The sequence below is a fragment of the Falsiroseomonas algicola genome (genome assembly GCF_011040385.1).
GTDB lineage: Bacteria > Pseudomonadota > Alphaproteobacteria > Acetobacterales > Acetobacteraceae > Falsiroseomonas > Falsiroseomonas algicola.
Map to the genome: position 1 here is coordinate 54,659 of NZ_JAAIKB010000013.1, position 100,484 is coordinate 155,142.

101 protein-coding genes and 1 tRNA gene (1 of these 102 cut by a window edge) are annotated in these 100,484 nt (G+C 72.1%); 63 read left to right on the plus strand and 39 right to left on the minus strand.

Translation table 11 applies throughout. The features are described from left to right. The 5 genes from G3576_RS24315 to G3576_RS24335 all read left to right on the plus strand — a co-directional run. On the plus strand, positions 1-521 hold the 3' portion of the coding sequence (locus tag G3576_RS24315) for a Bug family tripartite tricarboxylate transporter substrate binding protein (protein WP_164697072.1). 451 nt of this gene lie to the left of the window's left edge; only the last 521 of its 972 coding nucleotides appear in the window; the start codon falls outside the window, past its left edge; the stop codon is at positions 519-521. A 65-nt stretch (positions 522-586) separates the two neighbouring features. Then, the gene (locus G3576_RS24320; RefSeq protein ID WP_164697073.1) at positions 587-1,081 is read left to right on the plus strand and encodes a tripartite tricarboxylate transporter TctB family protein; all 495 of its coding nucleotides are present in this window, start codon (positions 587-589) and stop codon (positions 1,079-1,081) included. Beyond that, entirely contained in the window at positions 1,081-2,580 is a 1,500-nt protein-coding gene (locus G3576_RS24325) for a tripartite tricarboxylate transporter permease (protein WP_164697074.1), read from the plus strand. Before G3576_RS24320 ends, G3576_RS24325 begins: the two co-directional genes overlap by 1 nt. Before the next feature lie 43 nt (positions 2,581-2,623). After that, positions 2,624-3,019, plus strand: a complete 396-nt coding sequence (locus G3576_RS31335) for a type II toxin-antitoxin system CcdA family antitoxin (RefSeq protein WP_207623021.1) — start codon at positions 2,624-2,626, stop codon at positions 3,017-3,019. A 3-nt stretch (positions 3,020-3,022) separates the two neighbouring features. Beyond that, positions 3,023-3,322, plus strand: coding sequence for a CcdB family protein (locus G3576_RS24335; protein ID WP_164697075.1), 300 nt, complete (start codon positions 3,023-3,025; stop codon positions 3,320-3,322). A gap of 6 nt (positions 3,323-3,328) precedes the next feature. Here the strand turns inward: G3576_RS24335 and G3576_RS24340 are convergent, their stop codons facing one another. Further along, entirely contained in the window at positions 3,329-3,955 is a 627-nt protein-coding gene (locus G3576_RS24340; protein WP_164697076.1) for a TetR/AcrR family transcriptional regulator, read from the minus strand. Between the two features lie 91 nt (positions 3,956-4,046). Here G3576_RS24340 and G3576_RS24345 point away from each other — a divergent pair, with 91 nt between their 5' ends. The 5 genes from G3576_RS24345 (at position 4,047) to G3576_RS24365 (ending at position 11,124) form a co-directional block, all read left to right on the plus strand. Then, positions 4,047-4,460: an ABA4-like family protein gene (locus G3576_RS24345; protein ID WP_164697077.1), complete on the plus strand. Its 414-nt coding sequence runs from the start codon at positions 4,047-4,049 to the stop codon at positions 4,458-4,460. Beyond that, a complete protein-coding gene (locus tag G3576_RS24350) occupies positions 4,457-5,230 on the plus strand; it encodes a hypothetical protein (protein ID WP_164697078.1) in 774 nt (257 codons plus the stop codon). The genes G3576_RS24345 and G3576_RS24350 overlap by 4 nt, the downstream gene beginning before the upstream one ends. Before the next feature lie 31 nt (positions 5,231-5,261). After that, positions 5,262-6,929: a glucans biosynthesis glucosyltransferase MdoH gene (gene mdoH, locus G3576_RS24355; RefSeq protein ID WP_164697079.1), complete on the plus strand. Its 1,668-nt coding sequence runs from the start codon at positions 5,262-5,264 to the stop codon at positions 6,927-6,929. 238 nt (positions 6,930-7,167) lie between these two features. Further along, on the plus strand, positions 7,168-9,273 hold the full coding sequence (locus tag G3576_RS24360) for an HWE histidine kinase domain-containing protein (RefSeq protein ID WP_164697080.1): 2,106 nt from the start codon (positions 7,168-7,170) through the stop codon (positions 9,271-9,273). A 153-nt stretch (positions 9,274-9,426) separates the two neighbouring features. Continuing rightward, positions 9,427-11,124 carry a methyl-accepting chemotaxis protein gene (locus G3576_RS24365; RefSeq protein WP_164697081.1) on the plus strand — a complete coding sequence of 566 codons (1,698 nt, stop codon included), beginning with the start codon at positions 9,427-9,429 and terminating at the stop codon, positions 11,122-11,124. Positions 11,125-11,142: 18 nt separating this feature from the next. Here the strand turns inward: G3576_RS24365 and G3576_RS24370 are convergent, their stop codons facing one another. Continuing rightward, positions 11,143-13,227: a YjbH domain-containing protein gene (locus G3576_RS24370; RefSeq protein ID WP_164697171.1), complete on the minus strand. Its 2,085-nt coding sequence runs from the start codon at positions 13,225-13,227 to the stop codon at positions 11,143-11,145. 205 nt (positions 13,228-13,432) lie between these two features. Further along, on the minus strand, positions 13,433-16,156 hold the full coding sequence (locus G3576_RS24375) for a polysaccharide biosynthesis/export family protein (protein WP_235952414.1): 2,724 nt from the start codon (positions 16,154-16,156) through the stop codon (positions 13,433-13,435). A gap of 35 nt (positions 16,157-16,191) precedes the next feature. Here G3576_RS24375 and G3576_RS24380 point away from each other — a divergent pair, with 35 nt between their 5' ends. From G3576_RS24380 to G3576_RS24410, 7 genes are all read left to right on the plus strand, one after another. Beyond that, on the plus strand, positions 16,192-17,991 hold the full coding sequence (locus tag G3576_RS24380) for a heparinase II/III domain-containing protein (RefSeq protein WP_164697082.1): 1,800 nt from the start codon (positions 16,192-16,194) through the stop codon (positions 17,989-17,991). A 105-nt stretch (positions 17,992-18,096) separates the two neighbouring features. Then, on the plus strand, positions 18,097-18,972 hold the full coding sequence (locus G3576_RS24385) for a hypothetical protein (RefSeq protein WP_164697083.1): 876 nt from the start codon (positions 18,097-18,099) through the stop codon (positions 18,970-18,972). Next, complete coding sequence (locus tag G3576_RS24390) at positions 18,969-20,183, plus strand: O-antigen ligase family protein (protein WP_328729731.1); 1,215 nt, start codon at positions 18,969-18,971, stop codon at positions 20,181-20,183. The genes G3576_RS24385 and G3576_RS24390 overlap by 4 nt, the downstream gene beginning before the upstream one ends. Further along, positions 20,176-20,778, plus strand: a complete 603-nt coding sequence (locus tag G3576_RS24395; protein WP_164697084.1) for a sugar transferase — start codon at positions 20,176-20,178, stop codon at positions 20,776-20,778. The genes G3576_RS24390 and G3576_RS24395 overlap by 8 nt, the downstream gene beginning before the upstream one ends. A gap of 119 nt (positions 20,779-20,897) precedes the next feature. After that, a complete protein-coding gene (locus G3576_RS24400; protein ID WP_164697085.1) occupies positions 20,898-22,088 on the plus strand; it encodes a DegT/DnrJ/EryC1/StrS family aminotransferase in 1,191 nt (396 codons plus the stop codon). A gap of 5 nt (positions 22,089-22,093) precedes the next feature. Beyond that, a complete protein-coding gene (locus G3576_RS24405; RefSeq protein WP_164697086.1) occupies positions 22,094-23,344 on the plus strand; it encodes a glycosyltransferase family 4 protein in 1,251 nt (416 codons plus the stop codon). Then, positions 23,341-24,534 carry a glycosyltransferase gene (locus G3576_RS24410; protein WP_164697087.1) on the plus strand — a complete coding sequence of 398 codons (1,194 nt, stop codon included), beginning with the start codon at positions 23,341-23,343 and terminating at the stop codon, positions 24,532-24,534. The genes G3576_RS24405 and G3576_RS24410 overlap by 4 nt, the downstream gene beginning before the upstream one ends. On the opposite strand, the gene G3576_RS24415 is transcribed toward G3576_RS24410, so the two are convergent. Genes G3576_RS24415 through G3576_RS24450 form a run of 8 tightly spaced genes read right to left on the minus strand, consistent with a single transcriptional unit; the run spans position 24,438 to position 31,368 of the window. Continuing rightward, a complete protein-coding gene (locus G3576_RS24415; RefSeq protein WP_164697088.1) occupies positions 24,438-26,120 on the minus strand; it encodes a dihydroxyacetone kinase family protein in 1,683 nt (560 codons plus the stop codon). The two genes, G3576_RS24410 and G3576_RS24415, sit on opposite strands and share 97 nt — an antisense overlap. 43 nt (positions 26,121-26,163) lie before the next feature. Beyond that, positions 26,164-26,964 carry a c-type cytochrome biogenesis protein CcmI gene (gene ccmI / locus G3576_RS24420; protein WP_164697089.1) on the minus strand — a complete coding sequence of 267 codons (801 nt, stop codon included), beginning with the start codon at positions 26,962-26,964 and terminating at the stop codon, positions 26,164-26,166. Further along, the gene (locus G3576_RS24425) at positions 26,961-27,461 is read right to left on the minus strand and encodes a cytochrome c-type biogenesis protein (RefSeq protein WP_164697090.1); all 501 of its coding nucleotides are present in this window, start codon (positions 27,459-27,461) and stop codon (positions 26,961-26,963) included. The genes ccmI and G3576_RS24425 overlap by 4 nt, the downstream gene beginning before the upstream one ends. Beyond that, entirely contained in the window at positions 27,458-28,021 is a 564-nt protein-coding gene (locus G3576_RS24430; protein WP_164697091.1) for a DsbE family thiol:disulfide interchange protein, read from the minus strand. The genes G3576_RS24425 and G3576_RS24430 overlap by 4 nt, the downstream gene beginning before the upstream one ends. After that, positions 28,018-29,991, minus strand: coding sequence for a heme lyase CcmF/NrfE family subunit (locus G3576_RS24435; RefSeq protein WP_164697092.1), 1,974 nt, complete (start codon positions 29,989-29,991; stop codon positions 28,018-28,020). Before G3576_RS24435 ends, G3576_RS24430 begins: the two co-directional genes overlap by 4 nt. After that, positions 29,988-30,515: a cytochrome c maturation protein CcmE gene (gene ccmE / locus G3576_RS24440; RefSeq protein ID WP_164697174.1), complete on the minus strand. Its 528-nt coding sequence runs from the start codon at positions 30,513-30,515 to the stop codon at positions 29,988-29,990. The genes G3576_RS24435 and ccmE overlap by 4 nt, the downstream gene beginning before the upstream one ends. After that, positions 30,515-30,688: a heme exporter protein CcmD gene (gene ccmD / locus G3576_RS24445; protein ID WP_164697093.1), complete on the minus strand. Its 174-nt coding sequence runs from the start codon at positions 30,686-30,688 to the stop codon at positions 30,515-30,517. Before ccmD ends, ccmE begins: the two co-directional genes overlap by 1 nt. Then, positions 30,688-31,368, minus strand: a complete 681-nt coding sequence (locus G3576_RS24450) for a heme ABC transporter permease (protein ID WP_164697094.1) — start codon at positions 31,366-31,368, stop codon at positions 30,688-30,690. The genes ccmD and G3576_RS24450 overlap by 1 nt, the downstream gene beginning before the upstream one ends. Before the next feature lie 242 nt (positions 31,369-31,610). Here G3576_RS24450 and G3576_RS24455 point away from each other — a divergent pair, with 242 nt between their 5' ends. From G3576_RS24455 to G3576_RS24490, 8 genes are all read left to right on the plus strand, one after another. Continuing rightward, on the plus strand, positions 31,611-31,901 hold the full coding sequence (locus tag G3576_RS24455; protein WP_164697095.1) for a YciI family protein: 291 nt from the start codon (positions 31,611-31,613) through the stop codon (positions 31,899-31,901). Next, a complete protein-coding gene (locus tag G3576_RS24460) occupies positions 31,901-32,335 on the plus strand; it encodes an EVE domain-containing protein (RefSeq protein WP_164697096.1) in 435 nt (144 codons plus the stop codon). Before G3576_RS24455 ends, G3576_RS24460 begins: the two co-directional genes overlap by 1 nt. Then, a complete protein-coding gene (locus G3576_RS24465) occupies positions 32,332-32,694 on the plus strand; it encodes a Rieske (2Fe-2S) protein (protein ID WP_164697097.1) in 363 nt (120 codons plus the stop codon). Before G3576_RS24460 ends, G3576_RS24465 begins: the two co-directional genes overlap by 4 nt. A gap of 58 nt (positions 32,695-32,752) precedes the next feature. Further along, complete coding sequence (locus G3576_RS24470) at positions 32,753-33,202, plus strand: antitoxin Xre/MbcA/ParS toxin-binding domain-containing protein (RefSeq protein ID WP_164697098.1); 450 nt, start codon at positions 32,753-32,755, stop codon at positions 33,200-33,202. After that, positions 33,203-33,694, plus strand: coding sequence for an RES family NAD+ phosphorylase (locus tag G3576_RS24475; protein ID WP_164697099.1), 492 nt, complete (start codon positions 33,203-33,205; stop codon positions 33,692-33,694). Positions 33,695-33,791: 97 nt separating this feature from the next. Then, a complete protein-coding gene (locus tag G3576_RS24480; protein WP_164697100.1) occupies positions 33,792-34,094 on the plus strand; it encodes a hypothetical protein in 303 nt (100 codons plus the stop codon). Between the two features lie 199 nt (positions 34,095-34,293). Next, positions 34,294-36,234: an acetate--CoA ligase gene (gene acs, locus G3576_RS24485; RefSeq protein ID WP_164697101.1), complete on the plus strand. Its 1,941-nt coding sequence runs from the start codon at positions 34,294-34,296 to the stop codon at positions 36,232-36,234. Between the two features lie 137 nt (positions 36,235-36,371). After that, positions 36,372-37,202 (plus strand): NADPH-dependent oxidoreductase, encoded by an 831-nt coding sequence (locus G3576_RS24490; RefSeq protein WP_164697102.1) that lies wholly within the window; start codon positions 36,372-36,374, stop codon positions 37,200-37,202. 59 nt (positions 37,203-37,261) lie between these two features. Here G3576_RS24490 and G3576_RS24495 read toward each other — a convergent pair whose 3' ends face one another. Further along, positions 37,262-37,969, minus strand: a complete 708-nt coding sequence (locus G3576_RS24495; protein ID WP_164697103.1) for a UTRA domain-containing protein — start codon at positions 37,967-37,969, stop codon at positions 37,262-37,264. Then, positions 37,966-38,922, minus strand: coding sequence for an isopenicillin N synthase family dioxygenase (locus G3576_RS24500; protein ID WP_164697104.1), 957 nt, complete (start codon positions 38,920-38,922; stop codon positions 37,966-37,968). Before G3576_RS24500 ends, G3576_RS24495 begins: the two co-directional genes overlap by 4 nt. A gap of 173 nt (positions 38,923-39,095) precedes the next feature. Between G3576_RS24500 and G3576_RS24505 the strand changes: the two genes are divergently transcribed. The 4 genes from G3576_RS24505 to G3576_RS24520 all read left to right on the plus strand — a co-directional run bounded on the left by G3576_RS24505 (position 39,096) and on the right by G3576_RS24520 (position 42,105). Further along, positions 39,096-39,938 (plus strand): transporter substrate-binding domain-containing protein, encoded by an 843-nt coding sequence (locus tag G3576_RS24505; protein ID WP_207623022.1) that lies wholly within the window; start codon positions 39,096-39,098, stop codon positions 39,936-39,938. A 159-nt stretch (positions 39,939-40,097) separates the two neighbouring features. Beyond that, positions 40,098-40,718 (plus strand): amino acid ABC transporter permease, encoded by a 621-nt coding sequence (locus G3576_RS24510; RefSeq protein ID WP_328729738.1) that lies wholly within the window; start codon positions 40,098-40,100, stop codon positions 40,716-40,718. Further along, positions 40,715-41,368: an amino acid ABC transporter permease gene (locus tag G3576_RS24515; protein ID WP_164697106.1), complete on the plus strand. Its 654-nt coding sequence runs from the start codon at positions 40,715-40,717 to the stop codon at positions 41,366-41,368. The genes G3576_RS24510 and G3576_RS24515 overlap by 4 nt, the downstream gene beginning before the upstream one ends. Then, on the plus strand, positions 41,368-42,105 hold the full coding sequence (locus G3576_RS24520; protein ID WP_207623023.1) for an amino acid ABC transporter ATP-binding protein: 738 nt from the start codon (positions 41,368-41,370) through the stop codon (positions 42,103-42,105). Before G3576_RS24515 ends, G3576_RS24520 begins: the two co-directional genes overlap by 1 nt. 59 nt (positions 42,106-42,164) lie before the next feature. Here G3576_RS24520 and G3576_RS24525 read toward each other — a convergent pair whose 3' ends face one another. Continuing rightward, on the minus strand, positions 42,165-42,998 hold the full coding sequence (locus G3576_RS24525) for a hypothetical protein (protein ID WP_164697108.1): 834 nt from the start codon (positions 42,996-42,998) through the stop codon (positions 42,165-42,167). A 210-nt stretch (positions 42,999-43,208) separates the two neighbouring features. Here G3576_RS24525 and ahcY point away from each other — a divergent pair, with 210 nt between their 5' ends. The 7 genes from ahcY (at position 43,209) to G3576_RS24560 (ending at position 49,044) form a co-directional block, all read left to right on the plus strand. Beyond that, positions 43,209-44,612 carry an adenosylhomocysteinase gene (ahcY, locus tag G3576_RS24530; protein WP_164697109.1) on the plus strand — a complete coding sequence of 468 codons (1,404 nt, stop codon included), beginning with the start codon at positions 43,209-43,211 and terminating at the stop codon, positions 44,610-44,612. A gap of 101 nt (positions 44,613-44,713) precedes the next feature. After that, positions 44,714-45,061 carry a hypothetical protein gene (locus G3576_RS24535; protein ID WP_164697110.1) on the plus strand — a complete coding sequence of 116 codons (348 nt, stop codon included), beginning with the start codon at positions 44,714-44,716 and terminating at the stop codon, positions 45,059-45,061. 63 nt (positions 45,062-45,124) lie between these two features. Beyond that, complete coding sequence (locus G3576_RS24540; protein ID WP_164697111.1) at positions 45,125-45,544, plus strand: DUF4149 domain-containing protein; 420 nt, start codon at positions 45,125-45,127, stop codon at positions 45,542-45,544. 111 nt (positions 45,545-45,655) lie between these two features. Next, complete coding sequence (locus G3576_RS24545; protein WP_164697112.1) at positions 45,656-46,747, plus strand: TRAP transporter substrate-binding protein; 1,092 nt, start codon at positions 45,656-45,658, stop codon at positions 46,745-46,747. A 292-nt stretch (positions 46,748-47,039) separates the two neighbouring features. Further along, a complete protein-coding gene (locus G3576_RS24550) occupies positions 47,040-47,594 on the plus strand; it encodes a histidine phosphatase family protein (RefSeq protein ID WP_164697113.1) in 555 nt (184 codons plus the stop codon). A 57-nt stretch (positions 47,595-47,651) separates the two neighbouring features. Then, on the plus strand, positions 47,652-48,455 hold the full coding sequence (locus G3576_RS24555) for an undecaprenyl-diphosphate phosphatase (RefSeq protein WP_164697114.1): 804 nt from the start codon (positions 47,652-47,654) through the stop codon (positions 48,453-48,455). Between the two features lie 97 nt (positions 48,456-48,552). Continuing rightward, positions 48,553-49,044: a hypothetical protein gene (locus G3576_RS24560; protein ID WP_164697115.1), complete on the plus strand. Its 492-nt coding sequence runs from the start codon at positions 48,553-48,555 to the stop codon at positions 49,042-49,044. A 29-nt stretch (positions 49,045-49,073) separates the two neighbouring features. On the opposite strand, the gene G3576_RS24565 is transcribed toward G3576_RS24560, so the two are convergent. After that, positions 49,074-49,712, minus strand: coding sequence for a CoA transferase subunit B (locus G3576_RS24565; RefSeq protein WP_164697116.1), 639 nt, complete (start codon positions 49,710-49,712; stop codon positions 49,074-49,076). Between the two features lie 155 nt (positions 49,713-49,867). Next, positions 49,868-50,599 (minus strand): CoA transferase subunit A, encoded by a 732-nt coding sequence (locus G3576_RS24570; RefSeq protein ID WP_164697117.1) that lies wholly within the window; start codon positions 50,597-50,599, stop codon positions 49,868-49,870. A gap of 142 nt (positions 50,600-50,741) precedes the next feature. Between G3576_RS24570 and G3576_RS24575 the strand changes: the two genes are divergently transcribed. After that, positions 50,742-50,817 (plus strand) — tRNA-Ala (locus G3576_RS24575). A 59-nt stretch (positions 50,818-50,876) separates the two neighbouring features. On the opposite strand, the gene G3576_RS24580 is transcribed toward G3576_RS24575, so the two are convergent. The 6 genes from G3576_RS24580 to G3576_RS24605 all read right to left on the minus strand — a co-directional run bounded on the left by G3576_RS24580 (position 50,877) and on the right by G3576_RS24605 (position 57,960). After that, a complete protein-coding gene (locus G3576_RS24580) occupies positions 50,877-51,251 on the minus strand; it encodes a hypothetical protein (protein WP_164697118.1) in 375 nt (124 codons plus the stop codon). A 73-nt stretch (positions 51,252-51,324) separates the two neighbouring features. Continuing rightward, the gene (locus G3576_RS24585) at positions 51,325-53,199 is read right to left on the minus strand and encodes a potassium transporter Kup (protein ID WP_207623024.1); all 1,875 of its coding nucleotides are present in this window, start codon (positions 53,197-53,199) and stop codon (positions 51,325-51,327) included. Between the two features lie 105 nt (positions 53,200-53,304). Further along, positions 53,305-54,099, minus strand: coding sequence for an amino acid ABC transporter ATP-binding protein (locus G3576_RS24590; RefSeq protein ID WP_164697119.1), 795 nt, complete (start codon positions 54,097-54,099; stop codon positions 53,305-53,307). A gap of 74 nt (positions 54,100-54,173) precedes the next feature. Next, complete coding sequence (locus G3576_RS24595; RefSeq protein WP_164697120.1) at positions 54,174-55,319, minus strand: amino acid ABC transporter permease; 1,146 nt, start codon at positions 55,317-55,319, stop codon at positions 54,174-54,176. A 199-nt stretch (positions 55,320-55,518) separates the two neighbouring features. After that, a complete protein-coding gene (locus G3576_RS24600; protein WP_164697121.1) occupies positions 55,519-56,724 on the minus strand; it encodes an amino acid ABC transporter permease in 1,206 nt (401 codons plus the stop codon). Positions 56,725-56,904: 180 nt separating this feature from the next. Next, positions 56,905-57,960 carry an amino acid ABC transporter substrate-binding protein gene (locus G3576_RS24605; protein ID WP_164697122.1) on the minus strand — a complete coding sequence of 352 codons (1,056 nt, stop codon included), beginning with the start codon at positions 57,958-57,960 and terminating at the stop codon, positions 56,905-56,907. Positions 57,961-58,279: 319 nt separating this feature from the next. On the opposite strand from G3576_RS24605, the gene lhpI reads away from it, so the two are divergent. Continuing rightward, the gene (gene lhpI, locus G3576_RS24610; RefSeq protein ID WP_164697123.1) at positions 58,280-59,242 is read left to right on the plus strand and encodes a bifunctional Delta(1)-pyrroline-2-carboxylate/Delta(1)-piperideine-2-carboxylate reductase; all 963 of its coding nucleotides are present in this window, start codon (positions 58,280-58,282) and stop codon (positions 59,240-59,242) included. 81 nt (positions 59,243-59,323) lie between these two features. Here the strand turns inward: lhpI and G3576_RS24615 are convergent, their stop codons facing one another. The 7 genes from G3576_RS24615 to G3576_RS24645 all read right to left on the minus strand — a co-directional run bounded on the left by G3576_RS24615 (position 59,324) and on the right by G3576_RS24645 (position 65,619). Beyond that, on the minus strand, positions 59,324-59,587 hold the full coding sequence (locus G3576_RS24615; RefSeq protein WP_164697124.1) for a GlsB/YeaQ/YmgE family stress response membrane protein: 264 nt from the start codon (positions 59,585-59,587) through the stop codon (positions 59,324-59,326). Between the two features lie 69 nt (positions 59,588-59,656). Further along, the gene (locus G3576_RS24620) at positions 59,657-60,937 is read right to left on the minus strand and encodes a serine hydrolase domain-containing protein (protein WP_164697125.1); all 1,281 of its coding nucleotides are present in this window, start codon (positions 60,935-60,937) and stop codon (positions 59,657-59,659) included. A gap of 70 nt (positions 60,938-61,007) precedes the next feature. Further along, positions 61,008-62,222 carry a mandelate racemase/muconate lactonizing enzyme family protein gene (locus tag G3576_RS24625; protein ID WP_164697126.1) on the minus strand — a complete coding sequence of 405 codons (1,215 nt, stop codon included), beginning with the start codon at positions 62,220-62,222 and terminating at the stop codon, positions 61,008-61,010. Further along, positions 62,219-63,208 (minus strand): tripartite tricarboxylate transporter substrate-binding protein, encoded by a 990-nt coding sequence (locus tag G3576_RS24630; RefSeq protein ID WP_164697127.1) that lies wholly within the window; start codon positions 63,206-63,208, stop codon positions 62,219-62,221. The genes G3576_RS24625 and G3576_RS24630 overlap by 4 nt, the downstream gene beginning before the upstream one ends. 22 nt (positions 63,209-63,230) lie before the next feature. Then, positions 63,231-63,986 carry an RraA family protein gene (locus tag G3576_RS24635; protein WP_164697128.1) on the minus strand — a complete coding sequence of 252 codons (756 nt, stop codon included), beginning with the start codon at positions 63,984-63,986 and terminating at the stop codon, positions 63,231-63,233. Continuing rightward, complete coding sequence (locus G3576_RS24640) at positions 63,983-64,960, minus strand: Bug family tripartite tricarboxylate transporter substrate binding protein (protein WP_164697129.1); 978 nt, start codon at positions 64,958-64,960, stop codon at positions 63,983-63,985. The genes G3576_RS24635 and G3576_RS24640 overlap by 4 nt, the downstream gene beginning before the upstream one ends. After that, positions 64,960-65,619, minus strand: a complete 660-nt coding sequence (locus G3576_RS24645; protein ID WP_164697130.1) for a GntR family transcriptional regulator — start codon at positions 65,617-65,619, stop codon at positions 64,960-64,962. Before G3576_RS24645 ends, G3576_RS24640 begins: the two co-directional genes overlap by 1 nt. 98 nt (positions 65,620-65,717) lie before the next feature. Between G3576_RS24645 and G3576_RS24650 the strand changes: the two genes are divergently transcribed. From G3576_RS24650 to G3576_RS24670, 5 genes are read left to right on the plus strand one after another with little or no spacing between them, the layout of a single operon-like run. Then, positions 65,718-66,575 (plus strand): shikimate dehydrogenase, encoded by an 858-nt coding sequence (locus G3576_RS24650; protein WP_164697131.1) that lies wholly within the window; start codon positions 65,718-65,720, stop codon positions 66,573-66,575. Next, on the plus strand, positions 66,572-67,156 hold the full coding sequence (coaE, locus tag G3576_RS24655; protein ID WP_164697132.1) for a dephospho-CoA kinase: 585 nt from the start codon (positions 66,572-66,574) through the stop codon (positions 67,154-67,156). The genes G3576_RS24650 and coaE overlap by 4 nt, the downstream gene beginning before the upstream one ends. Before the next feature lie 20 nt (positions 67,157-67,176). After that, the gene (gene dnaQ, locus G3576_RS24660) at positions 67,177-67,896 is read left to right on the plus strand and encodes a DNA polymerase III subunit epsilon (protein WP_164697133.1); all 720 of its coding nucleotides are present in this window, start codon (positions 67,177-67,179) and stop codon (positions 67,894-67,896) included. Between the two features lie 39 nt (positions 67,897-67,935). Then, positions 67,936-68,703, plus strand: coding sequence for a (Fe-S)-binding protein (locus G3576_RS24665; RefSeq protein WP_164697134.1), 768 nt, complete (start codon positions 67,936-67,938; stop codon positions 68,701-68,703). 47 nt (positions 68,704-68,750) lie between these two features. Then, complete coding sequence (locus tag G3576_RS24670) at positions 68,751-72,104, plus strand: DEAD/DEAH box helicase (protein ID WP_164697135.1); 3,354 nt, start codon at positions 68,751-68,753, stop codon at positions 72,102-72,104. A gap of 244 nt (positions 72,105-72,348) precedes the next feature. On the opposite strand, the gene G3576_RS24675 is transcribed toward G3576_RS24670, so the two are convergent. Together G3576_RS24675 and G3576_RS24680 are read right to left on the minus strand one after the other, a co-directional pair. Then, positions 72,349-72,627: a hypothetical protein gene (locus tag G3576_RS24675; RefSeq protein WP_164697136.1), complete on the minus strand. Its 279-nt coding sequence runs from the start codon at positions 72,625-72,627 to the stop codon at positions 72,349-72,351. A 278-nt stretch (positions 72,628-72,905) separates the two neighbouring features. After that, entirely contained in the window at positions 72,906-73,154 is a 249-nt protein-coding gene (locus G3576_RS24680; RefSeq protein ID WP_164697137.1) for a hypothetical protein, read from the minus strand. A gap of 189 nt (positions 73,155-73,343) precedes the next feature. Here G3576_RS24680 and G3576_RS24685 point away from each other — a divergent pair, with 189 nt between their 5' ends. From G3576_RS24685 to G3576_RS24735, 11 genes are all read left to right on the plus strand, one after another. Further along, positions 73,344-74,774: a LutB/LldF family L-lactate oxidation iron-sulfur protein gene (locus tag G3576_RS24685; RefSeq protein ID WP_164697138.1), complete on the plus strand. Its 1,431-nt coding sequence runs from the start codon at positions 73,344-73,346 to the stop codon at positions 74,772-74,774. Continuing rightward, positions 74,771-75,028: a hypothetical protein gene (locus G3576_RS24690; RefSeq protein WP_164697139.1), complete on the plus strand. Its 258-nt coding sequence runs from the start codon at positions 74,771-74,773 to the stop codon at positions 75,026-75,028. The genes G3576_RS24685 and G3576_RS24690 overlap by 4 nt, the downstream gene beginning before the upstream one ends. Next, on the plus strand, positions 75,025-75,792 hold the full coding sequence (locus G3576_RS24695; RefSeq protein ID WP_164697140.1) for a LutC/YkgG family protein: 768 nt from the start codon (positions 75,025-75,027) through the stop codon (positions 75,790-75,792). Before G3576_RS24690 ends, G3576_RS24695 begins: the two co-directional genes overlap by 4 nt. Before the next feature lie 9 nt (positions 75,793-75,801). Then, positions 75,802-76,356: a Smr/MutS family protein gene (locus G3576_RS24700; RefSeq protein ID WP_164697141.1), complete on the plus strand. Its 555-nt coding sequence runs from the start codon at positions 75,802-75,804 to the stop codon at positions 76,354-76,356. A 145-nt stretch (positions 76,357-76,501) separates the two neighbouring features. Then, positions 76,502-76,897, plus strand: coding sequence for a helix-turn-helix domain-containing protein (locus tag G3576_RS24705; RefSeq protein ID WP_164697142.1), 396 nt, complete (start codon positions 76,502-76,504; stop codon positions 76,895-76,897). Between the two features lie 57 nt (positions 76,898-76,954). Further along, on the plus strand, positions 76,955-77,791 hold the full coding sequence (locus G3576_RS24710; protein WP_164697143.1) for an EamA family transporter: 837 nt from the start codon (positions 76,955-76,957) through the stop codon (positions 77,789-77,791). 13 nt (positions 77,792-77,804) lie between these two features. Next, complete coding sequence (locus tag G3576_RS32405) at positions 77,805-78,869, plus strand: NAD/NADP-dependent octopine/nopaline dehydrogenase family protein (RefSeq protein WP_164697144.1); 1,065 nt, start codon at positions 77,805-77,807, stop codon at positions 78,867-78,869. A gap of 79 nt (positions 78,870-78,948) precedes the next feature. Then, a complete protein-coding gene (locus G3576_RS24720) occupies positions 78,949-79,632 on the plus strand; it encodes a fumarylacetoacetate hydrolase family protein (protein ID WP_164697145.1) in 684 nt (227 codons plus the stop codon). A gap of 93 nt (positions 79,633-79,725) precedes the next feature. After that, complete coding sequence (locus G3576_RS24725; RefSeq protein WP_235952430.1) at positions 79,726-80,538, plus strand: exodeoxyribonuclease III; 813 nt, start codon at positions 79,726-79,728, stop codon at positions 80,536-80,538. A 59-nt stretch (positions 80,539-80,597) separates the two neighbouring features. Further along, the gene (locus G3576_RS24730; protein WP_164697147.1) at positions 80,598-80,924 is read left to right on the plus strand and encodes a hypothetical protein; all 327 of its coding nucleotides are present in this window, start codon (positions 80,598-80,600) and stop codon (positions 80,922-80,924) included. Positions 80,925-80,980: 56 nt separating this feature from the next. Then, on the plus strand, positions 80,981-83,068 hold the full coding sequence (locus G3576_RS24735) for a TonB-dependent receptor family protein (protein WP_164697148.1): 2,088 nt from the start codon (positions 80,981-80,983) through the stop codon (positions 83,066-83,068). A 62-nt stretch (positions 83,069-83,130) separates the two neighbouring features. On the opposite strand, the gene G3576_RS24740 is transcribed toward G3576_RS24735, so the two are convergent. Continuing rightward, positions 83,131-83,601 carry a con-10 family general stress protein gene (locus tag G3576_RS24740; protein WP_164697149.1) on the minus strand — a complete coding sequence of 157 codons (471 nt, stop codon included), beginning with the start codon at positions 83,599-83,601 and terminating at the stop codon, positions 83,131-83,133. A 372-nt stretch (positions 83,602-83,973) separates the two neighbouring features. Here G3576_RS24740 and G3576_RS24745 point away from each other — a divergent pair, with 372 nt between their 5' ends. Further along, positions 83,974-85,188, plus strand: coding sequence for a glycosyltransferase family 1 protein (locus G3576_RS24745; RefSeq protein WP_164697150.1), 1,215 nt, complete (start codon positions 83,974-83,976; stop codon positions 85,186-85,188). Further along, a complete protein-coding gene (glf, locus tag G3576_RS24750) occupies positions 85,181-86,350 on the plus strand; it encodes a UDP-galactopyranose mutase (RefSeq protein ID WP_164697151.1) in 1,170 nt (389 codons plus the stop codon). The genes G3576_RS24745 and glf overlap by 8 nt, the downstream gene beginning before the upstream one ends. Before the next feature lie 30 nt (positions 86,351-86,380). On the opposite strand, the gene G3576_RS24755 is transcribed toward glf, so the two are convergent. Next, positions 86,381-87,295, minus strand: a complete 915-nt coding sequence (locus tag G3576_RS24755) for a LysR family transcriptional regulator (protein WP_164697152.1) — start codon at positions 87,293-87,295, stop codon at positions 86,381-86,383. Between the two features lie 145 nt (positions 87,296-87,440). On the opposite strand from G3576_RS24755, the gene G3576_RS24760 reads away from it, so the two are divergent. The 5 genes from G3576_RS24760 to G3576_RS24780 all read left to right on the plus strand — a co-directional run bounded on the left by G3576_RS24760 (position 87,441) and on the right by G3576_RS24780 (position 92,209). Beyond that, a complete protein-coding gene (locus G3576_RS24760; protein ID WP_164697153.1) occupies positions 87,441-88,016 on the plus strand; it encodes a carboxymuconolactone decarboxylase family protein in 576 nt (191 codons plus the stop codon). Then, the gene (locus tag G3576_RS24765) at positions 88,016-88,660 is read left to right on the plus strand and encodes a peroxiredoxin-like family protein (protein WP_164697154.1); all 645 of its coding nucleotides are present in this window, start codon (positions 88,016-88,018) and stop codon (positions 88,658-88,660) included. Before G3576_RS24760 ends, G3576_RS24765 begins: the two co-directional genes overlap by 1 nt. After that, the gene (locus G3576_RS24770) at positions 88,657-89,574 is read left to right on the plus strand and encodes a DMT family transporter (RefSeq protein ID WP_164697155.1); all 918 of its coding nucleotides are present in this window, start codon (positions 88,657-88,659) and stop codon (positions 89,572-89,574) included. The genes G3576_RS24765 and G3576_RS24770 overlap by 4 nt, the downstream gene beginning before the upstream one ends. 125 nt (positions 89,575-89,699) lie before the next feature. Beyond that, positions 89,700-91,016: a DUF1800 domain-containing protein gene (locus G3576_RS24775; RefSeq protein WP_164697156.1), complete on the plus strand. Its 1,317-nt coding sequence runs from the start codon at positions 89,700-89,702 to the stop codon at positions 91,014-91,016. Then, entirely contained in the window at positions 91,013-92,209 is a 1,197-nt protein-coding gene (locus tag G3576_RS24780; RefSeq protein WP_164697157.1) for a DUF1501 domain-containing protein, read from the plus strand. The genes G3576_RS24775 and G3576_RS24780 overlap by 4 nt, the downstream gene beginning before the upstream one ends. Positions 92,210-92,405: 196 nt before the next feature. Here G3576_RS24780 and G3576_RS24785 read toward each other — a convergent pair whose 3' ends face one another. The 5 genes from G3576_RS24785 to G3576_RS24805 all read right to left on the minus strand — a co-directional run bounded on the left by G3576_RS24785 (position 92,406) and on the right by G3576_RS24805 (position 97,504). Next, positions 92,406-93,323, minus strand: a complete 918-nt coding sequence (locus G3576_RS24785; protein WP_164697158.1) for a hemolysin family protein — start codon at positions 93,321-93,323, stop codon at positions 92,406-92,408. Next, the gene (gene ybeY / locus G3576_RS24790) at positions 93,320-93,763 is read right to left on the minus strand and encodes an rRNA maturation RNase YbeY (RefSeq protein ID WP_328729758.1); all 444 of its coding nucleotides are present in this window, start codon (positions 93,761-93,763) and stop codon (positions 93,320-93,322) included. Before ybeY ends, G3576_RS24785 begins: the two co-directional genes overlap by 4 nt. A 100-nt stretch (positions 93,764-93,863) precedes the next feature. Next, a complete protein-coding gene (locus G3576_RS24795) occupies positions 93,864-94,847 on the minus strand; it encodes a PhoH family protein (protein ID WP_164697177.1) in 984 nt (327 codons plus the stop codon). Between the two features lie 107 nt (positions 94,848-94,954). Then, the gene (miaB, locus tag G3576_RS24800; protein ID WP_328729760.1) at positions 94,955-96,406 is read right to left on the minus strand and encodes a tRNA (N6-isopentenyl adenosine(37)-C2)-methylthiotransferase MiaB; all 1,452 of its coding nucleotides are present in this window, start codon (positions 96,404-96,406) and stop codon (positions 94,955-94,957) included. 156 nt (positions 96,407-96,562) lie between these two features. Next, the gene (locus G3576_RS24805; RefSeq protein ID WP_235952417.1) at positions 96,563-97,504 is read right to left on the minus strand and encodes a lysophospholipid acyltransferase family protein; all 942 of its coding nucleotides are present in this window, start codon (positions 97,502-97,504) and stop codon (positions 96,563-96,565) included. A 212-nt stretch (positions 97,505-97,716) separates the two neighbouring features. Between G3576_RS24805 and G3576_RS24810 the strand changes: the two genes are divergently transcribed. Together G3576_RS24810 and G3576_RS24815 are read left to right on the plus strand one after the other, a co-directional pair. Further along, positions 97,717-98,700, plus strand: a complete 984-nt coding sequence (locus G3576_RS24810; RefSeq protein WP_164697160.1) for a Bug family tripartite tricarboxylate transporter substrate binding protein — start codon at positions 97,717-97,719, stop codon at positions 98,698-98,700. An 8-nt stretch (positions 98,701-98,708) separates the two neighbouring features. Beyond that, complete coding sequence (locus tag G3576_RS24815) at positions 98,709-99,758, plus strand: NAD/NADP octopine/nopaline dehydrogenase family protein (protein ID WP_164697161.1); 1,050 nt, start codon at positions 98,709-98,711, stop codon at positions 99,756-99,758. Between the two features lie 7 nt (positions 99,759-99,765). Here the strand turns inward: G3576_RS24815 and G3576_RS24820 are convergent, their stop codons facing one another. Beyond that, positions 99,766-100,173, minus strand: coding sequence for a hypothetical protein (locus tag G3576_RS24820; RefSeq protein ID WP_164697162.1), 408 nt, complete (start codon positions 100,171-100,173; stop codon positions 99,766-99,768). Between the last annotated feature and the right edge of the window lie 311 nt (positions 100,174-100,484).

Here is a 100,484-nt window from a genome sequence, read left to right on the forward strand (position 1 = left end):
CCGGCGCGGTGTCGGTCGGCGGCGGCAGCGCAGGCGGCATCGATCACATCACGCTCGGCCTGCTGCTGAAGTCGCTCGGCAAGAATGCGCGGGAAGCCAGCTACGTCGCCTTCGCCGGCGGCGGCCCGGCCCAGGCGGCGATCCTCGGCGCGCAGGTCCGCGCCGGCATCTCCGGCGTGTCCGAGTTCGCGGAGCAGATCAAGGCGGGCCGCATGCGCGCGCTGGCCACGACCGGCGAGACGCGGAGCCTGGACGGCGTGCCGACGCTCAAGGAAAGCGGCATCGACATCGTCATCGGCAATTGGCGCGGCGTCTTCGGCGCGCCGGGGATCAACGCCACGCAGCGCCAGGCGCTGTCCGACTACATCGGCGCGCTGGTCGCAACCCCGCAGTGGAAGGAGATCGTGGCGCGCCAGGGCTGGGACGAGGCCTACCTCTCCGGCGCCGATTTCGAACGATTCCTGGCGCGCGACCAGGCGGATACCGAACAGGTGCTGCGCGACATCGGCCTGGTGACCTGACAACGGATAGGGCCGTGCCGCCGCCGCGGCATGGCGACTGATGGCAAGCGGAGGCCCTGGGCCGGATGCGTGATACCCAACGTTCGGACCTGGGGGCGGCGGTCTTCGTGCTGGTCCTCGGCCTCGTCGCCGCCTGGCAGGCCGCGGTCATCCCGACCACGCCGCTCTACGCCCAGGTGGGTCCCAAGGCGATCCCCTACCTCATCGCGGCGGGCCTCATCGCGCTCGGCATCGGGCTGGTCGCCGCGGCGCTGCGCGGCGGCTGGTCGCATGACCTGGAGGACATGCAGGGCGCGCCCCGCACCAACTGGCGGGCGCTGTCGCTGCTGCTGGCGGGGCTGCTGGCGAACATCGCGCTGATCGTGCCCTTCGGATTCACCGTCGCGGCGACGGTGCAGTTCACGCTGGTTGCCGCGGCCTTCGGCAGTACCGCCCATGCGCGCAACGTCGTCATCGCCTTCATCGTCTCGCTCGGCGCCTATGCGCTCTTCGTCAAGGCGCTCGGCGTCAACATCGGCGCCGGGGTGATCGAGGCGCTGGTCTTCGGGGATCCCGGCTGATGGAGACGCTCTCCGGCCTGGCCATGGGCTTCGGCCATGCGCTGACGCTCACCAATCTCGGCTGGGCGCTGCTCGGCTGCTTCCTCGGCACCGCGATCGGCGTGCTGCCGGGCATCGGCCCCGCGCTGACCATCGCGCTGCTGCTGCCCATCACCTTCAGCGTGCCGGCGACGGGCGCCTTCATCCTGTTCTGCGGCGTCTTCTACGGCGCCATGTATGGCGGCTCCACCACCTCCATCCTGCTGAACACGCCGGGCGAATCGGGGTCCATCATCACCTCCCTCGAAGGGGCGAAGATGGCGAAGAACGGGCGCGCGGGGCCGGCGCTGGCGACGGCCGCCATCGGCAGCTTCGTGGCCGGCACGGTGGGGACCATCGGCATCGCCTTCCTGGGCCCCGTCGTCGTCGAACTCGCGCTCAAGCTCGGCCCGGCCGAGTATTTCTGCCTGATGGTGCTCTGCTTCGTCACCGTCTCCGCGGTGCTCGGCGGCTCCGCGCTGCGGGGGCTCACCAGCCTCTTCTTCGGGCTGCTGCTGGGCCTGGTCGGCATCGACCTGCAGACCGGCCAGCCGCGGCTGACCTTCGGCATCCCCGAATTGCTGGATGGCGTGAACGTCGTGCTCGTCGCCGTCGCGCTCTTCGCGGTCGGGGAGACGCTGTACCTGGCGTGGCGCTACGTGGAGGGGAAGCAGGAGGTGCTGCCGGTCGGCAGCATCATGATGTCGAAGACCGACTGGAAGCGCAGCTTCTGGCCCTGGGTGCGCGGTGCCGGCATCGGCTTCCCCTTCGGCGTCATGCCGGCGGGCGGCACCGAGATGCCGACCATGCTGAGCTACTACATGGAACGGAAGCTCACGAAGCCGGAGCACCAGAAGGAATTCGGCACCACCGGCGCGATCGAGGGCGTGGCCGGGCCGGAGGCCGCGAACAACGCCGCGGCGGCGGGCATCCTGGTGCCGATGCTGACGCTGGGGCTGCCGACCAGCGCCACGGCCGCGATCATGCTCTCCGCCTTCCAATCCTATGGCATCCAGCCGGGGCCGCTGCTGTTCACCTCCCAGGCAGAACTGGTCTGGACGCTGATCGCCAGCCTCTTCATCGCCAATGTCATGCTGGTGGTGCTGAACCTGCCGCTGGTCGGGCTCTGGGCGCGGATCCTGACGATCCCGCAGCCGCAGCTCTATGCCGGCATCCTGGTCTTCGCGACCATCGGCACCTACGGCATCAGCAACTCCGTCGTGGATCTGTTCCTGCTGTACGGCATCGGCATCATCGCGATGTTCATGCGGCGCTTCGACTTCCCGGTGGCGCCGGTGGTCATCGGCATGATCCTGGGGCCGATGGCGGAGCAGGCGCTGCGCCAGGCCATGACGATCAGCCAGGGCGACTGGTCCGTCTTCGTGACGCGGCCGATCAGCCTGGCGATCCTGCTGGTGGCGGTGGCGGCGCTGGTGGGGCCGCGGCTCTACGGCGCCTGGGTGCGGCGGATGGCGGCGTAGTTTTTCGTTAGCGCGATCCGTAGCCTTCGGCTACGGATTGGCGATGGAAGCAACGCCGTCCCCCATCACGGAAGCGATCGCGGCCGCCGGCGGCGTCATGCGGCTGGCCGAGCGCCTCGGCCTCTCCCATCCTTCCGTGCTGCGCTGGCAGCGTAGCGGGAAGGTACCGGCGGAGCGCGTGGCGGCGGTGGAGGCCGCGACGGGCGTGCCGCGCCAGCGTCTCCGGCCGGACCTTTTCCCCGCCGGTGCCCCGACGACCTTCGACGAGGCACGCGCCCTCGGGCTCGACCCCGACCTCATCGCCGCGCAGGCGGTGGAGGACGCAGTCCGGGCCGAGAAGACGCGCCGCTGGCAGGAAGAGAACCGCGCGGCGATGGATTCCTGGAACGAGTGGACGGAGCGGAACGGGCTGCCACTCGCGAAATACCGGATGTTCTGAGGCGTGGCGCGCTTCGACCTCTATCGGCCGAAGGGGTCGGCGGCCTGGCTGCTCGATGTGCAGGCTGATTTCCTGGATCACCTCCGCACCCGGGTCGTCGTGCCACTCCTGCCGCCGGATGGGGTGCCGGCGCGGATCACGGACCTGCACCCCGCCTTCGAGGTCGAGGGGCAGCGGCTGCTCATGGCAACGCAGTTGATGGCCGCCGTGCCCCGCCGCGACCTCGGCCGGCCCGTCGGGAACCTCGCCCCCCACCGCGATGACATCACCCGCGCGCTGGACCTGCTGCTGACGGGGTTCTGAGGCGCCTCAAACCGGCGCCGCGCAGGCCTCCACGACCAGCGCCAGCATGTCATCCGCCACCTCCGCCGCGCGCTCCTCGCCCGCCCAGAGGTCGGCGCCGGGCACTTCCAGCCGCAGCGTGCCGAAGCCATGGACGGCGGACCAGGCGAGTGCCAGGCGGGCCCGCAGCGCCCGTCCCTCCAACCCCGGCGCGACAGCGGCCATGGCGGTGGCGAGCGGCGCCCAGGCGCCCCGCGCGGCCGCGCGCCATGCCTCGTCCGCCGTGTCGATCAGGTCGGTCCGGAACATCAGGCGGAAATGTGCGGGGTTCTCCCGCGCGAAGGCCAGGTAGCCGCGGCCCGTCGCCGCCAGCCGCGCACGGGCATCGGCGCTGGCCGGCAGGGCCGCCACCGCCGCCTCCATCGCGCGCGCCAGGCGTTCCGACTTCTCCACCGCGAAGGCCGTCAGCAGGCCCCGCTTGTCGCCGAAATGCGGCGCGGCGGCGGAGTGCGAAACGCCGGCGCGGCGGGCGCATTCGCGCAGGCTCACCGCCTCCGGCCCCGCCTCCAGCACGATTTCCGCCACGGCATCCAGCAGGGCGCGGCGCAGATCGCCGTGATGGTGCCGGCCGCGGGGCTTGGGGGTGACGGTCATGGCCGCGATCCTGCCGCGCGAGATCAAACTTGACAATGGTCAGTCGCCTGGGCGATCAAACTGACCATTGGACAGTCGGAGCCCCTGACCCGTGGAAACCTTTTTCTCGGCGGTGAACCTGATCGCCGTGGCAGGCTGGATCGGCCTGCTGGCGGCGCCGCGATCCCGCGCCGTCACCTGGTGGTTCGCGGGGCTCGCCGTGCCGGCGCTGCTGGCGGTGCTCTACCTGGTGCTGCTGGCCACCTACGCCCCGGGGGCGGAGGGCGGGTTCTCCTCCCTCGCCGGCGTGGCATCGCTGTTCAGCACGCCGGGCGTGCTGCTGGCGGGCTGGGTGCACTACCTCGCCTTCGACCTTTTCATCGGCGCCTGGATCTGCCGGCGCGGGGCGCAGGAGGGGATGAACCCCTGGCTGGTCCGCCTCTGCCTGCCGCCGACCTTCCTGGTGGGGCCGGTCGGGCTGCTGCTGTTCCTCGGCCTCCGCGCGGCGCGCGGGAGGGCGGCATGATCGCGATCCTGCGGGAGCTGGACCGCCGCCAGCCCACGCTGGCTCGGCTGGGCTTCGCGATGGCGGCGGTGCTGGCCTTCTGCCTGGCGGCGATGCTGCTGGACGGGCGGACGATCCATGGCGTCTCCGTCTGGACCAAGCCGGCAAAATTCGCGGCGTCGCTGGCCGTCTGGTGCTGGACGCTGGCCTGGGCCTGGGGGGTGCTGGCGCCGGTGGCGCGGGATGGCTGGATCGCGCGGGTCGTGCTGTGGGGCACGGTGGCGGCGGCGCTGTTCGAGCAGGGCTGGATCACGCTCCGCGCCGCGCTCGGCCTGCCCAGCCATTTCGCCACGGATGCGCTGGGCGCCTTCATGTTCGGCGTCATGGGCGCGGCGGCGCTGGGGCTGGTGCTGCTGGCGGCGGTGCTGGGGCTCCTGGTGCTGGCGCGTGGCGACGCGGCGCAGCCGCGGCCCTGGCGGCTGGCGGTCGGGCTCGGGCTCGTCACGGCCGGCGTGATGGGCGGCGTCACCGGCTTCGCCATCGGCGGCCAGGGCTCGCCCCTGGTCGCGGGCAGCGTCACCGGCGCCTGGCCGCCCTTCTACTGGTCCCGCGATGGCGGCGACCTCCGCATCGCGCATTTCCTGGGCACCCACGCCATGCAGGCGGTGCCGGCCTTCGCCCTGCTGGCCTCCCCCGGCGTGGCGGGGGTGGTGCTGGCCGCGCTGGCCTGGCTGGCGCTGAGCCTCGGCGCCTTCGCCGCCGCGCTGGCGGGCATCCCCCTCATGCCGTAAGGGCGCCATCATCCCGCATGATGGATGGCGCGTGACCGACGAGAACCCCCTGCTCCGCCGCGCCGCCTTCGGCGCGCTGGTGTTCCTGATCGCCGCCTTCCTGTTCTGGCTGACCTGGCGGGCGCTGACGCCGGTGAACGGGTGGGAGGCGCTGATCCTCCTGGCGGTCGCGCTGACCACGCCCTGGACGGCGCTCTCCGCCGCCAATTCGATCGTGGGCCTCGCCCTCCTGCTCGGCACGCGGAACCCGCCGGCCGCGGTGCTGCCCGCGCTGGCGCGCGCCAGGCCTGGACTGCCCGATTCCGTCACCGCCATCGCGGTCTGCATCCGGAACGAGGCGATGGAGGCCGTGCTGCCGACGCTCGGCACGCTGCTGGACGGCCTCGCGGAGAATGGCGCCGCCGAACGCTTCCGCCTCTGGCTGCTCTCCGACACGCAGGACCCCGCGATCGCGGCCGCCGAGGAAGCCGCCATCGCGGCCTTCGCGGCCGCCCATCCCGGCCGCGTCCACTACCGCCGCCGCGCCGACAACGCCGGCTACAAGGCCGGCAACGTCATGGATTTCCTCGACCATCACGTGACGGACGAGGCCTTCTTCATCACGCTGGACGCCGACAGCGTGATGACGCCCGCCGCCGTGCTGCGCCTGGTTTCGATCATGGAGGCCGAGCCGAGGCTCGCCATCGTGCAGCAGCTGATCGTGGGCCGCCCCGCCACCGCCGCCTTCCCGCGGCTGTTCCAGTTCGGCATGCGGGCCGGCATGCGGAGCTGGGCGACGGGGCAGGCGTGGTGGCAGCTCGATTCCGGGCCCTATTGGGGCCACAACGCCATCATCCGCGTCGCGCCGTTCCGCGCGCATGCGAAGCTGGAACCGCTGCCGGATGGCAGCCGCATCCTGAGCCACGACATGGTGGAAAGCGTGCGCCTGCAGGCCGCGGGCTGGGCCGTGCGCTGCCTGCCCGCCGAGGATGGCAGCATGGAGGCCAACCCGCCCGCCATGCCGGAATTCATGCGCCGCGACGAACGCTGGGGCGCGGGCAACATGCAGTATTTCCGCCTGTTCGACCTGCCGGGCATGACGGCGCTTGGCCGCTTGCAGCTGGTGCAGGCCATCCTGCTGTTCCTGGGCGCGCCGCTCTACGCCGCGATCCTGCTGCTGGCGGCGGGCAACGCGATCACCGGCGGCGGCACGGGCACGCCGATGGGCGCGCTGGCGCTGGCGGTCTTTGCCCATGCGCTCTGCTACTTCTCGCCCAAGCTGTCGGGCTATGCGCAGGCGCTGATCCAGCGCGAGGTCGCCGCGACCTATGGCGGGCGCTGTTCCTTCGCGCGCGGCGCCGTCGCGGAATTCGTCTTCATGCAGCTGTTCGAACCGCTGTCCACGCTGAACAAGGCGATGTTCCTGCTGACCTTGCCCTTCGGCGCGCGCACGGGATGGGCGCCACAGAACCGCGCAGACCGCGGCATCGGCTGGGGCGATGCCACGCGCCTGTTGTGGCGGCACACGCTGGTCGGCCTCGCACTGACGGCCTGCTTCGCCGCCGTCTCGCTGCCCGCCCTGCTGGTCGCGCTGCCCTTCACCGCCGGCATGGTGCTCGCGATCCCGCTCTGCGTCTGGAGCGCCGATCCCCGCATCTCGGCCTCGTTGCGCCGGAAGGGGATCGCGAGCACGCCCGAGGAGTTGGCCGCCGCCCCCTGACCTGCCCGGCGCCGCACGCCAGCACTGTCGATCACAAACCCGTGCGGCGTGACGTGAAGCGCCACGCAGCGCGCATGATGCGACGCGGACGCTACAGACCCACCGCAGCCTTCCGATTATGGTCAGGTGTGGGCAGCTCCCGTGATCTTCCTGCTGCCACCACCGACGGCGTGGCTGCCGGGGCCGAGAGGGGGGACGTCGCATCGGAACCCCAGCCAGCAACGCACCGGCCGCCCCCTTGAACGCTCATTCCGCACCACCTGACGGCCCGGGCATCGCCCGCCATCTCGCCGTCCTCTGCCTCGCCATCGTGGTCCCGGTGCTCGTGCTCGCGGCCGCGCTGGCCGGGCTCTACGTCGCCGCGGAACGCGACCGGCTGGGCCAGGCCGCGCTGCGCGCGGCCACAGCGACGTCGCGCGCGCTCGACCTCGACCTCGCGGGCCTGGTCGCCAGCGTCGAGATCCTGTCCCTCTCCCCCGCGCTCCGCGCCGGCGACCTCGATGCCTTCGATGCGGAGGCGCGCCAGGTGCGGGAAAGGCTCGGCGTGAACGTGGCCATGCGCGACCGCGGCGGCCAGCAGCTGGTGAATACCCGCCTGCCGCGCGGCGCGGCGCTGCCCCGCATCCAGGACTTCGCCTCCGACCGCCGCGTCGCGGAAACCGGCCAGCCTGACATCTCCGACCTGATCGCGGGCGCGACGACGGGAACGCCCCTTTTCGTCGTCAACACCCCGCTGTGGCGGGACGGCGCCGTCAGCCATTTCCTGAATTTCGGCGTGCCGCCCGCGCGCGTTCGCCAGGCCATCCGCGACGGCGGCGTGACCCCGGGCTGGAGCACGACGGTGCTGGACCGCAACGGCGTGGTGCTGGCCGACCTGGGCGCGCCGGACCCGGCGCTCGGCCAGCGCCTGCAAGGCGACGCCTGGTGGCGCGCCGATCCGGCGGAGGGGCTGCGCTGGATGGTCCTGCCCTGGCAGGGGGAGGATCGCCAGCTGGTGGCGCATGTGCGCTCCGCGCTCTCCGGCTGGACGGTGATGGTGGCGGTTCCGGCCCGGCTGGCCACCGCACCGCTGCGCCAGTCCCTGGCCGGGCTTGGCGCGCTGGTCGCGGCGCTGCTCGGCCTCTCGGCAGGCCTCGCCCTCCTCTTCGCGCGGCGCATCGCCAGCCCCATGGCGCGGCTGGCCGCGGCCGCGCAGCGTCTCGGCCAGGGCGAGCCCGAACCCTTCCGGACGACCGGGCTCCGGGAAGTGGACCAGGCAGGACAGGCGCTGGCCGATTCCGCGGCGGAAAGCCACCGGCGACAGGCGGAGGCGGAGGAAAGCGCCGCTCGCTTGCGGCTCGCGCTGGAAGCGGCGGGCTTCGGGCGATGGGAGGTCGATACGCGCACCGGCCTCGCGAGCCGCGCGGGGCATGTCATCAAGCCGCGGCCGGGCCTGCCGCTGGAAGGCTACCCGCTGGAGCATTTCCTGCGGGAGATCGTGCATCCCGAGGATGCCGCCCAGGTCCGCGCTTCCTTCGACGCCCTCCTGGCAGGCCGCGCCACGCGGCACCGCACAGAATACCGCGCCGCCACGCCGGATGGCGCGGGCTGGATCTGGGTGGAATCCTATGGCGGCGTCGTGGAGAGCGATCCCGCCACCGGCGCGCCGATCCGCATCAGCGGCGTGTCCCGCGACATCAGCGACCGCAAGGCCGCGGAGGCGCAGCGCCGCATCCTGCTGCGGGAGATCGACCACCGCGCGAAGAACGCCCTCGCCGTCGCGCAATCCATCGTCGCCCTGACCCGCGCCGACGACCCGGCGGCCTATGCGAAGGAGGTCAACAGCCGCATCGCCGCCCTGGCGCGGGCGCATACGCGGCTGGCCGCGGAGGGGTGGGCTGCGGTGGACCTGCGCGACCTGCTGGCGGATGGGCTGCGGCCCTTCGGCGCGGTGGGCCTGGCGGAGGACGAGGCGGCAGCGCGCATCCTGCTGTCAGGCGATCCCGTCGCCCTGCCCGGGGATGTCGCGACGCCGGTCGCGATGGTGATGCATGAGCTCGCGACCAATGCCGCCAAGCATGGCGCCCTGTCCGTGCCGCCGGGGCGGGTGGAGGTTGCCTGGACCGTGGACGGCACGGGCCTGCTGCATCTCCGCTGGACAGAGCATGAGGGCCCGCCCGCCACGCCGCCGGCCGGCAGGCCGCAGGGAGCGCGCGGCTTCGGGTCCCGCATGATCGACGCCACCATCCGCCACCAGCTGGCCGGCGACTACAGCCTCGACTGGACGGCCACGGGGTTGCGCTGCCGGATCAGCATCCCGCTCCGCCGCGCGCCATCGCAAGGCGTTGGTGCCGGGGTCACCTGAGCAGAATGTAACGGCCCCGACAGCATCGCCGGTCACGTTCAGTTAATGGGTATCCGGCAGCCTGGGTGGGGCCGCCGGATGGGTATGCCCCCCCCCTCGTCGCTGGCTGCGCGACAAGGGGCGCCTGCATTTCCAGATCGGATTCACCCACCCATGCTGCAACGCCTGCTCGACCTGTCGATCGCCCGCAAGCTCGCCGCCGCCTTTGCGGTGGTCATCCTGGCATCTGCGACCGCCGGCGGCCTCACCTGGCTTCGCCTCGACGCGCTGGAAAGCGCCGCGCGCTGGAACGCGCATACGCGCCTCGTCCTCGAACGCACCGACCGGATCGTCGCGGCGATGGTGGACCAGGAGACCGGCGTGCGCGGCCACCTGCTCAACGGCGATCCCGCCTTCCTCGACCCCTACCGGGCCGGCCAGGCCGCCTATACGGAGGCCATGGCGGAGATCCGGCGCCTGACGGCCGACAACCCCACGCAGCAGGCACGGCTGGCGGATCTCGACCGTGCCGCCCGCGGCTGGACCGAGGGGCATGCCGGCCGCCAGGTCGCGCTGATGGCGCGCGGCGACGAGGCTTCCCGCGCCGAGGCGCGACGGATGGAGGAACAGGGCGCCGGCAAGGCCGCCATGGATGCGGTGCGCGCCAAGGCCGCCGAGATCGCCGCCATGGAGCGGCAGCTGCTGGCGCAGCGCACCGACGCGCAGATGGCTGCCTTCACGGAGGCACGGCTGATGCTCGGCCTCGGCACCGGGGCGGCCGCGCTCCTCGCCCTCGTCTGCGCCTTCAGCCTGGCCCGCACCGTCGCCCGCCCCCTGACCCGCCTCGCGGATCAGGTGACGCGGATCGCCGGCGGCGACCTTTCCGTGGCCATCGAGGGCGAGGGCCGGCGCGACGAGGCTGGCGCCCTGGCCAAGGCCGTCGCGGTGCTGAAGGACAACACCGCCCGTGCCCGCGCGCTGGAGGCGGAGGCCGAGGCACAGCGCCTGCGCACGGAACAGGATCGGCGCGCCGCCCAGCACGCCATGGCCGACCAGCTGGACCGCACCGTCGGCAGCGTCACCGCCACGCTGTCGAGCGCGGCGACGGAGCTGCAGGCCACGGTCGGCACCCTGACCGGCGGCGCCGAACGCACCGCCCACCAGGCCATGGCCGCCGCCGCCGGCGCGACCCAGGCCAGCGCCAACGTCCAGACCGTGGCGGCCTCCACCGAGGAGATGGCCGCGACCGGCGCCGAGATCACGCGCCAGGTCGCCGAAGCCGCCGCGATCGCGCGCCGCGCGTCGGAGGAGACGCGCGCCACCGACGCGACCGTGCAATCCCTGGCCGAGGCCGCGAGCCGGATTGGCGAGGTGGTTCGCCTGATCGGCGACATCGCCGGGCAGACCAACCTCCTCGCCCTGAACGCCACCATCGAGGCCGCCCGCGCGGGCGAGGCCGGCAAGGGCTTCGCGGTGGTGGCGAGCGAGGTGAAGACGCTGGCCGCCCAGACCGCGAAGGCGACGGAGGAGATCAGCGCCCAGATCGCCGCCATGCAGGGCGCGACAAGCCAGGCGGTGGAGGCCATCCGCGGCATCGGCGCGACCGTCGAGCGATCCAGCGAGATCGCCGCCGCCATCGCCACCGCCGTGGAGGAACAGGGCGCCGCGACGCGGGAGATCGCCCGCAACGTCACGGAGGCGGCGTCCGGCACCAGCGAGGTCTCCTCCCAGGTCGAGCGCGTGAATGCCGGCATCGCCGAAACCTCCGACGCGCTGCGCCACCTGCGCGCCGGATCGGATTCCGTGGCGAGCCAGGGCGAGTTGCTGCGCGCCGAGGTCGGCAGCCTGGTCGAGAAGCTGCGCGCGGCCTGATCGGACTGGGCGGCGGCTTCAGCGCATGAACCCCCCGAACCCCTCCTCGAAGGCCCGCGCCCTGCCCTCCCGCGTCACCTCCCAGAGCGGGTTGTCCACCGCGAGCCTGGCGCCGCCATCGCGCGTCACGCCGCGGATGGTCAGCGGCGCCACGCTCCGCGTCTCGATCCCGAACAGATCGAGCGGCACGCGCACATAGATCCCCCGGTCGAAGCTGCCCTCGCCGAAGGTCTTGAAGGGCACGTCGGTCAGGGTGGCGAAGCCGCCGACCTCGATGCCGCTGCGGAAGCGGCGCCCGATCTCGATCGTGCCGCCCCAATCCCCCGCCAGGTAGCGCCCGGCCCGCGCCACGCCATACATCCCGTGCCAGGGCAGGTCGGCATAGACGGACACATGCCCCGTCGTGACGTTGTAGCCCTGCAGGCCGAAGCGCTGGTCGTAGTCCCGCTGCGCCACCTGCGCGACATCCACGCCTACACCCCAGGCCTGGCCCTGCGGCCGCCACAGCATCTCCGCCGACACACCCGCGAACATCGGCTCCAGATAGCCGCCGGTGACGCGCGCAAAGAGATCAGGGCCCAGGCCCCAGATGCGCTCCCCATAGAGGGCCGGGATCGCCGTCTCCCCCTCCCGCGCATAGCGCGCCGCCTCGCTGCGGACGCGGGGCAGGCGGCTGTCGGAGGGCGGCGCGCCGGCCAGGTTGCCCGCCAGCGTCCGCGCGACGCTCCCGGCGACGGCGACGCCATGCCCGACCTCCAGCCGCGCGCCCAGCACCGCCTGCGCCTGCCAGCGGAGCGTGCGTGACGGATCGCCGAACAGGGTCGAGAAGCGCGGCTCCAACCCCCAGGAGAAGCCGCGCCCACCATCGATCAGCCCGAAGGCGTCACCCCCCGCCGCCTCCAGCCGGCTGGCATAGAACACCTCCTCCGCGCTGCCATCGCCGCGTGCCGCCGCCTCCATCGCGCCGCGCGGCAGCGTGAGCCGCGCCACCTCCACCCCCGCCTGGCGCCAGGAGAAGACGATGCGCTCCACCCCCGGCGGCAGATGCGGCTGCACCGCCCGCAGCATCCGCCCGGCCGCGCGCGCCAGCGTCCGCTGCCGGCCGCCTGCGACGGCAATGCGCGCGACTTCGCCCTCGATCCGGATGCGCACGGGGCGGAAGCCGATGGCGCGCAGCGCCGCCGCTACCGCCGCCTCGGCGTCCGGCGGCGCCTCGGCCGGCCGCGCCGTCATCGCCGGCGGCGGCGGGCGCTCCACCTCCGGCACCCGATCCGGATCCAGCCGCGCGGAGACCCGCAGCAGCAGATCCGTGCCATGCACGAACTGCACCCCCGCATCCAGCCAGCCATTCGACCATTGCAGGCCGTAATTCACGCGGGATCCGGCCTCCCCCCGCAACCCCGTGGTCCGGGACGGCCAGCCGCCGCGCTCGTCCCGCAGCGCATCGCCGGACAACTCCACCTTGGCGCGCAACCCCTCGACCTCCCCCCAGGGGGTCCAGACCGGGGGCAGGGAATACTCGAGCCCGCCGAACAGCGCCGCACTCTCCCCTCGGAAGAACTGGAAGGTGTTGATGGACCCGCCCTGGTCCACATCGCGCGGCCGCACCTCGAAGCGCGGCGACAGGGCCGCCAGCGGGTTCTGCCCATCCGCCGCGGTACCGAGCCGCCCCCAGCCCAGGCCCAGCGTCGCATCCAGCGGCCCGAAACGCTTCGACGCCACGACATACTCGCCGGAATAGAGCCCCGTGCCGATGAAATCCTGCAGCCCGACCGCGATGGCGGGCGTCCAGTCCGTCTCCTCCCAGATCCGCATCTTCAGGTCGAAGGCGCGGTCATTCGTCATCCCCGCGCCCGTCGTGCCATCCAGCCGCTCCGTCAGCCGGAACGTCGCCTCCAGCCACGGCAAGGCCTGGAAGGAGAGGAAATGAAAGCGCCGCTGATGCCGGACCGCCGTCCCCGCCTCCAACACCCCATCCGGCCGGAACCGCGCATTGCGCATCTCCAGCAACCCCACCCCGCCATAGTTCGACCCGGTCCCCGGCACCTCGTCGGCGGCGCGGCTCGGCGCGGGGGCGATGAGGAGCGCCGCGAGGGCGAGCAGCCAGGGGGCTCTGCCCCCTGGACCCCCGGCCGGGGGGCGTGGCGCCCCCCGGACCCCGCCAGGAATTGTCAACGCCGGAAGGGAGGGGGGCCGAAGTGCCCCCCTCCCTTCCGGCGTTAAAAGCCCGGTGGTCCAGGAGGCCCCTGCCTCCTGGTGGGGGGTGCAGGGGGGCAAAGCCCCCCTGTCAGCCACCCGCGCCACGCCCTCAGCGCATCTCTCGCGCGATCACGGCCAGCGCGGCGGAGGAGATGGTGACCTGGCTCAGCACCTGGGTCAGGTCGCGGATGAAGCCCCAGGTCTCGAAGGGGGAGGGGTCCTGGGGCACGACGACCAGGCTACCGGGCGGCACGGGCGGCCCGCCGGCCTGCCAGCCGGACAGGCCCGCGGGGGCGGACTGCCCGTTGGGCAGCACGACGAAGGCGCGGGAGGTATCGGCGAAGCGTTGCGGCCCACCGGCGGCGCGCAGGTAGTCGCCGGCGCGCCAGCCGGACTGGAATTGCAGGCTGCCGGGGTTCAGGACGGCGCCGACCACCGTGACCTCGTTGGGCCGCTTCGGGATGACGATCAGGTCGCCGGGTTCCAGCAGCACATCGAGTTCCGGTCGCGCCGCCAGCAGCACCGGGTTGGCTTCCACCACCATGCGCCCGGCGGCCTGCGCCTGGCGGAGCGCGTTGGCGAGTTCGCGCCCCGCGCTGATGGCGTTGCCGACATCGACATTCTGTCCCCGTCCCCCCGCTACCGCCTGCCCGGCGGCGACCTGGATGAGCGAGGTCTCGAGGTCCCGCGCCGTGCGGGCGAAGCCTTCCTGCTGGCGCAGCCGCACGCTGTCCCGCGTGAAGACGGTGCCGTAGGCATAGGCCTGCCCCGTCAGCCCACCGGCGCGGGCGAGCAGTTCGGACAGGCGCTCGCCGCGGCGGATGTCATAGACGCCGGGCCGCACCGCTTCGCCCGCGAGCGTCACCGGCCCCGTCTCCCGGTCCGTGAAGCCGCGCGGCACGCGGATGACGTCGCGGGGTGAGAGCCGCACGGCGCGGAAGTTCCGGCTGCGGAGGTCGAGCAGGGTGCGCGACAGCGGGATGGTGCCGGACTGCTCCGTGGGTTCGCGGGCGAGTTCGATGGCGGAGAGGTCCGCGCCATCCGTCACGCCGCCGGCCGCGGCCAGCAGCGCATCCAGCCCGGTATTGTCCTGGATCGGGAAGAGGCCGGGCTGCCGCACCTCGCCGGCCAGCAGCACGGCGGTGTCGAGCAGGAAGGACAGCAGCGGCGGATAGTCCCGGAACACCGGCGGGCAGCCCGGCGCGCCGATATCGGGGAAGCCGGCGCCCCGGGCATGGGCGAAGCGCGCCGGCGCGCTGCGGGCGGCGATGGCGAGCTGGGTCAGGGCGGGGCAGCTGTCGTCAGCCGGCGCCTCCCCCCGCAGGGCGCGCTGCACGGGCGGGCTCGCCATCCAGGCGATGTCGCTGTTGCCCAGCACGATCACCTCGTCGCCCTCGGCCAGCGGCAGGTTCCCCTGGCCCTGCAGGGCGCGGGAGAGGTCGAAGGGCACGAACTGGCGCACCCGCGTCTGCGCATCCAGCCGCAGGATGACCGCCAGCCGCGGATAGGGATCGGGCCGCACCAGCCGGGAATCGGAGAGCAGCCCGGTGAGGGAGGCGCCGCCGCGCCCGATCGCCCGCGTCACCGGGGCGGTGACGTGGCCCGCGAGGCGCAGCTGGTTGGCGATGACGTCGGCGCCAGGCTGCACCAGCACGCTGTCGCCCCGCCGGACCAGGTCCTGGGGACGGAGTTCGGTGAAGCTCCGCCGCCCACCGCCATCGGTCCCTTGCGCCAGGAATCGGTTGCCCGCGGGGCGCAGCGGGTCGCCGGCCAGGCGCAGCGCGGTGGCAAGCGGCACGCCGGTGCTGCCGGCCGGCAATTCGTAGATGCCGGGCCGCGTCACCTCCCCGGCCAGCGCCACGACGCCGCCCAGCGGCGGCACCACGATCCGCTCCCCCTCCCGCAGCGAGAGGTCCACGCTGCCGCGTTCCCCCGCGATGACGGCGTAGAGGTCCACCACCCGGCTGCCGCGCGGGCCTTCCACCCGGATGCCCCGCAGCGAGCCCGTCTTGCGCACGCCGCCGGCCTGCTGGAGGGCATCGAGCACGGAGGACAGCGCCGTCAGCGCCTGCATCCCCGGCCGCTGCACCTCGCCCCCCACGAAGATCGCGATCTGCCGGACCTGGCCGATGGCGAGGTAGGCGTCCGTCCCCGGCATGTCGCGCGCGATCCGCGCCTCGAGGTCCGCGCGAAGGTCGCGGAGCGTGCGGCCGGCGGCGGGGATGGGCGGCAGGTCGGGCGTCACCAGCGTGCCGTCGCGCAGCACGCGGAGGTTCAGCGTGGACCGGGTACGGCCGCGCAGGGCCAGCACCAGCTCATCGTCGCGCCCGATGATGTAGTCGTCGGGCAGTGCGCCCAGCACGCCGGCGCCGCCGGGGCCGCTGCGGAAGCTGTCATAGCCGAACTGCCGCAGCGCCAGGCCGAGCCGCTCCGCGAAGAAGATTTCCGTATGGGAGAAGGGCTCCTCCGGCGACGCCAGGGCCGCGACCGGCGGCGCGGCCTGCATGGCCGGGAAGGGCGAGGCGGGCGTCGGCGCGGCCGGCGCGGGCAGCGGGCCCGGGGGCGTGCGGCCGCCGGCGGCGTCCAGGATGCGCTGCATGATCTCCTGCTGCGCGCCCGGGGGCAGGCTCGGCAGGGGCAGCCCGCCTGGCAGCAGGGAGGGCAGGGCGGGGGGCGACAGGGCCGACCCCACCGCCGGCCCGGTCGCCGAACCCGGCGAGGCGGAGATGGCCGGCGGGCCCGCCGGCTGGCCCTGCGCAGGCGGCAGGAAGGCCATCGCCCCCGCCAGGGCCGCCGAGAGCAGTCTCAACTTCAGAGTGAATTGCGATGGCATGATTTACGACCCTGTGTAGCATAAACATTACGCTCATGCCGAACCAAGCCCCCTCGCATCCCGGGTTGCGTGTCATCCCGACGCCCCCCAGCCCCGGCCGCCGCGCGGCGCTGCGCCTGGACGCGGCCTGGCGGCTCGGGCCAAGGCCGGTGTCGCTGTTCATCGCGCATCGCCTGGCCCTGGCGGCGGGGCTGCCGGCCCGGCGGCTGCGCGATGCGGCGCCGCCGGCAGGTGCCTTCCTGCCGGGCATCGCGCCGCCTGCCCCGCCCCTTCCGCCGGGCAGCGCGGGCCGCCTGCTGGAAGCGGCGGGCGCGCTGCCCGCCCGGCCGGACTGGCATGGCCCTTTCGACGCCGCGGCGCCCGCGCTTGGCCTGGACCTGTTCCGGGCGGGCGATGTCCGGCCGGTCTGGGAACGGCACCGCTTCGGGGATGTGCTGCTGCTGGTCCAGGCAGCGCGGCTGGACCCCGCCGGCCCGCACCTCGCGCGCGCCGAGGCGCTGCTGCGCGACTGGTCCGCCGCCAACCCCGCCTTTCGCGGCCCCGCCTGGGCCTGCGGGCAGGAAGCGGCGCTCAGGGCGCTCACACTGGCCCTCGCGCTCGCACTGCTCGATGCGGATCGCGGCCCGCCAGCGGGCGCGCGGGCGTTGCTCGGCCTGCTCTCCCGGCGCATCGCCGCGACACCCGCCTATGCCGCGGCGCAGGACAACAACCACGCGATCTCGGAACCCGCCGGCGCCTTCGCCTGCGCCCTGCTGCTGGGGGATGGGCGCGGCGCGGCGCGGGCGGCCCGGCACCTGGCCCGCGCGGTGGCGCGGCTGGTGGCGCCCGATGGCGGCTTCGCGCAGGTCTCGGCGGGCTATGCGCGGCTGGCGCTGGATACGCTCTGCCTCGCCGAATGGCTGCGCCGCCGCCACGCCGCGCCGGCCTTTCCCGAACCGCTCGGCTCTCGCGCCGCGGCGCTGGTGGCGTGGCTGCACCGGGTGACGGCGCCGGATGGCAGCGGCGCGGCGCTGGGGGTGGAGGATGGCTCGGCACTGGCCGATCTCGGCCTGCACGGCCCGGGTGACGCCCGCGGCAGCGTGGAGCGCGCGGCGCGGCTCTTCGCCGGCTCAACCGCCGGGTCGGCGGATGATCCGGGCTGCGCCTGGCTCGGCCTGCCCTGCCCCGCATCGCGGCTCGATCGACCCGCACGCTGGGTGGCGACGGGCACGATGGGCTGGGCGGCGGGGGCCACGGCGCTGCTGCGGACGGGCCCGCTGCGCTTCCGCCCCGCGCAGTCGGACCTGCTGCACCTCACGCTCCGCGATGGCACGGTGGTGGTGCTGCGGGATGGCGGCACGGGCTCCTACAACCCGCCTTCCCCGGGCTGGTGGGACGCGATCGGGGCCGCCGCCGCCCACAACGCCCCTGTCTTCGATGGCCGGGACCCGATGCCGCGGGCGGGCCGTTTCCTGCTGGCACGCTGGCCGCGCCTCGGCGTCCTGCCCGATGGCGCCTGGATGCGCGACCATGCCGGCAACCGGACCGAAAGGCGGGTCCTGGCCACGGGCCGCACCTGGACCATCGAGGATCGCGTCGCCGGCCCCTTCCGGCAGGCCGCCTGGCATTGGCGCCTGCCGCCCGGCGACTGGCACCTGACGGCGGATGGGGTGGAGGGCGCGCCCGCACGGATCGCCGCCTCCGCCGATGCGCCCCTGGCGCTGCACCTGGCCGAGGGGTGGGAGAGCCCCGCCTATGGCGCGCTGCGCCCGGTGCCGGTGCTGGTGGTGACCGCCGCCGCCCCCGTGTCCCGCCTCCTGACCCAGGTCACCCTGCCCGCCGGAGACGCCCCATGATGGCCGGACGCCAAGGCCCGGCGGTCCAGGGTCGCCTTGGACCCTGGCGGGGGGTCCAGGGGGGCGGCGCCCCCCTGCGCTTCCTCGCCCGCGCAGGCTGCCCCCATGCCGCTTGACCACCTCCTCGCCCGCATCTGGGCCCTGCGCTGGCGCGTCCTGCTCATCGCCGCGCTCATCCTCGGCGCCGGCGGCACCACCATCATCCAGTGGCCGCGGCAATATGTGGCGGAGGCCATGGTCGCGCCCGCCGAGACCACCGGCATCGCCACCTCCACCCTCCTCTCCTCCGCCTCCACCGTCTCCGGCCTGCTGGACACGCGCCCCACCGGGAACTTCGCCATCTATCTCGGCGCCCTCCGATCGGCGGAGGCGGCGGCGATGCTGGTGCGCGACACGCCGCTGCTGGCGCTGATCACCGAGCGCCGCGCCGCCTGGCCCGGCGGCGCGATCCGGGAGGCGCTGGACCTTCGCATCCAGGCCGACATGGACGATGCGCGGGACTGGCTGGAGCGCAACCTGGCGCTGACCCAGACGCTCGGCGCCGTCACCTGGAACCTGGCGCTGCCGCATCGCGACCGCGACTTCGCGCTGGATGCGCTGGCCCGGCTGCACGCCTTCGCCGAGGCCAAGGTGCGGGCGGATCTGGAGGAGATGGCCCGCCGCCGCGTGGCCGCGCTGGAAGCCCGCCTGGCGCGGGAGCCCGACCTCTATATCCGCCAGTCGCTGTATGAGCTGCTGGCGTTGAACCAGCGGGCCGGCGTGGTGGTGGCGGCGGATGAGGCGGTGGCCGCACGGCTCGTCTCCGCGCCGATGGTGGGGATCCGCCCCTCGCTCCCCAACCGCCCGCTGCTGCTGCTGCTGCTGCTGGTCGCGGCGCCGATGGCGGCGGTGGGGCTGGTGGGGGCGGGGGTGCTGCTGCGCCAGGCCTCCGCCGCCCCGCGCGTGATGGCGCGCCCGCTGCGGGTGGAGCCGGCGGAGTGACGGCGCCGCCCGCCGCAGCACCGGTTGCCCTGGCGGCGGGGGGGCTCGCCGCGACCCTGCAGATGGCGGGCGCGCTGAAGACGGCGCCGCCCCTGGCCGGCCTGCCCATCGACCTGACGCTGGCCAGCCTGGCGCTGCTGCTGCCGGCGATCGCGCTGCTGGCGGTGTCCCGGCACTGGCGCCTGGATCCGGCCATCGCGCCGCCGCTGGCCGCCGCCGGGCTGTTCTGGGCCTGGCTGGTGGTGGCGGGGGCCTGGAGCCCGTCCTCCACGGTGCTGGCCGCCAAGCTGCCGGAGGTCATCCTGGCCGGGCCGCTGATGCTGGCGACCGGCATGATGGTGGGGGCGGAACCCGCGGCGCGGCGGGCCCTGTCGGCCACCACCATCGCCATCGGCGCGCTGCTGGCCGCCATCGTCGCCTGGGGCGTGGTCGGCGGCTGGGCGCTGGCGGCGCTGCTGGAGGCCGAGGCCCAGCGCCTGCAATACCAGCTGGCCGGCCTCGCCATGGCGACCGCCGCCGCCCTGGCCGCGGTGAAGCTGGTGGAGGCGCCGTCCTGGACCGGCCGCGCCGCCTGGGCCGCGCTGATCCTGGCGCTGGCGGCGGCGGCGCTGCTGCCGGGCGGACGCACCGCGCTGGTGGCGCTGCTGCTGGGCGTGGCGCTGGCGCCCGCGCTGCGCCTGCCGCGCCGGGCGGCGCTCACCTGGGCCGCGGCGGTCGCGGCGGCCGGCCTGGCCGGCCTGCTCTGGCTGGTCCTGCATCCCGGCCATGCGGAGGGGCTGCGCACGCTGGAACGCCTGACCGGGGACGCCGCCGGCTTCGATGCGCGGCGCGGCCTCTGGGCGGCGGCGCTGGACTGGGCGGGGGAGGCCGCGCCCTTCGGCCTCGGCACCGGCGGCTTCACCATTGCGGCCGGGCATGGGGAGAGGCGCGGCCTCTACCCCCACAACCACGCGCTGGAAGCGCTGGCGGAGGGCGGGCTGCCCGGCCTGCTGCTCTGGCTCGGCACCTTCGGCGGCGCGGCCCTGGCCATGCTGCGCCTGGCGCCGACCCTTGCCCCCGCGCGGCTGGCGCGGATGGCGGCGATGGTGCTGCCGGTGGCCATGACCATCATGGTCTCGACCGACCTCGGCAACCGCATGGCCTGGTTTGCCCTCGGCCTCGCGCTCAGCCTCGGCCTTTCCGCCCGGCCGCTGGAGGCCGCCCATGCATGAGCGCTTCGGCAAGCGGGCGATCGACCTGCTCGGGGCCGCGACCTTGCTGGTGCTGCTCTCGCCCCTCTTCGCCGCGGTGGCGCTGGCGGTGCGATGGCGGCTCGGCGCGCCGGTCTTCTTCACCCAAGCCCGTGCCGGCCGACACGGCGCGGCCTTCAATCTGAAGAAATTCCGGTCGATGACGGAGGGGCCGGGCAGCGATGCGGATCGGCTGGATGGCTTCGGCCGTGCGCTGCGCGCCTCCGGCCTCGACGAGTTGCCGCAGTTGCTGAACGTGCTGCGCGGCGAGATGAGCCTGGTCGGCCCCCGGCCGCTGCCGCTGGACTACCTGCCGCTCTATACGCCCCGACAGGCGCTCCGGCTGCGCGTCCGGCCAGGGCTGCTGGGGCCCGGTGTCGCAGCCGGGCGCAATGCGGTGCCGTGGGAGAGGCGGCTGGAGCTGGACGCCGCCTATGCCGCGGCGCCGCTCCGCCTCCGCACCGACCTCGCACTGGCGCTCCGCAGCCTCGGCGTCTGGCTGCGGGGGGAAGGGGTCACCGCGCCAGGCCACGCGACCATGCCGGCCTTCGACCCCGCCGACCGGGCGGATCGCTGACGCCACCCGCCGAAACCCCGGCTGCAATCGGTTGTGGCTGCAAGACAGGGCTTGCGGGACCGCGGCGGTATCAATCACGATGTGATATAGATTCACTGTTTATCAACTTATGGGTTCGCATGGCCACGCCCCTGCCTGCTGCCGCTGGCGCGATCCTCCCCTTCCCCGCGCGCCACTCCCCGGCGCCGCTGCTGCTCTCCCCTCCTCACCTGGCGGGCGGGGAGGCCGATCGCGTGCGGGAGACGCTGGAGGCCGGCTGGCTGGCCCCCGCCGGGCCCACCCCCCTGGCCTTCGAGGCGGTGCTCGGCACCATCACCGGCCATACGGCGGTGCTGGCCACCGCGTCCGGCACCGCGGCGCTGCACCTGGGCTACCGGGTGCTGGGCGTCCTGCCGGGCGATGAGGTCTGGGCGCCCTCCATGACCTTCGTCGCCACCGTCGCGCCGGCGGTGCAGATGGGCGCGGTGCCGCGCTTCCTCGACGTGGCGGGGACGGGCTGGACGATGGACCCCGGACTGCTGGCGGAGGAACTGTCGAAGGCGGCACGGCGCGGGCGGCTTCCGCGGGTCGTGGTGCCGGTCGACCTCTACGGCCAGTGCTGCGACCTCGATGCCATCGTCGCGGCCTGCGACCGCTGGGGCGTGCCGGTGATGGTGGACAGCGCCGCCGCGCTCGGCGCCACCCAGCGCGGCGGGCGCCATGCCGGGCGCGGCGCGCGGCTCGCCGCCTATTCCTTCAACGGCAACAAGATCGTCACCGCGGGCGGCGGGGGCGCGCTGGCCGGTGAGGATGCGGCGCTGGTCGCCCGCGCGCGGCAGCTGGCCGGCCAGGCCAAGGAAGCCTGGCCGCATTACGAGCATGAGACCACGGGCTACACCTACGGCCTCTCCTCGGTCCTCGCCGCCGTCGGGCTGGCGCAGCTGCCGGCGCTGGCGGCGCGCGTCGCGCGGCGGCGGGAGATCTTCGCCCGCTACGTCGCGGGCCTCGCGGACCTGCCCGGCATCGGCTTCATCGCCGAGCCCGCCTGGGGGCGCGCCAATCGCTGGCTGACGGTCGTGACGATCGACCCCGGCCCCTTCGGCATGGACCGGGAAGGCGTGCGCCGCGTGCTGCAGGCGGCGGGCGTGGAAAGCCGCCCCGCCTGGAAGCCGCTGCACCTGCAGCCCGCCTTCCGCGATGCACCCCAGGCCGGCGGCGCCACCGCCGCCGCGCTGTTCGAACTCGGCCTCTGCCTGCCCTCCGGCACCGGCATGACGGAGGGCGACCAGGCGCGGGTGATCGACCTCATCCGGTCCTGCGCGCGGCCCTGAACGCCATGGGCCTCGCTATCCTCTACCTCCACCAGCATTTCTCGACGCCGGATGGCGCGACCGCCACCCGGGCCTACAACCACGCCACCGCCCTGGCGGAGGCCGGCCATGCGGTGACGCTGGCCTGCGGCCGCTATGCCGGCGGCGCCACGGGGCTGGACGGCCCCTTCCGCCACGGCCAGCGCCGCGGCGAAGTGGCGGGGTTCGAGCTGGTGGAATTCGACCTGCCCTATGGCAATGCGCAGCCGCTGGCGCGGCGCAGCCTGGTCTTCCTGCGCTATGCAATCGCGGCCTCCCACCTCGCCCTGGCGCGGCGCTGGGACCTCATCATCGCCTCCTCCACCCCGCCCACCGTCGCCATCCCCGCCCTGCTGGCGCGGCGGCTGCGCGGCACCCCCTTCCTGTTCGAGATCCGCGACCCCTGGCCGGAACTGCCCGCCGCGCTGTCGAAGCCCGGCGACGGCGTGCCGGGGCCGGTTCTGGGCGCCATCGGCCGGCTGGTCGATGCCGCCTGCCGCCAGGCCGCGACGGTCGTCGCCCTGACCGAAGGCATGGCGCGCACCGCCCTGGCCCGCGGCACGGACCCGGACCGGCTGCGCGTGCTGCCGCAGGGCGCGGACCTCGCGCTGTTCGGCCCCGATGCCCGGCCCTGGCGCCCTGAAGGCGTCGGCGCCCAGGAGATGCTCGCGGTCTATGCCGGTGCGCATGGGCGCGCGAACGGGCTCGGCGTGCTGCTGGATGCCGCCGCCCGGCTGCGCGGCACCGGCATCCGCATCCTGCTGGTGGGCGATGGCGCGGAGAAGCCGGCGCTGATGGCCCGCGCGACGGCGGAGGACCTCCCCGTCACCTTCCTCGCCCCCCTGCCGAAGCGCCGGCTCGCGGGGCTGCTGGCAGGGGCGGATGTCGGGCTGCTCTGCCTGGCGCCGGTGCCGGAATTCGCGGAATGGACGGCGCCGAACAAGCTGGCGGAATGCCTGGCGGCGGGGCTGCCGGTGGTGGCCAATGTCCCGGGCCGGGCGCAGCGCCTGCTGGCGGAAGGCGCCTGCGGCCTGTCCGTGCCGCCCGGGGATGCCGATGGGCTGGCGGCCGCGCTGCTCGCCATGGCGGATGATCCCGCCCGCCGCCGCATCATGGGCCGCGCCGCCCGCCGCCTGGCGGAACGCTATTTCGACACCCGCCAGATCGCCGCCCGGCTGGTCGCGACGGTGGAGGCGGTGGCAGGCCACGCCACCCAGGCCCGGGCCCTCGCGCCATGACGCCGCCGGCCGTCCTGATGCTCTCGGCCGCGCATCCGGCGGAGGATGTGCGGATCGTGGCGAAGGAAGGCGCCGCCCTGGCCGCCGCCGGTTTCCCCGTGCGCCACCTGGCGCCAGGGCCCGTCGGCGCCACGCGGCTGCTGCATGGCGTGGCGCTGCAGACCTATCCGCGCCCGGCGGGCGGCTGGCGGGCGCGGCTGATGGCGATCCCGGCGCTGGCCGACCGCGCCGCCGCGCTGCGCCCCGCGGTGATCCATGCGCATGAACCCGACAGCTGGCTGGCCGCGCTGATGGCGGCCCGGCGCTGCGGCGCGCGCGTGGTGCTGGACGTGCATGAACACTACCCCTCCCGCCTCGACCCCGTGCTGCCGCGGCCGCTCCGCCCGCTGGGCCGCGCCCTGGTCGCCGCCGCCTGCCGGCTGATGGCAGCCCGCGCCGACGCGGTCGTGGTGGCGAAGGATGGGCTGGAGGGGTGGCTCGGCGGCGCCGCGCGCTGCACGCCGGTGCGCAACTACGCGACCTCCGTGCCGATCACGCCGCGCCGCCACCGGCCGGGGCCGCTGACCCTGCTGCATCTCGGCGCCCTGACCCGCGCCCGCGGCGCCTTCATCATGCTGGAGGCGCTGGCCCTGCTGCCGCCGGGCACCAGGCTCCGCCTGATCGGCCGCTTCACCGATGGCAGCGAGGCCGCCTTCCGCGACCGCAGCCTGGCGCTCGGCCTGGCGGGGCAGGTGGAGTATCTCGACTGGATGCCGCGGGAGGAGGCGCTGGCCCTGGCGGCGGAGGCCGATATCGGCCTGGTGCTGTTCCAGCCGGGGGTGGAGAACCACCGCCTGGCGCTGCCGCACAAGCTCTTCGACTGCATGCTGGCCGGGCTGCCAGTGATCGTGCCGACCTTGGCGGAGGAGGTCGCCGCCATCGTGCGCAGTGCCGATTGCGGGCTGACCGTGGATACGGCCGATGCGGCCGCCGTGGCGGCGGCGATCGTCGCCCTGGCCGACCCCGGGGTGCGGGACGCGATGGGCCAGCGCGGGCGCGATGCCGCCCTGACCCGCTTCGGCTGGGCGGCGGAGGCCGCGCGGCTGGTCCGGCTCTACCGGCTGCTCACCGCCTCCTCCAACGCCGCCATCCAGGCGGCGATGGCGGCGGCGCCGGCATCGGTGTGGCCGAGCGCGCGCTCCCCGAGGTAGCTCGCCCGGCCGAGCCGCGGGCGCATGGAGGCAGTCGCCGCCGCCCCCTCCGCCGCCGCCCGCGCGCCGGCCGACAGCGCCGCGGCGCCACCGCCCGGCAGTGCCGCGCGGAAGGCGGTGGCGGCCGGGCGCAGCGCATCCAGCATGGTCCGGTCGCCCGGCTGGGCGCCGCCGAGTTCGGTGATGGCGTCCGCCGCCGCCTCCAGCGCCGACGCCCAGTCCGCGGGCGCGGGGCGGGCCGGCAGGGCGCGGGCGGCGCGCAGCAGCGCGGTGGCGTAGAAGGGGCCGGAGGATCCCGCGATGGCCCGGCGCAGCGTGCCGGCCATGGCGGAAAGCGCCGTCGGCGCATCCGCGAAGGCGCCCTCCGGCAGCGCCCGCAGCGCCGCCGCGCCGCGCGCCAGCGACAGGCCGAGATCGCCATCCCCCGTCGCCGCATCCAGCGCCGTCAGCCGCGCCTCCGCGCCTTCCAGCGCGCTTGCCACCGCCAGCACGGCAGCGCGGATCGCGGGATCGGCCGCGCCGGTCCAGGGATGCGGCGGCGCCTCGGCTGCCGCGACCGTCGCGCGCGCCTCGGGGATCGAGCCGCCGCCCGGCCAGGCGGGCGCGCTGGCGGGCGCGTCGAGTCGCGCGAGCCGTGCCTCGTCCACCGCCATGAGGGAGAAGGAGCAGCCGGGCATTTCCAGCGCGGAGAGCAGCGTGCCGCACCAGGCCCGCGCCACCGGCACGCCCCGCGCGCGCAGCCCGGACAGCGCCTCCCGCGTCATGAGCGCCAGTTCCATGGGCGGCGTGCCGCCGAGGCCGTTGACCAGCAGCGCCACGGGCGTGCCGCCGGGCAGCGCCATCTCCGCCGTGATGCGGTCCAGCAGCGTCGCCGCGATGTCGCGCGCGGGGGCGAGGGGCACGCGCGCCACGCCGGCTTCCCCGTGGATGCCGAGGCCGAGTTCCATCTCCCCCTCCGGCAGGTTGAAGCCCGGCTTGCCGGCCGCCGGCACGGTGCAGGCGCCGAGCGCGACGCCCATGCTGCCGAGCGCCGCCGCCGCCGCCCGCACCTCCGCCGCCACGGCATCGAGCGAAAGCCCCGCGGCCGCGGCGGCGCCGGCGACCTTGTGGACCAGCACCGTGCCGGCGATGCCGCGGCGCCGCGCGGGCTCCACCGTGCCGGCCAGCGCCACGTCATCGGCCACCACGGCGACCTCGCAGGGGATGCCCTCCGCCCGCGCCAGCTCCGCCGCCAGGCCGAAATTCAGCCGGTCCCCCGTGTAGTTCTTGACGATGAGCAGCGCGCCCGGCGGCCCGGCGACGGCGCGGACGGCCGCCAGCACGGCGTCCACGGGCGGGCTGGTGAAGACGTCGCCCGCCACCGCCGCATGCAGCAGGCCGGGGCCGACATAGCCGGCATGGGCGGGTTCATGGCCGGCGCCGCCGCCGGAGATGACCGCGACCTCCCGCCGCTCCGCGAAGGCGGGCAGGCCGGCACGGAGGATGACGCCCTCCTCCGCCAGCAGCGCCAGGCCGGGCGAGCAATCCGCCAGGCCTTCCAGCATCTCCCGCACCGTCGCGCGGGGGTCGTTCAGGAATTTCCGCATGGCGCCCTCTCCCTTTGGCCGGGAGTGTAGCGCCGGGCCGCGGTCAGGGTAGGGCCTGCAACTGCCGTTCGACGACGGGCCGCCAGGGCGCCTCCGCCGGCGCATCGGCCAGCAGCGCCTGCCAGGTGCGGCGGGCATTGTCGGTCCGGCCCGCCCGCGCCTCCGCCAGCCCGGCCAGGAAGCGCAGCCGCGGTTCGCGCGGGGAGGAGCCGAGCGCACGGGCGATCAGCGCGGCGGCGGCGGCGTGCTCGCCCCGCTCGATCTCGAGCTCCGCGAGGTCGGCGGCCAGCGGGCCTTCGAAGCGCGCCTCCAGCGCCGTGCGATAGGCGCGCGCGGCCTCCTCGAGCCGCCCTCGGGATCGCTCGGCATTGCCGAGCAGGATCTGGCCCTGCCGCGCGGCGTCGCTGCCGGGCTCCAGCATCGCGAGGCGGCCGCGCAGCGTCTCCAGCATCGCCTCCTCCTCCTGCGCCAGGCGCTGGCGCTCGACGAAGGGGGCGGCGGGCATGTCGGGCGTGCCGCGCACGAGGTAGAGGCCGAGCGCCGCGGCCGGCACCAGGAAGACCATGGCGGCCAGCACGGCGGCGGTGCGGCCCGGGCGGAGTTCGGGCGCATCCTCCTTCGGCGCGGCCAGGATGCGGCGCTGCACTTCCAGCGTCGCCGCCTGGTGCTGCGCGGCGTCGAGCCGCCCGGCCTCACGCTCCCGGTCCAGCTCCGCCAGCTGCGCGCGATAGAGGGCGAGGTCGGCCTCCGCCCGCCCGCGCGCGCGGGTCGGCCGGATGAGGGTGATGATCAGCGGGAGCAGCGCCAACAGCGCGAGCGCACCCAACAGCAGCCAGAGGGTCACGCGCGGTTTCCGTCCCTTGTCTCGGCGTCGAGCGCGGCGAGGCGGCGCTTTTCCTCCTCCGTCAGCGGCGCGGGGGGCGCGGGCTGCGCGGCTCTGCGGCGGGAGAGGAGGATGAGGCCCGCGCCGAACATCAGCGCCACCACCGGCGTCAGCCAGAGTGCGGCGGTGGACCAGGTGAAGGGCGGGCGCAGCAGCACGAAGTCGCCGTAGCGCGCATGCAGGAAGTCCCGCACCTGCGCATCGCTGTCGCCGGCCACGATGCGTTCGCGCACGATCAGCCGCAGGTCGCGCGCCAGCGCCACCTCGCTGTCCTCGATCGACTGGTTCTGGCAGACCATGCAGCGGATTTCGCGGCCGAGGGCGCGGGCGCGCTCCTCCTGCGCGGGGTCGCGGAGCATGTCGGCGGGGTTGGTCGTGGCGTAGGCCACGCGAGGGGCAATGATCGCCTCCGCCGCGAAGGGCAGCAGCAGCGCGAAGGCGAGGAGGAACTTCCTCATGCGTAGCGCTGCAGGAGCGGCCGGAGGTCCTGCGCCAGGACCTCATCGGTGATGGGGCCGGCATAGCGCCAGCGGATGATGCCCTGGCGATCCAGCAGGTAGGTCTCCGGCACGCCGTAGAGGCCCCAGTCGATCGCCACACGCCCCGGCTCGTCCTTCGCCAGCCGCCGGAACGGGTTGCCGTGGCGGCGGATGAACTGGAGGCTGTCCGCCGGCTTGTCCTTGTAGGCGATGCCGAAGACCGGCACGCCGTCGCGCGACAGGCGCATGAGCTGCGGATGCTCGATGATGCAGGGCACGCACCAGCTGGCCCAGAAATTCACCAGCAGGGGTCCGGCGCCGCTGCGGAGGTCGGCGGCGCCGAAGCCCTCCACGCCGCTTTCCTCCAGCGCCGGCAGGGTGAAGTCGGGCGCATGCTGGCCGATCAGGGCGGAGGGCACGCCGCGCGGGTTGTAGACGCCGCGACGCTGCCGATCGAGCGCGGCATAGAAGGCCACGCCCCCGGCCGCGGCGGCGGCGAAGGGAGCCATCAGCAGGAGGCGACGGGTACTCGGCGTCATTCGGCCGGCACCATGCGCGCGGCTGCGCGGTTGGGGGCGGAGACGCGGATGCGCCGGTCGGCCAGGGACAGCGCGCCGCCCAGCGCCATGATCGCGGCGCCGATCCAGATCCAGGGCGCGAGGAAGTTGTAGTGCAAGCGGATCACCGCCTTGCCCGTGCCCGCCTCCTCCTCCCCGATCACGGCGTAGAGGTCGGCGATCAGGTTGGTGTGGATCGCGACCTCCGTCGTGTTCTGCCGCGCGATGGGGAAGAAGCGGCGGGAGGGTTCCATGACGCGCACCTCGGCGCCGTCCCGCAGCAGCGTGATGGTGGCGCGCCGCGCGGTCCAGTTCGGGCCCTGCACGTCGCGCACGCCCTCCAGCCGCCATTCATAGCCCGCGAGCGTGGTGGATTCGCCCGGCGCCAGCGCGACCATGCGTTCCTGCGCCAGGCCCATGCCCGCGATGCCGGCCGCGGTGATGCCGATGCCGGCATGGGCGATGGCCGCCCCCCAGGCCGCGCGCGGCAGGCCCCTGGCGCGGTTCCAGGCATTTCTCCAATTGGTGCGGAACGCGGCCGTCCGATCCGCGATGTCGGCCACCGCCGCACCGATCACCCAGGCCGCGAAGGCGAAGCCCACCGCGGGCATCACATGCTGGCCGCTCAGCAGCAGCGCCGCGAAGAAGGCGGCGAAGGCGATGACCGCGCACCACCAGAGCCGCATCACGACATTGGCGAGCTGCGCGCGCTTCCAGGGCATCAGCGGCCCCGCCGCCATGGCGATCAGCAGCGGCACCACCAGCGGGAAGCTGGCGGAGTTGAAGAAGGGCGGCCCCACCGAGACCTTCATGCCGAACAGCGCATCCGCGAACATCGGCCAGAGCGTGCCCACGAACACCACCGCGGTGATGGAGCAGACCAGCAGGTTGTTCAGCACGATCGCGCCCTCGCGCGACACCGGGGCGAAGATCCCGGTCGGGATCATGGCCGAGGCCCGGAAGGCGAAGAGCAGCAGCGCGCCCACGACATAGACCATCAGCAGCGCCAGGATGAACAGCCCGCGCTCCGGGTCATTGGCGAAGGAATGCACGCTGTTCAGCACGCCGGACCGCACCAGGAAGGTGCCGAGCAGCGACATGGCGAAGGCGATGATGGCGAGCAGGATGGTCCAGGTCTTCAGCGCGTCCCGCTTCTCCACCACGATGGCGGAATGCAGCAGCGCCGTGCCGATCAGCCAGGGAAGCAGCGAGGCGTTCTCGACCGGGTCCCAGAACCAGTAGCCACCCCAGCCCAGCTCGTAATAGGCCCACCAGGACCCCAGCGCGATGCCGAGCGTCAGGAAGGACCAGGCGGCCAGCGACCAGGGCCGCACCCAGCGCCCCCAGGCGGCATCGACGCGGCCCTCGATCAGCGCGGCGATGGCGAAGGCGAAGGTGACGGCATAGCCGACATAGCCGAGGTAGAGCAGCGGCGGATGCATGGCCAACCCGATATCCTGCAGGATCGGGTTCAGCCCCTGGCCATCCGGCGGCGGCGGCCACATGCGGTCGAAGGGGTTGGACGTCTTGATGGTGAAGAGCAGGAAGCCGACCGAGATCAGCCCGAGCACGCCGAGCACGCGGGCGCGCAGCGCCGTCGGCAATTCGCGCCCGAAGCCGGAGACGGCGGCGCCGCAGAGCCCGAGGATGTTCACCCAGAGCAGCAGCGACCCCTCGTGATTCCCCCAGGTGCCGGTGATCTTGTAGAGCATCGGCTTCAGGGAATGGCTGTTCTGCACGACGTTCAGCACCGTCGTGTCGTTGATGGCGTAGGAATACATCAGGCAGAAGAAGGACGCGATCAGCGCCAGGCACTGGCCGAGCGCCAGCGGCGCGGCCGAGGCCATCATCCGCGCATCGCGCACATGCGCGCCGATCAACGGCAGCAGCGCCTGCGCCAGTGCCAGCACGAGGGCCAGCGCGAGGGCGAAGTGACCGAGTTCAGCGATCATGATCCGGTCCTCCCCGCCGCGGCGGGCCGCGCGGGGTCCATCGTGTTCCAGGTTGCCGGCGGCGGCGCCGCGCCTTCCGCCGGGTTCCAGTGGCCGGACCGCTTCAGCGCATCCGCCACTTCCGGCGGCATGTAGGTCTCGTCATGCCGGGCCAGCACCTCGCTGGCGCGGAAGGTGCCATCGACGCCGAGGCGCCCCATCGTCACCACGCCCTGGCCTTCGCGGAACAGGTCCGGCAGCACGCCCTGGTAGGTGACGGCGATGGCATGCGCGCCATCCGTCACGCGGAAACGCACGGTGGGCCGCTGGCCGCTGACCGCGGGCTCCCGCTCCACGCTGCCGGCCTCGACCAGGCCGCCGAGGCGGAAGGCGCGGTCGGGCCCCGGGCGCTCCGCCATGATGTCGGAGGGCGATCGGAAGAAGACGAGGTTGTCCTGGAAGGCCGTCAGCGTCAGCGCGGTCGCGCTGCCGAGCCCCAGCGCACAGAGCAGCAGGATCCACATCCGGCGCTTCTTGCGCGTCATCATGCATCCCTCCCGCGGGCATCCCCGCGCTCGCGGCTGTCACCGCGCGGATCAAGGCGTTTCAGCGTGGCGGACGCGGCGCGGTGGCGCATCACCGCCGCCACGGCCAGCCCCACGAAGGTGGCGAGCGTCAGGCCCCAGGAGGCGATGACATGCACCCAATGCGTGCTCATCACGCCGCCTCCGCCCGGCGGGCGCGGGCCGTCTGCAGGGCGCGAACGCGGCGTTCCATCACCGCGCTCCGGGTGCGGGCCAGCACCACGGCACCGAACAACAGGGAAAAGCCGAGCGCATTCACCAGCAGGGGATACAGCAGGTCCACATGCATGCCCGGCGCATCGATGCGCGTGACGGAAGCGGGCTGGTGCAGCGTGTTCCACCAATCGACGGAGAACTTCACGATCGGCACGTTCACCAGGCCGACCAGCGCCAGGATGGCGCCGGCGCGCGCGCCGCGCTCCATGTCGTCGAAGGCGCGGACCAGCGCGGCATGGCCGAGCCAGAGGAAGAACAGCACCAGCACGCTGGTCAGCCGCGCATCCCAGACCCACCAGGTGCCCCACATCGGCTTGCCCCAGAGGCTGCCGGTGGCCAGGCAGAGCGCGGTGACGGCGGCGCCGACCGGCGACAATTCCCGCGCCGTGAGGTCCGCCAGCGGATGCCGCCAGATCAGCGACATGATCGACAGGATGCCGAGCCCCGTGTAGCCGCCCATGGCCAGCCAGGCCATCGGCACATGGACGTGCATGATCCTGACCGTCTCCCCCTGCTGCCAATCGGCGGGGGAGAGGAACAGCGCCCAGGCGGCGCCGATGCCGGTCACCAGGATGGCGGCGGCCCAGAGCCAGGGCATCAGCGCATCGGTCAGCCGGAGGAACCGGCCCGGGTTGGCGAAGCGATGCAGCGACCGTGCCCCGCCCGCGGTCGCGGGGGGGTCGTTACGGGGCGCGCCCGACGGGGTTGGCCCCGCGGGCGGCGAAAGGGGTCTGGCGTCCACGCCCCTAGACTAGGGGTGCTTCGCGCCGGATTGAAGCGGGGCGGCAGGGGCGTTACGTCCCTTTCGCGCCCGCGACGTCCCGAAGGAACCCCGCGCCCATGCTTTTTGCCATCTCCTGCACCGACAAGCCGGCCTCGCTGGCGCTGCGGATGGAAACGCGTCCCGCCCATCTGGAATACTTGAAGCAGCACGCCGCCAGCTTCGTCCTGGTCGGCCCCGTGCTGGATGCCGAAGGCAAGCCCTGCGGCAGCCTGCTGGTGGTGGATGTGGCCGACCGCGCGGCCGCCGAGGCCTTCGCCGCCGGCGACCCCTATGCCAAGGCCGGACTGTTCGAGAGCGTGGTGATCCGCCCCTTCCGCACGGTCTTCAAGGACGGGGCCGCGGTCTGATGGCGGGCCGGTCCCATTGGCTCGTGAAGTCGGAGCCTGACGCCTTCTCCTGGGACCAGCAGGTCGCCAACGGGATCGAGCCCTGGACCGGCGTGCGCAACCACATGGCCAAGGCGAACCTCAAGGCCATGAAGAAGGGGGACCGCGCCTTCTTCTACCATTCCAACATCGGGAAGGAGATCGTCGGCGTGGTGGAGGTGGTGCGGGAAGCCTATCCCGACCCCACCGTCGCCCCCGACGACCCGAAGGGCGAATGGGTCTGCGTCGACATGAAGGCGCTGATGCCCTTCAAGACGCCGGTGACCCTGGCGGCCATCAAGGCGGACCCGGAGCTGGCGGATGTCGCCCTGGTCCGCATGTCCCGCCTCTCCGTCATGCCGATCACGCCGGAGCACTGGACGAAGCTCTGCAAGATGGGCGGGATCAAGGCGTGAGCGAGGTTTCGGCGTCCGAACGGGTGCTCTGCCGGGTGGAGGACATCCCGGATGGCGAAAGCCGCGGCTTCGCGCCGGCGCCGGGGGCCTTCACCGGGCTCTTCGCCATCCGGCGGGGCGCCTCCGTGCTGGTCTATGTGAATTCCTGCCCGCATGTCGGCCTGCCGCTGGACCCCGCGCCCCACCGGTTCCTGGACGCCAAGCGCGCCCACATCGTCTGCTCCGCCCATGGCGCCCGCTTCCGGATCGAGGATGGCGAATGCTTCTCCGGCCCCTGCTACGGGGAGAGCCTGGAAGCCGTGCCGGTGCGGATCGACGGGGAAGGCCGGGTGATCGTGCCGGCGGAGGCGGGGCTGTAGATTCCGGCTCGCCTGATCCCATATGATGGGCTCAGCTGAGCCCGGAGCCCGCCCCGCCATGTATCCCGTCGAGGTCGCCAAGGTCGCCGCCGCGCTGGGCGGCAGCCGCACGCTGAGGGCCGATGTCCGGTCGCTCGGCGAGCTGACCGAGGCGGTGGAGCAGGGCTTCCCGCGCGGCGTGGTCCGGGCGCTCGCCGATGCGGTGGTGCCGGGCGGGGACAGGGGCTCCACGCTGCGGCGCCAGGTCGAGGCGCTGGTCGCCTCCCCCGCCACGCTCAAGCGCAGCCCGCGTCTTTCCGCCGCGGCGAGCGAGCGCGCCGAACGCCTGGCCCGCATCGCGGCGCTGGCCAGCCAGGCGCTGGGGGAGGCGGCGGAGGCCAAGGCCTGGCTGACGGAACCCCACCCGCTGCTCGGCAACCGCCCGCCGATCGAGGTCGCGGCGACGGATCTCGGCGCGCGGCAGGTGGAGCGGATGCTGGTCAACATCGAATACGGCCTGCCCGCCTAGGTGCGGGTCTATCGCCTCGGCACCGCGCAGCATCCGGTCTGGGATGGGCTCGGCGCCGCGCTGCATGGCGGGCGCTGGAACCCGCCGGGAAGGCCGGTGATCTACGCGGCGGCGACGCTGTCGCTCGCCATGCTGGAGCGGCTCGCGCAGCGCCGGAACCTGGGTGGCACGCTGCTGGTGGAGGCGGAGGTGCCGGACGACGTGGCGATGGAGGATCTCTGCGCCGCGCCGCCCATCGGCTGGCGCAGCCCCGGCAGCCCGGAAGCCGTGGCCGCCGGCGCCGCCTGGCTGGCGCGGGGGCGGACGGCGCTGCTGCGCGTGCCCTCCGCCCTGGTGCCGCGGGAGGCCAACATCGTCATCAACCCCGCCCATCCCGATGCCGCGCGCATCGTCGCCGGCCCGGTCGAGCCGCTGGACTGGGACCCCCGCCTGTTCGGCATCCCGGCCCCCGCCACCGTTCCGCCGCCATCGCCACGCGGCCGCCGCGCCTGACCTGAAAACACCTTGGGCGCGCCCAAGGGCCGACACGGGGCATGCCCATCCTACGTCCTGCGCCAGACATCACGGCGCAACCTGAAGGATGGATCCGATGCGTTCCCTCTCCCGCCTGCCCCTCGCCGCCACGCTGATCCTGATCGGCGCGGTCCCCGCCTTCGCCCAAGGCACGAGCGGCAGCGTCACCTCCACCGCCCCCGTGACCTCCACCCGCCCCGCCGCGGTGGCACCCGCCGCGCCGGCGCAGCGCCCCGCGCAGGCGGCGACGCCGGCCAACCCGGGCGGCAACGTGCAGGCCACCACCCCGGCGGCGCGCCCAGCCACCCAGGGCCAGCAGGCCCAGCCCGCCCGCCCGGCCACGACCGCCGCCCCGCAGGCGCCGCGCGCGACGAACTGACGCAAGGCCACCGCTTCCCTCTCTCTCTCCCCGACTTGGCCGCCGTCCCCCCACCGGGGGCGGCGGTTCTTTCCGTTTTCCGTCCCATTCGTTACCGATTTCCGCTGCACCGCAGCGCCGGTTGACGCATATCAAGGGCCATGGCCCATTCGGCGCCTAGGAACCCGCCGCAAGGCCGGAACAAGGTTTGGGGACGCCCATGTCTGATGCATTGATCGCCGTGAAGCCCGAGATCGCCGCCCGCGCCCATGTGGACGCCGCGACGTACAAGGCGATGTACGACGCCGCCGCGGCCGACCCTGACGCCTTCTGGGCCGCGGAAGCCAAGCGCGTCGCCTGGATGAAGACGCCGACGATCATCAAGAACGTCGATTTCGGCGGGACCTCCGGCAAGGTCTCCATCAAGTGGTTCGAGGACGGCGTCCTCAACGTGACGGAATCCTGCCTGGACCGGCATCTCGCGACGCGCGGCGACCAGGTGGCGATCATCTGGGAAGGCGACGACCCCAAGGCCGACAGCAAGGTCACATACAAGGACCTGCACGCCCGCGTCTGCCAGCTGGCCAACGCCATGCGCGGCATGGGCGTGAAGAAGGGCGACCGCGTCTGCATCTACCTGCCGATGATCGTGGAAGCGGCCGTCGCCATGCTGGCCTGCGCCCGCATCGGCGCGGTGCACTCCATCGTCTTCGGTGGTTTCTCCCCCGACAGCCTCGCGAGCCGTATCCAGGACAGCGAATGCACCGTCCTGCTGACGGCCGATGAGGGCCGGCGCGGCGGCCGCAAGGTGCCGCTGAAGGTCAATGCGGATGAGGCGCTGAAGACCTGCCCCTCCATCCGGCACGTCATCGTCGCGAAGAACACGGGCGGCGCGGTCGCCATGCAGGAAGGCCGCGACGTCTGGTGGCATGACGCCTGCGACAGCCAGCCGACCACCGCGGCGCCGGAGCCGATGGGCGCGGAGGATCCGCTCTTCATCCTCTACACCAGCGGATCGACGGGCAAGCCGAAGGGCGTGCTGCACACGACCGGCGGCTACCTGGTCTGGGCGTCCTTCACCCACCAGAACGTCTTCGACTACCGCGACGGCGAGATCTACTGGTGCACGGCCGATGTCGGCTGGGTCACGGGCCACACCTACATCGTCTATGGCCCCCTCGCGAATGGCGCGACCACGCTGATGTTCGAGGGCGTGCCGAACTACCCCACCGTCTCCCGCTTCTGGGAGGTGATCGACAAGCATCAGGTGAACATCTTCTACACCGCGCCGACCGCGATCCGCGCCCTGATGCGCGACGGCGAGGCGCCGGTGAAGAAGACCAGCCGCGCCTCGCTGCGCATCCTCGGTTCCGTGGGCGAGCCCATCAATCCCGAAGCCTGGCTCTGGTACTACCGCAATGTCGGCGACGAACGCTGCCCGATCGTCGATACCTGGTGGCAGACGGAGACGGGCGGCATCCTGATCTCGCCCCTGCCCGGCGCCATCGCGCAGAAGCCGGGTTCCGCGACGCTGCCGCTGCCCGGCGTCCGGCCCGCGCTGGTGGACAATGACGGCAACCCGCTGGAAGGCGCGACCGAGGGCAACCTCGTGCTGCTGGACAGCTGGCCCGGCCAGATGCGCACGGTCTATGGCGACCATGAGCGCTTCCAGCAGACCTACTTCTCCACCTTCAAGGGCACCTACTTCACCGGCGACGGCGCCCGCCGCGATGCCGATGGCTACTACTGGATCACGGGTCGCGTCGATGACGTCATCAACGTCGCCGGCCACCGCATGGGCACGGCCGAGATCGAGAGCGCGCTGGTCGCCCATCCGAAGGTGGCGGAGGCCGCGGTCGTCGGCATGCCGCATGAGATCAAGGGCCAGGGCATCTACGCCTATGTCACGCTGAAGGCCGGCGAGGAGCCGACCGAGGCGCTGCGCAAGGAACTCGTCGCCTGGGTCCGCAAGGAGATCGGCCCGATCGCCAGCCCCGACGCCATCCAATGGGCGCCGGGCCTGCCCAAGACCCGCTCCGGCAAGATCATGCGGCGCATCCTCCGCAAGATCGCGGCGAATGAGACGGAGGCGCTGGGGGATACCTCGACGCTGGCGGATCCGGCGGTGGTGCAGGAGTTGGTGGACAACCGGGTTGGGTGATTCCGGGGAAGGCGCTGCCTTCCCCGGACCCCTACCGCCAGGGGCGAGACGCCCCTGGACCGTCGGCAGAGGCGGGCGAAGGGGGGTAGCGTCCCGCCCCTCGCCATGGATACCTGTGCGCAACACAGGAGCCTCCCATGGACCAGCCTGCCTCCCGCCTGCCTGACGATTTCCAGTCCCGCTACGGCGGCGCGGCCCCGGACGTGGCACCGCCGGTGAATGCGGTGCTGGAGACGATGCTCGGCCACCGCTCCGTCCGCGCCTACCTGCCCGATGCGCTGGCGCCTGGCGTGCTGGAGACGCTGGTCGCCGCGGCGCAATCGGCGCCGACCTCCTCCAACCTCCAGGCCTGGAGCGTGGTGGCGGTGGAGGACCCGGAGCGAAAGGGGCGACTCGCGGACCTCTCCAACAGCCAGCGCTTCATCCGCCAGGCGCCGCTGTTCCTGTGCTGGGTCGCGGATCTCTCGCGCCTGACCCGACTTGGCGAGGCGCATCAGCGCAGGCTGGAGGGTCTCGATTATCTCGAGAGCTTCATGGTGGCGCTGGTCGATGCCGCGCTCGCCGCGCAGAACTGCGTGGTGGCGGCGGAGAGCCTGGGGCTTGGTACCGTCTATGTCGGCGCGCTGCGCCATCATCCCGAGAAGGTGGCGGCGGAGTTGAATCTGCCGCCGAATGCCTTCGCCGCCTTCGGCTTGGCGGTCGGCCATCCTGATCCCGCCGTGCCGGGTGCCGTGAAGCCGCGCCTGCCCCAATCGCTGGTGCTGCACCGGGAGCAGTACGGGATTGCCGAGGAGAGCACCGCGATCGCGGGCTATGACAAGGCGCTCGGCGATTTCTCGCAGGCGGTCGGCATGGGCAGGCAGGACTGGACCCAGCGCATGATCAGCCGCGTCGGCACTGCGGCGGCGCTGTCCGGCCGCGACCGGATGAAGGAAGCGCTCACGGCGTTGGGTTTCGGCCTGAAGTAGTCGCGGTCCAGGGTCCCGCTGGACCCTGGCGGGGGTGCAGGGGGCAGAGCCCCCTGCTGCTACAGCGTCGCCCGTCCCGCAATCTCGAACCTGTTCGCCGGCTGCACGAGGCGGGAGAAGGTCATCGCCTGCCCGTCCGTGAAGGTCGTGCGCTGGATCACCAGGCAAGGCTGGTTTCGCGGCACCGCCAGCAGCTTGGCCAGCGCGGCGTCGGGCAGGATGGCGGTGATGGATTGCTCCATGGCCGTCGCGTTTCCCGCGCGGACCAGGTGGGCGAAGGTCGTTTCCGTCGTGTAGTCGCGGTCGAGGTAGCCGGGCGCGTAGCCCGGGCGGAGCCAGCGTTCCTCCTGCTGGATCGGCGCCCCGTCGCCGAGGTGGAGGATGGCGCTATGGGGTACGGGCGCGCCTGGCGGCAGCAGCAGGGCGGCGGCCGCTTCCGGCGGCGCCGGCGTGACGCCGAGGCGAAGCACGCGGCAGGTCCAGGCCATGCCGCGGGCGGCGATCTCGTCGGCGATGTCGTGGATGGTCATCAGCCCGAAGCGCGGCCGGGCGCGGGCGACGAAGGTGCCTACCCCCTGCACCTTCCGCAGCAGCCCTTCCTGGGCGAGTTCCGCGAAGGCGCGGTTCACCGTGATGCGGCTGACGCCGAGTTCCGGGCCGAGCGCGTTCTCCGACGGGATCTTCGTGTCCGGCGGCCATTCCCCGTTGAGGATGCGTCGCCGGACGTAGTCCTTCACCGCCGCGTAGCGCGGCTGTGCATCACTCATCCCTGCTTGCGGTAGGCGAAGGCCTGGGCGAAGCGGCCGAGGATGTGTTCGCCGCAGGTCGTCGGCGGGTAGTGCGGGTCGGTGGCGCCCAGCGCGCGCGGATCGACGGGCGCCGAGAAATCGGGGTCGTAGAAGGTGGCGATGGACATGCGTTCATGCCCGCTGCGGTTCACCACGCGGTGCGGCGTGCTGGCGAAGCGGTCATTGCTCCAGCGGCCGAGCAGGTCACCGACATTGACGACGAGCGTGCCCGGCAGCGGCGGCGCGGGAATCCAGGCGCCGGTCTGGCGTTCCTTCACCTCCAGCCCACCGCTGTCATCCTGCCAGAGCAGGGTGATGCAGCCGAAATCCGTGTGGGGGGCGACGCCGAAGCCATCCGTGTCGTCCGGCGCCTGGGGGGGATAGAAGATCGCCTGGGTCCGCTGCAGCGGGGTCTTGTAGTGCGGCGCGAAGAAGTCGCGATCGAGCCCGAGGCTGAGCGCGACCGCGCGCAGCAGCTTCGCCCCGCAGGCGCCGATCGCGTCGAAATAGGCCTCCATGGCCGGCGCCAGTTCCGGCACCTCGGCGGGCCAGTTGTTCGGGCCGCGCAGCTTCTCCCCGGCCAGGACGGTCGGGTGGTCGGCGGGCAGGTCGAGCCCGATGGAGAAGAACTCCTTCAGGTCGGGCTTCTTGGCACCCTCCATCACCGCGCCGCCGGCGGCGTGCCAGCCGCGATGGATCAGGTTCGCCTTGGTGCGCATCTTCACCTCCTGCGGCAGCAGGAAGAAGCGGCGCGCGGCGGCAAGGGCGGTATCGATCACCGCCTGCGGCACGCCGTGGTTGCGCACATAGAAGAAGCCCGGCCCCGTGCAGGCAGCGTTGATGGCGGCCGCCACCGCTCCCTCCCCGCCCGGGCTGTCGAGCGGCGTGAGGTCGATGACCGGAAGGCTGCTGTTTCCAAGCTGGTGCGTCATGGTGCAAGCTCCCGCCAAGGTTGGGCTTGATGCGCAGGGAGGCCGACGATACGGTCATGACCTGTCATGTCAACCATGTCCCGGACAACCGGGCGGCGAGCCTGACAAGCGGGGAAGACGCCGGCGCGGCCCGGACGGAATTCACACGAGGCCCAACGGCCCAGGAGACGACGATGACTGCCTTCACCCCGACCCGCCGCCAGGCGGGGCTGACCGCGGCTGCCGCGCTCTTCGCCCCGATGCTTGCCCCCCGCTTCGCCCACGCGAACAACCTCGAGAAGGCGCGCCGGGCCGGTGAGCTGATGATCGCGACCGAGCTGCACTTCGCGCCCTTCGACTTCACCGAGGGTGGCCGCCAGGTCGGCATGAACAGCGAGCTTTTCGCCGAAGTGGGCAAGGCGCTGAACCTGCGCATCCGCTTCCAGGACCTGCCCTGGCCTGGCGTGCTGCCCGGGCTGGAAGCCGGGCGCTTCGACCTCGTCGCCGGCCCCGCCACCATCACCCGCGCGCGGATGGAGCGCTACCGCTTCACCGCCCCCATCGCGGATGCCACCGTGGCGCTGCTGAAGCGCGCGAACGATGCCAGCATCCAGAAGCCGGAGGACATCAACGGCAAGACGGTGGGCTGCGCGCAGGCGACGGCGCAGCTGACCCAGCTGCAGAACTTCATCGCGTCCAAGGGACTCAACGTCCAGATCCGCGAATACCAGTCCTTCAGCGAGACCTATGCGGACCTCGCGGCCGGCCGCATCGTCGCGGTGGCCAATTCGCTGCCCAACATCGCCTATGTCGCGCAGCAGCGCCGCAACGTCTTCGCCGTGGTGAACCCGCCCTTCGGCGCCAAGGTCTATTTCGGCTATCTCGGCAGGAAGGACGCCGACACGGCGCCGCTGCTCGATGCCGTGGATGGCGTGATCGATGCGATGCGCACCGATGGCCGCCTCGCCGCGCTGCAGACCAAGTGGTTCGGGCAGTCCTTCGAGGTGCCGGCCCGCGTCGTCGAAGCCAACGCCTGATATCAGCGGCCGCTTTCAGCGACTCGCTGATATGATGTTCCGGGCCCTCAAACGCCGGGCGCCGGCTCCGCCGGCTTGGCTTCGCGGCATATGCCGCGGGCCGCATTCGCGGCCTCGCCCGTCTTCGACGGGCGCAGGTTGCCCACTGCGACCGGAGTTGTGACGTTGGACTTCATCGCCGAAGCCCTGCCGCCCATGCTCTGGGCGGCAGGCAATACCGTGTGGATCTCGGCCGTGGGCATCGCCCTCGGCCTGGTCCTTGGCGTGCCCATCGCGGTGGGGTGCGAAGCCCGCCGCGCCTGGGCGCTCACCTATGTCAGCTTCTTCCGCGGCGTGCCGCTGCTGATCCAGCTGATGCTGGCCTATTACGCGCTCCCTTTCCTCGGCATCGACCTGCCCGCCTGGTTCGCCGCGACCGCGACGCTCGGCCTCTGCTGCGCGGCCTATATGGCGGAGATCATCCGCGGCGGCTTCGCCCTGGTGCAAAAGGGGGGGCTGGAGGCCGCGCGGCTGCTCGGCCTGACGCCGCGGCAGATCCTGCTGCGCATCCGCCTGCCCATCGCCATCCAGGCCATGCGCCCGGCCGTGATCAATGAGGCGATCCTGATCGTGAAGGCGTCGTCGCTGGTCTCCGTCGTCGGCATCCTGGAACTGACGCGAAGCTCCCAGGCCATCGCCTCCTCCACCTTCGAGCCCTTGCCGGCCTATGCGCTGTGCGGCGCCATCTACCTGGCAATGAACCTGCTGCTGACGCTGCTGGCGCGCGGGAAGGCCGCATGATCCAGGCCCTGATCGACAGCCTGGCCGCGGCGGCGCAGGGCCTGCCGATGACGCTGGCCCTCTGGCTCGGCGGCGTCGCCATCGGCATCGTGGCGGGCTTCCTGATCGGCGCGCTGCGCTTCTTCGCGCCCCTCGCCCTCACCTGGCCGCTCGCCGCGGCGGTGGAGGCGGTGCGCGGCACGCCCTTCCTCGTCCAGTGCTTTCTCCTGTATTTCGGCGGGCCCTTCATCGGCATCGACCTCTCGCCCGTCGTGGCCGGGCTGGTCGCGCTGTCCGTCTATGGCGCCGCCTATTTCTCCGAGGTTTTTCGGGCCGGCTTCATGGCGGTGCCGAAGGGCCAGCTGGAAGCGGCACGGATGCTCGGCCTGTCCCGCCCGCAGACGGTGCTGCGCATCATGCTGCCGGTGATGGCGCTCGCCGTGCTGCCGTCGCTGGTCAACCTCGCCGTCATCCTCATCAAGGAAACCGCCGTGCTGTCCATCATCACGGTGCCGGAGCTGACCTTCCGCGTGCAGGGCGTCGGCTCCGCCACCTTCGCCTTCGCCGAGACGACGCTGGTGCTGGCGCTCGTCTACTGGGCACTGACCGAGGCGACCTCCTGGGCCGCGCGCGGCCTTGAACGCCGCATCGAACGCCGGATGGCCGCGTGATGAACCCCGTCCTGCAGGTCCGCGCGCTGGAGCGCCGCGTCGGCGATGTCGAGATCCTGCGCCGCATCAGCCTCGACGTCATGCCGGGCGAGGCGATCGGCGTCATCGGCCCCAGCGGCTCCGGCAAATCCTCCCTGCTCCGCTGCATCGCGGGCCTCGATCCCATCTCTGGCGGCGAGGTGCTGGTGGAGGGCAAGAGCGCCAGGCCCGGCGACGGCGCCATCGGCATGGTGTTCCAGCAATTCAACCTCTGGCCCCACCTGACGGCGCGGGACAACGTGGCCCTCGCCCTCAAGCTCGTCCGCGGTATGGCCGCGAAGGATGCCGACGCCAAGGCGGAAGCGGCGCTGGCGAAGGTCGGGCTCGGGGCGCTCGGCGGCCGCAAGCCCGCGGCACTGTCGGGCGGCCAGCAGCAGCGCGTTGCCATCGCGCGGACCCTCGCCATGGAACCGCGCGTGCTGCTCTTCGACGAGCCGACCGCGGCGCTCGACCCCGAACTGACGACGGAAGTGCTGGACGTGATCCGGGCGCTCGCGGCCTCCGGCGTCACCATGCTGGTCGTCAGCCACGAGATGGGCTTCGTCGCCAGCCTCTCCACCCGCGTGGTGTTCCTGGACCACGGCGTGGTGGTGCAGGCGGCACCGCCGGCGGAGGTCTTCGGCGGCGGGGGGGAGCCGCGGGTGAAGACCTTCCTGAAGACCTACCTGGATCGGGTGGCCTGGACGAAGGACGCGTAAGCGTTGCTCCCTCCCCCGCGCTTGCGGGGGAGGGTTGGGGTGGGGGTAAGGCCCGCCCTTCAGTTGGCCGATGCGCGCTGGGTGCCGAGATACTCGCGAACCGTCTCCCACGCCACGCGCTGCAGATGCGCCGCCGTGTCGGCATCGAGGCCAGCCGTGTAGCGGTTGCCCTCGGGATTGCGGCCGAACACCGCGGCATAGGTCGTGACAGCCGCCAGGTAGGTGCCGGCCAGGCTGGGATGCCGCAGATCGGAGACATAGAGGTCCAGCGCCGGGCGCTGCGCGATGGACCGCTCGAAGGCCAGCCCTGCCGGGATCACCAGCGCATTGTTGGCATTGCCCACCGCCGTATAGGCGGCGGCCAGCCCCGCCATCATCTCCGGCTTGTCCTTGTAGGCCCAGGACATGAAGAAGACGGGCTCCGCCCCATGGCTGCGCACCGTCGCGCTGTGGCGCCGGGCATAATCCTCGAACACCGGCGCCAGCTGCGGGTGCACGGGGCAGAGGCTGCAATCCATCATCACCGCCAGGTCGAACAGCTTACCCGGCGGGCGGAAGACGATGTTGTTGCTGCGATCGAAGCCATAGCTCGCCACCGCATCGGGGCGGAAATAACTGGCCACGTCATGCCACTGCATGTTGGACCCGCCGATGCCGACCAGGGTCGACCGGAAGGGCGGCGGCTGGTCGCTGCCGCGCAGCAGGCCGGTCAGGTGATTGGTGATGCCGTTGTTGTAGTAGAAGAAGCTGTTGCCGATGAAGATGGCGCTGGCCGGCACCTCCACCCGCGTCACCGCCGGGCGCGCGGCTGGGGGCGCCTGCTGCGCCAGGGCGGGCAGGGCCGCCAAGCCACCCAGCAACAGGCCGAAGCAGGCCCTACCGAAACCGATCATGGCATGTCCCTCCCCAGGGTGCGGCGGCGCTGTCCGGCCTGCCTGACGAGGAGGATAGGCCCGCCTGAGGCCACCCGTCACGCCCACCGAACGGCCCGGGTGCCCCAACCCCGCATAAAGATATCCTTATGGGTAATGGGTCCATCTGGCCTTCCCGGCCGTTGCATGCTACCCGGCCGTCCACAACCCGCGTTGCGAGAAGAGAAGCCCATGCCCGAAGCCACCGACTACGTCATCAAGGACATCTCCCTCGCCGGCTGGGGCCGGAAGGAAATCTCCATGGCCGAGGACGAGATGCCCGGCCTGATGGCGACGCGCGCGGAATACGGGCCGAAGAAGGTGCTGAAGGGCGCCCGCATCGCCGGCTGCCTGCACATGACCATCCAGACCGCCGTGCTGATCGAGACGCTGAAGGAACTCGGCGCCGATGTCCGCTGGTCCTCCTGCAACATCTTCTCGACGCAGGACCACGCCGCCGCCGCCATCGCGGCGACCGGCACGCCGGTCTTCGCGGTGAAGGGCGAGACGCTGCCGGAATACTGGCAGTACGTGAAGCGCACCCTGGAATGGGCCGATGGCGGCACGCCGAACGTCCTGCTGGACGATGGCGGCGACATGACCCTGCTGGTCCATTACGGCCTGCGCGCCGAGCAGGGCGACGTGGCGTTCCTGGAGAAGCCGACCAACGAGGAAGAGGAAGTCTTCTTCGCCCTCATCAAGGACTGCCTGAAGACCAAGCCGGGCTGGTTCGCCGAACTCGCCAAGAACATCGTCGGCGTGTCGGAGGAGACGACGACCGGCGTCCACCGCCTCTACAACATGGCGAAGGAAGGCAAGCTGCTTTTCCCCGCCATCAACGTGAACGACAGCGTCACCAAGTCGAAGTTCGACAACCTCTATGGCTGCCGTGAATCGCTGGTGGACGCCATCCGCCGCGGCACGGACGTCATGATGGCCGGCAAGGTCGCGATGGTCTGCGGCTTCGGCGACGTGGGCAAGGGCTCCGCCGCCTCGCTGCGCAATGCCGGCTGCCGCGTCATGGTCTCCGAAGTCGATCCGATCTGCGCGCTGCAGGCGGCGATGGAGGGCTATGAGGTCGTGACGATGGAGCAGGCCGCGCCGCAGGCCGACATCTTCGTCACCGCGACCGGCAATGTGGACGTCATCACCGCCGACCACATGCGCGCCATGAAGCATCGCGCCATCGTCTGCAACATCGGCCACTTCGACAGCGAGATCCAGGTCGCGGCGCTGCGCAACTACAAGTGGGACAACGTGAAGCCCCAGGTGGACGAGATCGAGTTCCCGACGGGCAAGCGCATCATCCTGCTGTCCGAAGGCCGCCTGGTGAACCTCGGCAACGCCACGGGCCACCCCTCCTTCGTCATGTCCGCGTCCTTCACCAACCAGACGCTGGCGCAGATCGAGCTGTGGACCAACCCCGGCAAGTACGAGAAGAAGGTCTACGTCCTGCCGAAGCACCTGGACGAGAAGGTGGCCTCGCTCCACCTCGCCAAGGTCGGCGCGACGCTGACCAAGATGACGGCGCAGCAGGCCGCCTATATCGGCGTCGCCGAGCAGGGCCCCTTCAAGGCCGACCAGTACCGCTACTGAGTGCCCGAAGGGCCCGCCTCCGGTGACGGGGGCGGGCCCTTCGCCTTGCCGGCGGCGCCGCGCCGCCGCATGATCCGCGCGTTCAAGGGATACCGCCCCGCATGTGGATCTGGCTCGTCATCGCGGCCGTCTTCCTGTTCCTGCTCGGCCGCGTGGCCCATGAGAACAGCCTCACCACCCGCTCCCGCCCCGCCGCCCTGGCGGCGACCCTCGCGCATGGGCTGGCGCTCGCCTCCCTGGGCTGCGGCACCTTCGGCATGCTGATGGCGATCTTCCTCGGCCTGCTGCCCCCCGCCGGCCCGCACCTCACCGGCAGCAGCCTGCGCGACGTGCTGCTCTGGAGTGCCGGTTTCCTCCTCCTCGGCACCGCGCTGCTGGTCGGCAGCGGCGGCATCCGTCGCCTCGGCGGCCGCGGCGCGCCGGTGGCCAGGCCCTCCCGCGGGCACTGATCCCGCCGCCTTGCCAGCCGGCCCCGCGGGGCGACATGGGGGGCGATCCGAACGGAGCCCCGCGTGACCATCCTCGCCACCCTCGCCCTCTTCGCCTCCGCGCTGCTCTTCGGCGGCATGGCCTTCTTCGCCGCCCTCATCGCGCCCATGATCTTCAAGGCGCTGCCCGCCGAGATGGCGTCGCGCTTCGTCCGCGCCGTCTTCCCGCCCTACTACCTCTGGATCCTCGCCACCTCGTCCGCGGCCGCCGTGGCGCTCTTCCCCCTGTCGAAACCCGATGCGGGCATGATGGCGGCCATCGCCGGCCTCGCCTTCTGGCTGCGCCAGGTGCTCATGCCGCGGATCAACGCGCTGTCGGATGCCGCGAAGGCCGGCGATGCCGATGCGGGCCGCGCCTTCGACCGCGCCCACAAGCTCTCCGTCATCGCCAACCTGCTGCAACTCGTCGTCGCCGGCGTGGTGCTGGCTGGATTCGTCCTGTGAACGATCGGGGGCCAAAGCCGCCTATTTCCGCCGGACCGGGGATGCATTAAGCGTCTCCGCCAGTTGCGGATGGCAGCCATCCGCGTCCTGCCCGAGGGAGGAAAAGCCAGGATGAACCGCCGTTCCATGGTGGGCGCCGCCGCCGCCGCCATTCCCGCCGCCGCCATCGCCACCCCTGCCTTGGCCCAGGCCATGCCGGAAGTCCGCTGGCGCGCCGCCTCCTCCTTCCCCCGCGTCTTCGACGTGCTCTACGGCACCTTCGACCGCATCTGCGCCCGCGTCGCGCAGCTGACCGAGGGCAAGTTCCGCATCCAGCCCTTCCCGGCCGGGGAGATCGTGGGCGGCCTTCAGGTGCTGGACGCCGTCCAGGCCGGCACGATCGAGGCCGGGCACACCGCCAGCTACTACTACCTCGGCAAGGAACCCGCCTTCGCCCCCTTCACCGCCATGTGCTTCGGCCTGAACACCCGGCAGATGACGGCCTGGTTCCGCTATGGCGGCGGCAATGAGCTCGCGGCGGAGCTGTTCCGCGAGTACAACATCCACGCCATCACGGCCGGCGACACCGGCGCGCAGATGGGCGGCTGGTTCCGGAACGAGATCACCTCCGTCGAGCAGCTGCGCGGCCTGAAGTTCCGCATCACGGGCCTGGCCGGCCAGCTCTTCACCCGCCTCGGCGCCGCGCCGACGCTGATCGCCCCGGCCGACATCTACCCCTCGCTGGAGCGCGGCGTGATCGACGCGGCCGAATTCGTCGGGCCGCATGACGATGAGCGGGCCAACTATGTCCGCGTCGCCCGCTTCTACTACGCGCCGGGCTTCTGGGAGCCGGGCGCGCGCCTGCACTTCATCTCCAACCAGCGGGCCTATGCGGCGCTGCCGGACCTCTACAAGCACGCGCTCGACGTCGCCTGCGCGGAGGCCGACAGCGACATGGTGGCCCGCTACGACCACCTGAACCCGCAGGCGCTCCGTCGCCTGGTCGCCGCCGGCGCGCAGCTCCGCTTCTGGCCGCGGCCGGTGCTCGAAGCCGCCTGGCGCGCGAATGAGGAGATGGTGGCCGACATCAGCCGCCAGAACGCCCGCTTCGCCCGCGTGATGGAGAGCTACAATCGGTTCCGCGGCGACCAGTTCCAGTGGTTCCGCATCGCCGAGAACAGCTACGACAACTTCGCCTTCAGCGCCGCCCAGACGGTGCGCTGAGGCACTATCCGATCAAGCCGAATCAGCTTGATCGGATTTCGTGCCTTGGGAACGATAACTTCCAGGGCACGAGATCCGTCCAACCGGACGGATCCTGCGCTACAGCATTTTCAAGTCGGGCGGAAACGCCCGACGACTCGGAAAATGCGCGAAAACAAATTGCTAGACCCGTTTCAGCGTCGCTGCCGACGCTGAAACGGGTCTAGGCGCGCGAACCCTGGCCAAGGGGGGATCCCGGCCCGGATTCCCCCGGGCTGACCCCGAGCCGAACCGCCTGAAGGGGAAATGCCCCATGCGGATTGGTCGCCTGCTCCTGCTGGTCCTTCTCGCCGCCACGCCGGCGCAGGCGGACCATGACGTGATGATCCTGCGGGATCGCGGGATCGCCCTGATGCGCCATGGCGGCGCCGTGCCCGCAACGCCCGGCACGCTCCCTCCCGTCCCGGGCTGCGAACCCGGTGCGGTCCTGACGGAGATGGGGCGGGCGGAGATGCGCCGCTGGGGCGCCGAGTTGCGCGCCGCTGGCCTGCCTTCCGTCACGGTCCTCACCTCCCACCAATGCTCGGCCTGGGAGACGGCGCTGCTGCTCGACCTCGGCCCGGTCACGCCCGACCCGCTGCTGGATGCCTGGGACCGCGCGGAGGCCGCGACACGCGGGGAGGCGCTGCGCCAGCACCTCATCGACCTCGGGCGCGCGCGGCAGGGGGGCGGCGGGCCCGTCATCCTGGTGACCCATCGCGCCAATATCCTCGCTGTGACCGGGATCGAGGCCTCGCATGGCGAGTTGCTCCTGCTGCAGGCGGAGCGCGGCGGGCTCGGCCTGCTCGGCCGGCTGCAGATGGAATAGCCAGCAGCGGCGGGGCCCTGTATTCCCCGCCCGCCCGCCCGGAGTGAACCCGCGCCCATGGATGCCGCCGCCCTGTTCTCCGCCCTGCTCATGGGCATCGTGGAGGGCCTGACCGAGTTCCTGCCCATCTCCTCGACCGGCCACCTGATCCTGATGGGGGAGCTGCTGGGCTTCCAGGGCCCGCCCGGCAAGACCTTCGAGATCGTCATCCAGCTCGGCGCCGTCCTGGCCGTCGTCGTCCTGTTCTGGCCGACGCTGATGTCGCTCGTCACCAGGGCCTGGCGCCCGGGGCCGGAGCGTTTCTACGCCATCAACCTGCTGCTGGCCTTCCTGCCGGCGGCCGCCATCGGCGCCACGCTGCACGGCACGATCACGCGGCTGCTGTTCAGCCCCTGGGTGGTCAGCATCGCCTTGATCGTCGGCGGCATCGTCATCATCGCGATCGAACGCCTGCGCCCCGCGCCGACCATCCATTCCGTGCCGCAGATCGGGCCGCTGGCCGCGCTGATCATCGGCTTCGGCCAGGCCCTGGCGATGATCCCCGGCACCTCCCGCTCCGGCGCCACCATCATCACCGCGCTGCTGATCGGGGTGGACCGCAAGGTGGCCGCGGAATTCTCCTTCGTCCTCGCCATTCCGACCATGGTCGCCGCCACCGCCTACAGCCTGTTCAAGGCGCGGGCGGAGCTCGACCTCTCGGGCCTCGCGCAGATCGGCGTCGGCTTCGTCACCGCCTTCGTCGTGGCGCTCGTCGTCGTGCGCTGGGTGATGGGTGTGATCAGCCGCATCGGCTTCACGCCCTTCGGCTGGTACCGCATCGCGCTCGGCAGCGTCATGCTGGTCTTTCTGCTGCTGCGCTGACGGGAGTCGATCGTTCCGCCACGCGGCGATGCTTGTGCCGCGTGGCGGGCGCGTTCATCTTCCGGTGATCGTACCGTCCGATCCGGAATCCTGGTCAATGCGCCTTCGCACCTTTCTTGCCCTGCCGATCGGCCTGCTGCTGGCCGCCCCGGCCGCGGCCCAGCACTGGAACGACAGCGGCCCCGGGCGGGACCTGATGAGTTCGACCGCCCAGGATTTCGACAGCTTCCGGCAGCGGATGCCGGCCCAGCCGCGCTTCACGCCGACCACGCCCGGCGTACCCGCCACGGCGGCCGCGCCGCGCGGCCCGATCCCGATCCTGGACTGGGTCCCGCCGCCGCCCGTGCCCGCCACCGGCACGGCCCCGCGCCGCACCGGCACCAGCACCGTCCGTCGCACCCGCGCGCCCGCGCCGCCCGTGGCGCAGGACCCGGTCTTCCGCGACCCCGCGCCCCAGCCCGCCGCCCTTCAGGCGAACGACGCGGAACGCTCGCTGGCGGAGCGGGAGCGGGAGCTCGACCGCCTCCGCCGGATCCTCGAGGAAGACCGCCTGCGCTACCAGCGCCGCCAGCAGCCGCAGCTGCAATAGGGGCGGGCCAAGCCCGCCCGCCGGTCCCCTCAGGCCGTGACGTAATCGGCCTCGGTCTTCGCGCGGATCTCCTCCGCGCTGACACCCGGCGCCGTCTCCAGCAGCCGCATCGGCGCATCGCCCTTCTTGTCGATGGCGAAGACGCCGAGATCCGTCACCACCAGATCCACCACGCGGCGGCCGGTCAGCGGCAGGTTGCACGCCTTGAGGAGCTTGGCGGAGGCGCCGGCGGTGTGCTCCATCAGCACGATCACCTTCTTGACGCCCGCGACCAGGTCCATCGCGCCGCCCATCCCCTTCACCATCTTGCCGGGGATCATCCAGTTCGCGAGGTCGCCATTCTGCGCCACCTGCAGCGCGCCCAGGATGGACAGGTCGATATGGCCGCCGCGGATCATCCCGAAGCTCTGCGCGCTGTCGAAGAAGCTGCTGGTCGGCAGCGCAGTGATGGTCTGCTTGCCGGCATTGATGAGGTCCGGATCCTCCTCCCCCTCATAGGGGAAGGGACCAAGGCCCAGCATGCCGTTCTCGCTCTGCAGCTGCACCGTCATGCCCGTGGGCACGTGGTTCGCCACCAGCGTCGGGATGCCGATGCCGAGGTTGACGTAGAAGCCGTCCTGCAGCTCGCGCGCGGCGCGCGCGGCCATCTGGTCGCGGGTCCAGGGCATTGTTCAGCTCCGAAGAAGCGTGGTGGCGGCGCGCGCCGCCTTGCGCGCGCCGAGCGGCCGAATGGCCGCCGCGCACAAACCGACTATGCAGCTTTGCGCGGCAGTGGCCTGCGCGAAGCCAAGGATGCGGAGCATCCGCCCGGCGTCTGAGGGCATCAGATATCTCCGCCGGCGGCGGCGGCGGCTTCGCGCTTGCGGACGGTGCGCTGTTCGATGCGCTTCTGGAAATCGGGCGGGCAGAGCAGCAGGCGCTTCACGAAGATGCCCGGCGTGTGGATGTGGTCGGGGTCGATCTCCCCGGGCCTCACCAGGTGTTCCACCTGCGCCACCGTCACCTTCGCGGCCGTGGCCATCACCGGATTGAAGTTCCGCGCCGTCTTCCGATAGACGAGGTTGCCCTCATGGTCGCCCTTGTAGGCGTGCACGATGGCGAGGTCGGCAAAGAGCCCACGCTCCATCACATAGTGCTCGCCGTCGAACTCCCGCGTCTCCTTCCCCTCCGCCACCGCCGTGCCGTAGCCGGTCTTGGTGAAGAAGGCGGGGATGCCGGCGCCGCCGGCGCGGATGCGTTCCGCCAGCGTGCCCTGCGGGTTGAACTCGATCTCCAGCTCGCCGGCCAGGTACTGCTTCGCGAAGGTCGCGTTCTCGCCCACATAGCTGCTGATCATCTTGCGGATCTGCCGCGTGTGCAGCAGCAGGCCGAGACCCGCATCGTCGATCCCCGCATTGTTGGAGATGACGGTGAGGCCCTTCACGCCGCTCTCGCGGATCGCCTCGATGAGCAGGGAGGGGATGCCCGAGATTCCGAAGCCGCCCGACATGATGGTCATGTCGTCCCTGAGCAGGCCGGCCAGCGCCGCCTTCGCATCCGGATGGATCTTTCGCATCACGCTCTCCCGCCCGCGGCCGGCGTGAAGGCCGGCCCGTGATGGGGCGAAACTATGCGGCGCGCGTGCCGAGCGAAAGGGGGTTGGGGGAGGCTTGCGCACCCCTCGCGCCGCCGCTATACGGCCGGCCTCGCAAGACTGCGGGGCCATAGCTCAGTTGGTAGAGCGCTTGAATGGCATTCAAGAGGTCAGGGGTTCGACTCCCCTTGGCTCCACCAGTTCGAAGGGGCGTCCGCCGGCCAGGCGGGCGCCCTTTTCATTTGACGGGCCCGCCTCGCTACCCGATCCCCACCACCCGCCAGGCCGCGTCGGCGCCGCTCGGCTCGCGGATCGTCAACACCTCCCCCGGCCGCGGCTGGCCGAGGTGCAGGATGCGGTGCATCGGCACGTCCGGCGCTGCGGTCGCATCGGCGAAGAAGCGCAGCGACCAGCCATCCTCGTCATGCGTCACGTCGCCCGCCATGGGCGGCTTTCCCGGGGCTTCGTAGCGGGCGGGCCAGGCGGCGGGGTCGGCCAGCCAGGCGGCCGCGTCGGGCTGGCCCTGGCCGTCCAGGGCGACCGAGAACACGATGCGCGCGGGCTCCTCCCCGGGCGCCATCGCGGGGCTCCAGGCCATCACCAGCGTGACCTCAACCAGCCTGGTGGCGCTCACCCTCTATCCCCTCACGGACGATCCCAAGGCGACGCGAACGCGCGCCCCGCCCGCCGGTTCGCATGCCCGGCGGTCAGATCGCCACGCGCACGCCCAGCTCCACCACGCGGTCCGACGGGATGCGGAAGAACTCCGTGGCGGGCACCGCATTCCGGCTGAGCAGCGTGAAGATCCATTGCCGCCAGCGTGGCATCTTCGGCACCGCCGCCGCCACCACCGTCTCCCGCCCCAGGAAGTAGCTGGCCTGCATCGGCTCGAAGGCGATGCCGATGTCGCGCAGCGCCTCCAGCTCCCGCGGGATGTGCGGGCTTTCCAGGAAGCCGTAGCGCAGGATCACGCGATGGATGTCGGGGGCCAGTTCCGTCACCTCCCGCCGCTGCTCGACGCGGGGGATGTCCTCGTTGATCACGGTGACGAACAGGACGCGCTCGTGCAGCACCTTGTTGTGCTTCAGGTTGTGCAGCAGCGCGGCGGGCAGGAAATCCGCCTGGCCGGTCATGAACACCGCAATGCCGGGCACCCGGACGGTGCGGGATTGCGGCAGGCGGGCGATGTAGGATTTCAGCGGCAGGCTGTCCTGCCGGAAGCGGGCGAAGAGCAGGTCGCGCCCCTGCCGCCAGGTCAGCATCAGCGTGAAGGTCGCGATGCCGAGCAGCAGCGGCACATAGCCGCCTTCGGGGATCTTCAGCGCCGTGGAGATGAAGTAGGCGAGGTCGAGCAGCAGCAGCGGCCCGAACACGGCCACCACCAGCACCAGCGGCCAGCCATAGGCGCGGCGGAACACCAGCATCGCGAGGCAGGAGGTCGCCAGGAAGGTGCCGGTGACCGCCAGGCCATAGGCCGCCGCCAGGCTGTCGCTGTTCTTGAATTCCAGCACCAGGATGATGACGCCGATCAGCAGCATCATGTTGACCTGGGGCATGTAGATCTGGCCCTGCTCCGTCTCGCTGGTGTGGCGCACCTCGAGCCGCGGCACGAAGCCCAGCTGCACGCATTGCCGGGCGATGGAGAAGGCGCCGGAGATCATCGCCTGGCTGGCGATGATGGTCGCCGCCGTCGCCAGGATCACCAGCGGCAGGCGCAGCCAGTCCGGCGCCAGCAGGAAGAAGGGGTTCTCGATCGCCTCGGGGTCGGACAGCAGCAGCGCGCCCTGGCCGAAATAGTTGAGCGCCAGCGCCGGCAGGACGAAGGCGATCCAGGCGATCTGGATCGGCTTGCGGCCGAAATGCCCCATATCGGCATAGAGCGCCTCCGCCCCCGTCACCGCCAGCACGACGGAGCCGAAGGCGATGAAGGCCGCCAGCTTGTAGTAGCTGCAGAAGGTGATGGCGTGGTGCGGCGACAGCGCCACCAGCACCTCCGGCTCCTTGATCACCTCGATCAGGCCCAGCAGGCCGATGGCGCCGAACCACAGCGCGCAGACGGGCCCGAAGATCTTGCCCATGCTGGCGGTGCCCCGCCACTGCACCAGGAACAGCGCCACCAGGATGCCGAGCGCGATCGGCACCACCGCTTCCTCGAAATGGGGCGAAATGACCTTGAGGCCTTCCACCGCCGAGAGGACGGAGATCGCGGGGGTGATGATGCCATCCCCGAAGAAGAGGCTGGCGCCGATGATGCCGAGCATGACGACGAAGGACCGCCCCCGCGCCGTCTGGGCATGGCGCTGGGCCATGGCCATCAGCGCCAGGATCCCGCCCTCCCCCCGGTTGTCCGCCCGCAGCACGAAGACGACGTATTTCACCGTCACCGTGAGGATGAGCGACCAGAAGATCAGGCTGAGGATGCCCAGGATCTCCCACCGCTCGATCCCGTCGGCGGAGAAATGCAGCAGGGCGGCACGCAGGGCGTAAAGCGGGCTGGTGCCGATGTCGCCATAGACGACGCCGAGGACACCGATCAGGGCGGCGAGCGTCACGGGACGGTCGGCCGCGGGGGAATGGCTCAAGGAAGCGCTCCGAAGGCGGAACGCGGCAAGGCATAGGCCCAGCGGGTGGGGGCACGCAAGCGCGCCGCCATCCGCCGGCCAGGGGCCATTAACGAGTGCCTTGCCTCAATGCCCGCGGAGGATCTGGCTGAGGAACAGCTTCAGGCGGTCCGTCTTCGGGTCGCTGAACAGGCTCTCCGGCTCCCCGCTCTCCACGATCTCGCCCCGGTCCATGAACACCACGCGGTCCGCGACCTGGCGGGCGAAGCCCATCTCATGGGTCACGCAGATCATGGTCATGCCGGTCGAGGCCAGCATCACCATGGTGTCCAGCACTTCCTTGATCATCTCGGGGTCGAGCGCCGAGGTCGGCTCGTCGAACAGCATGATCTTGGGCTTCATGCAGAGCGCCCGGGCGATGGCCACGCGCTGCTGCTGGCCGCCGGAGAGCTGGCCCGGATACTTCTTCGCCTGCTCCGGGATGCGCACCCGGGTCAGGTATTCCATCGCCAGTTCCTCGGCATCCTTCTTCGGCATCCGCCGCACCCAGATCGGCGCCAGCGTGCAGTTCTCGAGGATTGTCAGGTGCGGGAACAGGTTGAAGGACTGGAACACCATGCCGACCTCGCGCCGGATGGCGTCGAGGGATCGGAGGTCGTCCGACAGCTCGATCCCGTCGACGATGATCTTGCCTTCCTGGTGCGTCTCCAGCCGGTTGATGCAGCGGATCAGCGTGGACTTGCCGGAGCCCGACGGCCCGCAGACGACGACGCGTTCGCCGCTGGCGACCGAAAGGTTCACGTCCCGCAGCACATGCAGGGCGCCGAACCACTTGTTCACGCCCTGCAGCACGATGGCCGGCGGCGCGTCGGCCCGCACGGCGGAGGCGATCTGGGCCTCGGTCTCGATGGTCTCGCTCATGATGTCTCTTCCTGTCTTCCGGCATCCGGCCTGGGGTGGGGGTGGCGGCCGCGGGTCACCCCGCGGCCCTGCCGCTACCGCCGCCGGTGCCGGTTGAGTTCGCGTTCGAGGTCCTGGCTGTACTTCGACATGGCGAAGCAGAAGACCAGGTAGATGAGGCCGATGGTGATGTAGACCTCGATGCCGAAGCCCTGCCAGGCGGGCTCCACGATCGAGGTCTTGCCCGCCGTCAGCAGGTCGAAGATGCCGATGATCAGCACCAGCGACGTGTCCTTGAAGAAGCCGATGAAGGTGTTCACCAGCGGCGGGATCACGAGGCGGAGCGCCTGCGGCAGGATGATGAAGCCCGTCTTCTGCCAGTAGGAGAGGCCCAATGCGTCCGCCGCCTCATACTGCCCGCGCGGCAGCGTCTGCAGCCCGGCGCGCACCACTTCCGCCAGGTAGGCGCCGGCGAAGAGCGTGATGGCGACCTGCGCGCGCAGCAGCTTGTCGATGTTCATGCCCTCCGGCAGGAACAGCGGGAACATGACGCTGGCCATGAAGAGCAGGCTGATCAGCGGCACGCCGCGGATCAACTCGACATAGAGCACGCAGAGCGTCTTGATCGCCGGCAGCTTCGACCGCCGCCCCAGCGCCACCAGCACCGCCAGCGGGAAAGCGAAGGCGAGGCCGAAGGTGGAGAGGATCAGCGTGATCGGCAGCCCGCCCCAGCGTTCCTGCGGCACATAGGTCAGGCCGAAGATGCCGCCCCACATCAGGATGCCGATGACGGTCAGCGTCACCACCCAGATCGGGATCAGCATCATGTTCCAGAAGCGCCGCATGGCGGAGACGATGTAGAGCGCCACGAAGAGCACGCAGACCAGCAGCGGCCGCCAATGCTCCTCATAGGGGTAGGTGCCGAACAGGATGAAGCGGTGCTTCTCCGTCACCACCGCCCAGCAGGCACCGACACCCTTGATCTCGCGGCAGGCCTGGGTCTGCGCCTGGCCGTTCACCACGGGCACGGACCAGATGGCGTTGAGGAAGGCCCAGTCGATGAAGCCGATCGTCCAGCGCACGACGAGGTAGCCGAGCGCGAGCGTGATGGCCGTGTTGATCCAGGAGGAGAACAGGTTCATCCGCGCCCAGGCGACGAGGCCCGTGGTCGCGACGGGGGGCTGGCGGCGCTCTGCGCCGGATTGGTGCGGCACGGCGGCGTTGGCGGTGATGTCGCTCATGGCTCAGCGCTCCACCAGCGCGATACGCGCGTTGCGCCGCAAGGCGCACGGGGAAAACGACAACGCGCCGCAACGCTTCATGTCTGTCGGCTTCATGGGGCTCAGCGCTCCACCAGCGCGATGCGCGCGTTGCGCCCCAAGGCGCACGGGGAAAACGACAACGCGCCGCAACGCTTCATGTCTGTCGGCTTCATGGGGCTCAGCGCTCCACCAGCGCGATGCGCGCGTTGTACCAGTTCATGAACAGGCTGATCGACAGGCTGATCGTCAGGTAGACCAGCATGATGATGGCGATGCCCTCGATCGCCTGGCCGGTCTGGTTCAGCGTCGTGTTCGCGATGCTGACGATGTCCTGGTAGCCGATCGCGACCGCGAGCGAGCTGTTCTTCGTCAGGTTCAGGTACTGGGACGTCATCGGCGGCACGATCACGCGCAGCGCCTGCGGCAGCACGATGCGCTTCAGGATCTCGCCACGGCGCAGGCCGAGCGCTTCCGCCGCCTCCCACTGCCCCTGGTTCACCGCCAGGATGCCGGCGCGGACGATCTCCGCGATGAAGCCGGCGGTGTAGGTCACGAGCCCCAGCAGCAGGGCGAAGTATTCGGGGCTGACGGTCAGGCCGCCGCGGAAGTTGAAGCCGCGCAGCGCGGGGATGTCCGGCGTGAAGGGCGCGCCATGCGCCACCCACACCACCAGCGGCAGGCCCAGGATCAGCGCCAGGCCCGCCGGCCAGATCTTGCGCGGCTGGCCATCGGCATACTGCTTCTTTCGCATGGCGCGGGCATAGGCCCAGGTGGCCCCGATGCCCGCCACCATGGCGACCAGCGCCCAGCTATGCGCGGGCAGCCATTCGATCCAGGGCAGCTTCATGCCGCGATTGGACAGGAAGACGCCCTCCACCGGGTTCAGCGCCTGGCGCGGGCCGGGCAGGCCCTGGAGGATGGTGTACCAGAACAGCAGCTGCAGCAGCAGCGGCAGGTCGCGGATCACCTCGACATAGAAGCCGGCCAGCTTGGAGACGAGCCAGTTCTTCGACAGCCGGGCGATGCCGACCAGCGTGCCGAGGATGGTCGCCAGGATCACGCCCACCACCGCCACCTTCAGCGTGTTCAGCACGCCGACGGTGAGCGCACGGAGGTAGCTGTGCGTCGGGTCGTATTCGATCAGCGATTCGCCGATCGGCAGCCCCGCCTCCCGGCTCAGGAAGCCGAAGCCGGTCGCGATCCGGCGGACTTCCAGGTTGTGGACAGTGTTGGACCAGAGCCACCAGACGATGGCGCCGACGATGCCGACGACGAGGATCTGCCAGACGATGGCACGCAGCCGCTCATCCGACCAGGACAGGCGGATCGGGCGGCGCGGCGGGCCGGCGGAAGCCAGGCGCGGATCGGCGGTGGATGAAGACATGAGGCTTCCCTGGTGGATTGGCCCGGCGGGGTTGGCCCCGCTTCAGGCAGGCAGGCACGGCACGCGAATGATCGATATTCAGCAAGTTATGACGGAGCCAAGCAAGATGCGGGCCGTCCGCCGGCTGGCCGCCACGGAAAGGGCGCCGGCGGAATCCCGCCGGCGCCCCGTTCCGTCACCTCACCGGAAGGGGGGCGAGTACTGCAGGCCGCCATTGGTCCACAGCGCGTTCGGGCCGCGCTGCAGGCCGATCGGCGTCAGGTTGCGCTCGAACACCTCGCCATAGTTGCCGACATGGCGGATCACGTTGACCAGCCAGGCATTGTCCACCGTCAGCATCCGGCCGAGGTCACCCGTGCGGCCCAGCATGCGCTGCACCTCCGGCCGCTGGTCGGACGTCGCGGCCTGCGCCACGTTGGCCGCCGTGATGCCCAATTCCTCGGCACCGATCAGGCCGAAGTGGATCCAGCGCACCAGATCCGCCATGCGCTGGTCGCCATGGCGCACGGCCGGGCCCAGCGGCTCCTTGCTGATCACGTCCGGCAGGATCACGTGTTCCTGCGGCCGCGGCTGGGCCGAACGGGTGGAGGCGAGGCCGGACACGTCCGTGGTGTAGGCGTCGCAGCGGCCGGAGACATAGGCGCCGACCACGTCGTTCAGCTGCTCGATCACCACCGGGGTGAACTGGATGCGGTTGGCGCGCGCCCAATCCGTCAGGTTCTGCTCCGTGGTCGTGCCGGGCTGCACGCAGATGGTCGCGCCGTTCAGGTCCCGCGCCGTCCGCACGCCGGCCGCGGCCTTCACCATGAAGCCCTGGCCGTCATAGAAGTTGATGCCGGTGAAGTCGAAGCCCAGCGAGGTGTCGCGCGACAGCGTCCAGGTCGTGTTGCGGGACAGCATGTCCACTTCGCCGGACTGCAGCGCCGTGAAGCGGTTCTGCGCCGTCGTCGGCACGTAGCGGACCTTGGTCGGGTCGTTCCACAGCGCGGCGGCCACCGCGCGGCAGTAGTCGACGTCGAAGCCGCGCCAGACGCCCTGGCTGTCCGGCTGGGCGAAGCCCGCCAGGCCGGTGTTCACGCCGCAGATCAGCGTTCCGCGGGCGCGGATCGCGTCCAGCGTCGCCGCGCCGCCGCCAGCCGGCGCGGCGGGCTGCTGCGCCGCCAGCGGGGCTGCCATCAGCGTGGCCAGCGCAGCGCCGCCCAGGGCGCGCGTCACAGATAGGCGAAGCGCCTTCATACCGTCATCTCCCTCATGCCCCGGTCCATGTCGGCCCGGGCTGTTTGAACCTCGGCGGTGTTCGACCACCACGGTGCCGCAACGCCTGATCGCCGGTCCGTCCGTGCCGCCGGCCGCCCCTGTTTCCGGGATGCTGCGCCAGCCGCCGTTCCGGATCAACGCGCATCTCGCCGCGTGCCCCCCACCCACGCCCCTACGCATGCCGCAAGCCCCTGTCAAACAGCGCGATCGGCCGCCACCCCCCGGCCCGGGAGGTCAGGGCTTGGCGGCCCCGGCGCGGGGTGCGACAGCAGGGCTGTCCGGTAGAAGGGCTTCCTCCATGCACATCGTCTCCGCGGAACAGCTTCGCGCCGCCCTGCCCTGGGGCGCGCTGGAAGGGGCGCTGGAGGCGATGTTCCGCCAGGGCTGCACCGCCCCGCTCCGCCACCGCCACCCCCTGCCGCAGGGCGATGGCCAGCCGGAGGGCATGCTCCTGCTGATGCCCGCCTGGACCGCCTCTGCCCCGCTTGGGCCCGCCTCGGCTGATGGCTTCACGGGGGTCAAGATCGTCCATGTCCTGCCCGGCAATGGCGCGCGCGGCCTGCCGGCCGTGCAGGCGGTCTACCTGCTGTCGGATGGCGCCACCGGCCAGCCGCTGGCGATGCTGGATGGCGGCGAGTTGACGGATCGCCGCACCGCCGCCGCCAGCACGCTGGCCGGCCGCTACCTCGCCCGGCCCGACAGCCGCCGCCTGCTGGTGCTGGGCGCCGGCCGCGTCGCCACCACGCTCGCCGAAGCCTGGTGCGACCGCTTCCCGATCGAGGAGGTGGCCATCTGGGCCCGCAAGCCCGATCAGGCGGCCACCCTGGCGCGTCGCCTGGCCGATCACGGCCTGCCCGCCCGCGCCGCGACCAGCCCGGACCCGGCGGGCTTCGACATCGTCTCCTGCGCCACCCTCTCCGAGGCCCCGCTGGTCCGCGGCGCCGATGTCTCGCCCGGCACGCATGTGGACTTGGTCGGCGCCTTCCGGCCCACGATGCGGGAGAGCGACGGCGCCCTGCTGGCCCGCGCGACGGTCGTGGCGGACACACGCGCCGGCGTGCTGGCGGAAGCGGGCGACGTGGTGCAGGCGATCGCGGAGGGCGCGATCACGGAGGCCGCGGTCGTCGCCGACCTCGCCGCGCTGACGCGCGGCGGCCATCCCGGCCGCACCCGCGCCGAGGAGATCACGCTGTTCAAGTCGGTGGGGTGGGCCGGGGAGGACCTGGCCGCAGCCATCCTCGCCTATGGCGCGGCGCAATAGGAGAGACCGGACAAAAGAAAGGGGGAGGCGCTGCCTCCCCCCTGCCCCCACCGCCAGGGGCGTGACGCCCCTGGACCGTCCTCAGCCGCGGATCGCGGGGTCGCGGCGGACGACCATGCGATAGACGACCAGGATGATGATGGCGCCGACGACCGCGCCGATCAGGCCGGCACCCTCGCCTGCGCGGTACCAGCCGATCGCCTGGCCCAGCCACGTCGCCACCAGCGCGCCGACGATGCCGAGCAGGATGGTGACGATGATGCCGCCAGGGTCACGGCCCGGCATGATGAACTTGGCGATCGCACCCGCGATCAGCCCGATGATGATGGTCCAGATGAAACCCACGGCGGCGCTCCTGCCTCTGCCGCGCAGTAAATCGCGGCACGGGCCGGGGTTCCCCCACTGCCGGCCTATTCAGTTCAGCGCCTGGTAGGCCAGCGCCCGCAGCTGGAACCGGAAGGGCAGGCGGGCCGTGGGGCTCTGCATCATCAGCACCACGAACATCTCCTCCTTCGGATCGACCCAGAAATAGGTGCCATGGGCCCCGCCCCAATAGGCATCGCCGGGGCTGCCCGGCAGCGGGTTGTGGCCGACCGTGTTGCGCACGGCGAAGCCGAGCCCGAAGCCCTGGCCCATCTCCGGCGTCGGCGCCAGCGGGCCGAAGCGGCCCTCGACCACCTCCCGCGTCCGCGTGCCCGGCGGCAGATGGTCCGCCATCATCAACTCGATCGTCGTGCGGCTGACCAGCCGCGTGCCGTCCAGCTCCCCCTTGTTCAGCAGGAACTGGGAGAAGCGCGCATAGTCCTGCGCGGTGGAGACCATGCCGCCCGCACCGGAATACCAGCCCGGCCGCTGCAGCGGGTTGGGCATCGAAGGCCGCTGCCCCGTCGCCGGATCCGCCTGCGGCTGCGCCAGCCGCTCCGCCGAAGCCTCCGGCGCCACGAAGCCGGTATCCACCATGCCGAGCGGCCCGGTGATCCGGCTGCGCACGAAGGTATCCAGGTCCTGGCCGCTCACGACCTCCACGAGGCGCCCCAGGATGTCGGTGGACCAGGAATACTCCCAGGTCGTGCCGGGCTGGTGCATCAGCGGCAGCGCGGCGATGCGCCGGCTCATCTCCTCCATGGAAATGCTGCGGTCCCGCGCGCCGGAAGCGCGATAGGCCGCCAGCACCGGATGGTCGCCGGGCGAGGAATCCGCGAGCCCCGAGGTATGCCGCAGCAGGTCCTGGATGGTGATGGCGCGGCGCGCCGGCACCAGATTCATCTGCCCGTCGCGCACCTCCGCCACGCGCGGCGTCTCCCGCCATTCCGGCAGGTAGGTGCCGATGGGATAGGCGATGGAAAGCCGCCCTTCCTCCGCCAGCATCATCACCGCCAGCGACACGATCGGCTTGGTCATGGAGGCGATGCGGAAGATGCTGTCGGGGCGCATCGGCGCCTGCGCCTCCCGGTCCCGGAACCCGGCCGTCACCTCCTGCGCGATGCGGCCCTTGCGGCCGATGACGATGACGGCGCCAGGGATGAAGCCGCGCCGCACCTCCCCTTCCAGCCATTCGCCGAGGCGGGAGAGGCGTTCGCCGGAGAACCCCACCTCCTCCGCCCGCGTGGCGCGGGGCAGTTCGGCGGCGGTCACGGGCACGGCAAGGCCGGCCATCAGCCCGGCCGTGACGGCCAGGCGAAGCATGGGGCGCATGACATTTCCTCCAACGGCCCGCCTGTGGCGGCGGGTCCGGGGGAAGCCTCCGCCCGCCGGGCCGGAACGGTCAAGCGCGCCGGAAGGCGGGGGCGCGGGGATGCCGCGGCTGGGCGTAGAGCGTCGCGTCTTCCGTCCCCTCCGGCCAGCCGCCGGCGGGCAGGCCGACATTCCGCACGCTCGGGTGCAGCGCGACGAAGTCCTCGTCGATGTCGATGCCGAGGCCCGGCGCCTCCGGCACCATCAGGTGGCCGTCGCGCAGTTCCGGCGTGGCGGTGACGCAGCGCGCGCGGCCTTCCCAGTCCGGGTCCATCTTCTCCAGGATCAGCGCATTGGGGATGGCGGCCAGCACATGCAGCGCCGCGTATTCCGCGACGGGGCCGAGCGAGCCCGCATGCGGCGCCACCGTCGCGAAACGGCTCTCGGCATGGATCGCGATCTTGCGCAGCCCCGTGATGCCGCCGCAGCGCCCCGCATCGGGCTGCACCACATCCACCAGCCCCTCATGCAGCAGCGGCGCGATGCCCTGGAAGCCGGCATGGCGTTCGCCGGAAGCCAACGGCACGTCGGTGGAGCCGCGCAGCCGCCGGTAGCCCTCCCAATCCTCCGGCGCCAAAGGCTCCTCGACGAAGAGGGGCGAGAGCGGCGCCAGCGCGTGGCAGATGCCGATCGCGTCCGGCGCCGTCAGCCAGGGCGGGCCATGGGCATCGATCATGATGTCCACGTCATCGCCAACGGCATCGCGGATGGCGCTCGCCTTCGCCACCGGGTTCTTCACGCCCCCGGTCTTCAACGCCCGGAATCCCTTGGCGACGGCGGCGCGCGCCTGGTCGGGCGTGCTGGCATGGGCATAGGCGCGGATGCGGTCCCGCAGCCTGCCGCCCAGCAGCTGCCATACCGGCACGCCCAGCGCCTTCCCCTTGATGTCCCACAGCGCCATGTCGATGGCGCCGATCGCGCCCTGCCCGACCACGCCCGACATCCCATGCCCCATAATCGCGACATTCATGCGCTGGGTCATGAGTTCGATGGCGAAGGCATCCTGCCCGATGACGACGGATGACAGGTCGCGCACTGCCGCCTCCACGACACGGGGCCAGCCGCTGCCCTCCCCGATGCCGGTGATGCCGTCCTCCGTCTCCACCTTCACGAACAGCCAGTTGCGCGTGCCCGTGGTGATGGAGTTGCGCACATCCGCCGCCCAGCCGGAAACACCGAGCGGCCCCGCCTGCATCAGGAAGGTGCGGATGCCCGTGATGCGCGGACCTTTGGTGGAAGGCGTCATTGTGCGGTGATCCCTGCTGCGCGGATGACGCGCGTCCAGCGTTCCGTCTCCGCGGCGACGAAGCTGGCGAAATCGGCGGGGCTGGCGCTCGCGCGCGGCTCGATGCCGGCGCGGGCGAGCCCTTCGGTCAGGGCGGGCGTGCGCATGGCAGCCGTCACCGCCTCGAACCACCGCGCCTTCACGGCGGGCGGCCAGCCCGCGCGCATCATCACCCCGTGCCAGGAACTGATGAAGACCTCCGGCCCGAAGCCGGCCTCGGTGATGGCGGGCACGGACGGCGCGGCGGGGATGCGCGCTTCCTGCATGACGGCAAGGCCCTTGATGCGGCCGCCCGTGATGTTGCCGGGGATCGCCGCCTCCGCGACGGTGAAGGAACAGTCGACCTCTCCCTGCAACAACGCCTGCATGGAAGGCGCGCCGCCGCGGAAGGGAACATGGGTGAAGCGGAAGCCCGCCTGGCGGGAGAAGAGCTCTGCCGCCAGATGCGACGACGTGCCGATGCCGCCGGAGGCGAAGTTCAGCTCCCCCGGCCGCGCCCGCCCCGCCGCCACCACCTCCTGCACGCTGGCCAGGCCGCCCTTGAGGCTGGCCAGGAAATAGACCGGCACATGGCCGGTCTGGGTCAGCATCTCGATATCCCGCGCCGGATCGTAGCCCAGCGGCATGAGGGCGGGGTTGGCGGCCAGGTGGATGGCGGCGAAGCCGATGGCGTGGCCATCCGCCGGCATCCGGGCCAGCGCCTGGGTGGCCAGGTTGCCGGAGGCGCCCGTGCGGTTCTCCACCACCACGTTCTGGCCGAGCAGCGGCGCCAGCTCCCGCGCCAGAAGCCGCGCCACGTAGTCGATGACGCCGCCGGCGGGAAAGCCCACCAGGAAGGTGATGGCGCGGTCCGGCGACCAGCGCGCGGGCTGGCCCCGGGCCGGCAAGGGGAGGGCCGGCAGGGCCAGCGCGGCCACGGCCAGCGCGCGGCGCCTGGTGACGATCATGCCTTCCTCCCTTCGCCAGCCATCAGAAATACCCGCCCTTGGCGCTGATCTCGGCGACGCTGTCGCCCTGCTCGATCCAGCCGAAGATGTCGCACTCGATGCCGAGGATCTCCTCCGCCCGCCGCAGCACCGGGATCGCCAGCGCGCGCGGCACGACGATGACGCCGTCCATGTCGCCGGCGACGATGTCGCCGGGATGGATGAAGACGCCGCCGATGCGCAGCGGCACCTGGAAGTGGGACAGCATCGCCCGGCCGAGCGCCGCATTCGGATGCCGGAAGCGGCAGAACAGCGGGAAGTCGGCGTCCATGATCTGGCGGATGTCGCGCGCCCCGCCATCGATGGCGGCACCCCGCACGCCGCGCGCCTTGGCCGCCGCCGTCATCACGCCGCCCCAGGCGGTGCTGTCCTCCGCGCCCGAACAGTCCCAGACCACGAAATGGCCGGCGCCCATCGCCTCCAGCATCGCGCTGCGCAGCGTCATCTCCCCGGTCACCAGCGTGTGCGGCTGGCTCTTCACCGTGAAGGCGAAGCCGGCGGCGCAGCGCGTCTCCGCGCGCAGCGGCTGGATGCGGTGGGGCAGCGCCTGGTCCATCAGCCGGTGCTCCCGCAGCACGTCGCTGATGGCGCCGCTGTAGAGCGCCTCGTAGCGGCGGAGCACCTCGTCATCCGGCAGGGGCAGCGGCGCGGGAACACGGCCCTCGCGATCCTCCACCAGCCAGTCCAGCTTCATCGCGCCGACCTCGGCCTTGAGACGCGCGGCGGGATCGCCGCTCATTGCACCGTGATCCCGGCTTCGCGGATCAGCGTGGTCCAGCGCGTCAGTTCGGCGCGGTAGAGCGCGTCGAAGGATGCGGGATCGGGGCTCTCCACCGGCTCGATCGCCAGCGCCTTCAGCCGCGCCTGGAAATCCGGCGACCGGACGGCGGCCTGGGTCGCGGCGTGCAGCGCGGCGAGGATGGCGGGGGGCGCGCCGGCCTTCACGCAGATGCCCTGCCAGGACCGCATCATCGCCGCCGGCGGCAGCCCGGCCTCCCCGAAGGACCGCACCTCCGGCAGCCCCTCCGTGCGGTTCTGCTGCATCACGCCCAGCATGCGGATGCGCCCTTCCGCCACGGCCGGCGCCTGGTAGCTGGCGACCAGGTCGAACATCATCTCCGTGTCACCGGTCATCAGCGCCTGGAAGGCCGGCGCGCCGCCGCGATACTGCACCGCCTCGAACCTGCCCCCGATCGTGCGGAACAGAAGCTCCGCGCCGAGGTGGGAGGAGGTGCCGACCCCGGCCGTCCCGATCGTGACGCCAGGGCCGCGCGCGCGGGCCACCGCTTCCTCGATGCTGGTGATCCCGGATCGGGCGCTGGCCATGACGACGACGGGCAGCGCCGTCAGCTGCCCGACCATCGCCAGGTCCCGCGCGGGATCGTAGCCGAGCTGCGGGATCAGCCCTGGATTGGTGACGAGCTGCAGGCCCGCCAGCGCCAGGGTCAGCCCATCCGCCGGCGCCTGCACCACCGCCTGGGTCGCGATGTTGCCGGAGGCGCCGGGCCGGTTCTCCACCACCACATTCTGGCGCAGCGCGCGCCCCATCTCCGCCGCGGCCAGGCGCGCGACGAGGTCCGCCGTGCCGCCGGGCGCGAAACCCACCACCAGGCGTAGCGGGCGGTCCGGCCAGGATTGCGCGTGCGCGATGCCCGGCAGGCCCAGGCCCACGGCACCCAGGGCCAGCGCGTGCCGGCGGGTGATCCCCGTCATCATCGGTTTCCTTCCTCCAGGCGCGCGATCAGGTCGCGCTTGGCCGCCATGGCATGGGCGAAGGCCGCGGCGGCGGCGGCCTCCGGCTGGCGCGCCGCGATGGCGGCCAGGATGGCGCGGTGCTGCGCGGCGGCTTCCGCCATCCGCGCCTGGCCGAAGCCGAGGCGCAGCCGCACCGCATTCACGAAGGCGCTGCGCGCCTTGTAGAGCGCCGTCGCCTGCGGATTGTCCGCCGCATCCTCCAGCGCGTCATGGAAGGCCTCGTTGGCGGCCAGCGCCGCCGCCGCATCGCCGGCCTCGGCCGCCGCGGCATAGGCGGCCTCATGCATCGCCATGGCGTCGAGTTGGGGGGCCGTCGCCCGTTCCGCGGCGCGGCGCGCCAGCAGGGACTGCAGCGCGCCGCGGAGGTCGTAGAGGTCGGCGAAGAGCTTGGCGTCCAGCACCGGCACCACGGCGCCGCGGTGCTGGCGGATCTCGACCAGCCCCTCCCCCTCCAGCGCCAGCAGCGCCTCCCGCACCGGGGACATCGAGACGCCGTGCTCCGCGGCCAGCGCGCCGAGGGTGCGGTGCGTGCCCGGCGCCCAGGCGCCGCCCAGGATGTCGGCGCGCAGGCGGTCCCGCAGGCGGGCATAGGCGGGGGTGGAGAGCGGCTCGGCCATGGTCGGATTCTGTATAATCGATTTTCGAAAACGGCAAGCAGAGATCGGCACGGTGGCGCCATTGACCCGGCGCGGGGCGATGCTTCACTGGCGGGATCATGGATACGCTTCCCCGCCCCGCGCTCTCCGGCAAGGCCCGCAAGGCGGGCGTGCTGGGCTGGCCCGTCGCCCATTCCCGCTCCCCCCGCCTGCATGGCTGGTGGCTGGCGAAACACGGCATCGATGGCGCCTACCTGCCCCTGCCCGTGCGGCCGGAGCGGTTCGAGACGGCGGTGCGCGCGCTCGCCGATCTCGGCTTCGCCGGCGCCAACGTGACCCTCCCCCACAAGGAAGCGGCCTATGCGCTGTGCGACGTGGTGGACCAGGTGGCGAAGCGGGCGGGGTCGGTGAATACGCTGGTCTTCGATGCCGATGGCCGCATCCATGGCACCAGCACCGATGGCTACGGTTTTCTGGAGTCCATCCGCGAACAGGCGCCGGGCTGGCACGCGGCCGATGGCCCGGCCGTGATCCTGGGTGCCGGCGGCGCGGTGCGGGCCGTGGCGGCCGCGCTGCTCGATGCCGGCTGCCCGCGCCTCATCCTCGTCAACCGCACGCCCGCGCGGGCGGAGGCGCTGGCGCGGGACCTCGGCGGGCCGGTGGAGGTCGCGACCACGGCGCCGCTGGCCGATGCGGCGCTGCTGGTGAATGGCACGTCGCTCGGCATGCAGGGGGAACCGCCGCTGGAGATCGACCTGGCACCCCTGCCCGCCACAGCCGTGGTGGCCGACATGGTCTATGTGCCGCTGGAGACGCCGCTGCTCGCCGCCGCCCGGGCGCGGGGGCTGAGGGGCGTGGACGGCCTCGGCATGCTGCTGCACCAGGCGCGGCCGGGCTTCCTGGCCTGGTTCGGCGTGGAGCCGCAGGTGGACCAGGCGCTGCGGGACTACGTCGCCCATGACATCCCGCGCCGATGAAGGTCCTCGGCCTGACGGGCAGCATCGGCATGGGCAAATCCACCGCCGCCCGCGCCTTCCGCCGGCTGCGCGTGCCGGTCTTCGATGCCGATGCCGCCGTCCACCGCCTGCAAGCGAAAGGCGGCGCCGCGGTGCGCCCCATCGAGGCCGCCTTCCCCGGCACCACCCGTGACGGGCTGGTGGAGCGGGAGGCGCTGCGCGCCCGCGTCCTCGGCGATCCCGCCGCGCTGCGGGTGCTGGAACGCATCGTCCACCCCCTGGTGCGGAAGGCGGAACGCGCCTTCCTCGCCGCCTGCCGCCGCCGGGGCGACCGGATCGCGGTGCTGGACGTGCCCCTGCTGTTCGAGACGAAGGGGGAGGGGCGCGTCGATCAGGTCATCGTCGTCTCCGCACCCGCCGCCACGCAGCGCGCGCGCGTGCTCGCCCGCGGCGGCATGACGCCGGAACGCCTCGCCGCCATCCTCGCCCGCCAGATGCCGGACGCCGAGAAGCGCCGCCGCGCCGATCACGTGGTGCGCACGGGGCTTTCGAAGCACGCGGCCCAGCGCCAGATCAGGTCCATCGTCCGCGCCCTGCGCTGACCCGCCCCCGGAAGACGCCCATGCGCCAGATCGTGCTCGACACCGAGACCACCGGCCTCGACCCCGCCACCGGCGACCGCGTGATTGAGGTCGCGGCCATCGAGATCTACAACTTCATGCCGACGGGGCAGACCTTCCACGTCCTGATCGACCCGGAGCGCGACATCCCGGAGGAAGCAACGCGCGTCCACGGCTTCACGGCGGAGATGCTGCGCGGCAAGCCGCTGTTCCGCGACATCGCCCAGCCCATGCTCGACTTCCTCGGCGACAGCGAGATCATCGCCCACAACGCCCGCTTCGACTTCGGCTTCCTGGACGCGGAACTCGTCCGCGCCGGGCACAAGAAGCTCGACCGCGCACGGATGGTGGACAGCCTGGAGATCGCCAAGCGCCGCTATCCCGGCCTGCCCAACAGCCTGGACGCGCTGTGCCGCCGCCTCGGCGTCGACAACTCCATGCGCACCAGCCACAACGCGCTGCTCGACGTGAAGCTGCTGGCCGAGGTGTATCTCGAGCTGATGGGCGGCAAGCAGCCGGGCTTCGAGCTGGCGGCCGCCCAGGCCAAGCCCGCCCTGCCCGGCATCGTCATCGAGGCCCCGGTCGCCCGTACCCCGGTGCTGATCCAGCCAAGCGAGGCGGAGATCGCCACCCATGCCGCCTTCGTCACCAAGCGGCTCGCCAAGGGCGACCCCCTCTGGCTCAAGCCGCCCTTCGCGGAAGCCGCGGCCACAGAGGGCTGACCCTCCCGCATCGCGGGGGCATGGCCTACATTGGCCGGCATGACCCCGCCCCGCCCCCGCGTCGCGCTCTTCGTCACCTGCCTGGTGGACCTGTACCGGCCTTCCGTCGGCTTCGCCGCGCTGAAGCTGCTGGAGGAAGCGGGCTGCGAGGTGGTGGTGCCGGACACCCAGACCTGCTGCGGCCAGCCCGCCTACAACAGCGGCGACCGCGCCACCGCCACCGACCTGGCCCGCGCCGTGGTCGATGCCTTCTACCCCTATGACTACACCGTCGCGCCGTCCGGCTCCTGCGCCGGGCAGATCGCGCATCACTACCCCGCCCTCTTCGCCGATGACCCGCACTACCGCGGCAAGGCGGAGGCGCTGGGCGCCAAGACGCATGAGCTGACGAGCTTCCTGTTCGACGTGCTCGGCCTGAAATCGGTCAGCGCCCGCTACGACGGCATCGCCACCTATCACGACAGCTGCTCGGGACTGCGCGAACTCGGCGTGAAGGCCCAGCCCCGCGCGCTGCTGGCCAGCGTGGACGGGCTCGCGGTGCGGGAGATGGCGGAACCCGAGATCTGCTGCGGCTTCGGCGGCACCTTCTGCGTGAAATACCCCGACATCTCCACGCGCATGGTCGGCGACAAGGCGAAGGACGTGGCCGCGACCGGCGCCGACACGCTGCTCGCCGGCGACCTCGGCTGCCTGCTGAACATGGCGGGCAAGCTGAAGCGCGACGGCTCCAGCGTGAAGGTCCGGCATGTGGCAGAGGTGCTGGCGGGCGTCACCGGCGATGTCGCGCCGATCGGGGAGGCGCGCTAGCGCCAACCCGTTTGCCGAAGGTGGCGGGACGCGGCAGGCTCCCCGCCATGCCGCCCGGACCGCCCGCCACCCCCGCTGATCTGATCGCCACCCTCGACGATGCGGCGCTGAGCCACCATTTCACGCGCAACGCGCTCGAGGCCGGCCGGCGCTATCACGCGCAGGGACGCGTCAGGGACGTCACCGTCAGCCAGGGCGGCACGCTGATCGAGGCGCGCGTCAGGGGCTCCGCGCCCGCCCCATACCGGCAGCGGATCTCGCTGGCGCCCGGGCCGGACGGCAGGCCCCTCATCGCGGCGACCTGCGACTGCCCCGTCACCACCTTCTGCAAGCATGCCGCGGCCGCGCTGGTCGCGGCACGGGTGATGCCCAGGCCCGTGCCGGTCCAGGTGGAGAAGGCGACATCACCGCCGCCAGCCGCCCCCCTCGACCCCGCGCTGCAGCAATGGATCGCCCGGCTGCGCGACGCTGCGGCGACCGATCCCGAGGCCTATCCGGACAGCATCCGGCAGCGCCTGTTCTACGTGCTGGACCAGTCGGCCGGCGCCGGCGGGCTCTCCATCGAATGCACCACCGTCAGCCTGCTGAAGAATGGCAGCCCTGGCGTGCCGCGCCGCTACGCCCCCCACCAGGTCGGCAACCCCGCCAAATACCTGCGCCCGTCGGACCGCCCCATCCTGCGCCGCCTCAACGCCCTGCAGTACCAGCTCGGCAGCCCGAGGGAGGAGGATGACCTCCCCGACCTGCTGCGCGCCATCATCGCCACCGGGCGCGCCCACTGGGCCGCGCTGGACGGCCCTGTCCTCACGGCGGGGCCGCCCCTGCCGGGCCGCCTCGCCTGGCGGATGCTGGAGGATGGTGGCCAGGTCGCGGCGCTGGAGGCGCCGGCGGGCCTGGTCGGCCTGCGCCTGCCCGCCCCCTGGTATGCCGACCCCGCCACGGGCCGGGTGGGGCCCGTCGATCTCGGCGTGCCGGCCCTGGTCGCGACACGCCTGCTGGCCGCGCCGCCGATCCCGCCGGAGGCCGCCAGCGCGGTCGGCGCGGAACTCGCGCAGCACCTGCCGGGCATCACGCCCCCCGCACCGGTGGCAGCCCCGGAATTGCTGCCAAGCCCGCCCGTGCCGCGCCTGCTGCTGACCACGGCGACGCACCCCTATGGCGGCCTGATCCCGAAGCACTGGCGCGTGCCCGGCCTCGCCAATTCGCGCCAGTTCCTGGTCGCCCGCCTCACCCTCGCCTACGGCGCCCTCGTGGTGCCGCCGCGGCCGAACGAGGCGCCGCGGAATGTCCTGCTGGATGGCGAGCGCTGCCGCCTGAAGCGGGACGCCAAGGCCGAACGCGCCGCGCTGGCGCGCCTTGGCCGCGAAGGCTTCATGGCGGCCCAGCACGCCGGCTATGGCTGGGGCATGCCGGCCGACGACTTCGTGCCGCGGGACACACGGGACGGCGCCGACTGGATGTCCTTTACCCTCCACCGCGTCCCGGCGCTGCGGGCGGATGGCTGGCAGGTCGACATCGCGCCGGACTTCCCCATCCGCTTCGCGCAGCCCGAAAGCGATGTCGAGGCCCGGCTGACCGAAGGCTCCGGCATCGACTGGCTGGAACTCGAACTCGGCGTCGTCGTGGATGGCGAGCGCATCGACATCGTGCCGACGCTGCTCGCCGTCATCGCGAAGGCCGAGGGCGTCACCTTCGCCGACCCGGGCCGCGACGAGGAGACCTTCCTCCTCCCCCTGCCGGATGGAAGGCTGCTGACGCTGCCGATGGGCCGCATCCGCCCGACGCTCCAGGCCCTGGCGGAGATCATGGCCGGCGGCGGGGTGGACCCCGAAAAGCCCCGCCTCGGCTTCTCGAAGCTCGATGCCGCGGACCTCGCCGCGCTGGAACAGCGCTCCGGCCTGGCCTGGTCAGGCGGGGAGGCGCTGCGCGGCCTCGGCCGGCAACTCCGGGAGGCCGGCGGCGCCATCCCGCCAGCGACCCTGCCGGCGGCGTTCCAGGGTGCGCTCCGCCCCTATCAGGCCGAGGGCGTCGCCTGGCTGCAATTCCTGGCCGGTGCCGGGCTGGGCGGCGTGCTCGCCGACGACATGGGCCTCGGCAAGACGGTGCAGACCCTGGCGCATCTCGCCATCGAACAAGCGGCGGGACGGCTCGACCGGCCCGCGCTGATCGTCTGCCCGACCAGCCTTGTGCCCAACTGGGCCGCCGAAGCCGCGCGCTTCGCGCCGGGGCTCCGCCTGCTGCCGCTGCACGGCCCCGCCCGCAAGGCACGCTTCGCGGCGATCGCGGCGCATGATTTGGTCCTGACCGCCTACCCCCTGCTGGCGCGGGACAGCGAGGCGCTGGGCGCGCAGGAATGGCACGCCGTGATCCTCGATGAGGCGCAGACCATCCGGAACCCGAATGCGGAGACGACGCGCCAGGCGCGCCAGCTGAAGGCCCGCCATCGCCTCGCCTTGTCGGGCACGCCGCTGCAGAACCACCTGGGCGAGTTGTGGTCGATCTTCGACTTCCTCGCGCCGGGCTTCCTCGGTGGCCCGACGGAGTTCCGCCGGCGCTACCGCACCCCGATCGAGAAGCATGGCGACCAGGCACGGCAGGTCGCGCTGCAACGCCGCGTCCGCCCCTTCCTGCTGCGGCGGACCAAGGCGGAGGTGGTGCGCGACCTGCCGCCCAAGACCGAGATCGTGGAGCATGTGGAGCTCGAGCCCGCCCAGCGCGCGGTCTATGAGGGCATCCGCATGGCCATGCATGCCCGGGTGCGGCAGGCGATCGCGGAAAAGGGCCTGGCGCGGTCGGGCATCATCATCCTCGACGCGCTACTGAAGCTGCGCCAGGCCTGCTGCGACCCCCGGCTGCTGAAGCTGGACGCGGCCCGGCGCGGCAAGCCGGGCTCCGCCAAGCTCGACCGGCTGATGGACCTGCTGGCCGTGCTGCTGGCGGAGGGACGGCGCGTGATCGTCTTCTCCCAGTTCACCTCCATGCTGGCCCTCATCGCGGACCGGTTGCGCGCGGAGGACATCGCCTTCGAGGAGCTGACCGGCAGCACGAAGGACCGCGCCGGGCCGGTCGGCCGCTTCCAGGCGGGGCAGGTCCCGGTCTTCCTGATCAGCCTGAAGGCCGGCGGCGTCGGGCTGACGCTGACCGCGGCCGACACGGTCATCCATTACGACCCCTGGTGGAACCCCGCCGCCGAGGACCAGGCGACGGACCGCGCGCATCGCATCGGCCAGGATAAGCCGGTCTTCGTCCATCGCCTGGTCGCACTCGCCACGATCGAGGAGAAGATGGAAGTCCTGAAGTCCCGCAAGCGCGCCCTGGTCGCCGCCGTGCTGGAAGCGGAGGAAGGCGCGGCGCTGCGCCTGACGGAGGCCGATGTCGAGGAGCTGTTCGCGGCGGGGTAATGCCGCCGAGCCCATGTCGTGACCTGCGGCCGACACCGTCGGCCGAGGCTGCGAATGCGGCCCGCCGCTTATGCGGCGAAGCCAAGCGGCCGGACGGCCGCGCCGGCGCTTGAGGGCGGAAATGCGTCAGCATTTCTGCAAACCGGAGTACGGGCGTGGGCGATCAGCCCGATGCGGCGATCCAATGCGTCAGCCGCGTCGCCACGCCACCATCGATGACCCGCCACGCGCCGCCCTCGCGCTTCTAGGCCAGGACGCGCGGCTGCGGACGATGCGTGCCCCGCTCCGTCAGCGAATTGTCGATGACGAGGCCCGCATCGGCACGGCGGGCGAATTCCGGGAAGTTGGCGTAGGAGGCCTCGCGACGGGACAGGATGCGGTCCTGCGGCACATCGTGCCCGCCAAGCGCCACGCGATGCGCGACCCGGGCGACGTTCAGGTCCGCGATCTCGACAGTGACGTAGACGATCCCGAAGCGGCGCCCGATGCGCCGCGCCAGGTCGATGAGGTCGAAGAATTTCATCGAGCTTCCGACCGTTTCGACCCGGATTGTGCGCCCTTCGACCACCGCCGCTTCAACCAGGGAGTCGGACAGGGTCTGTGCCGCCCGCACATAGGCAAAGTCCGACGCGCCCGGCACGACGGGCGGCAGCAGCTTCGCGATGTCATCGGGTTACTGCGCCACGGAGGGGATCGATGGATGCCAGGCCTGCAACGCCCCGCTGCGTGCCAGGCTCGATTTGCCGGATCCGTTCGGCCCCGCGATGATCCAGAGCCAGCCTTCCGCCGACACGGGCTGGATCAGGCCTTGGGCGAGGCCGGGTTTGCCGCCAGGCGACGCGATCCGTCGGGGTGCACCCAGACCACGCGGTCGCCTTCCAGGGTCGCGTAGGGGGCGCCACGCTCCAGCCCCTCTTCAAGCTCCGCCCCAGCGGCAGCGGCGAAGACCGTCATCGCGGCCGCCGCTTCCGGCGATGCATCCTTCGGGAGGGCGGGCATTGGCGTGTAGCTCAACGCGGCCCCCGTGCGGTAGCTGAGGACAATGGCCATGCCTTCACGTTGGGTGCGTCGCCACGCTGCAGCAAGGTCGTTGCTGTTTCGTTATCGACCACACGACGTTGTCGACATCGTATACCAGTCAGGTGTTACCACAAAGGCACATGGTTGCGAGATCACGCCCCAGCCAAACCCCTGACCGATCGCGCCTGGCGCGCTAGATTGGGGCTGACAGGAGTTCCCATGGTCCAGGTCACCTCCCCCGCCTTCAAGCGGAATGCCGCCGCGGCGCTCGACGATCCCGGCCTGCAGAAGGCGCTCGGCAAGGCCAAGGGCGCCTTCCTGCAGCGCCGCGCCGCCGCCGTGGCCGCCCTGCCGGAGTTCGAGACGCTGCGGAACACCGGCCGCGACATCAAGAACCACACCCTCGCCAACCTCGACTTCTACCTCGAGACCTATGCCGCGAATGTCGAGAAGGCCGGCGGCCAGGTCCATTGGTGCTCGACCGCCGCCGATGCCCGCGCCGCCGTGCTCGACATCTGCCGCAAGGCCGGCGCGCGGACCGTCACCAAGGGCAAGTCGATGATCTCCGAGGAGATCGGCGTCAACGACCACCTGGAGGCGCATGGCATCCAGCCGGTCGAGACGGACCTCGGCGAGTACATCATCCAGCTCCGCCACGAACACCCGTCCCACATCATCGCACCCGCCTTCCACCTGAACCGGGAGGATTGGGAAGCGCAGTTCCGCCTCTCCCATACCGATCTTCCCAAGGACCGCGTCTTCAACGAACGCCGCGACATCCTGGCCGAGGCCCGCACACGCCTCCGCCAGAAGTTCCTCGCCGCCGATGTCGGCATCACCGGCGCCAATTTCCTGATCGCGGAAACCGGCAGCAGCGTCATCGTCACCAACGAAGGCAATGGCGACCTGACGCAGACGCTGCCGCGCGTGCACATCGTCCTCGCCAGCATCGAGAAGGTGGTGCCGACGCTGGAGGATTGCACCAGCCTGCTGCGGCTGCTCGCACGCTCCGCCACCGGCCAGGATTTCTCCGTCTACACCACCTTCTCCACCGGCGCCCGCCGGCCCGCCGACCTCGATGGGCCGGAGGAGTACCACGTCGTCCTCATCGACAATGGCCGGTCCAACATGATGGGGACCGACTTCCAGGAGATGCTGCGCTGCATCCGCTGCGCCGCCTGCATGAACCACTGCCCCGTCTATGGCGCGGTGGGCGGCCATGCCTATGGCTGGGTCTATCCCGGCCCCATGGGCAGCGTGCTGACGCCAACCCTGGTCGGCGTGGACAAGGCCGGGCACCTGCCCAATGCCAGCACCTTCTGCGGCAAATGCGAGAGCGTCTGCCCCGTGAAGATCCCGCTGCCGAAGCTGATGCGCCACTGGCGGGAGAGGGAGTTCGAACGCCACCTGACCCCCCAGGGCGTCCGGTCCAACCTGGCGCTCTGGGCCTGGTTCGCCCGGCGGCCTTCCGCCTATCGCCTGGCAACCCGGCTTGGCATCGGCGCGCTGTCCCTGCTGAGCCGCGGCAAGGGGGCCTTCCGCTGGCTGCCCCTCGCCGGCGGATGGACGGAGGGGCGTGACCTGCCGGCGCCCGAACCCGGCGGCACCTTCATGGCCCGCTACAAGGCAAGCCAAGGAGCCCGCCGATGAGCGACCACGAAGCCGAGCGCGTGCACGGACAGCGCTTTCCCGCCAACACCCCCGCCCGCGTCCCCCCGCGCCCGACCGGCACGCTGGCGGAAATCTACGCCGCCATCGATGCCGATACCCCCGCCGCCCGGCTGAACAACGACCTCGACCGGATCGAACGCTCGCTGGCCGTGCTGGAACAGGCGGTGCGGGAGGCCTTCGAGGCCGAGCAGGCCATCGCGCAGCAGGATTCCGACCAGGACCGGGACGCATGAGCAAGGACGCCATCCTCGGCGCCATCCGACGCGGCCTGAAGCGCGGGCCGCTCCCGGCCGACCAGCGCGCCATGCTCGAAGGGCGGCTGGCCACCCATCCGCGCCACCTGATCCCGGCGCGCTCCCGCCTGCCGCGGCCCGACCAGGTCGCGCTCTTCATCCGCAATGTGGAGAAGGAATTCGGCACGGTGGAACGCGTGCCGGACCTCGCCGCCATTCCCGCCGCGGTGGCGGATTTCCTCGCCGCCCAGAACCTGCCCGCCCGCCTGGTCGTGGCGCCGCATCCCGAGCTTGAGGCCATCGACTGGTCGGCCCGCCCGATGATCGAGCGCGAGTCGCGCCGCGCGCGGGATGGCGATGTCGTCTCCCTGCAGCATGGCTGGGCCGGGGTGGCGGAGACGGGCACCATCCTCTTCCCCTCCGACCCCACCCGCCCCGCCACGCTGAACCTGCTGCCGGAGACGGAGATCGTCGTGCTCCGCGCCTCCGCCGTGGTCGGCGCCTATGAGGAAGCCTGGGACCGGCTGCGCGCCGAACGGCAGGACCCGACGACCGGCGGCTTCATGCCGCGCAACCTGATGTTCGTGACGGGCCCCTCCCGCAGCGCCGATATCGAGCAGACGCTCGAACTCGGCGCCCATGGCCCCCGCCGCCTGCACGTCCTGCTGGTGGAGGACGAGGCCGCCCCCCGCATGGCGACGACCGCGGAGGCGCGGGCCGAGGCCCCCGTCCAGCCCGGCCAGCCCGCCGCGCCGGGGGACTGACCACCCCCCATGCGACGCCTGCGACCGAAGGGGTTGAGCGGCACCGACCTCGCGCTGTGGCACGCCTACACCGCCGAGATCACGCCCCTCTTCGGCCGCGCGCGCCCCGCCGCGCCGGAAGCGCCACCCCCGCCCCCGGTGCCGCCGGCCGAGCCGATCCTGGTGAAGCCGGCGCCCCCGAAGCCCGCCGGGCGCCCGCCAGTGCCGGAAATCCGCGTCGGCGAGGCCCCAGGCGGGCTCGACCGCAAGCGTTGGACGGCGCTGCGGCGCGGCGACATGCGCGCGGAACGGACGCTCGACCTGCACGGGCGCCGGGTGCAGGAAGCGCATGCGGCGCTGCGCGCCTTCATCCATGACGCGGCCGCGGATGGCATCCGCACCGTCACCGTCGTGACCGGCAAGGGCCCGCAGCCCGAGGGCGGCATCCTGCGGCGCGAATTGCCGCACTGGCTGAACGCGCCCGACCTCCGCCCGCTGGTGCTGGGTGCGGCGCATCCGCATCCCACCAATGCCGGGGCGGTGAACCTGCTGCTGCGGCGGGTGCATCGGGCGAAGGGGTGGTAGGGCGGGTTCGCCGGGGAAGGCGCTGCCTTCCCCGGACCCCATCCGCCAGGGGGGAGACCCCCCTGGACCATCGTCAATTGAAGGGTTCCAAGGGCCCGCTGGCCCTTGGCCGGGGGTGCAGGGGGGCGGCGCCCCCCTGCGGACCATGACCCCCTTCGGCGCCCGCCTCCGGGCCCTCCGCCGCGCCCGCCGCGTCACGATGAAGGACATGGCGGCCGCGCTGCAGGTCTCCTCCGCCTATCTCTCCGCGCTGGAGCACGGCCATCGCGGCCGCCCCTCCGCCGGCCTGGTCCATCAGGTGAACGAGTTCTTCGGCCTGATCTGGGACGAGGCGGAGGAGCTGTCGGAACTCGCCCGCCTCTCCCACCCCAAGGTCACGCTGGATACGGCGGGGCTGACGCCGGAGGCGACGGCGCTCGCCAACCGCCTGTCCGACACCATCCACCGCCTCAGCCCGCAGACGGTGGCCGCCATGCACGCCCTGCTGGACCGGGAAGCGCCGCCGGAGAAGCCGCGCCTGCGCCGCGCGGCCGGTCGCTAGACGCAACGCCGCCCCCGGGCTTTCATGACAGTCCCGTGACACGGCGAAGGCGCGTTCTTGTCCACCTCGGTCATGCTGCTGGTCCTGCTGGGTGCCGCCCTGCATGCAAGCTGGAACGCGCTGGTGAAGTCGGGCGGCGACAAGCTGCTGGATACCGCGCTCGTCGTGCTGGGCTCCGCCGCGCTGGCGGCCGTCGCGCTGCCCTTCCTGCCGCTGCCGCAGCCCGAGGCCTGGCCCTTCGTCCTCGCTTCCGGCGTCATCCATCTGCTCTATTTCTGGCTGGTCGCCGCCGCCTATGGCAGCGGGGAGATGAGCCTGGCCTATCCGCTGATGCGCGGCACCGCGCCGCTGCTGGTCGCCCTTCTCAGCGGGTCCGTGCTGGGTGAGGCGCTGGGCGTGGCCGGCTGGGCCGGCGTCCTGCTGATCTGCGGCGGCGTGCTCGCCATGGCCTGGAAGCGGGGTGCCACGCCCGACCGCGCGACCATCGGCTTCGCGCTGGCGAATGCGCTGGTCATCGCGGTCTATACGCTGGTGGATGGCAGCGGCGCGCGGGCATCGGGCCATGCGGTGTCCTACACCCTCTGGGTCTTCCTGCTGACGGCGCTGTTCTTCGTGGGGCTGGTCGCCTGGCAGCGGCCGGCGGCGCTGGCGGGGCATGTGCGGCGGCGCTGGCATATCGGGCTCGGCGCAGGCACGGCGACGCTCGGCAGCTACGCGCTGGCGCTCTGGGCGATGACGCAGGCGCCGATTGCCAGCGTGGCGGCGCTGCGGGAATCCTCCATCCTGTTCGGCGTCGCGCTGGCGGCCCTGCTGCTGGGGGAGAGGCCGGGCCTCTCCCGCCTCGCCGGCGCCGTCGCCATCACCGGCGGCGCCTTCTGCCTCCGCCTCGCCTGAGGGGTTTCTGTCAATGCGCCTCGCCGTCCTGGGTGCGGGGGCCATCGGGCCGGCCGCCGCCGTCCTTGCGGTCTCCCGCGGGCATAGCGCCATCCTCTGGTCGCCCTCGGGCGCCGGGATCGCGGGCCTGTCCGGCACGATCCACGCCGAGGGGCTGATCGAGGGCGCCTTCCCCCTGCCCACCACGACCAGCCTGGAGCAGGCCTTCGAGGGCGCGGATGCCGCCTTCCTCGCCGTCCCCGCCTATGCCTTCGCCGATGTCCTGCCCCGCATCGCGGCCAGCCTGCCCGCCCGCCTGCCCCTGCTGATCGCCCCCGCCGCGAGCCTCGCGCCCCTCGCGCTCGACGCGATGCTCGCCGCACGCGGCGCCAGCCCCGACCGCGCCCCGATCGGCGCCATGGCCACCACCCCCGGCGGCGCGCGGCGCCTGGGGCCGGACCGGGTGAAGGTCGCGATGCTCCGCAGCGCGGTGGAGGTCGCGGCCGTGCCCGCCGCCGCCGCGCCGGCCATGGCGGCGCTGGCCCATGACCTCTTCGGCCATGCCTGCCCGCCCTCCCCGGATGCGCTGCATGCCAGCCTGCTGAACCTGAACCCCATCGCGCATGCCGTGATGGCGCTGACCAACGTCACCCGCATGGAACGGGGCGAGGCCTGGTCCCAATACGCCATGATGACGCCAGCGGCCTGCCGGATGATGGAGGCGATGGGCGCGGAGCGGGATGCCCTCGCCGCCCGCTTCGGCCACCGCCTCGACAGCCTGGCGAGCTTCCTCCAGCGCGCCAATAGCGTGCCCCCCGCGCCGCTGGCGGAAACCGCCGCCGCCATCGCGGCAAGGCGCCCCGACGTGCTGGGCCCGAAGACGCTCGCGACCCGCTACGTGACGGAGGACGTGCCCTTCGGCCTCTCCTTCTACCTCGCCCTGGCCGGCGACACGCCCATGCCGGTCACCGCGGCCGTGGTCACGGCGCTGGAGGCGCTGTGGGGCCAGGATCTCCGCGCGAACCCGATCCTGGACGCCATCGACCTGGCCGCGCTGCCACAGGCCCTCATGTCCGGGATCGGCCGCGCCCCGTCATGATCTTGCGCGCAGGGCCGGCGGGGCTATGGTCCCGGCCGGTCTTCCCAGGTCGCAAGGCCCCCCTTCAAAAGGATCGTCCATGGCCGACTACGTCGTTCCCCCGCCCGCCCAGGCGGCGCTGCCCGTCAAGGGCGGCGGCCTGTTCCCGGTGCGCCGCATCTTCTGCGTCGGCCGCAACTACGCCGAGCACGCGATCGAGATGGGTTCCGACCCGACGCGCGAGCCCCCCTTCTACTTCACCAAGCCCGCCGACGCCGTCGTCATCAACGACGCCGACATGCCCTACCCCTCCGTCACCAAGTCCCTGCACCATGAGATGGAGCTGGTCGTCGCCATCGGCACCGGCGGCGTGGACATCAAGATCGAGGACGCGCTGAAGCATGTCTGGGGCTACTGCTCCGGCCTCGACATGACCCGCCGCGACATCCAGAACGAGGCGAAGAAGACCGGCCGCCCCTGGGACATGGGCAAGGGCTTCGACCAGTCCGCGCCGATGGGCCTGCTGGTCCCGGCCGCCGGCATCGATCCCTCCAAGGGCAAGATCGAGCTGAAGGTGAACGGCAAGGTCACGCAGACCTCCGACCTCTCCAAGCTCATCTGGTCCGTGCCGGAAGTGATCGCGAACCTCTCCGGCCTGGTGCGGCTGGAGCCGGGCGACCTGATCATGACGGGCACGCCGGAAGGCGTGGCGGCCGTGGTCCGCGGCGATGTCCTCGAGGGCTTCGTCGAGGGCGTCGGCACCGTGAAGACCAAGATCGTCTGAGGTCGCATGGCGGGGCGGAAGAAGGGGGCTGAGGCCCCCGCGATCATCCCGGCGGCGACAGCCGCGCCCGCGCTGGTAAGCCCGGCGCGGCCGCTGCGCATCGTCACCTGGAACATCAATTCCGTCCGCCTCCGCCTGCCCCTGCTGGCGGATCTCGTCGCTGCGCTCGATCCCGACGTGATCTGCCTGCAGGAGACGAAGTGCCCTGACGAGCATTTCCCGCATGAGGGCGCCGCGGCGCTAGGTTTCACGCACCGCGCCATCCGCGGCATGAAGGGCTACAACGGCGTCGCCATCCTCTCGAAGCTGCCCTTCGCGACGCGCGACGGCGCCGATCCCGACTGGTGCGGGCGCGGCGATTGCCGGCATCTGGCCGTCGAGGTCGATGCCCCCGGCGGTGCGGTCGAGCTGCATGATTTCTACATCCCGGCCGGCGGCGACATCCCCGACCGCGAGAAGAACGTGAAGTTCGCGCACAAGCTGGATTTCGTGGCGGAGGCCACCGCCTGGTCCGCGCAGCGCAAGCTGACAGGCGGCTTCCGGCGCGCGGTGCTGGTCGGCGACCTCAACATCGCCCCCCTCGAGCACGATGTCTGGTCGCACAAGCAGCTGCTGGATGTCGTCAGCCACACGCCGGTGGAGACGCAGGCGCTGACGGCGATGATGGCCGCCGGCGAGTGGCATGACGCGCTCCGCCACTTCGTGCCCGCGGACCAGAAGCTCTACACATGGTGGTCCTACCGCGCCGCGGATTGGCGCGCCTCCGACCGGGGCCGGCGGCTGGACCATGTCTGGGTCTCGCCCGATCTCGCGGGCGGCCTTCGCAGCCACCGCGTCCTGAAGGATGCGCGGGACTGGCCCAAGGCCAGCGACCACGTCCCCGTGCTGGTCGAGGTCGCGACCTGATCCACCGCCTCCTCCGTCGCCTCGGGCCGCTGCTCGGCGCCGTCCTGCTGCTGCAGACGGTGCTGGCACCCTCGCTGTGCCTGGCGCGCGGCGCCGGGCACGCGGCGCTGGTGATGGAGATCTGCGGCCCGGACGGGCTGAAGCGCGTCGCCATCGGCGCCGATGGCCAGCTCGCGCCGCTGCCGGACCATGAACAGGCGGAACACGCGCCGGGCTTCTGCCCCGCCTGCCACGCTTTGCCCGCCATGGCGGCGTTCGACCCGCCGCTGCTGCCCGCGCCGCATTGGGTGCGGGTCACGCAGGCCGACCCCATCCCCGAACCCGCCGCGCCGCGCCCGCCCATCCGCGGGCCGCCGCTCGGCGCCCAGGCACCACCCCTCTCCTGACGGGCCGCGCGGCCCCTCGCCGCGCTGTTGCGAACCCCATCAGGACAGGATTCATCATGCGTATCCTCACGCGCTGCCGGCTGCTGGCCGGCACGGCGCTGCTTGCGCCCACGCTCGCCCTCGCCCAGGACGCCACGCCGGGCATCGCCATCACCGTCACCGCGCCGCCCATCCCTGCGGCCTCCGCCACGCCCTCCAACGACCAGGCGACGGAGGAAGCCCGCCGAATCCCCGGCAATGTCTCCATCGTCCCGGCCGAGGCCTTCCTCGACCGCCCCGGCTCGACGACGCTGCGGCAGATGCTGGACCTCACGCCCGGCGTCTTCGCCCAGCCGAAATGGGGCGAGGATTCGCGCCTCTCGATCCGTGGCTCGGGTCTCGCGCGCAACTTCCACCTGCGCGGCGTGCGCCTGAGCCTCGATGGCATGCCGCTGAACCAGGCCGATGGCAGCGGCGATTTCCAGGAGCTCGACGCCCAGACGCTGCAGCGGCTGGAGGTGTTCCGCGGCGGCAATGCCTTCGCGCTCGGCGCCAATACGCTGGGCGGCGCGCTCAACGCCGTCTCCCAGACCGCGCGCAGCAACCCCGGCGGCACGGTGCGGCTGGAAGCGGGCAGTGACGGCTTCGCCCGCGGGTTGCTGAGCTACGGCGCCACGGCAGGCCAGGCGGATGCCTTCATCGCCTATTCCACGCTCTCCCAGGAAGGCTATCGCGACCACAGCGCCGGCCGCAGCCAGCGCGTCAACGGCAATGTCGGCTATCGCTGGTCGGACAATGCGGAGACGCGTTTCTTCGTCACCTACAACAACATCTGGCAGCAGATCCCCGGCGCCGTGACGCGCGACCAGGCGCTGCGGTCCCCCCGCAGCGCCGCCACCGCGAACCTGACGGGCGACTACATGCGCAACATCGAAAGCCTCCGTCTCGGCAGCCGCACAGCGGTCCGCCCGATGGAGGGCGTGCTGCTGGAAGCCGGCGTCAGCCTGGTGCGGCGTGAACTGGACCACCCCATCTTCCAGTACATCGACCAGCGCAACGACGATGTCGCCGCCTATGCCCGCGCCACGCTCGATGGCGTGGTGGGCGGCATGGACCACCGCCTGGTGGTCGGCGCCAATGCCGCGATCGGAGTCACCGACAGCAACCGCTACGTGAACATCGGCGGCAGGCCCGGCGCGCGCACCGCCTCCTCGCTCGACCGCGCCCGCACCAACGACCTCTATGCGGAGAGCACGCTGCGCGTGCGCCCGGATGTCGCGATCATCACGGGCCTGCAGGCGGGAGAGGCCTATCGCGCTTCCCGCGACCGCTTCCTGACGGAAGCCGTGACGGCCGCCGATCCCTTCCGCGACGACAGCGGCAGCGGCCGCTGGCAGTGGCTCAACCCGCGCTTCGGCGCGATCTGGGACATGACGGAGCAGTCGCAGCTTTTCGCCAATCTCACCTGGAGCACGGAGCCGCCGACGCTGTCGGACCTGACGCCGCTGGTGGCCGTGGGCGGCTTCTCCCGCCTCGATGCCCAGCGCGCGGTCACGGCGGAATTCGGCACGCGCGGCCGGCAGGGCGACCTCCGCTACGAGGTCACGCTCTACCGCTCCTGGATCCGGGATGAGATCCAGCTGCTGGCAGGACCGACGGCGGGCTCCTCCCTCGCGCAGAATGTGGACCGCACCATCCACCAGGGGATCGAGGCCGGGGCGGACTGGCTGGCGGCGCGGGATGCGCTGGCGGTCGGCGACACGCTGCGGCTGCGCGGCGCCTATACCTTCAGCGACTTCCGCTTCGACGGCGACCGCAGCTATGGCGACAACGAGCTGCCCGGCGCGCCGCGGCACCTGCTGCGCGCCGAACTGCGCTACGCCCATCCCGCCGGCGGCTGGGTGGCACCGAACCTGGACTGGGTGCCGCAGGCCTTCTATGCGGACAACGCGAATACGCTGAAGACCAGCAGCTACGCCCTGCTGGGGCTCCGCGCCGGCTGGGATTTCGGCCATGGCGTCACAGCCTTCGCGGAGGCCCGGAACCTCGGCGATACGCGGTACATCGCCAGCACCAGCGTGGCGACGGTGGCGGCCGCGAACAGCGCGCTGTTCGAACCGGGCTTCGGCCGCAGCCTCTTCGCGGGTGTGCAGTTCCGCTTCTGACCACGCCATAAAAAAGGGCCGCCGGATCGCGCCGGCGGCCCCCTTTCATTCAGTACCGACGATCAGCGGCGATTGCCGCCGCCGCTGCTCTGCCCGCCCTTGCGGCCGGCTTCGCTGGCCTTCTCGCGGTCCTGCGCGAAGTTGCCGCCACTGCCGCTGCCCTGGGAACCGCCCGAGGAGCCACCGCCACCCTGGCTGTGCTGGCCGCCGCTGCGGCCGGCCTCGGACGCCTTCTCCCGGTCATTGGCGAAATTGCCGGGGTTGTTCTCCCGCCCCTGGCTCTGCCCGCCCATGCGGCCGGCCTCGCTCGCCTTCTCGCGGTCATTGGCGAAATTGGCCGGGTTGTTCTCCCGACCCTGATGCGTGCCGCCGACCTGGCCGGCGCGGGCCGCCTTTTCGGGATCGTTCGCGAAATTGCCGGGGTTGTTCTCTCGCCCCTGGTGCTGCCCGCCGGTGCGGCCGGCCTCGGCCGCCTTCTCGCGGTCATTGGCGAAGTTGCCGGGATTGGAATTGCCCTGGTTGTTGCTGGCCATGATGTCGTTCTCCCATCTCTCTCTCTACGATTGGGGCCGGCCCGGTTTCCCGGCGGCCCATCCTCCGACAGCCCGTGAAGGCCGGCGGCAGGGACGGGCGGAAGAACGCCGTCGCCGCGACGCAGGATGCCCGTCTTGCGCGGAATTCACGCGATGCGTTCGCGCAGCGGTGCTGAACCGTGCCGGTCGCGAACCGCCATCGTTCCCATCGCTGGCGCTCACGTCTTAGGAATCTTCGCCGGAACCGCAGCGCAGCATCCGGCGTTCTGGCCACATCCAGGACGTCCGGATGGTCCAGGGCAGCGGCGGTCACGCCGCGCGACGTGAGGTCGCGTGCCCGTCCATCCGCCCGCCTCGCCAAAGGAGACCAGGATGAACGAGGCCCCGCCTTGTGCTGCCACGCCTTGTGCGGAAGACGCACGCCCCGTGCTGCTCTGCCTCTCGCATCTCCGCTGGGACTTCGTCTTCCAGCGGCCGCAGCACCTGATGACGCGTGCCGCCGCCACGCATGAGGTGATCTTCTTCGAGGAGCCGCTGCACCAGCACGTGTCCGAGCCGCGGCTCGACCTTTCGCCGCGCGCCGGCGGCGTCACCGTCGCGCAGCCGATCCTGCCGCATGGCACGGCCCCCGATGCCGCCATCGCCGCGCAGCGTGCGCTGCTCGACGATCTTCTCGCCGCGCGCGCCGGCCGCCGCCTGATCGCCTGGTTCTACACGCCGATGGCGCTCGCCTTCGCGGGGCACCTGCATCCCGACGTCACCGTCTATGACTGCATGGACGAGCTCTCCGCCTTCCGCGGCGCGCCGCCGGCGATGATCGAGATGGAGCGTCGCCTGATCGCCCGCGCCGACCTCGTCTTCACCGGTGGCCGCAGCCTCTATGAGGCCAAGCGCGGCCGCCATGCGCGCGTCCACTGCTTCCCCTCCTCCATCGATACCGCGCATTTCGGCCAGGCCCGGCAGGGCGCGGCGGAGCCGGAGGCGATGCGCGGCCTGAAGCGCCCGCGCCTCGGCTTCTTCGGCGTGGTGGACGAACGGATGGACATCGACCTCGTCGCGCAGCTGGCGGCGCTGCGGCCGAACTGGTCGCTCATCATGGTCGGCCCCGTCGTGAAGATCGACGAAGCCTCCCTCCCGCGCGCCGCCAACATCCACTGGCTCGGCGGTCGCAGCTATGCCGACCTGCCGGCGCATCTCGCGCATTGGGACATCGGCTTCATGCCCTTCGCGCTGAATGAGAGCACGCGCTTCATCAGCCCGACCAAGACGCCGGAATTCCTCGCCGCCGGCCTGCCCGTCGTCTCCACGCCCGTCATCGACGTGGTGCGGGACTATGGCGATGCCGGCCTGGTCGAGATCGCCGACGACGCCGCCGCCATGGCGGCCAAGGTCGAGATGATGCTGGCGCGCGAACGCGCACCCTGGCTTGCCCGCGTCGATGCGCAGCTCGCCCGCAATTCCTGGGACATCACCTGGAACCGCATGGCCGGGCTGATCCGCGACGTGACCTCACCGCAGGCAGCCGCGCGCAGCGGTGCCGGCGCATCCTTCCAGTCCATTCGCGCAGCGGGGGCGGCTCATGTTTGATTGGCTCATCGTCGGTGCCGGCTTCGCCGGCTCCGTCCTGGCGGAACGCCTGGCGACGCAGCGCGGCGACAAGGTGCTGGTCATCGACCGGCGCGAGCACATCGCCGGCAATGCCTATGACCACCTGGACGAGGCGGGGGTGCTGATCCACCGCTACGGCCCGCACATCTTCCACACGAACAGCGAGGCGGTGTTCAACCACCTCTCGAAGTTCACGGCCTGGCGCCCCTATGAACACCGCGTGCTGGCGGAGGTGATCAGCCCCACCACGGGCCAGCTTGTGCAGGTGCCGATCCCCATCAACCTCGACACCATCAACACCCTCTACGGCCTGTCGCTGACGGAAGCCGAGGTCGAGGGCTGGATGGAAGCGCGGGCCGAGAAGGTGGACCAGATCCGCACCAGCGAGGATGTCGTCGTCGGCAAGGTGGGGCGCGAGCTCTATGAGATGTTCTTCCGCGGCTACACGCGGAAGCAGTGGGCGCTCGACCCCAGCGAGCTGGACAAGAGCGTGACGGCGCGCGTGCCGACGCGCACCAACACCGATGACCGCTACTTCACCGACAAGTTCCAGGCGATGCCGCGGGACGGCTACACCGCGATGTTCGCGCGCATGCTGGACCAGCCCGGCATCACCGTGCGCACCGGCATGGATTTCGCCGAAGCCCGCAAGCGCTTCAGCTTCCGCCGCGTCATCTGGACCGGGCCCGTCGATGAGTATTTCGGCTTCCGCTACGGCAAGCTGCCCTATCGCAGCCTGAAGTTCCGGCATGAGACGCTGGACCGCGAATGGGCGCTGCCGACCGGCACGGTGAACCACCCGGCGGAGGAGACGCCCTTCACCCGCGTCTCCGAATACAAGTGGATCACCGGCCAGAAGCACCCGAAGACCAGCGTGACCTACGAATTCCCGAGCGCGGAGGGCGACCCCTACTACCCGATTCCCCGCCCGGAGAATGCGGCCCTCTACAAGAAGTACGAGGCGCTGGCCGATGCGGAGCAGGACACCTGGTTCGTCGGCCGCCTCGCCACCTACCGCTACTACAACATGGACCAGGTGGTGGGGCAGGCGCTCTCGACCTTCGAGCGCATCCAGAAGGTCGTGCCGCCGGCCTCCGCGAATGACGACCAGCGCCTGGCGCGCGTCGGCACCGCGGATTGAATGCCTGGGGGAGGCGCCATCGCCTCCCCCTCACGGCCCGCCATGGTCGCTGAGCGCCGGGTCCAGCCGGAACTCGGCGGCCAGATGGTCCACCACCGCCCGCACGCGCGACGGCACCTGCCGCCGCGTCGGGAAGACGGCCTGGATCGGCAGCAGCGTCGGCGTCCAGCCCGGCATCACCGCCACCACGCGCCCGTCGCGCAACTCCTCCGCCAGCAGCCATAGCGGCGCCAGATAGAGCCCCATGCCCGCCAGCACGGCGGCGCGGACCGCCTCGCTCGAACTCGCGCGGAAGCGGCCCTGCACGGGCACCAGCACCGGCCCGTCCGGCCCTTCGAAGGGCCAGGCCTCCCCGCTCGCGAGGCCGGTGAAGATCAGGCATTCGTGCCGCGCCAGATCCTCCGGCCGCTCCGGCGTGCCGGCGCGGGCCAAGTAGTCCGGCGTCGCCACCACGGCGCGGCGCGTCAGCCCAATGCGCCGCGCCACCACGGCGGGGTCGGTGATGGTGCCGATCCGGATCGTCGCATCCAGCCCCTCCTCCACCAGGTCCGCAGCCCGGTCGCCGAGCTGGAGATCGACCGAGAGCGCGGGATGGCGCGCCAGCAGCGCCGGCAGCCGCGGCACCACCTGCAGCCGCCCGAAGGCGACGCCGGCGCCGAGCCTGACGCGGCCCGCGACTTCGCCGCGCCGGTCGCCCACCGTGCCGATCGCCGCCTCCGCCGCCTCCAGCGCCGCCCGCGCCCGCGGCAGCAGCGCCAGCCCGTCCTCCGTCAGCGCGACGCCGGTGGAGGATCGGTGCAGCAGCCGCGCCCCCAGCCGCGCCTCCAGATCCGCCACCTGCCGCGAGACGGCGGGCTGGGAGGTGTTGAGCGCCCGCGCCGCGGCGGAGAAGCCGCCGAGTTCGGCCACGCGGAGGAAGGATCGGAAATGCAGCAGCAGGTCCATGGCGCGCGATCCTGCCAAGGCCCGCGCGCGCCGCCCATACGGAAACCGGATGGCCCCGAGCCGGTCGCGCCGCGATCCGCCCGCGCCGCCACCGCGGCAAGGTCTCCTCACCGGCAAGGACGCCGACCCGAGAGGAGAGACCCCGATGGCCCATTTCCCCACCCACACCGCCGACACCGCGCCGGAGGCCGCGCGCCCGACGCTCGCCGCCATCAAGGCCGGCTGGGGCTTCGTGCCCAATTTGCATGCCGGCCTGGCCGAGGCGCCGGTGGCGCTGGAGGCCTATGGCACGCTGTTCGACCTGGTCGGCCGCAGCAGCTTCACCCCGGCGGAACAGCAGGTCGCCTTCCTCACCGTCTCCGCCATCCATGAATGCGAATACTGCGTCTCCGGCCATTCCATGCTGGCGGGCAAGGCGGGGCTGGATGGCGCGAGCATCGAGGCGCTGCGGGAAGGCGGCGCCCTGCCGGATGGAAGGCAGCAGGCGCTGCGGGCCTTCACCGCCTCCCTCGTCCTGAACCGCGGCCGCGTGCCGCCGGGCGAGGTCGAGGCCTTCCTCGCCGCCGGCTACACGGAAGCGCAGGCGCTGGAACTGCTGGTGGTGGTCGCCGCCAAGACCATCAGCAACTACGCCAACCACCTGGCCGGCACGAAGCTCGACGGCTTCATGGCCAGGACCGCCTGGGTCGCCCCCTCCCGCCGCGCCAAGGTGGCCGCGTGATGGGCGCGCTGCAGAACGACCTCGATGCCTTCCGCGCCGAATGGGCGCGGAAGGCCCCCGCCGAGGCGCAGGCGCTGATCGCCGGCCAGATCGCCGCGCTGGAGCAGGATGGCGCCGAGGACCGCATCCTGGCCGCGGGCGCGATGCTGCCCGACCTGGTGCTGCCCGATGCCAGCGGCCGCCCCCGCGCGCTCCGCGACTTCGGCGCGGCGGTGATCGTCTTCTACCGCGGCGGCTGGTGCCCCTATTGCAACCTCCAGCTCCGCGCCTGGCAGAAGCGCCTGCCGGAGCTGGCCTCGCGGGGCCTCGCTTTGGTCGCGATCAGCCCGCAGCTTCCCGATGGCTCGCTCTCCACCGCGGAGCGCAACGCGCTGACCTTCCCCGTGCTGTCGGACAGCGAGGATCGCGCCGGCCAGGCCTTCGGCGTCAGCTTCGCCCTGCCGGAGGACCTCATCGCCCTCTATCGCCGCTTCGGCCATGATCTGCCGGCGGTGAACGGCCCCGCGGGCTGGCGCCTGCCCATGCCGGCCACCTTCCTGGTCGGCGGCGACGGCCGCATCCGCTTCGCCCGCGCCGAGGCCGATTACCGCCGCCGCGTCGATCCCGACACGGTGCTGGCCCTGGTGGAGGAGGCGGTGGCATGAGCGCGACGGTCATGAAATCCCACAGCCTGATGCTCACACCCACGCTGCGCGGCCTGCTCTGGGGCCTGACCGCGGCGGTGATCTGGGGCGGCTACCTCTCCTTCGCCCGGGCGGGCATCACGGGCGGCCTGGCGCCGCTCGATTTCGCGCTGCTGCGCTATGGGACGGCCGCGCTGCTGGTCCTGCCGCTGCTGCCGCGGATCGGGATGCGCGACCTCGGTGGCATCGGCTGGGGGAGGGGGGCGGTGCTGGCCCTGCTGGCCGGGCCCGCCTTCATCCTGCTCGGCACCTGGGGCTACCGCTTCGCGCCCCTCGCCCATGGCGCCGTGGTGCAGCCCGCCACCGTCACCATCGCCACCATGGCGCTGGCCATGCTGGTGCTGCGGGAGCAGATCGCCCGCCAACGCTGGATCGGCGTCGCCATCGTCATCGGCGGCCTGGCGCTGGTCTCCGGCGCCGCCATGGCCCAGGGCGAGGCCTGGAAGGGCGATCTGATCTTCGCCGCGGCGGGCCTTCTCTGGGCGCTCTTCACCATCGCGTCGCGCCGCTGGAAGGTGGATGCTTGGCGCGCGACGACCGCGGTGGCGGTGATCGGCGGCGCCGCGGCCCTGCCGCTCTGGCTCGCCTTCGGCGATGGCCCGGCGCTGCTGGCGCAGGGCTGGCGCGTGATCGGCACCCAGGCGCTGGTGCAGGGCGCGCTTTCCGGCCTGCTGGCCGTGCATGCCTTCGGCCGGGCGGCGGCGCTGCTGGGCCCGGCGCGGGCGGCGATCTTCCCCGCCATGGTGCCGGCCCTGGCCGTGCTGGCGGGCATCCCGGTGGCCGGCGAATGGCCGGAGCCCGTGCAGTGGCTGGGCCTCGCGACCGTCCTGGCGGGGCTGCCCCTGGCCATGGGGTTGTGGCGCCCCCGGGCCTGAACACGCATGGCGTGCCGACCACACACCGATTCGTGTAGGCTCCACGACAGCAGATCAACGGGTTACGAAACCGGCAATGTTTCGTAACCCAAGATTTCGCCATTCTTGGGTCGGAGCCTTCGCCCATGAGCATCACGCCCCACCTCACCGTGCACCGGTTCGGTCTCGGGCCCCGCGCGGCCCTCCCCGCCGATCCGACCCAGGGCAACCCCTTGGCCTGGCTCGATGCCCAGACCATCGGCGCAGGCCCCCCCGTCCCGCCGCCAGAGGGCCGGGACGCCGCCTTCGCGCTCGCGGAAGGCTATGCCGCCTGGCGGGAGCATGACGCGACGCCGCCCCCCGCCGGCCAGCCCAGCCCCGTGACGCGGCTGTTCCGGGCGGAGCAGGAGGCCTGGACGAAGCACCTGCTGACGGCGGAGGAGCCCTTCCGCGAACGCCTGGTGATGTTCTGGCTGAACCACTTCACGGTGGCGGAGCGCGGCGGCTTCGGCGTGACCACCGCCTATGCCGGCTTCCTGCGGGACGTGGTCCGCCCCCGCATCACCGGCCGCTTCGCCGACCTGCTGGTGGCGGTCTCCACCTCGCCCTCCATGCTCTACTACCTCGACCAGGTCGCCTCGGTCGGCCCCAACAGCAGCTTCGGCCGGCGCAGCGGACGCGGGCTGAACGAGAACCTGGCGCGGGAGATCCTGGAACTCCACAGCCTCTCCCCCGCCTCCGGCTACACCCAGGCCGACGTGACGGAGTTCGCCCGGCTGATGACGGGTTGGGGCGTGGAGCGGATGCGGGAGCCCTTCGGCACGATCTTCCGCCCCGCCAACCACGAACCCGGCCCCAAGACCGTGATGGGCAGGCGGTTCGAGGAAGGGCCGGCCGCCTATGAGGAGGCGCTCCGCTTCCTGGCGGCGCACCCCGCCACGCTCCGCCACCTCGCCTTCAAGCTCGTCCGCCACTTCATCGCCGACGACCCGCCGCCCGACGCCGTGGCGCGGATCGAGGCCGTGCTGCGTGACACCGATGGCGACCTGGGCGCCGCCTCCCGCGCGCTGGTCCGCCTGCCCCAGGCCGCGAACCCGGCCCTGACGAAACTGCGGAGCCCCATGGAGTGGATGCTCGCCATCCACCGTGCCGGCGGCACGACCGACCCGCGCCCGGTGATGGGCGGCATGGCAGCCCTGGCACAACCCCTCTGGAACGCCCCCCAGCCCAATGGCTGGCCCGACACCGCGCAGGGCTGGGCGGGGCCGGAGGGCGTGATGCAGCGCCTCGACCTCGCCTATGACGTCGCCGGCCGCTTCGCCCGGCAGGACCCGCGCGCGCTGCTCGCCAGCACCCTCGGCCCCCTGGCCGGCCCGGCGACAAGCCGCGCCGTCACCACCGCCGGCAGCGCACGGGACGCCATCGCCCTTCTCTTCGCCAGCCAGGAGATGCAGCGCCGATGACCCATCTTCCGAAGCTCGGCCGCCGCGGCCTGCTGCTCGGCCTCGGCGCCGTCGCGACGCTCGGCCAGGCCCGCCTGGCGCTCGCCGATCCCACCCCCGGCGAGGCCCGCCTGGTCGTCATCCTGCTGCGCGGCGCCATGGATGGGCTGCACGCCCTCATCCCCTATGGCGATGCCGACTACGCCACGCTGCGCGGCCCTCTCGCCTTGCCCCAGCCGGGGCAGGAGGGCGGCGTGCTCGACCTCGGCGGCTTCTTCGGCCTGCATCCCGCGCTCGCGGCCATGCACGCCATGTATGGGGAAGGCGCGCTGCTGCCCATCCATGCGGTGGCCGGCCCCTACCGCACCCGCAGCCATTTCGACGGGCAGGACCTGCTGGAAGGCGGCAGCGACCAGCGCCTGACCTCCGGCTGGCTCAACCGCGCCCTGGCCGCCGCCGCGCTGACGGAAGGAAAGGCCCGCCGCGGCCTGGCGCTCGGCATCGACCTGCCGCTGATCCTGCGGGGCGCCCAGCCCGTCGGCATGTGGGCGCCCCCCCGCCCCGCCCGGCCCGATGCCGCGCTCTACCTCCGCATGGCGGAACTGCTGCATGACGACCCGCTGCTCGGCCCCGGCGTCGCGGAAGGCCTGCGCGGCCGCGGCTTCGCGACCGAGGCCCTCTCGATGGGCGCGCCGCTCCCCGCCAACCAGGGCGGCTTCCTCCGCCTGGCCGGCGCCGCCGGCCGCCTGCTCGCGGCGCCGGAAGGCCCCCGCGTCGCCGCCCTGGAGATCGGCGGCTGGGACACCCACGCGGCCCAGACCGACCGCATGCTGCCGGCACTTCGCCAACTCGATGGCGGACTCGCCGCGCTGAAGGCCGAACTCGGCCCCGCCTGGGCGCGCACCGCCGTGCTCTGCATCACCGAATTCGGCCGCACCGCGCGCATCAACGGCAACGCCGGCACGGACCACGGCACCGCCGGCGCCGCCTTCCTGGCCGGCGGCGCCATCCAGGGCGGCCGCGTGCTGGCAGACTGGCCCGGCCTCGGCCAAGGCAGGCTCTTCGAGAACCGGGACGTCCAGCCGACGCGCGACCTGCGCGCCATCGCCAAGGGCCTGCTGCGCGACCACCTGCGGCTGCCACCGCAGGCCGTCGCGGCAGCGTTCCCGGGGAGCGAGGCGGTCGAGGCGGAGGCGGGGATGGTGCGCGGGTGATTCCGGGGGAACGCCGTTCCCCCGGACCCCCATGCCAAGGGCCAGCGGGCCCTTGGAACCCTTGAGATACAACGGCGAAGGGGGAGGGGGCCCAAGCCCCCTCCCCCTTCGCCGTTATGCCCGCGGTCCAGGGTCCCGTTGGACCCTGGCGGGGGGTGCAGGGGGGCAGCGCCCCCCTGCAAACAACCCGCGCGACCTACTCCGCCGCCTGCTTCGCCGGCTCCGTCCCCGGCATCCGCACCCGGAGTCGCCGGATGCGGCGCGGATCGGCGTCCAGCACCCGGAACTCGAGGCCCGAGGGGTGGGAGATCAGTTCACCCCGCGCCGGCACGCGGCCGGCGAGGGTGAAGACCAGGCCGCCGACGGTGTCGATGTCGGAGTTCCGCTCCTCCTCCGTCAGCACGGCGCCGAACTTGGCCTCGAAGGCTTCGACCGTCGTGCGGGCGTCGAGTTCCACCGTGCCGTCCGGCCGGTCCTGCATGGTGACGGGCGTGATCTCGTCGTGCTCGTCGGCGATGTCGCCGACGATCGTCTCGACCAGGTCCTCGATCGTCACCAGCCCGTCGATGCCGCCATATTCGTCCACCACCAGCGCCATGTGGATCCGGGCTGCGCGCATCTGCAGCAGCAGGTCTAGCACCGGCACCGTCGGCACGACGAAGAGCGGCCGTCGCAGGATCGCCTTCATCGAGAAGCTGGCCGCATCCCGCCCGACGGCGGCGAAGACGTCCTTGATGTGCACCATCCCCGCGATGTCATCGAGGTTCTGGCGATAGACGGGGAAGCGGCTATGGCCTTCCCGCTGGATCAGCCGGATCGCCTGTTCCAGCGTCAGATCCTCCGGCATCGCCAGGATGTCGGCGCGGGGCACCATGACGTCATAGGCCGTCTTGTCCCGCAGCAGCAGCACGTTGGAGAGCAGCAGGCGTTCGTTCAGGTCGAGCCCGCTATCGCCATCCGCCGCGGCGCGGTCCGCCCGCTCCTCCTCCCTCGCTTCCAGCAATTCCTCGACCCGGTCGCGGACGCTTTCGTTCTCCCGCCGGCCGAGCAGGGTCTGGAGGCGCCCGAAGAAGCTGTTGCGGCGGTCATGGCCGTTGCCGTTGCCGCCGCTCATGGCGCGAAGCGCGCCCGCGTCGCCGCGGCACCCTCCTTCCCCCCTTGGGCCTTCCACGGATTGGGCCGGCCGAGGCGCCGCATCACGCGGGCCTCCGCCTGTTCCATGCGGCGGGCCTCGCCGGCCTCCAGATGGTCATGCCCAACGAGGTGCAGGGCGCCATGGGCGACGAGATGCGCCAGATGGTCCGCCGGGCGGCGGCCATTCTGCCGTGCCTCCCGCCGCACCACGCCGAGCGCGAGGGCGATGTCGCCGAGATGCCCTGGCATGCCGCCCGGGAAGGACAGCACGTTGGTGGGCTTGGCTTTCGATCGGTGATCGCTGTTGAGGCGCCGGACCGTGGCGTCATCCGCCAGCAGCACCGTGACCGCCCCTTCGGCCCCCGCTTCGCGCAAGGCGGCCATCGCGGCCTGCCTGGCGAGAGCCTCAGGCCGCTTCACGGCGGCGCGCCATCCGGGCGCCGCGAGGACGACGGTGATCTCCGCCGCCCCATTCCCGATCCCAGCGCCGCCGGAGGACTCTCCAGCCGCGCCGGGCGGTCTACTTAACGGTTCCATCCTTCTCCTTCTGCCCCCGGCCCCTCTGGGCAGCCTCATCCAGGCGCCCATAGGCCGCGACGATCCGTGCCACGAGCGGATGCCTTACCACATCCCGCTCCGCAAATCGCGCCACCGCGATGCCATCCACCCCATCAAGAATCGACAAGGCTTCCGCAAGCCCGGATTTCTGGCCGGGCGGCAGGTCGATCTGGGTGGGGTCGCCGGTGACGACCATGCGGCTGCCATGGCCCATGCGCGTCAGGAACATCTTCATCTGGGCCGGCGTGGTGTTCTGCGCCTCGTCCAGGATGGCGTAGCAATGGGCGAGTGTGCGGCCGCGCATGAAGGCGAGCGGCGCGACCTCGATCTCCCCCGCCTCGATCCGGCGCTTCACCTGCTCCGCCGGCATCATGTCGTGCAGCGCGTCATAGAGGGGCCGGAGATAGGGATCGACCTTCTCCTTCATGTCGCCCGGCAGGAAGCCGAGCCGCTCGCCGGCCTCCACCGCCGGGCGGGACAGCACGATCCGATCGACGCGCCCGGCCTGGAGGAGGGCCACACCCTGCGCCACGGCCAGGTAGGTCTTGCCCGTGCCCGCCGGCCCGATGCCGAAGACCATGTCATTGCGGGCCAGCATGTCGATATAGGCGGCCTGGGCCGGGGTGCGGGGCGCGATGGCGCCCTTCCGCGTCCGGATCGCCGGGATGTCCTGCAGCGGCAGGCGCGGATCGGCTTCCTGCACGCCCTCGGCCATCCGCATCGCTGCCTCCACCTCCGCCGAACCCACCGCCTCGCCCTTCTGCAATCGTCGCCAGAGCGCGCCCAGCGCCGCTTCCGCCACTTCCGTCCGCTCCGGCGTCCCCGTCAGGGTCAGCCGGTTGCCCCGGCTGTTCAGCCGGATGCCGAGGCGCACCTCGATCCGGGCCAGGTTGCGGTCATGCTCCCCGTAGAGGAGCGGCACCAGCGCGTTGTCGTCGAACTGCATCGTGACCACGCGCTGGGCGGGCTGGTCGGCCGAGGCGAGGCGCTGTCGCGCCACCGGTTCGGCCACCCGGCCTGAAGGGATAACAGAAAGCGCAGGGGCCTGGGTGTTCAAGCGGCGGCCTTCTCCTGACAGGGGGGTTGGGGGCTGCTCTCGGGCGGTCCGTTCCCCGCGGGCCGACCAAGGGGACGCACGGAAAGGGAATTGGGGTGCGCGGCCAGAATCTCCACCGCCACCATCTCGCCAGGCTGCTCGCCCCCGCCCTCGAAATGCACGGGCTGGAGCCAGGGCGACCGTGCCGCGAGCTGCCCGGGATGCCGGGCGGGCCCGGTCACCAGCACCTCGCAGCGTCGCCCCACGCAGGAACGATTGAACCCGTCCTGCTGTTCCCGCAGCAGCGCCTGGATTTCCTGCAGCCGCCGGTCCTTCTCGGCTTCCGGCACCTGCATCGTCGCACCCGCCGCCGGCGTGCCGGGGCGGGGCGAATACTTGAAGGAATAGGCCAGCGCGAAGCCGACATCGCGGATCAGCGCCATGGTCGCCTGGTGGTCGGCCTCGCTCTCGCCGGGATGGCCCGCGATGAAGTCGGAGGAGAGCGCGATGTCCGGCCGCGCCGCGCGCAGCTTCTCCGCGATCCGGCGATACTCATCCGCCTTGTGGCCTCGGTTCATGGCCTGGAGGATGCGGTCGGAGCCCGACTGCACCGGCAGGTGCAGGAAGGGCATCAGGGCCGGGATCTCGCCATGGGCGGCGATCAGCGCGTCATCCATGTCGCGCGGGTGGCTGGTGGTGTAGCGCAGCCGGGCCACGCCCTCGATCTCCGCCAGCTCCCGCAGCAGCCGGGCCAGGTTCCAGCTCTTCCCGTCCAGCCCCTCGCCATGCCAGGCATTCACGTTCTGGCCGAGCAGCGCGATCTCCCGGCTGCCCTGGGAAGCGAGGCGCCGGGCCTCCGCGATGATCGTCGCGGCGCTGCGCGAGTATTCGGAGCCCCGCGTGTAGGGCACGACGCAGAAGGAGCAGAACTTGTCGCAGCCTTCCTGGATGGTGAGGAAGGCGGTCACGCCCTGCGGCGTCGTGCTGTCCGGCAGGAAGTCGAACTTCTCCTCGGCGGGGAAATCCGTCTCGATCACGGCGCCGGCCGCCCGCGTCGCGCGGGCCACCATCTCCGGCAGGCGGTGATAGGTCTGCGGGCCGAGGACGAGGTCCACATAGGGCGCCCGCGCCGTGATCTCCGCCCCCTCGGCCTGCGCGACGCAGCCGGCGACGGCCAGGATCATGCGGTCGCCCCCCTGTTCCTTCGCCTGCTTCAACACGCGCAGCCGGCCGAGTTCGGAGAACAGCTTCTCCGACGCCTTCTCCCTTATGTGGCAGGTGTTCAGCACCACCATGTCGGCGTCTTCCGGCGCCTCCGCCGGCGCATAGCCGAGGGGCGCCAGCACATCCGCCATGCGCGCGCTGTCATAGACATTCATCTGGCAGCCCCAGGTGCGGATGAAGAGCCGCTTCAGGGGCCTCGCCGGCGTTTCGCCGGCGGAACTGGACAGTGAGGTCTGGGCGTTCACCGGTGAAAACACTCCGCCGCCCCGCCGGGAAAACGGCGGAGGGAAGCGGGGGATGTGCGCAGGCGCCGCGCCCGGGTCAAGCGACCCCGTGCGACGGCCGCACGGCCGAAGGGTTCATCGCCATGGCCTCAGGCTGCGGGACGGCGCCGCGCCGGGTCAAGCGGGAATGCGGGGCAGGGGCGCGCGCAGCGGCACGACGGGGCGGTTCTGCCGCATGGTGGCGCAGGCGCGCGCGATCACCTCGGAGCACGCCGCGGCCAGCGCCTTGCGGTCGGGGTAGTCGGCGGGGTCCACGGGATCATGCAGCACGATCGTCGCCCGCCCGCCGGGGTGGCGCGCCAGGCGCCAGAAATGGGTGAAGATGTCGGTGTCGCCATACCAGGCGAACAGCGGCCGGTCCCGCCGGCAGGCCGGCAGCCCGCCCAGCCGGTCGAACACCACGGACACCGGCTGCACCTGCCGCGCATGGTCCGCGACGGACAGGAAGGCGCTGCGGAAGGGCAGGACGCGGCCGCCATCGCTGGTCGTGCCCTCCGGGAACAGGATCACGCTGTCCCCCTGGCCCATGCGCTCCCGGATCACGCCGGCCTCCCCCTTCGTCGCCGTGCGCGTCCGGCTGACGAAGAGCGTCCGGCCCAGCCGCGCCACGGTGCGGATGAGCGGCCACTGGCCCACTTCCGACTTCGCCACGAAGCAGGCATCGAGCGTGGTGCCCAGCGCCAGCACGTCGAGCCAGGAGGAATGGTTGGAGACGAAGAGCACCGGCGCCTGCCGCGATGCCTCCCCCACCACCCGCACCTTCAGGCCGATCAGCCAGCAGAGCACGCGGAAATAGACCTGGCCGAAGGCGACATTGGCGCGCCCCGGCAGCACCAGCAGCAGCGCCTGGATCGGGATGGCGATGAAGGTCCAGGCCAGGATCGAGACCAGGCGGCGCGACGCCCGGAATCGCCCGCCGAGGCGTCGGAACCCCAGCACATCGCCCCACAACCCTTCCGGATCGGCGGAGGAGAACTGGATCGGGGACTTCCGGAGCAGGCGGCGGGGCCGCAGCGCGTCGGAAGCGGTCAGGCGGGCGGTGGCTTCCATGAGTCGCATTAACGCCGCGATCCGCGACATGGCAATGAAACCCGCGCGACCATCGCGTGACGATTGGTTGCGGGTCCGGTGACAGGGCATGCAACCCGTGTGAAGACCGCCGCGCGACCCCTTGGCCAGGAACAAATCATCCCGCCCCGGTTGCGCGTTGTGCGAAGCGCCCCGGCACGGCAGGGTGGGGCATGGACCGAACCCGCGAAAAGGCCCCCGCCATGCCGCCTCGCCTCCCCCGCCGGACGCTTCTGGGCGCCAGCCTCGCCATCCCCTTCCTGGCAACGGCCGCCCGCGCCCAGGCCGCCTGGTCGCCCGACCGTCCCGTGCGCCTCATCGTCCCCTTCGCGCCGGGCGGCAGCCAGGACGTGCTCGGCCGGCTCTTCGCCCAGGCGGTGTCGCAGAGCATCGGCCAGAACATGGTGATCGAGAACCGGGCCGGCGCCGGCGGCATCATCGGCGCGCAGGAAACCGCCCGCGCCGCGCCGGATGGCCTGACCCTGCTGCTGGCAACGGCCGGGCAGCTCACCATCGCCAAGGCGGTCGGGCGCCGGCTGGCCTATGACCCGATGGCCGATTTCGCGCCCATCATCCACCTCTCCGACAGCCCCGTGGCGCTGGCCGCCGCGCCCAGCCTGCCGGTGAACAACACGCGGGAGCTGATCGCCTACTGCAAGGCCGCCCGCCAGCCCATCCCCTATGGCTCCACCGGCATCGGCACCAACACGCACCTCATCATGGAAGACCTGAAGGCGCGGGAGGGGCTGAATGTCGAGCACGTGCCCTATCGCGGCGCCGCGGCCGCCTTCAACGACCTGGCCGCCGGGCGGATCGGGCTGATGATGATCTCCGTCGCCTCCGTCATGGCGGTCTCCGGCGCGCAGATGAAGGTGCTCGGCGTCTCCTCCCGCGAGCGCTTCCCCCCCACCCCCGACGTGCCGACCCTGATCGAGGGCGGCCTTGCGGGGTTCGAGGCCTCCATCTGGACCGGCATCGCCGCCCCCGCCGCCACGCCGGCGCCGATCGTGGAGCGCTGGCGCGCCGAATTCGCCAAGGCGCTGGAGACGGATTTGGTGAAGGCCCGCCTGCCCGCGCTCGGCTCCACCGCCAATGGCAGCGGCCCCGCCGAGTTCGGCCGCCTGCTGCGGGAGGATCTGGAGCGCTGGACGCGCGTCGCCGCGCCCCTCTCGATCTCCCTGGACTAGGCCAGCCCATGCGTCTTGCCGTGCTGGGTGCGGGGGCCGTCGGGCCGGCGGCGGCGGTGCTGGCCGTCAGCCGCGGACATTCCGTGGCGCTCTGGTCCCCCCGCGGCGGCGGCACGCATGGCATCGGCGCGACCTTGCGGGTGGAAGGCGTGATCGCCGGCACCGCCCGGGTCGATGTCGCCGTCGATGTCTCCCGCGCGCTGTGGCAGGCGGAGGCGGTGCTGGTCTCCGTCCCGCCCCACGCGCTGGGCCCCGTGCTGCGCCGTGTCGCGCCCATGCTGCATGAGGGCGTGCCGGTGCTGCTGGCGCCGAGCCATTCGCTGGCGCCGCTGCTGCTGGACCGGCTGCTGGCCAGCCTCGGCAGGGCCGCGCCGATCGGCGCCATGGCGACGCCGCCGCTCCTGGCGGCGCGGGAGGCCGGCGACCTGGTGCGCATCACCGCGCTGCGGGAGGGGGTGGAGATCGCCGCCGTCCCCGCCGCCGCGGCGACCGGCCTGGCGCAGCTGGCGGCGGACCTCTTCGGCGTGCCCTTCCGCCCGCTCCCCGATGCGGTGGGCGCGGCGCTCGCCAACCACGACGCCGTGCTGCAGGCAGCGCTGGCCATCGCCAATGCCACGCGGATCGAGGGCGCGGAGCCCTGGGACATCCATGAGCGCCTGACCCCCGCCGTCTGCCGCCTGGCGGAACGCCTGGACGCGGAGCGCCTGCACCTCGCCCACGCGCTCGGCCACGCCGTCACGCCCCTGCCCACCGCGCTGGCCCGCGCCCATGGCGTGGAGGAAGCGCCGCTGTTCCGCATGGCGGCCGCGATGGCCGCCCAGGGCGCCGCCCCCGGCCCGCTCGGGCTGGACGCCACCCACCTGGCGGAGAGCGTGACCTATGGCCTGGCGCTCTGGCTGCGCCTGGCGGAGGCGCGGGGCCTGGCGATGCCGCTGACCGCCGCGGCGGTGGCGGTGCTGGAAGCGCTGTGGGGCAGCGCGCTCTCCGGCGACGACCTTCTGGAGGGGCTGGATCTGGCGCAGCTGCCCACCCTGATGCGGGACGGGCATCCGCGGTAGGGGGTGCTCAGCGCCCCATCGACAGGCACTGCCCCCCGCTGCACACGCCGGAATAGCTGCCGGAGCGATAGCCGGTGACACGGTTGTTGAGCGCGCCGGAGCAGGCGATGCTCGGGTTGGCCAGGCAGTTCCGCTGGCCGCCCGCCGGGCCCTGCGCGGGGGCGGGCTGCGCCGCGGCGAAGGCACCGTTCACCTGCGCGATCAGCTGGGCCTGGGTGGCGCTGACGCGCTGCATCGACCGCGTCATGGCATCGACGAAGATGTACTCGCCGCCGATCTCCTCGCAGAGCGACCCGCCGCTGGCCGGCAGCGCCGTGCAGCGGCCGAGAGTGGCGTTCTGCACATACTGCCCGCAGGCGGTGAGGTTGAAGGAGGCGGCGAGGGTCAGGCCGGCGAGGGTGAGGAAGCGGGGCATCGGCGGGGCTCCTTGCTGGGATTGGCTGGCAAGGAGGAGTGAAGCCCAGCGGGAGGGCCGTTCGCTGTTCCCGGGGTGACAGGGCGTGCGCGGGTTGATGCGGGGAAGGCGCTGCCTTCCCCGCGCCCCATCCGCCAGGCCCGAGACGGGCCTGGACCGTCATCAGTTTGCGTGGCGCCAAATTCCCGCGGTCCAGGGTCCCGTTGGACCCTGGCGGGGGTTGCAGGGGGGCGGAGCCCCATAGGCGCTAGGATAGAGCGGGGATCGTGAGGCTGGTTGCGGCGTTTTGTGGGTGTGACCCTTGATGCACG

What these genes read in the sequence shown, in the direction of transcription:
- G3576_RS24765 (WP_164697154.1), top strand. Translation starts at nt 88,016, where the DNA reads ATGGGCGCGCTGCAGAACGACCTCGATGCCTTCCGCGCCGAATGGGCG.
- G3576_RS24635 (WP_164697128.1), bottom strand. Translation starts at nt 63,986, where the DNA reads ATGAGCGGCGATCCCGCCGCGCGTCTCAAGGCCGAGGTCGGCGCGATG.
- G3576_RS24665 (WP_164697134.1), top strand. Translation starts at nt 67,936, where the DNA reads ATGACCCCGCCCCGCCCCCGCGTCGCGCTCTTCGTCACCTGCCTGGTG.
- G3576_RS24425 (WP_164697090.1), bottom strand. Translation starts at nt 27,461, where the DNA reads ATGAGGAAGTTCCTCCTCGCCTTCGCGCTGCTGCTGCCCTTCGCGGCG.
- G3576_RS24555 (WP_164697114.1), top strand. Translation starts at nt 47,652, where the DNA reads ATGGATGCCGCCGCCCTGTTCTCCGCCCTGCTCATGGGCATCGTGGAG.
- G3576_RS24770 (WP_164697155.1), top strand. Translation starts at nt 88,657, where the DNA reads ATGAGCGCGACGGTCATGAAATCCCACAGCCTGATGCTCACACCCACG.
- G3576_RS24740 (WP_164697149.1), bottom strand. Translation starts at nt 83,601, where the DNA reads ATGGCCAGCAACAACCAGGGCAATTCCAATCCCGGCAACTTCGCCAAT.
- G3576_RS24535 (WP_164697110.1), top strand. Translation starts at nt 44,714, where the DNA reads ATGTGGATCTGGCTCGTCATCGCGGCCGTCTTCCTGTTCCTGCTCGGC.
- G3576_RS24415 (WP_164697088.1), bottom strand. Translation starts at nt 26,120, where the DNA reads ATGCGGAAATTCCTGAACGACCCCCGCGCGACGGTGCGGGAGATGCTG.
- G3576_RS24480 (WP_164697100.1), top strand. Translation starts at nt 33,792, where the DNA reads ATGCGTTCCCTCTCCCGCCTGCCCCTCGCCGCCACGCTGATCCTGATC.
- G3576_RS24735 (WP_164697148.1), top strand. Translation starts at nt 80,981, where the DNA reads ATGCGTATCCTCACGCGCTGCCGGCTGCTGGCCGGCACGGCGCTGCTT.
- G3576_RS24815 (WP_164697161.1), top strand. Translation starts at nt 98,709, where the DNA reads ATGCGTCTTGCCGTGCTGGGTGCGGGGGCCGTCGGGCCGGCGGCGGCG.
- G3576_RS24645 (WP_164697130.1), bottom strand. Translation starts at nt 65,619, where the DNA reads ATGGCCGAGCCGCTCTCCACCCCCGCCTATGCCCGCCTGCGGGACCGC.
- G3576_RS24640 (WP_164697129.1), bottom strand. Translation starts at nt 64,960, where the DNA reads ATGACGGGGATCACCCGCCGGCACGCGCTGGCCCTGGGTGCCGTGGGC.
- G3576_RS24495 (WP_164697103.1), bottom strand. Translation starts at nt 37,969, where the DNA reads ATGAGTGATGCACAGCCGCGCTACGCGGCGGTGAAGGACTACGTCCGG.
- coaE (WP_164697132.1), top strand. Translation starts at nt 66,572, where the DNA reads ATGAAGGTCCTCGGCCTGACGGGCAGCATCGGCATGGGCAAATCCACC.
- G3576_RS24375 (WP_235952414.1), bottom strand. Translation starts at nt 16,156, where the DNA reads ATGCCATCGCAATTCACTCTGAAGTTGAGACTGCTCTCGGCGGCCCTG.
- G3576_RS24340 (WP_164697076.1), bottom strand. Translation starts at nt 3,955, where the DNA reads ATGACCGTCACCCCCAAGCCCCGCGGCCGGCACCATCACGGCGATCTG.
- G3576_RS24525 (WP_164697108.1), bottom strand. Translation starts at nt 42,998, where the DNA reads ATGATCGGTTTCGGTAGGGCCTGCTTCGGCCTGTTGCTGGGTGGCTTG.
- acs (WP_164697101.1), top strand. Translation starts at nt 34,294, where the DNA reads ATGTCTGATGCATTGATCGCCGTGAAGCCCGAGATCGCCGCCCGCGCC.
- G3576_RS24470 (WP_164697098.1), top strand. Translation starts at nt 32,753, where the DNA reads ATGTATCCCGTCGAGGTCGCCAAGGTCGCCGCCGCGCTGGGCGGCAGC.
- G3576_RS24380 (WP_164697082.1), top strand. Translation starts at nt 16,192, where the DNA reads ATGCCGAACCAAGCCCCCTCGCATCCCGGGTTGCGTGTCATCCCGACG.
- G3576_RS24590 (WP_164697119.1), bottom strand. Translation starts at nt 54,099, where the DNA reads ATGAGCGAGACCATCGAGACCGAGGCCCAGATCGCCTCCGCCGTGCGG.
- G3576_RS24520 (WP_207623023.1), top strand. Translation starts at nt 41,368, where the DNA reads ATGAACCCCGTCCTGCAGGTCCGCGCGCTGGAGCGCCGCGTCGGCGAT.
- G3576_RS24695 (WP_164697140.1), top strand. Translation starts at nt 75,025, where the DNA reads ATGAGCAAGGACGCCATCCTCGGCGCCATCCGACGCGGCCTGAAGCGC.
- G3576_RS24385 (WP_164697083.1), top strand. Translation starts at nt 18,097, where the DNA reads ATGCCGCTTGACCACCTCCTCGCCCGCATCTGGGCCCTGCGCTGGCGC.
- G3576_RS24720 (WP_164697145.1), top strand. Translation starts at nt 78,949, where the DNA reads ATGGCCGACTACGTCGTTCCCCCGCCCGCCCAGGCGGCGCTGCCCGTC.
- G3576_RS24515 (WP_164697106.1), top strand. Translation starts at nt 40,715, where the DNA reads ATGATCCAGGCCCTGATCGACAGCCTGGCCGCGGCGGCGCAGGGCCTG.
- G3576_RS24795 (WP_164697177.1), bottom strand. Translation starts at nt 94,847, where the DNA reads ATGCAGTTCGACGACAACGCGCTGGTGCCGCTCCTCTACGGGGAGCAT.
- G3576_RS24690 (WP_164697139.1), top strand. Translation starts at nt 74,771, where the DNA reads ATGAGCGACCACGAAGCCGAGCGCGTGCACGGACAGCGCTTTCCCGCC.
- G3576_RS24505 (WP_207623022.1), top strand. Translation starts at nt 39,096, where the DNA reads ATGACTGCCTTCACCCCGACCCGCCGCCAGGCGGGGCTGACCGCGGCT.
- ccmE (WP_164697174.1), bottom strand. Translation starts at nt 30,515, where the DNA reads ATGACGCGCAAGAAGCGCCGGATGTGGATCCTGCTGCTCTGTGCGCTG.
- G3576_RS24605 (WP_164697122.1), bottom strand. Translation starts at nt 57,960, where the DNA reads ATGAAGGCGCTTCGCCTATCTGTGACGCGCGCCCTGGGCGGCGCTGCG.
- G3576_RS24600 (WP_164697121.1), bottom strand. Translation starts at nt 56,724, where the DNA reads ATGTCTTCATCCACCGCCGATCCGCGCCTGGCTTCCGCCGGCCCGCCG.
- G3576_RS31335 (WP_207623021.1), top strand. Translation starts at nt 2,624, where the DNA reads ATGGAAGCAACGCCGTCCCCCATCACGGAAGCGATCGCGGCCGCCGGC.
- glf (WP_164697151.1), top strand. Translation starts at nt 85,181, where the DNA reads ATGTTTGATTGGCTCATCGTCGGTGCCGGCTTCGCCGGCTCCGTCCTG.
- G3576_RS24625 (WP_164697126.1), bottom strand. Translation starts at nt 62,222, where the DNA reads ATGACGCCTTCCACCAAAGGTCCGCGCATCACGGGCATCCGCACCTTC.
- G3576_RS24570 (WP_164697117.1), bottom strand. Translation starts at nt 50,599, where the DNA reads ATGCGAAAGATCCATCCGGATGCGAAGGCGGCGCTGGCCGGCCTGCTC.
- G3576_RS24490 (WP_164697102.1), top strand. Translation starts at nt 36,372, where the DNA reads ATGGACCAGCCTGCCTCCCGCCTGCCTGACGATTTCCAGTCCCGCTAC.
- G3576_RS24785 (WP_164697158.1), bottom strand. Translation starts at nt 93,323, where the DNA reads ATGAGCGGCGGCAACGGCAACGGCCATGACCGCCGCAACAGCTTCTTC.
- G3576_RS24810 (WP_164697160.1), top strand. Translation starts at nt 97,717, where the DNA reads ATGCCGCCTCGCCTCCCCCGCCGGACGCTTCTGGGCGCCAGCCTCGCC.
- ahcY (WP_164697109.1), top strand. Translation starts at nt 43,209, where the DNA reads ATGCCCGAAGCCACCGACTACGTCATCAAGGACATCTCCCTCGCCGGC.
- G3576_RS24760 (WP_164697153.1), top strand. Translation starts at nt 87,441, where the DNA reads ATGGCCCATTTCCCCACCCACACCGCCGACACCGCGCCGGAGGCCGCG.
- G3576_RS32405 (WP_164697144.1), top strand. Translation starts at nt 77,805, where the DNA reads ATGCGCCTCGCCGTCCTGGGTGCGGGGGCCATCGGGCCGGCCGCCGCC.
- G3576_RS24435 (WP_164697092.1), bottom strand. Translation starts at nt 29,991, where the DNA reads ATGATCGCTGAACTCGGTCACTTCGCCCTCGCGCTGGCCCTCGTGCTG.
- G3576_RS24545 (WP_164697112.1), top strand. Translation starts at nt 45,656, where the DNA reads ATGAACCGCCGTTCCATGGTGGGCGCCGCCGCCGCCGCCATTCCCGCC.
- G3576_RS24395 (WP_164697084.1), top strand. Translation starts at nt 20,176, where the DNA reads ATGCATGAGCGCTTCGGCAAGCGGGCGATCGACCTGCTCGGGGCCGCG.
- G3576_RS24565 (WP_164697116.1), bottom strand. Translation starts at nt 49,712, where the DNA reads ATGCCCTGGACCCGCGACCAGATGGCCGCGCGCGCCGCGCGCGAGCTG.
- G3576_RS24780 (WP_164697157.1), top strand. Translation starts at nt 91,013, where the DNA reads ATGACCCATCTTCCGAAGCTCGGCCGCCGCGGCCTGCTGCTCGGCCTC.
- G3576_RS24500 (WP_164697104.1), bottom strand. Translation starts at nt 38,922, where the DNA reads ATGACGCACCAGCTTGGAAACAGCAGCCTTCCGGTCATCGACCTCACG.
- G3576_RS24685 (WP_164697138.1), top strand. Translation starts at nt 73,344, where the DNA reads ATGGTCCAGGTCACCTCCCCCGCCTTCAAGCGGAATGCCGCCGCGGCG.
- G3576_RS24680 (WP_164697137.1), bottom strand. Translation starts at nt 73,154, where the DNA reads ATGGCCATTGTCCTCAGCTACCGCACGGGGGCCGCGTTGAGCTACACG.
- G3576_RS24775 (WP_164697156.1), top strand. Translation starts at nt 89,700, where the DNA reads ATGAGCATCACGCCCCACCTCACCGTGCACCGGTTCGGTCTCGGGCCC.
- G3576_RS24595 (WP_164697120.1), bottom strand. Translation starts at nt 55,319, where the DNA reads ATGAGCGACATCACCGCCAACGCCGCCGTGCCGCACCAATCCGGCGCA.
- G3576_RS24820 (WP_164697162.1), bottom strand. Translation starts at nt 100,173, where the DNA reads ATGCCCCGCTTCCTCACCCTCGCCGGCCTGACCCTCGCCGCCTCCTTC.
- dnaQ (WP_164697133.1), top strand. Translation starts at nt 67,177, where the DNA reads ATGCGCCAGATCGTGCTCGACACCGAGACCACCGGCCTCGACCCCGCC.
- G3576_RS24320 (WP_164697073.1), top strand. Translation starts at nt 587, where the DNA reads ATGCGTGATACCCAACGTTCGGACCTGGGGGCGGCGGTCTTCGTGCTG.
- ccmD (WP_164697093.1), bottom strand. Translation starts at nt 30,688, where the DNA reads ATGAGCACGCATTGGGTGCATGTCATCGCCTCCTGGGGCCTGACGCTC.
- G3576_RS24805 (WP_235952417.1), bottom strand. Translation starts at nt 97,504, where the DNA reads ATGCGACTCATGGAAGCCACCGCCCGCCTGACCGCTTCCGACGCGCTG.
- G3576_RS24455 (WP_164697095.1), top strand. Translation starts at nt 31,611, where the DNA reads ATGCTTTTTGCCATCTCCTGCACCGACAAGCCGGCCTCGCTGGCGCTG.
- G3576_RS24675 (WP_164697136.1), bottom strand. Translation starts at nt 72,627, where the DNA reads ATGAAATTCTTCGACCTCATCGACCTGGCGCGGCGCATCGGGCGCCGC.
- G3576_RS24400 (WP_164697085.1), top strand. Translation starts at nt 20,898, where the DNA reads ATGGCCACGCCCCTGCCTGCTGCCGCTGGCGCGATCCTCCCCTTCCCC.
- G3576_RS24325 (WP_164697074.1), top strand. Translation starts at nt 1,081, where the DNA reads ATGGAGACGCTCTCCGGCCTGGCCATGGGCTTCGGCCATGCGCTGACG.
- G3576_RS24745 (WP_164697150.1), top strand. Translation starts at nt 83,974, where the DNA reads ATGAACGAGGCCCCGCCTTGTGCTGCCACGCCTTGTGCGGAAGACGCA.
- G3576_RS24650 (WP_164697131.1), top strand. Translation starts at nt 65,718, where the DNA reads ATGGATACGCTTCCCCGCCCCGCGCTCTCCGGCAAGGCCCGCAAGGCG.
- G3576_RS24410 (WP_164697087.1), top strand. Translation starts at nt 23,341, where the DNA reads ATGACGCCGCCGGCCGTCCTGATGCTCTCGGCCGCGCATCCGGCGGAG.
- G3576_RS24630 (WP_164697127.1), bottom strand. Translation starts at nt 63,208, where the DNA reads ATGATCGTCACCAGGCGCCGCGCGCTGGCCGTGGCCGCGCTGGCCCTG.
- G3576_RS24550 (WP_164697113.1), top strand. Translation starts at nt 47,040, where the DNA reads ATGCGGATTGGTCGCCTGCTCCTGCTGGTCCTTCTCGCCGCCACGCCG.
- G3576_RS24560 (WP_164697115.1), top strand. Translation starts at nt 48,553, where the DNA reads ATGCGCCTTCGCACCTTTCTTGCCCTGCCGATCGGCCTGCTGCTGGCC.
- lhpI (WP_164697123.1), top strand. Translation starts at nt 58,280, where the DNA reads ATGCACATCGTCTCCGCGGAACAGCTTCGCGCCGCCCTGCCCTGGGGC.
- G3576_RS24450 (WP_164697094.1), bottom strand. Translation starts at nt 31,368, where the DNA reads ATGCCCTGGCTCTGGGCCGCCGCCATCCTGGTGACCGGCATCGGCGCC.
- G3576_RS24620 (WP_164697125.1), bottom strand. Translation starts at nt 60,937, where the DNA reads ATGCGCCCCATGCTTCGCCTGGCCGTCACGGCCGGGCTGATGGCCGGC.
- G3576_RS24705 (WP_164697142.1), top strand. Translation starts at nt 76,502, where the DNA reads ATGACCCCCTTCGGCGCCCGCCTCCGGGCCCTCCGCCGCGCCCGCCGC.
- G3576_RS24670 (WP_164697135.1), top strand. Translation starts at nt 68,751, where the DNA reads ATGCCGCCCGGACCGCCCGCCACCCCCGCTGATCTGATCGCCACCCTC.
- G3576_RS24700 (WP_164697141.1), top strand. Translation starts at nt 75,802, where the DNA reads ATGCGACGCCTGCGACCGAAGGGGTTGAGCGGCACCGACCTCGCGCTG.
- G3576_RS24460 (WP_164697096.1), top strand. Translation starts at nt 31,901, where the DNA reads ATGGCGGGCCGGTCCCATTGGCTCGTGAAGTCGGAGCCTGACGCCTTC.
- G3576_RS24755 (WP_164697152.1), bottom strand. Translation starts at nt 87,295, where the DNA reads ATGGACCTGCTGCTGCATTTCCGATCCTTCCTCCGCGTGGCCGAACTC.
- G3576_RS24405 (WP_164697086.1), top strand. Translation starts at nt 22,094, where the DNA reads ATGGGCCTCGCTATCCTCTACCTCCACCAGCATTTCTCGACGCCGGAT.
- G3576_RS24350 (WP_164697078.1), top strand. Translation starts at nt 4,457, where the DNA reads ATGATCGCGATCCTGCGGGAGCTGGACCGCCGCCAGCCCACGCTGGCT.
- G3576_RS24365 (WP_164697081.1), top strand. Translation starts at nt 9,427, where the DNA reads ATGCTGCAACGCCTGCTCGACCTGTCGATCGCCCGCAAGCTCGCCGCC.
- G3576_RS24430 (WP_164697091.1), bottom strand. Translation starts at nt 28,021, where the DNA reads ATGACGCCGAGTACCCGTCGCCTCCTGCTGATGGCTCCCTTCGCCGCC.